The sequence below is a fragment of the Mucilaginibacter phenanthrenivorans genome, assembly GCF_024721155.1.
GTDB classification, from domain to species: Bacteria; Bacteroidota; Bacteroidia; order Sphingobacteriales; family Sphingobacteriaceae; genus Mucilaginibacter; species Mucilaginibacter phenanthrenivorans.
The window spans coordinates 57,672-150,376 of record NZ_JAHVAP010000013.1 but is presented as its reverse complement, the minus strand read 5'-3'; the positions used below and the strand labels follow the sequence as shown (position 1 = coordinate 150,376).

Genomic DNA, 92,705 nt, shown 5'->3' with positions numbered 1-92,705 from the left:
TTCCTCGCAATTACTTGACCGTAAGTTAATTAACCATCACGTCATTGCGAGGCGGGTTGCCCGCAACCTGCTTCGAAGCAATCTCTACGCCATCCATGCACGGGAGTAAAAAACATTGTGGTTACCAGGATGCGGGTGCAAGGTTCAATCAGCATTAAGGTTCGTTGATTGTCCTACGCTGAGGTTGCTTCGTTCCTCGCAATGACGTGAGGGAGAGGCATAAAGGTCCGTTGATTGTCCTGCGTAGAGGTTGCTTCGTTCCTCGCAATGACGCGCGGAGATAGCAATGACGAGAGCGCATGGAATATTAGAGATAATCTTTATTTTGCAGCATGGTAGTTGCATACGGAGGTTGTGTTTACATAATGACCAATAAACGGCATAGCGTGTTATACGTTGGCGTCACTTCCGATCTTGTCAGCAGGGTTTGGGATCACAAAACCCATTTATATCCTAATAGCTTTACAGCCAAATACAACTGCGAAAAATTGGTTTATTATTACTTTTATTCGCGTATCGAAGAAGCAATCGCTGTTGAAAAAGCCATTAAAGGCGGAAGCAGGAACGCAAAAATTGCATTGATCAATTCCCTAAATCCGGAATGGCTCGATTTATATGACAAATTAATTGAGGAATAAATATAAGGCAACGTTCCTTCGCTATTCTCCATCCACTACATAACTCAATTCAGTTACCCCACTCGCAAATTGCCGGGTAGTCAAAAGCTTTAGTTTTATTTTGTCCTTGATATCTGTAAACAGTGGAATGCCCTGGCCAAGAATAACCGGGTTAACAAACAGCCAATAGCCGTCAATTAAGTTTTGTTGAATAAGGGCATGTGTTGCTGCCGGGCTGCCAAAAAGCAGGATCTCGCTGCCTGCCTGTTGTTTTATTTCGTTTATGCTGTCCACGAGGTTGTCGCTGATGATTGTTGTGTTGGGCAAATCCGCGCCCTGCATTGTTTTCGACAAAACAATTTTGTGAGCAGTTTTATACCATTGTGAATGTTCAATGTCGTGCTTGCTCGCGTCCGGCCCGTCTGCTGCGGTGGGCCAGTAACCCTCCATCATCTCATAGGTTACCCGTCCGTATAGTGCGCTGTCGGTTTCGCCAATCCGCTTACCCACGTGATCAAAAATTTCCTCATCAACCGTTATCCAGTTCATTTCTCCGTTCGGGCCTGCTACAAAACCGTCGAGCGATATGTGCATAAATGAAATTATTTTTCTCATATAGTTCTATTTTTATGGTTGTTTGTCAAAGTTAATTTTTTTCGTTGATTTGATTAATGCCCCCTGCTTCCGCAAAGAAACAGTAGCCAAAATTCGTTTGCGGCAGCAGGTGGAATATCAGGATTTCAGCGGCCCAACATGTCGATAGGTGTTGACAAGCAAACCCGTGGGCGTAGACTTCGAATCGACGAAGGCAAGTTCCCGGGCGTAAATACTGTCCGACAATAGGCGTTTACCGCTGCCAAGCAAAACCGGGTAGGTGATGAGCACAACCTCGTCAGCCAGTCCCTGGTCAAGCAACACGGAGGTTAGCGTCGAACTTCCCACCACAATCAGGTCAGGGCCATCCGTCGACTTCAGATCGCGAATTGCCGCAACAATGTCCCCGCCCAGGCCCTGTACCGGTCCCCATTCCAGGCTGTCGGGCCCGTGGGTTACGATGTATTTGGTTGCAGCGTTTATAGCATTTGCCATTGGGAAATCTCCGGCAGTGGGCCAAAAGCTGCTAAATATATCGTAGGTGTGGCGGGCAAGCAGCAGGTCGAAATTCGGCCCGTATGCCTCCAGCAGCATTGCCGCCCCGGCAGGGCTTCTATAGGATGTAGTCCAGGCGCCATAGGTGTAGTCTCCGTCATGTTCTATCACGCCATCCAGCGAGATATGTTCAAAAATTCTTATTTTTCTCATTTCCTTGTAATTAGTATAATACAAAGATCAAAGCTATTTAAGGGTTTAACGCTGTGTGAAAATGACAATTCCAGGGGTGGATAGCGACAAATAATAAAGCTAAAAAAGGGCGGATGATTTGCCCGGATAAGTAAACAAGATTTGCTTCGTTCCGCAATGACGCGATGGTGACGCAAACTAAACATCACGTCATTGCGAGGCAGGTTGCTTGCAACCTGCTTCGAAGCAATCTCTACGCCATCCAAGCACGGGAGTAAAAAGTATTGTGGTTATCAATTGGCGGCTGTAAGGTCCCACCAACATAAAGGTTCGTTGATTGTCCTGCGTAAAGGTTGCTTCGTTCCTCGCAATGACGTGGTGGGCGTGACATAAAGTTTCGATGATTGTTCTTTCGGACTTTCGGACTTTCCCCGTTGCTGCCGCAAGGAGAAACCCCTCGCGGCAACGGAGACCATTCACCCCACTTATTTCGATTTGCTCAAATTGCACGTTACACTTACATAACCGAACACACCTTTTTTGGTCGAATCGTATTTAATATCAAGCGGGATCCAGAAATCCTTGAAGATATTGTAGCGGATGGTGAGGTCGGCATCGGGTGTTTTCTGCTTAACGCCGCCCTGCCAGTTGTGCTCAAAATCGCCGGCAAATTTTGCTTCAAAGTCCGACTCCCCTTTTGCATTCCTGTTTATCACATAATTTATACCGACAGACAGGGCCGCAATGCGCTGGTCCATGTTTGGGGTAGTTTTTGTGCTGTCCTGCCCGAAGTAAAGGTTGCCCTCAATATCCAGCTGCAGCGGGTTGTTTTTGATGTTCTTATCCAGTGATACCAGGTAAATTGAGCCTACGCCCAGCTTATCAAAACCGGGGTAGGTATAATTGTAGGAGGCAGAAGGCGTAAGCGTCCACAAGGCGCGGCGTTGTACCTGTTTGGCATAGTCGTTAAAGTTTTGCTGCTGCTTTAACCAGGCCTCCTTCAGCGTTAGCGACGAGACGAATGTTTTCGACTTTTTGATCTCGCTATTGGCAAAGTCGTCAAAATCCTTGTCGGGTTTGTTCTTATCGGGATCGGCAAGAAAGGCGGTTTCGGCCAGGTAGCCGGCCGAGCTCTTTTTATCGGCATCCGTGGCCGACATACCACCCTTTACAAGTTTATCATAATAGTCTGTTGTGGCCTGCCTTAAAATGTTCAGTATTTCCTGGTCAGATTGCCTGTCCTGGTAAACAAACAGGGTGCTGTCGCGCTTGTTGGTAAGGGCAAAGGTTACCTGCGCGGTAGCATCGCCGTATTTGGCCTTGTGTGCTATGCCCAGGCTTACCTGGGTGTTCCGCAAAAACCTGTTGTTTGCGGTAATATAGTTTTGGGCGCTGGTCCATGCTGTAGAATCCTTAAAGGCAATGAGCGAAAAGTTTAGCTGGTAGCCGCTTTGGTTGCTGGTTACGTCTTTGGCTACAAGACGAATGTAGGAGGCCAGCTTACTGTTAAACATCTCCGTAGCAAGGTTATTTATAGTGGATTCATTTTTCTCAAGATCTGTTTGCGCAAGGCACAATTGGGCGGTAATAAACATTACCGTAACCAGTATGATAGCTTTCTTCATGGCTGTTTAAACTGTGATTGATACTCCCTGTATAAATTTACCCGCAGTTTTAAATGGTGGCAGCGGCATGGCCGGTACTGAACTTACTATACCCGCAATATTTATGGTTACACTGCCGCCTGGCGGACAAGTGCCTACAATGCCTACCAGGTAATTCCCGGGAGCCAGCGCCAACACCCAGGGCCCGGGACTAACTGCCGAAAAATAGTGTGAGTAGTTTACGGTGTGACTAAATACGTTTACAGTGGCATCGCCCGCTCCGAGAAGAATACCTGCAGTAATGGTGACTGGATTCATGATAATAAGTTTGGTTAATGGTGATGAATAGGTTAATTATTTATAACGAAGGTGGAAAATAAACCTATAGCTAAAAAGGGTATTAATACCTTTTTCGGGAGGGTGTTTTTGCCTAAACGCATGGTGAATAGTGGACTTACCCGCAACGGAGCCCTATGTACCGGCATGGCTGCGTCCGCCGACCTCTTCGCGGCCCGCAAAAAGGTAAGAGAAATATTATTTTCTTTTCGCTGCCGCTAGCATCTTAAGCAGCGTTTGCTTCGTCTCCCGCAATGGCGGATGAATGAAGCCCCCTCTCCACCACGTCATTGCGAGACTGCCTGCTTGCAAACAGGCAGGTACGAAGCAAACTCTGCACTATGCTAGTATAAAAGCAATAAATAATACGGTTACCAGGCAATCAGGTGCAAGGCTCCATTGGTATAAAAGTTCGTTGATTGTCCCCCGGGGAGAGCTGCGGATCCTCAATTACAATCCGCCAAAATTTTCTGTTGCAATAATTGTTGTTCCCTATTTTCTTTAATTTCTGCTTCCAGGGCTTTGCAGGTATAAACAGCAATGCCAAAATCTGCGTCGAGCTGGTATTTCAGCGACAGATTTACCAGGCTGCAATCCCATTCAAAAACATCGGCATAAGCATCGGGCCTGCTTGTAAACTGACCATACCGGGTTAAAAAATTCTTCAAAATTTTAAATCCGTCACTTTTGTCAAAAAGCACATAAATGTTTACAATTTTATAGTTGTATACCCTTATGGCTATAAATTTAATTTTCAAATCTTTACCTATCTGCTGCACGTCTTCATCCTGGTACTCATAAAACATACAGCTATCGGCATTAAGTTTTGGAAAATTTTCCAGGTAAGCAAGCTTATGGCCTGAGATCTGCTCAATTTCCTGTCCCAAAACAAGCTGGTTAAATCCGTTATCGCGTTTTAAGCCATCAATAGTTCCCGCCTTGTAGGGCTGAGAAATGGCTAACAACGGGCCAATAACAAATATTAAAACCATTCTTCCTCTCATGGGGGGCATCATAAATTGTGGGTACGAGCCTGGTTTTTTTGCGCTTAAACCAGAATCTGATAATCAAAGTGAGTAAATTTTTAAGGGCTTTTTATGGTGCTGAATACGATTGTATCGCAATTTGTAAAGTTGTGTAAACACTTTTCAACCAATACTTTACACTTGATTAACCCAATAACTTAGAAGTATTGGGCCTGGGTATTGATATGGATGCGTGGTGTAAATGAGTTACCTAAATATCGGAGTGCGCCGCAACGGGGTTTCTAATACATAATCGCCATGGCTTTGCTTTTGAGACAGCCCCCCTCCCCACCCGGACTACCGGCCTTCGGACTTTACTGACTTTCACGACTTCCCAACGACCCCCTCCCCAACTTTTTCTCCCCTACTTCAGAAACTAATCAGAATTAATTGATATGTTTACAAATAACTAAAAATCACTGTGTAATACTTTATGGCGCTATAATTACGTTGCATTAGTTCCTTATTTAATATTTATTTATAATATATTTTGTTGGTGATTTTTTGGAGTGGAATAGCAGGACTACCTTCCTTGCTGAACGGGATAATCAGATTTCTTGAATCTTTAATTACTAAGCGGTTAAAGGCAACAAGCTGCCTTGGCTTTATGCTGATTAGTTTTTGCGCCGCTGCACAACAAACTGATACTGTTAAGAAAGCCACCGACACCGTAAAACCTGCCATTGATACCACTCATAAAACCGTGATGCCGGCTGGCGTTGTTACCGAAGTAAGCGGCCGGGTTATAGACGTTGCCACAGGTAAGGGGCTGGCGTATACAGGTGTAAGCTTTTTCGGCAGCGTTTACAGCACCCATGCAGACGAACAGGGAAAATTCATCCTTAGCGCTCCGGGAAGTTTCAATCATGTTGTTTTCTCGAATGTTGGTTACCTGTCTGTAAACCGCTCAATTAAGCCGGGCCAGGCAAATGAGCTGCAAATCCGCATGAAGGGCAGCCAGACACAGCTTAAGGGAGTTACCGTTGTTTCTGCAAAGAAAACAAAGTACCGCAACAAGGGCAATCCGGCCGTATCGCTTATCCAGCAGATCATTAACCATAAGGACGAGAACCGGATGGCGAGCTCAAACTACCTGCAATATGACGAATATGAACGCATCGGTTTGAGCTTGTTTAACCTGTCGCAGAAGTTTATAAACGGTAAGTTTTTTAGCAAATATAAGTTTATGCTGGACAGCGTACAGGTAATAAACGGCGTAAAACAAACCACGTTACCTGCACTTTTCAGCGAAAAATTATCGCAATATTATTATCGTAAAAACCCGGAGAAGTCCATCAGGATCCTGAAGGCCCAAAAGCAAACCAATATTCTTAAATTTATTGATACGGCAGGCTTTGACGTTTACCTGAACAGGTTGTACGGTGATAACCTGGATATCTATGAGAACAATATCTTCATAATCGCCGACCAGTTTTTGAGCCCCATCTCCAACCACTCGCCCGATTTTTATAAATTCTTTATAGCGGATACCATTAACACGCCGCACGGCAAAATGGTGGAGGTAAACTTTACCCCGCGCAACAAGGGCGACCTCTTGTTTGAAGGCAAGCTGCAGGTAACGCTCGACGGACATTACGCGGTTACCGGCTGCGAGATGAACGTAAATAAGCAGATCAATATTAACTTTATGCGGAGCCTTAAGATCAGGCTTGATTTTACAAAGGATAGCCTGGGCAGCCGCTACCTGCTCACCAAAAGTGATGTTAGGGCCGATTTTGGGATCAAAAAGGATAAGGGCCTGGGTGTTTTTGGTGAGCGGACGGTATCCTATTCCAACTATAAGCTGAATGCGCCGCAGCCGGCAAACTTTTACGATGGCAAGAGCCAGCAGGTAGCGCCAAATGCCTATCGTGCTGATACGGCTTATTGGACAAGCCACCGTACAGATACATTGAATCGGCAACAGGCGCAAATTTATGGCAAGGTGAGCCGGCTTGAACAAATGCCATCATTTAAAAGGACCACCTGGATTGCGGACCTGCTTACCGGCGGCTACGGCAACCTTGGGCCGGTGCAGTTCGGGCCCATCGGGCAGTTCTTCGCCTTTAATAACCAGGAGGGGTTTAGGTCCCAGATAGGCGGCAGAACTACGCCCGAGATGAGCAAATGGCTGTATCTTGAGGGCTATGCCGGTTATGGCACCAAGGACGGCAAGGCTAAGTACAATTTGATCAGTTATTTCTCGCTTAATAATGTAGCGCCATACAGGTTTCCTAACGATTACTTCAGGATCAGTTACCTGAATGATGTTGATGTGCCGGGCCAAAGTTTTACCATTAATAACAGACAGGCCGCACTTTCGTCGTTCCACACCGGCAAAACGGATTACTGGATCTACCATAAAATTTTCCGGGTGGCCTATGTTAAGGAGTTTGAAAATCATTTCTCGTTTAATGCGGTTCTAAAAAATTGGAACCAGCAGGCGGCAGGCACCCTGTTGTTCCAGGTTAACGATGCGAATAATACCCTGGTTCATAACCTGGTTACCACCGAGGCCGACGTACACCTGCGCTATGCCCCGAACGAGCAGATTTTAGAGGGCACACAGATGCGCCACACCATTTACAGCAAGTATCCTATTTTTAATATGGAGATTGATCATGGCTTTAAGGGCGTGCTCAACGGCTCATACAGCTATACCAACATCAGCGCGAATATTTATAAGCGGTTCTATTTTTCACAGCTTGGCTATTCGGACATTACACTGATGGGTGGCTATATTGCCGGCAAGGTGCCATTCCCGCTGCTGAATATCAGCACAGCCAATCAATCCATAGCCTACGACCCGGATGCCTATAACAAGATGAATTACCTGGAGTTTGTGAACGATCACTACATCGGCTTTAATATTACACAAAGCTTCAACGGGTTTTTATTGAACAAGATCCCGCTCATCCAGCATTTAAAGTTAAGGGAGTTTCTATCGCTCAAAGTATTATGCGGCGGCCTGCGAAACGAAAACAATCCGGCGTTCTCCAGCAATGTATATAAATTCCCACAAGGGGGCAACGGCGCGAACGGCACATTTGCATTAGGCAATACGCCTTACATTGAGGCCGGCGCCGGGATCGGCAACATCTTTAAAATTATGCGGATAGATGTGATCAAGAGGTATGATTACCTTAGTCATCCGGGCATTGCACCTTACGGTATCAAATTTAGCTTCCAGCCGGATTTATAATAGAATAGCGTGCAGATTGGGTTGTAAAAAGGGCAATAATTAGTGATATCCAATATCATCAATTATTGCCCTTTAGCTTTACAAGCTATTTTATTTTTATTTAAACCCGAGGTTTAATGAGATCACATCAGAACTTAATCCCGTTGTTTGGGTGTAATGGCCGTATCTTATCTCAAGTTCGTGCAGGTTTTGCCAGCCAAACACTCCTTTGGGCGGAGCCAGCCTGAACCCTGCGCCAAAAAACTGGCTGTTGAATTTTGCGTATTCATAATTGCTGGTATAATACTCGTCGTTAGCACTATGCTCGGCATAAGGCGCAAAATATTTTGCTGCCGATTGTGAGTAAAAACGATAGAACGGCGATATAGAAAAGAACGGAGTAAGTTTATAAGTAACTTCCAGGTTAGCAGTGTTTGCGTGGCTGCCCCAGTTGTCAGCATAATAACGGTAGTAGGAGCGCAAAATAATATTATCGCCTAAAAAGTAATTCGCCCGAATCCCTAAAGGTAATTTAAACCGGGATGACGGCAGTTTTTCAATGGTATCTTTCTGGTTTGTAAAGTACACCCGGTGAAATGGCAGGCTCAGGTAACCGTTTTGTGCAACAACGTCGGCTAAAAACATTACCTGGAACCTTGAATTTATAATTTGCGAATAACCAAACGATGCGGTGTACGTGTTCCTCGGTTTTGTTGGCAGGCTGGGTTTTGATTCGCTCGATCCGCCATTACTCAGCACCACGTTACCGCTTGCTGTAGTTACATAAGTTGCCCCTGTTGAAACCGGTGTTATCTGGGTTATAAATTCTGAAGGATAGATCATTGTTACATGATCCATATAAGCCTGCAGTTTTACACTGAACTCGCCATTTTTATCTGCGGTTTTCTGTGAAAAATGCAAATCGCCGCCAAGTGACTTATAGTTGTACTCGCCCGAGTAGTATGCCCCTAAACCAAAAGTATTCCCTGTTTTAGGATTTTCTACCGTCCAGTCGAACGAGGGATAAATTCTTGTACCTCCCTGCTTACCAAGGCCGGTGGTGGTAACAAAAGCCGATGAGGCTGAGGTATGATGATCGTAACCAATCCCTAATGATATGGTGTTCTTGTTCTCATTGTCGCCAACCCAAACCAACTTCATATCCAGGCCGTTGGAAATGTCTGTTACCTTTTCAGTTCCGATCCCCCCGGTTATGGCCGAGTGGTTTCCGTTTTGCCCGTAGTAACTTGAAACCAGGTTGATTTCATCGATCCGTAACGCGCGCGGATTGTAATCAGTTGCCGGCGGATCAGTGACTACCGGCTGGTATAAACTAAATGGTTTTTTGTTTTTAGTGGTGTCTTGTTTAGTTTGGGCATGGGCGCCAAAACGACATATAAGTGCAAATCCGAATACGGATAGATATACTTTTTTCATGTGTTTTAAGGAATAAAATAATGGTAATTAGTTGCAACCACAGCCGCCACCGGTTTTGCCGGCGTTAGCTCCTGACGCGCTTTCGCGGTAGGACTGAAAGTTTAACTCGTTTTTCTCAACCTTTCGGTTGCTTAACGCCATTTCAGAATCATTGATCCTGTTTTTTTGGTACTCCTTTAAGTGTACACATGATGTTATGGAAGCCACCAACAGAAGGCCGGCCATTAATTTTAGGGGTTGGTTTGTCATTTATAGGGGTTATTAAGTAATATTTATATTTCGCGATGTGTAAAGCCGGTCATCGTCATCAATAATTATGGCTTCAATGTCCTTCATCTGGTTTATCAAATCCAGGCCCGCGCGAACACCCATTATAGTTACCGGCGTAGCCATTGCATCAGCAATCTCTGCATTGGTGGTAATAATGGTGACACTTTTTATCCCGGTCACAGGTAATCCTGTTCGGGGGTTTATGGTGTGTGAATATCGTTTGCCGTCTATCATTACAAATTTTTCGTAATTGCCGGATGTTGCAACCGCCAGATCTGAGATGTTGAGATATGAAAATACCTGCCCGGATGCATCGGGATTTACGATACCGATGGTCCATTTTTTACCATCCGGCTGAAGCCCCCAGGTATTTAAATCGCCCGAGGCATTTACAACTCCGCTGGTAACGCCCTGTTGCTGCAATATTTGTTTAGCCCTTTCGGCTGCGTAGCCCTTGCCAATCCCCCCAAAACCAATCCGCATGCCCCGCTGGCGTAAAAAAACTGTGCAGTCGTTTTCATCAAGCGTGATGTTACGATAGTTAATCAGGCTCACCATTTTTTTTGCCGTGGCCTCATCGGGTAACGAGGTCATATCCTTATCAAAGTTCCAAAGTCGTTTATCAAGCGAGCCATAGGTAATATCAAAAGCGCCCTGGGTTACTTTTGATATCACAATAGAGCGCTTAATCAGTTCAAAGGTTTCCCTGCTTACCTTCACTGGAGCAATGCCGGCATTGGCGTTTACCTGGTTGGTTTCACTGTCGTCGCTAAACGTTGTTAACAGCCGCTCAATTCTTTTTATTTCATCAACGCTGGCTTCAATTTTTTCCGCAGCCCATTGCTCACTTTCAGCAACCACACTTATTTCAAAGCGGTTTCCCATCAGTTTACAGGCTTTTTTAAAAATTTGAAGATCGGACATGGCTGGTACAGGAACTGCTAATGACAACTAAAAATCAACTAACGATTTTGTATCACCAATGTTACCTTTAGAATCTGTAGATAGCATGAAATTTGCCCTTCACACCTGTTTTTGGTATTTTTTTAACATTTATTAACATAAACACCAACCAATTTTACTCAATGAGATGGCAATAAGAAGCTCCGAAACAACCGGGCTAATTGGGATAGTAAATTGGCACCATTAATGGCTTACTAAAAGGTTGATAGAATTGAGTATTCTATCTTTCGGCTTTCTGAAAGATAGAAATAAAGATTTCCTTCCTAACCGTAAATCCTATCGATTCATAAAGCTTAATTGCCCGGATATTGGTAGTAAGTGCATTCAGGAATGGGATTTGCCTGGCTGCCTTTATGCGGCGGATCTGATCCAGCAGCAATTGGGCGGCATAACCTTTGCCAAGGTGATCTGGGTGGGTACAAACGGCACTGATCTCGGCATACGGTACCGGGTTTAACCGCTGCCCTGCCATGGCGACAAGTTTGCCCTCCTTAAAGATACCGCGGTAATGGCCCATTTCAATAGTCCGTCGTAAAAACGGTCCGGGGTTGGTAAGCTTGGTGAGCGCCAGCATTTCGGGCACGTTTTGTTCAGTTAAGGGAATTATTTCGGCTTGATTAGCCATAGGACGCTCAATTGGATTCTCACAAACCATTTGAACGATATCCATTTCGCGCAGCATTTTCCAGGGCTGGGGGAAATCCACCTTAACCGGTGTCATTAAGCCAAAGGGCCCATCAACCGGGGTGATCTCATGCAGATGCTGAAAGTTTTCTACGGTAGCCGCAGGCAGCCCTGTAAACGGGGAAACATCAGGCGAAAAATATTTAGCAAATTGATTTCCGTTTGAGAGGCTATTGTTGCCGGAGCAAAGCGCATTCCAGGCGGGGTTATCGAGCAGGTGTTCCATTATGGCGGTAAAGCTAAAAATAATTACAAAAAACCTTAATTCTGCATGCCTGTTAAATAAGAACATCAACAATTAATGACATGAAAAACACAATCATAATTGCAGCGTTGGCATGCAGCATCTGCATCCTCTCCGCCTGTGGCGGCGACCGCGTTCCAAGAAGCGGTACCGGCGACACCGTTAAAAGCACCTACGGCAACACACCAGATTCTTCAAAACTTGATACCGGCAAGACTACTGGAATGGATAACAGCGGATCGGGCGGAACGAAGTCGGATAGCGTAAAAAAGGATACGGCAAAAAAATAAGATCAAGCGTAGTATCTAATTCTAAAATCTATAAATCCTAAAATCCTATAGATCCAAAAAACTGCGCAGCTTTCTTGAACACCTCTAAATATTTACACACCGCGAAAAATCTTAGTTTAATCTTAGCAAAAAAGCGCCCCGGATCTCACCCGGGACGCTTTGTTACGATAAAAAATCAATAACAATCAACTAATGCAGGCGGGGCATCTCACCTCCCCGGCCTTTCCTCATGACCTATAGAGATCAAAAGCTCTTTTATACAGCAACATTGCTGTTAACCGTATATATGACGCGTAATTTAAAGCGTCCGTTGCAACAAATTTTATCAATCTGCTGATGGACCACCGGGACCACCACCCGGAGGCGGGCCACCGGGGCCCGGACCACCAAATCCACGTCCGCCTGGGCCACCCATTCCCGGAGCCTTACCTGCCATTTTTGAAAACCGGTATGTAAACGTTAACAGGTAGTATCGGCCAAGCTTGTTGGCATTGGTTTGGGTAACAAAGCTGCCGTTCTGGGTGCTGGTATAGCCGGTGTTCTGGTTAAACACATCATACACACCAGCGCGCAGGGTAGCCATATTACCCTTTAGGAAACGGCGTTCAACATACGTATTAAATATGTTGGGGTTGGTAGCGCCCTTGTAGCCGTAATAAAATGTCTTGGTATAGTCGTAGCTATATGTCCAGTTCTTCCATAGGTAGTTTTTGCCGTTAAGGCCAAGTTGCCACGAGCGGAAGTTATCGTTTATACCCGGCTGGTCAATTGAATTTTTTGACGAGTTGATGGTATACTGCGTATTTGCTTCGGCATCAATAACATCGGCAATATCAATCCTGAATTTTATGGCAGGAGAGAATACCAACGTTTTGGCGGTGTTCTTATCTGTAGTAAAATCGAATGTGTTTTTATCTACGTTGGTGATATACGAGATGTTGTTGATGTAAGAGATATTACTCTGCAAAAACAAATTGTACTTGCGTTTTTCCCATGGCTTGTTGAATACAAAGAAGCCCTGTGCCTGGTAGTAACCGTCGGCGTTTTTGTATTGAGTTTCAATGGTACCGGCTAACTTTTCATTGGGTGTGTAATTGCTCGGGTAGGTAATGGTATTTGATACAATTTTATCATTCGTTTTAATGAACGAGAAGTTACTGAAAAACACATTACCTGTTTCGAAGCTGAAATTGTTATACCTGAAATCGATCTTGTTGTTATACTCAGGCTTCAGCTCCGGGTTACCCGTAATTGGATAGGATGCATTGCTAAAGTCGGTAACCGGCTGCAACTCAGAATACGTTGGCTGCGTACTGTAGCCGCTGTAATTAGCGCTGAATGATTGCGAACGCGAGAAGTTATAAATAAAATGTGCATTCGGCGACACATTAAACGCCGTGGATTTGGTAGGCAGCCCGGTAGTTTGCGAATACCCGTTCAAAACCGATGGCTGTGCTGTAATACCCAGCACATAATTATACTTCTTCTCAACGAAGCGATAATTCAAGCCAAACCGGTTTGTGATGAACGTAAAGTTGTAGTTATTACTTAATAGGGGATAATTATTTATGTCGCCGGTAGTAGTAGCCAGCGTGTCGGTCTCCTTATCGGCAGCAGTGTAGGAATGGCGATAGTTATAGTTAACCTCGAAGTATGATCTCCTGCTTAACGGCTCGATGTATGAAAAATATGCACCAAGCGTATCAGTATGGCTGTTGGTATTGATAAACTGGTCAAGCGGTGCATTTGCTGCACCATCGATATAATCGTATACCGGGTTTTGATACTGGCGGCTTGTGGACCTGCCAACACCAAAATTTACGCTGAAATTACGGCCATGGCTGTTAAACTTGTGATTAAATAAAGCATTAACGCCATAATTCGGCGCTGATGAATGGCTCAGCGATTTAAAGTTATAGTTTGATACCGTAGTAGAATCATTTGTCAGCAGGTTGCTCCCGTTTTGAGTTGTGCTAACACCGGCATAGCTGAATGACGGACTAACCTTTAAATAGTTAACAGTATCCGGTTTATACTCCATGTTGAACGTAAGGCGATGGTTCCTGCGCTCGTCCATTTGTGTGCTGCTTTGTTTATTTACGCTTGGGTTTGTAAGCGAGATATTATTCTGAATAGTCGAGCTGATGGTATTTACTGAGTTATCAGAAAAGCTGTAGCTGCCATAAACGGTTATCTTCTTCCCCCACGAGTCGCGGTAATTAAAACCGATAGAACGTGCCGTTGTAATACCTGTGGAACTTGTGCTGCCCGGTCCGCCGCCGCCCTGCCTTCCGCCGGGGCCGCCAAAGTTAAACAGGCTGGTATTGGTATTATTCAGGTTGCCTAATACGGCTATCTGCCGGGCGCCGTCAAAATTAAACAGGTTACCCTGCGCAATAAAGCGATTGCCATCCTTGGTGCCATCTACCTGTGGTATTGCGTCCCTGCCCTCGCCAAGACTAAACTGGCCAAAGATGCCGTGGTTACGGCTGGGTTTTATATTGATGTTCAAAATGGTTTCCGGATCGCCGGTTTTTATCCCTGTAAGATTGGCCTGGTCGCCGTAGTCATTTATCATCTGTACGCTTTGAACCGCGTCGGCAGGCAGGTTTTGTGTGGCTGTTTTTAAATCGCCGCCAAAAAACTCCTTGCCATTAACCCTCACCTTGGTTACACTCTTTCCCTGGAAGGTAATATTGCCGTCCTTGTCAACATCTGCACCCGGCACCTTTTTTATAACGTCTTCGATAGGCGCGCCGTCTCTAACTTTATAGGCGGCTGTATTAAACTCTATGGTATCTTCCTTAATTTTAACAGGCACAACGTCGCTTACCACAACGGTGCCCAGCATGATTGTTGATGGTTTAAGAATGATCGGCTTTAAAAACACCGTATTGTTGGTGTTATCAAGCGTCATGTGGCGGCGGATAGGCTCATACCCTATTGATTGTATCACCAAACTAAATTGCGTAGCCTTTATTCCGTTAAAGATAAATGCACCCTTCGAATCGGTTATGGTAGTAAGGCTGTCCTTATCGGTTATCAGCTTAACGCTCGATCCGGGGAGGGTCGCTTTCGTTGAGTCGATAATGGTTCCCCGAACATCACGCCCCGTTTGTGCAAAGCTGTTAATGCTTATTAAAAGCAATGCGGCAATAAATAAGTATACTGGTTTCATATATGTTGTTCTTTTTTAGAAGTTGCAAATAGAACCTAAAACAACAGCATCCTAAAACACAATAGACGGCAGTGAATATCAAGTAGACAAAAGCCTGTTTTTAACCTATAAAAAGCGTATTTAACTGATGATTTGATAGTACCCGATTTGGGCGATAGTTTTTGCCTGCCCGTCGGTGAACTCTGGCTGCCGATAGATTTATATTAAGCTTATGTAACTTTACTGTGTAATATTGTTGTTATAAATCAACACCATAAGCGTTTGATTTTTAAATATTTGTGGAAATGATAGAACAAAAATCGAAAAGCAGGCTCATCACCATCATCATCCATATATTAATATGGGGGATCTTTGGCCTGGTATACTTTTTTCAGCCAATGTACTTCAACGTTAACCTGCCATACCAGCTTTGGATAAAACAGGCTATTATATGGGGTTCACTTATAGTTGCATTTTACCTTAACTCGCAAGTGCTGGTACCCAGGTACCTGTTAAAGAACAAAACCGGGATCTTCTTCCTGTTTGTGGCCTTAATAGTGGCAGTAATTGTAATGCTGAATATTTATGTAGATCAATGGCTTAACCTGCACCAGCTAATGGAAGCTGCCTTTCATAGAGGGGGGCCGCCTAAGCATCACAACCGGGGAAGAGATTTTAACTGGGATGCCGCCATGATTGCTACCATAGCGCTTGTTATCGGCATCAGCACCAGCATTACCGCAATACAAAAATGGCAAAAGGACAAACAGATGCACCAAGACCTGGAACAGGACAGGGTTACCTCTGAATTATCGTTCCTCAAAGCACAGATCAATCCGCATTTCTTTTTTAATACGCTTAATAATATTTATGCGCTTACGCATGTTGATGCCGATGTATCGCGCAAGGCCATTCACCAGCTCTCGAGGATGATGCGTTATGTATTATATGATACGCAAAATAGCACTACTCAGCTGAGCCAGGAGATTGCCTTTATAAAGGATTATATCAGTTTGATGGAACTGCGCTTAACGGATGTGGTTAAGGTCGACTTTAGTTCGCCGGTTGGCTTAAAGGACATGGCCATTGCACCAATGATATTTTTGCCGTTTATTGAAAATGCCTTTAAGCATGGGGTTAGCGCAACCCAGCCCAGCCATATCGGTATTACCATAAATCAGAAGGATACGGTGATTGAATTAAATGTAATTAACACCATAATTAAGGAGCAAAGTGGTAACTTAGAGGAAGGCAACGGAATTGGTTTAAATAACACCCGTCGAAGACTGGATCTGCTTTACCCGGGCAAGCACGATTTAGTGATAAACGAGAGCACTTCCGAAAATATTTACATGGTGCATTTAACGCTTAACCTGGCATGACGATAAATTGTATAGCTGTTGACGACGAACCCCTCGCGCTTGGCCTGGTATGTGCATTTATTGAACAAACGCCTTTTTTGAATTTAGTGGGGCGATATTCAAGCGCTGTAGATGCTTTAAAGGCTATTCATGCGCAAAAGGTGGATGTGCTGTTTTTAGACATCCAAATGCCCGACCTGAACGGCATTGAGCTTGCCCGCGTACTCGACAATAGCAAAACCAATAAACCCCGTATAATTTTCACTACGGCCTACAACCAATTTGCACTTGAAGGCTATCGCGTTGATGCCCTCGACTACCTGCTGAAGCCTTTCAATTACGAAGAGTTTTTACATGCTGCCCATAAGGCACTGGCTTATGCCCAACTGGTTGAAAAATCGAAGGCAACACCTCTTGCGGCCGCCCCAGCCCCTGCTGTTGCTGAAGAACGGATAGAAGATGAATACCTCTTTTTAAAGGTAGAGTATCAACTGGTACGCCTGGCGCTGAATGATATTCTTTATATCGAGGGATTAAAGGACTACGTAAAAGTATGGCTGCAAAGTGCCGAAAAACCCATCCTTTCATTAACCAGCCTGAAATCGCTTGAAGAAAAACTGCCGTCCAAAAAGTTTATGCGCGTGCACCGCTCGTTTATTGTTTCGCTGGATAAGATCAATTCAATTACTCGCAATGCCCTGCAAATTGGTAAGATCAACATCACCGTTGGCGATCAGTATAAGGAAGCATTCAGCCAATTTTTGAGCAAATGGGTGTAGGTAGTTGTAAGGGGTCTAAAACTTAAAATTAAATCCGGTACTATTTTAGTTTTACAGGGGAAATTAAAATAAAGAGTTTTGTTATTTTAGTTTTCTTTTAAAATCTAAAATAAAGCTTATCTTTATTTTAGTTAACTAAAATAAAATGAAAACTTTTCAGGCCGGAGTATATATTAACCAGGGATATTATAAAAGCTTTCAGCCAAATTACATCGACAAAGCATGGAAGCTGGATGACATGGAGGTTATTAAGCTTTTAAGTGATGCCGACCGACAATTAGGCAGATTGGATATGTTTTCAAAATACATCCCAAACCTGGAGATGTTTATCCAAATGCATGTTGCTAAGGAGGCTACCCTATCGAGCAAAATAGAAGGCACTAAAACCAGTATAGAAGACGCAATGATGGAGAAGGCAGACATTGCGTTAAGCCAAGTGGATGATTGGATAGAGGTACAAAATTATATTGCAGCAATGAATTATGGAGTCGGGCGTCTACATGATCTTCCTTTCTCATCCCGGCTGATAAAAGAAACACATGCTATACTATTAAAAGGCTCAAGAGGCGACAAAAAACATCCTGGGAGTTTCAGAACAAGTCAGAATTGGATTGGCGGAGCAACTATCAATGACGCAAAATTTATCCCACCGGTACATACCAGTATTGCAGACTTGATGAGTGACTTAGAAAAATTCGCTCATAACGAAATCGTATATTTTCCTGAACTACTAAAAATTGCCCTTATTCATTATCAGTTTGAAACCATACATCCTTTTTTAGATGGAAACGGGCGAGTAGGCCGGTTGTTTATCACCCTGTATTTGGTAGGAAAAGGCATTTTAAAACAACCTATTTTGTATTTGTCAGATTTTCTTGAAAAAAACAGGACCCACTATTATGATAACTTAATGAGTGTGCGGGAACATAATAATATAAACCAATGGCTTAAGTTTTTTTTAGTTGGCGTGATTGAAACAGCAAATAAAAGTATTGATACGTTCGACAAAATTCTTCAATTACAAAAACAAACGGAATTAAAAATCAATACTTTAGGAAGCAGGGCTGCAAATGCGCAAAAATTAATGACTCACCTATATCAAAAGCCAATTGTAAATACAGCTGTTATAGGTAAAACAACAGGAATTTCAGGGGCATCGGCTTACAAACTTGCTAAAGATATGGTACGCCTTGGTATAATTAAGGAAACAACCGGTTTACAACGAGGTAAAACTTATGTATTTGAGGATTATTTGAACCTGTTTAGGTAGTAAATAAACAATCCAAATAAAATAGTTTTTTGTAACAGATTCGCCATTCACGCGTCATAGCAATTCAGGTTTATTTAAATAACAGGGCAAACTGTTTAAAATAAAACCTATTGGATTGAAATAAGTTTCCCCCTCCCCTAATTAGAAATATGTTTACAACTTGAAGATAAGTTGGATAAGCAGTAATCAGGAAAATGATGATAATACCATTTAAAACTAAGCTTTAAAGATAAAATCAACCATGTACGTGATTCAATAATATTTCAAACCCTATTACCGGCCCTTCGCCCCTACTCTTAATTAATGCTCATATATTTGCCGGCCTTATAAGGCTATCCATTATCAAAAAATGAATACTAAAAATTATATATACAACTCATTAACCCTCCAATTTTCAAGCCGTGTGATAAAAGTTGCGCTAGTGGCAATCCCGGCATCGCTGTTATTGTTCTCATGCGGCGGCAAAGGGAAGGGCGATGCCCAGGGTGCTCCGCCAATGGCAACCTATAAAGTGCTTACCCTTGAACCACGTTCGGCCACTTTGAATGCGGACTACCCGGCAAGTATCCAGGGTCTCCAAGACATTGAAATAAGGCCTAAGGTTGATGGTTTTGTGGAAGCAATTTATGTAGATGAAGGAACTATTGTAAAAAAGGGCCAGCTGCTGTTTAAAATAAAGGCCCCGCAATACGAACAGGATGTACGCACTGCCGAAGCCGGCATCCAAACTGCACAGGCTGATGTAAATACGGCAAGCTTGCAGGTAAATAAGGTAAAGCCACTGGTTGAGAAGGATATCATCAGCCATTATGAACTGGAATCGGCACAAAATACGTTGCAAACCAAACAAGCTGCATTGGCGCAGGCTAAGGCATCATTGGCTAATGCGAAAATCAATCTGGGTTATACCACCATTACCAGCCCCGTTGATGGCGTTATCGGTTCCCTACCCTATAAATTGGGAAGCCTGGTAAACAGCACCACAACCGACCCTTTAACCACTGTTTACAACACAGCAACCGTGTATGCCTACTTTGCCTTGAACGAAAAAGACCTGCTGGGCTTTAGTCGCGACAGTACAACACATACCTCGCTTAAATCAAAACTCAATAACATGCCAAAGGTGTCGCTCATCTTGTCTGATGGTACCACTTATGATCATGCCGGCAAAGTGGAAACTGTGAATGGGTTGATCAACGCCAATACAGGTTCGGCAAATTTCAGGGCTGCCTTTGCTAATCCAAAGGGGCTGCTGCGTAGCGGAAACAGCGCTACTATTCGCGTTCCTAACGTAGTAAAAACAGCTATCCTGGTACCCCAAAACATTACCTACGCATTGCAGGACAAACGTTTTGTTTACGTTGTTGATGACAAAAATAAAATCAAAAATGTGGCAATAACTACCATGGATAATACCCCGGGCCAGTTTTACGTAGTAACAGCCGGCATAAAAACCGGCGATAAAATTATTGCCGAAAGCGTGAATAATTTAAAGGATGGCACACAAATAAAACCCGCCGAAGTTAATGCAGACGAGGTTTACAAGGGTTTAAAATAAGTCATTAGTCCGGAGTCCTAAGCCTGTAGTCTCGGATCCGGTTTAAAAACAAGCACATTTTCTGACTTAGGACTACAGACTTAAGACTCACGACTGAAAAACATATGTTAAAAAAATTCATAGAGCGGCCCGTACTTTCAACCGTTATTTCGGTACTACTGGTTATACTGGGGGTAATTGGGCTAATCAATCTCCCTATCTCCCAATATCCTGATATTGCACCGCCAACCGTTTTCGTATCTGCAAACTATAGCGGTGCAAATGCCGATGTGGTGCTAAAAAGTGTTATTGTACCGCTTGAGGAGCAAATAAACGGCGTGGAGAACATGACCTATATGACCTCAAGCGCTGGCAACGATGGATCGGCACAGATCACTATATTCTTTAAAGTAGGCACCAATCCCGACCTTGCTGCAGTAAACGTGCAAAACCGCGTATCAAGAGCGGTGAGCCTTCTACCACAGGTTGTTACCCAGGCAGGTGTTACGGTAGCAAAAAGCCAAAACAGTAACCTGTTAATATTTTCGCTGTACAGCGAAAACCCTGATTACGACGATACCTTTTTGCAGAACTATTGCCAGATAAACCTGGTACCAGCCATACAGCGTGTTAATGGCGTTGGTAATACGCAGATCTTTACGTCAAAGGATTATTCGATGCGCATCTGGCTAAAGCCGGATGTTATGGCGAGCTATAAGCTGATCCCTGATGATATTACCAACGCGTTAAATGAGCAAAATATTGAAGCAGCTCCCGGAAAATTTGGTGAAAACAGTCATGAGGCCTTTCAATATGTAATTAAATATACCGGCAGGCTTAAAACCGCGCAAGAATTTGGCAATATCATTATAAAATCTGTTGGCAAAGGCCAACTGCTGCATTTGAGCGATGTTGCGCGGATAGAGCTTGGCGCGCTGGATTATTCGGCAGTTCTGAAAACAAATGGGTTGCCATCCATCGGTGTGGGTATTACCCAGGCATCAGGATCGAATGCAAGAGATGTGATCAACAACACTAAAAAAATATTGGAGACCGCAGCTGAGTCGTTTCCAAAAGGCATAAAGCTCACCTATTTGGTTGATGCCAATGAGTACCTGAATGCCTCTATCGAAAAGGTGATCAGCACATTGATCGAAGCATTTATATTGGTGTTTATCGTGGTATTCGTTTTCCTGCAGGATTTTCGGTCCACACTTATCCCGGCAATTGCGGTTCCGGTTGCAATTGTGGGCACGTTCTTCTTCCTTGACCTGTTCGGGTTTACCATTAACCTGCTTACGCTTTTTGCGATGGTGCTGGCCATTGGTATTGTGGTGGATGATGCCATCGTGGTGGTTGAGGCCGTACACGCCAAGTTGGATAAGGGCTACAAATCTGCCCGTAAGGCTTCTGTTGACGCGATGAAGGAGATCTCGGGCGCCATTGTTTCTATTACACTTGTAATGGCGGCGGTGTTCTTACCTGTAACGTTTATCTCCGGGTCAACAGGCGTATTTTACAAACAATTCGGTATTACACTGGCGGTGGCCATCCTGCTATCAGCAGTAAACGCCTTAACCCTCAGCCCGGCGTTGTGCGCCATGTTTTTAAAGCCGCATTCTGAAGAGCATAAAAAGAAACGATTTTTCAATTGGTTTTATACCCGGTTTGATAAGGGTTTTTTAACCGTAACTAAAAAGTATGAAAAGTCGGTAACCTGGCTTGCAGGTAAAAAAGCGATCGTTATTGCAGGGATTGTCATATTCGCGGTATCACTTGTTATCCTGATAAAAACCACGCCATCCAGCTTTGTGCCAAGCGAGGACCAGGGTACTATATTTGCCAGTATCAGCTTACCGCCTGCATCGGGTATGGAACGTACCAGCGCCATAACCAACCAGGTTGACAGCATTGCACATACATTTTCATCGGTACAAAATACACTGCAAATTATAGGCTTTAGTTTTACCGCAGGCAGCGGAAGCGCTTACAGTATGGACATCATCAAGCTAAAAAAATGGGGCGACCGAAAAAACGATAACATTCAAAGCGTTATCGGACAGCTTTATGCAAAGATTGGTGCAATTCACGGGGCCAGCATCTTCCTGTTCTCGCCACCTACCATCCAGGGTTTCGGATCAGGAAACGGGTTCTCGTTCGAATTACAGGACAAGGGTGGCCATACCTCTGCTGAAATGTACAAGGTAAGCACCGACTTTTTAGAAGCCTTAAATAAACGCAAGGAAATTCAAAACGCAAATACAGCCTTTAACCCTAACTTCCCGCAATACCAGGTAGATGTAAATGTGGCAAAATGCAAGGAAGCCGGTATCGAGGTCACCTCCATTATCAATACGTTACAAGGCTACTACGGCGGTCTGTATGCCTCCAACTTTAACCAGTTTGGTAAGCAATACCGTGTAATGGTTCAGGCTGACTATGCCTACCGTAACAACCCGGAGGGCCTGAATAAGATTTTTGTACGTAATAGCGCAGGTACCATGGCGCCTATTACTGCCTTTATTACCCTGACCAAGGTCTTCGGCCCGGAATCAATCTCCCGCTTTAATTTATTTACATCCATATCAGTCCAGGGGCAACCCGGGCCCGGATTTAGCTCGGGGGACGCTATTGCAGCCATAAAGGCTGTTGCAACCGAGAAACTGCCTGCCGGCTATGGCTATGAGTTTTCGGGATTGACCCGTGAGGAGATCTCCAGTGGTACGCAATCGGTTTATATCTTCCTGCTTTGCCTGGTGTTTGTTTACTTCCTGCTGAGCGCGCAATATGAAAGCTATATTCTGCCATTTGCGGTTTTACTTTCCCTGCCGATAGGATTGACAGGCACATACCTGTTTGCAAGAATAGCGGGGATCGACAGTAATATTTATGTGCAGATCTCGCTCATCATGCTCATCGGTCTGCTCTCAAAAAATGCTATCCTGATCGTTGAGTTTGCGCTCGACCGCAGGCGTGCAGGCATGCCAATTTTACAAGCAGCCATTGACGGTGCCGAGGCCCGTTTAAGGCCGATCTTGATGACCTCATTTGCCTTTATATTCGGTATCATGCCATTGATGTTCTCAACCGGGGCAGGCGCAATCGGTAACCGTTCGATAGGAACTGGTGCCGTAGGCGGGATGTTTATAGGGACATTATTGGGTGTATTTGCTATCCCGGTGTTGTTTATCATTTTCCAAACCATCCAGGAAAAATTGAGCGGGGCGCGCCGTTTACGGAATTTGGCAGAGGATGCGGAAGATGACGATGCAACTGTGCCTGCTAAATAATTTGAATTACAAATGAACAGATCATATATAAAATATACTTTACTAATCGCATTGTTAAGCGCAACGCTGTCGTGTAAAATTACCAAAACTTACAAGCAGCCTGATCTTAACACCAACGATCTTTACCGCGGCAAAAGCACAACAGATACTACAACCATCGCAACCCTGCCATGGGAAAAGCTACTTACGGATACCGTTTTACAGGCACTGATCCACGAAGGCTTATTTAACAACCTTAACTTAAAAATTGCGGTACAAAAGATCTACGAGGCGCAGGCTGCCCTGGGACAAAGTAAAGCCGCGTTATTGCCGAGCCTCAGCGCCAATGCAAGTGCAACCCGCTCAAAACAGTCGGCAGCTAGTTTAAATTATCCACCGGGAACAACTATCAGCACCTTGACCACCTCTTACCAACTTGGGCTCAGTACCTCATGGGAGGCGGACATTTGGGGTAAGCTAAGCAGTGCAAAGCGGGTCGCATTCAATAATTTATTGCAAACTGATGCTGCAAAAAGAGCGGTACAAACTCAATTGATCGCCGATATCGCCAATAACTATTACACCCTGATTGCACTTGACAAAGAGCTGGATATTACTGTTCGCACCTTGCAAAACCGTATTAAGGATGTAGAAACTATGAAAGCGCTTAAGGAGGGTGCAGTGGTGAATGGCGCAGCCGTGGTACAAAGTGAAGCCAACCGTTATGCTGCAGAAGTTGCCATCCCTGATCTAAAACGCAGCATCCGCGAAACTGAAAATGCGCTTGATATATTGGTTGGCCGCCAGCCGGGTGCCTTAAACCGGGCCAAGCTCGATGAGCAAAAGCCTGTCGACAGCCTGCAAACCGGTATCCCATCCCAGCTACTAAAAAACCGACCGGATGTTCAACAGGCAGAATACACCTTCAGAAGCGCCTTTGAAAACACCAACCTGGCGCGCACCTATTTTTACCCGTCGCTAACCATTACCGCAAGTGGCGGTTGGTCTAATTTGCAATTGAAGGACTTTTTTGTGGGATCGGTATTTTACAATGTGGCAGCGGGTTTAACACAGCCGATATTTAACCAGGGAATCAACAAGGCCCGGTTAAAAACCGCGCAGGCACAGCAGTTGGAGGCATTATACAGCTTTCAGCAAACACTATTAGTTGCAGGCCAGGAAGTGTCTAATGCGCTTTACGCCTATCAATCCTCAACGGAAAAAACCGGCGCCCGCAGCAAACAAATAGCCGCTCTTACAAAGGCAGTTGATTATACGCAGGAACTGTTACGCTACAGTTCGGCCACAAATTATACCGATGTATTAACTTCAGAACAAAACCTATTGGCCGCGCAATTGGATGGTGTTAACGACCGGCTGCAGCAATTGCAGGCCATTGTTAATTTATACAGGGCACTTGGCGGCGGATGGAGATAAGATCATAGGTGTTCGGAACAAATCAGGCAAGCCGTGGCCCTGTGCGATTCCTGCCTTGGGGTGGGGAATGGTGGGTTTCTCGAACCAGGATACCCCTAATCAAGATTGAAAGTATTGTGCAACACCCCGTTGCCCTCCCTAGGGCTTATGTGTGTACAGATCTTTTAATATACGTTAAATCACTGATCCATAGGGTCTACCTCTTTGTAGAAATAAAAGAAAGGTTTGTCTTTGCCTCGGAGAGGCTACCCTTAGTCGCCATTCTATAAATGGGACAAGTTTTACATTGGAATTTATTGAGAACAAGGCAAAATCCATAGTTCAGTCGGAACGGATGGTGTAGAAGGGTAGCCTCTCCGAGGCAAAAAAATGATCTATTGTATATTCTACAAAGAGGTAGACCCGCTGGGTCAATCAGAGACTATGCCTGGTTATAAAAAAATAGATTAAAATAAGGAATAGCTGGGTAATAAAAAGTTCATGAATATGTGTATACACTGTAGTTCCCAAGAGAGGGGATCACACTTCGCGCTTTTTTCAATCTTCCGAACACGTATGAATATAGGGTCAACTGGAATAATAGCCTATTTTCAAACTAATAATCCCCGGAATACGTTATTGGATTATATAAAACTAATTGCTTAGCTTTATACAAGGATACGGCAGGCCGCTTTTCTCCAAAGCCCCCGGTTGTATCATAACCAATTTATAATCTTAAAACCGGAGGTTATTATGAACGTGGTTCACCGTATTGAAACCTGGGGCGATACTCACCATCCCAAATTTATCGACGTTATCCGCTTTGCGCTTGGCGCATTCTTACTGTTAAAGGGCATTTCCTTTATGAACAACACGGAATACCTTAAACAATTAATAACGGACCAAAACATTGTAGACTTTTCAGGCGGATTACTAATGGCGCTGGTTTACTATGTGGCATTTGCCCACATGGTTGGCGGCGTGCTGATAGCGGTCGGAATCCTGACAAGGTTTGGCTGTATTATCCAGATCCCGATTGTAGCAGGTGCTATTTTCCTGAGTGGATTTTTCCAGGACGCTATCAACTACATGGTATGGCCATCGCTATTAGCATTGGCGGCACTGGTACTATTCCTGGTTATAGGATCCGGACCGTGGTCGTTAGATAGGTATTTATCGGAACAATAATATAGTAGCAGTTAAAAGTAGCAGTAGCACTCATTAATGAATACAAGTGCTACTGCTACTAAATCCTGCCACTTAAAACTTATTTAATACTCCGCCATTTCCTCATCCACATAGCACCAGAGCCAGCGCTCGCCCGGCTCTGCCGAGATCACTACCGGGTGATCAGCAGCAGCGGCATGTTTACTTGCATGTTGATTAGGTGAACTGTCGCAGCAAAGCGTAACGCCGCAGGTTTGGCAGGTACGCAGGTGCATCCAGCTGCTGTGTGTTTTTATACACTCCTCGCAAACATAGTCCTTAGGATGCTTCAGGCTTTTAATGGCACCCAGGTGCTTGCATACTTCGTCTTCCATAGTAGATATTTATATTTTTTGATGTCTGTTAAAAATAAAGCTCAATAACTCATTCAACTTAATCCAACCCAATCAACTCAATCAACCACCCTACACTTCCGCCAAATACTTGTGCACAAAGCTTATCGCCATTGAGCCTTCGCCTACTGCCGATGCAACCCTGTTCATCGCGCCTGCCCGAACATCGCCCGCGGCGAAAATTCCATTGCAGCTGGTCTCCAACAGGAATGGATCGCGGTTTTGCTTCCAGATCTTAGTAAAGTCGTCATAGCGCCGTAATTCCCTGCCGGTTTCAATAAAGCCCTTCTCATCCTTAAGGATATCCAACTTAAGCCAGTCGGTATAAGGTTTTGCGCCGATGAAAATATAAAGCGCTGCTGCCTCTTTCGTAACCGACTCCTTGGTTTTTACATTAAACAGTGTTAGCTTTTCAAGGCAATTATGGCCCGCTGCTTCGGTAATCTCGGTATCTATCAACAAATGAATATTAGGCAGATTCTCTATCTGCTGGATCAGGTAAGCCGACATGGTATAGCTCAGGCTGTCCCTGCGGATAATGATATATACGTTCTTAGCAAACTTTGAAAGATATACGGCCGCCTGTCCTGCTGAATTACCCCCACCTATTACATACACTTCCTTATCCTTACACGCAGAAGCCTCGGTAGTTGCCGCACCATAATAAATGCCTGCACCGGTATAGTTCTCTACACCTTTAACATCCAGCTTACGGTAGTCCACCCCGGTAGTTATAACTACGGTACGGCTTACAATTTCGGGGCCATCGTCTAATATAATAGTTTTATAACCGTCTTTTTGTTTGATGTCGTTTACAGCCTGCGGCGATAAAAATTGAGCGCCTAAACGCATCGCCTGGCTAATGGCGCGGCGGGTAAGATCGGCACCACTTAATCCTGCAGGGAAACCGAGATAATTTTCAATCCGTGAACTTGTACCTGCCTGTCCGCCCGGTGCCTTGCGCTCAATCAACAAGGTTTTTAACCCTTCTGATGCACCATAAACAGCCGCGGCCAAGCCGGCGGGACCGGCGCCTATAATTACCACATCATAAATCTCGTTAGTAATCTGCGGGTTTACACCAATTTTTTCGGAGATGGACCTGATGGTTGGTTTGCAGGAATAAGTACCGTCATCAAAAACCACAACCGGCAACTGATCCATTGGCACCTTGTTCAGTTCCAGCAGTTCCTTTGCATCCGGATTTTTCTCAATATCCAGCCATTTATATGGGATCAGGTTGCTGGCCAAATAATCCTTCACCGTGTGCGACTGCGGCGAAAACTGGTAGCCAACTACTTTTATCCCTTTAAAATCGGGCACGTAGTGGCTCTGCCAGTCATCAAGTAAATCGTCAATTACCGGGTATAACTTTTCTGAAGGCGGATCCCAGGGCTTCATCAGGTAATAATCGAGTTGCACGTCGTTTATGGCCTTTATAGCGGCTTCGGTATCTGAATATGCAGTAAGCAAAACGCGCTTGGCTTTCGGGAATATCTTGATGGCTTTTTCTAAAAATGCAACGCCCTCCATTTCGGGCATGCGCTGGTCACACACAAACATGGCAACCACATCCGAGCTGTTTTTATGGTCAACAAGGCTTTCCAGCGCTTCGTTAGCCGATGTTGTATTGATGATCCTGTATTCCTTACCGTACATCGATTTCAGATCCCGGCTTATGGCACGTAGCACCTGCGGATCATCGTCTATCGAAAATATTATTGGTTTCTCCATGGTATAGGTGTATCGTATTATTATTTATTAAACAAAGGTAAGTATCATTAATTGTTCAACGCGCTAAAAATTTGAAACGGCGCAGCCCTCTTGAGCTCCATTAAAAAAACAAAACAACAGCGAAAAATCGAACATCCGAATTCCGAAATCTATTAACCATCAATTGGGAAACAAACCACAAATTCGGTTCGTCCCGGCACCGATTTTACTTTTATCGATCCCTTATGCTGGTTAACAATCCGCTGCACTACTTCAAGCCCCATTCCAGTTCCCTTACCCATCTCCTTAGTAGTAAAAAACGGATCAAATACCCTGGATCTGATGTCTTCCGGAATGCCCGGCCCATCATCAATAATGGATACCTGCACAAACTCCCGATCCCTTTCCGTTTTTATGGTTAAGGTGCCTTTATTATTTGGCTCCATAGCATCAAAGGCATTATCAATAAGATTAGTCCACACCTGGTTTAGCTCGCCTATCAATGCTTTAACTGGCGGCAAATTATGATCATAATCTTCTACCAGTGTTATATTACCCTTCTTTTTCCGGTAACCGAGCATGGTAAGCGTATTGCGGATGCCAATGTGGATATCGGCATATTGCTTGTCGGCTCCGCGGTCCATGTGGGTAAACGTCTTTACTGATTTTACCAACTCGGCTATTCTGCGCGACGATTCCTGGATGTCTTCCACCATTCGTTCAGTAACCAATAACGTATTTATCCACCCAAAAATAGGCGATAAATATGCTAACGGGATGTGACTTTTGAAATTTTCCAGGTCGGTAACCTTAAAGTTAAAGTCGACAAAGTTTTCGGCCATATCATAAGCGTCTTCAATTCCAAGTTCGTCCAACCAATCGCCCAGTTCTTCTTCGCGTTTGGTTTTTTCCTTCAGCGTTAGCTTTGGCCTGTCCGTTTCTCCAAGTATCCGGAACATTTCATCAGTTACCGCGTCTACCTGCTTAGCATCCATTTGTATGGCGATAACCTCCTTAAAGGTTTGGGGTTCCAGGCGAAGGTGTTCGCGGAGTGAAATAGAGTCGCGTACTATTGCAGAGGCAGGATTATTAAGCTCATGCGTAAGGCCGGCCGAAAGCTTACCCAGGGCCATCATTTTTTCATTCTGCTGCTGAAAGGCGGTGAACTCCCGCACCCGGTTACTCATTACATGTACCAGGGCTTGTGTCAGCTCAAACTGGTCGCGGATCATTTCCCTGATCCGTTCGGTTGGGTATGAAAGTAATCGTACTTCATTCCTTGCCTTCATGTAAACGCTGGCCGATTTCCCCCTCGAGAACGGCAGGTAGCCGGTAACCAGCCCCGCGTTAAAAATACCCAGTTCCCTTTTTGCTCCATTTTGCATAATAAAAACTGCAAATTCCCCGTCAATTATAAAATGAGGGCCGGTGATCGGCAGATCAGGTTTTACAAAAACAGTTCCTTCAGGCAGGATATTCTCCGTGCTGTTGTCTATCAGCCATTGTAGCTGTTCGTCAGGAACGCTTTGTAACGCTTCAAATTTTCTTAGGGTGTCAACGGTAATGGGTTCCATAGTAGTAATCAGAGACTGGAGATTAGAGATTAGTTCGAAAATAGGCTATTCTTTATAAAAAAACTAATCTACAGCAGCTAGCCTTTGATTCCATATTCTATTTATATTAATTTTACAATTAAAAGAAACTAATCTCTAATCTCAAGTCTCTTGATCAACTAACAAATGCAAGTACAAAATAAAAATGATGGTAAACGCGGCGCTTTCTTTATTGAGGACGACGGCAAAGAAGTTGCCTTAATGCATTACATTTTTTCCGGTCCCGATAAATTTATCATCGATCATACCGAGGTTAATGAGGCTTATGAAGGAAAAGGTTTGGGTAAACAACTGGTAAGGGCCGGGGTTGAATATGCCCGTGAGCATAAAATGAAGATCCTGCCCCTTTGCCCATTTGCTAAAAAGATCTTTGAACTTACGCCGGAATTTGCGGACGTTCTATTTTAGTTCATGGTTCATTGTTGATGGTTCATGGCCGAAAATTGTTTGGCTAATGGCATGTAATAAATAATTAAGATAAATGGAATACATATTAGATAGCCCGGTTGCAGCAAGCATTGGTTTGGAGAAATACAAATGCACCGTTGTTTGGCGTAATGGCGAGTTTATTTCGGATGAGCCGGAATTTACCGGCGGGAAGGATCTGGGGCCTGATCCATACACCTTGCTGCTTTCATCTTTGAGTTGCTGTACGCTGGCCACACTGCGCATGTATATCGACCGTAAAGGTTGGGATATTCCGCAGATAGCAGTCGCCACGAATATGTTTTTTCAATTGGAAGATGGTAAAAAGGTCACTGTAATCGACCGCGACCTTAATTTTATATCGCCAGTAACCGACGAACAACGCGAGCGACTTACCCAGATAGCTAAAGTTTGCCCGGTATCAAAAATATTAGAAGGCGAGATCCGGGTACGCACATTTGCCTATACGGGCACCGAAGTTGAAAAGACCCATAGCTACACCAACGGCGAAGTTACAGTTGAATGGCGTCCCGAACTTTGTAAACATGCAGCCCGCTGTGCAACGCAACTACCACTGGTTTTTAACCCGGCCGCAAAACCGTGGGTTAATATGGATGGCGCTACAAGTAAGGAGATTGCAGAACAGGTTAATAAGTGCCCGACGGGAGCGTTGAAGATGGGAAAAAGAGATTAGAGGTCAGAGATTAGTTAATAAGATGCGTTGAACGAAGAATTTAATTGATCTCCCATATTTCAACTAATCTCTAATCACAAGTCTCTGGTCTCTAACAAAGCCTTATTCATCACCCTATAAAAAAACACCGCCCCAACGCTATAAAGCAGCGCGTCAATCCAATCTCCTGTATACGTTTTGGAAATAAGGGGTAGTAAAACTTCAAAAACTAAAGTAACGTAAGCGGTAATGAACACCACATGCCATACAGATAGCACATAGTAATTGCTTTTAAAAATAACGACTCTTTGAAAGCACAAAGCAAGACTGGCAATAACAGGGATAGCTATTGCATCATCAATATAGCCGTTAATAAAGAGAATCGGGTGGCCAAGTTTACGGGTGGAAATCACGATCAGCCAAATTAAACAGCTTGCAATAAACCACCTATTAAGCAAGGTTTTCATTTAGCCGGGAATCAGGCTGATCAACACGATGATGATGGTTACGACAATAAAAAATGCAACCTGCAGGTAAATTCCCAGCCAGCGGAAAGCGCTTATAGATCGCTTCAATGCCCGTTTAACCGGGCCATCACCGGGACGGATATACAGAAACCCATTTTCCCTCATCGCTTCTTCCCTCGCCTTTTTTTCTATCCCGCGCGAAAAGCTGTGCGACTCAAGGAAGCTGTCGCAGTACAGGCACCTGTCATTAATATCACCTTCCCATAGCGTCCATTTTCCGCATTGCGGACATTTTATTTCTCTTACCTGGCTCATATTGTTTATAGCAGTCTGCAAATATATGCAAACAGTTTAGCTGCCGGATACATGTTATGGATATGGGAATGTCTTTTATTGCGCTACAACAACAGCCGCGCTTCCTGCCGGCACGTTAACTATAAAATTTCTTTTGGTTATGGTTACGTTTTCAGAAGCCGAAGGATTAAAGGTACCATCCGCATTTACCTTGCTGCCTGCGAAAGTAATCCCGTCTTTAGCTGTAATCGATGGTGCAGAAAGGCGGTAAACCTTTGCAGACATCACACTCTTGTTAGGGATTATATTAAAATCGTAGCTTTTGTTGACGTCCTTATTTATCAACGTGATAGAATAAGTATTATTTATCACAGTAGTATGCGCACTGCAAGCAAATGTATTATCAGTTGTAGTTGCCACAAGCCTGCCATTTGCGCTACCATATCTAAAGGTCAGCATGGCATAATATTCCGGCTTGGTTACAAACACACCGTTTTCATTCATTATCGGTGAGTAAAACAGCCCTTTGCCGGTATGAAAATTAATGCCCTGGCAACTTTGATCTGCAAATGCCCACATGATATCAAGCGCCCATAATGCCGAGGCGAATACGTCACTAACGCCCGGCTTACCGCCCCCGTAAACATTATTGATTTCAGTTACGCGATAAGGCTGAACCTTAGAAGCCGCCTGAACCCCGTCAAGCAATTGCCCGAATTTATAGCTGCGGCCAAGGATAGAATTGTAATCTATACCAATATCTGAAGCAGGCCCGGTTTCGTAATAATGACCGTCCTGCAGTTTTGTTTCGCCCCTTTCATTTTCGTGAAAAGACGTGATCCAACTGCTGTTAAAAGCCACGTCCGGTCCTGCAAATTCTGCACCCGGAACTGCTTTTTGCACAGCGGCATGGTAACCTCTCCATTCTGCAAGAAAATCATTGAAGCCGTAAGACGGGTTTCTGTGATGTGTATATGGTGCGTAAGCATCTGGCTCGTTACCAAATTGAAAGGCATACAAATTAGTACCAATGCTTTGATTTACATAGGCAGCTTCATCGGCAGCCAGCGCAGGGTCATTGTTACCGAGGTTTAAGCCAAATAGTACCGGCCAGTCTATCGCCCGGGAGAATGCGGCAAGCCGATCGATGTCAGTAGTTGTAATTACATCCAATGGCGTTCCGGAATTGCGTACGGACCGGGACCATGTAGTAAGGTCACTACTGGCGCCGCCCATCCTTAAAATACCTGGGCCAAGGTTTTTCATTAACTGGACAACTACTTTATTATTAGCATTCAAAAAACTTTCATCTTCAGCTAAGATACTATTCTCAAAACTTAGCCCCTCATAGGTCGCGGGAACTAAATCCCCGGCAGCCGCAGCAAAAGTTACGTTAACGGTGTGATCGTTATTAATCAATAAATTCGTATTGTCTATAGTTCCGGGGTGTTCTTTATGACAGGAAACCAGCACTAATGCCAGTAAAATTAAAATATAGCTCTTTCTCATTGTGACAGGTTGTAAGCCCGCATAAATATAACAAAATACTGTTAAGGTAAGGTACAGTATCCGCCTAAAAATCAATGTAATTGGTATCCAGTTTATTAAAATCCAAATATCTCAGCAGCTTGATTTTAAATCGCGTTTTTGCCCGGTTTCATCCATTACCTAAACCTCTTTATCTGCGTTCAGGAGTTCTTCGTCTATTATTATCGGTTCCCATTATTTTTATATTTAGTTTTAGATAAACAAACGCAAGGATATGAGCGTTCCGTTTTTATTTAGGTCCAGTTAAATTACCGCGATGAAAAAAATACTTCCTGCATTCATTTTCGGATTATTGTCAGCAACGCTCGCATTTGCTCAAATTGATACCGGCCGCTGGCAGCTTGTCAAAACAATCAACAAAGTCGCCGCCCGCAGCGAATGCAGCCTGGTTGCCGTTGATGGTAAATTATATTTAATTGGAGGGGATGGCCCTGCTACGCCGGTTGAGGCTTACGATCCCAATACGTCGACCTGGACAAAGAAAGCAATGGCTCCCTTTACCATGCATCATTTGCAAGCCGTGGGCCTTGGCGATAAAGTATACGTGCTGGACGCCTTTTACGAGGGCGGTTATCCCGATCAGATCCCGTTACCCAATGTATATAGCTATGATACCCAAAAGGATACCTGGCAAAAACTCACAGAGATCCCAGCCGACCGCAGACGAGCCGGAGCGGGTGAGGCGGTTTACAACGGCAAATTGTACATAGTTTGCGGGATAACCCACGGACATCGCAGCGGCACTAACAGCATGTTTGATTGCTATGACCCGGCTACAGATAAATGGACTTTACTGCCTGATGCGCCGCACATCCGCGACCACAGCATGGCTGTTGTAGTTGGCGATAAATTATATGCAATAGGCGGGCGCAATACCAGCCTGCATGATGCAAATAACTTCATGTCGTTTTTTGATAAGGTAATGCTTGATGTGGATTGTTACGATTTTAAAACCGGCAAATGGAGCTCACTGGATGCGAAGTTACCCTTAGGCACAGGCGGCGGCACAGCGGTTAATCTTGATAACAAGATCTATTATATCGGTGGTGAACGGGCGACAGCAACCAAACCCAACGGCCCGCAAAAGGATGTTTTCGTATTAGACCCATCAACCCAAAATCAATGGACAAAAGCTGCGAGTTTAAATATGGCTCGCAACGGCGTTGGCGGCACGGTGCTTGATCATAAGATCTACATAGCAGGCGGTGCAGGTGGTGGTCCGGGTGGCCCGCCACCTATTGGCAAACCAGGAATGCAGGGACCACCGCCAATCAATGGCCAGCCGGGTAATAATCCACCACCGAATGGGCCACCGGGACAAAGGGCAGGGGGTGATCATGGCGACATCGCTTTGGAAGTTTTTAGCCTGAAATAATTATTCCAATATCCGTCTTAAATAATTTATCTGCCCCAAATGGTAGTTGAGGTGCGCATGAAAAAAAGCAAGGTAGTAAGCGGTGCTTTTTCGTCCAAACTTGTCTAAAGGATAAATTTCGTCAAGCTTTTCGCGGGTTATTCCGGTTAAGGCAGATTTAACTACTTCAATCAAATTATTGATGCCGGCTATCAGTTCTTCACGCGGAACGTCAGTTGCAGAAAATTCGTATTCACGATCACGCACATAGCCGTTTTTGGCAATTTGGGTACCGATGCCAAAATTCAGGTTGCCCAGCAAATGCAGCACCAGCGTACCGGCGGAATTGCTAATACCTTCCTTTGTGCGCCAAAGGTTATAATCATCCCTAAAGTTTTTTACTTCGTCCCTTAGTTTCAAAAGGTCGCGTTCGTAAAATTCAGCAAAATAGTTTTCCATAATTTCGACGTTTAATTGATGCTGCAAGATACAAACCAATAAGTTAAGCCCCCAACCCCTAAAGGGGAGTATTTTATATTAACTCCCCCTTTAGGGGGCCGGGGGGCTGGCGTGTTAAAAAATGTTAATCTTATCACAGTTAGCAGGTTATATCCTACTTTTAATTGTCGATACTTAAAACCACATCATATGCTGCAAAATTACTTTATCATAGCCTGGCGAAGCCTCTGGAAAAATAAGGGCTTTTCAATCATCAATATTTTCGGCCTTTCGGTAGGCATTGCATTTACACTGCTGATAGGCGCCTATGTTTGGGGCGAATTACAGGTAAATCATGATTTAAAAGATGCAGATAACCAATATATCATACAAAGCAAGTGGAAAGACCCAAACATGGGATACGAGCTTACCACAATAGCCCAATTACCTAAAACATTAAAAGAGGTGTACCCTGCACTGGTTGAAAATTACTACCACTGGGATGGCGTTGGCTCCATAGTTTCAAGCGGTGAAAAACATTTCCGCGAAAGCATACAAATTTGCGACAGCACCATGTTAAGTATGTATGGTTTCGGCTTGGCTCACGGCGACCCGGGTAAGGCATTCAATGATCCGTTTTCGGCGATAATAACTGAAAGGCTGGCGATTAAATATTTTGGCAAAACCGATGTTGTTGGCCAAACGCTCAGCATTGAAAGCTTTAAAGGTGACAAACACGATTTCAGCATTTCAGGGGTATTAAACATACTACCCAAAAACTCCGTAACAAACGTAAACGACAACATTCAAAACGATATTTTTTTACCAGCCAAAGCGGCAGATTTTCTGGGCCGTAACATGGGTGGCTGGGACAATGTGGTACTTGCTGGATACGTCGAACTGAAAAAGGGCGTTACCCCAAACCAGGTGGAGCAGGCTATGCGGCATTTAATTAAGGAACGTGCGCCGCAGCGAATTAGTGATAACCTTACCCCCTACCTGGTACCTTTGAAAGAATATTATCTGGACGCCAATAACGGTGTGGTAAAAAAAATGCTATACACACTATCGGCAATAGCGTTATTTATCCTGCTGATGGCGGTTATTAATTTTGTAAATATTTGCGTAGGCCGCTCATCATCTCGAATGAAAGAAATGGGCATCCGGAAAGTGCTTGGAGGACTGCGAAAACAGTTGATATGGCAATTTTTGACTGAGGCAACCATTTTAGTAATGCTGGCAACAACAATTGCGCTGGCAGGCTATCTACTGGCAAGGCCTTATTTCAGTAATGTTTTGGGCAGGGATATCATCGGGCTTTTCTCGTTTCCGTGGTATGCGTATTTAATACTGGTTTTGTTTACTGTTTTTTTAGGATCGCTTGCCGGGCTTTATCCTGCATTGGTGCTATCCTCCCTAAAATCAGTCGATTCGTTAAAAGGGAAATTAAGTTCCGTAAAGGAAAATGTGCTGTTCCGCAAAATATTAGTGGGCTTCCAATTTGGCACCGCAGCTATGGTGTTTATTATCGCCATAATTATTTCGCAGCAGGTAACGCTTTGTCTAAAAGGCGACCTTGGTTTTAACAAAGATTATGTGGTATACTCACAGGTACCAAGGGATTGGTCGGCAAAAGGTGTTAAAAAAATGGAAACTGTTCGTTACCAAATTAGCCAGATGCCCCAGGTAAGCAGTGTATCACTTTCATGGCACATACCTGATGGCGCCGGAGATGGCATGCAACTGTATCGTTATGGAACTGACCCTAAAAAAGCAATATCCTTAAATGGTTTAACAACCGATAACCAATTTGGCGCTACCTATGGCATTCCATTAAAAGCGGGCGAATTTTTCACACCGCAATATGCACCCGGAGATTCTGCAAAAATTGTGATCAACGAATCTGCCTCAAAAGCACTGGGATGGAAAAACCCTAAAGACGCTGTTGGGCAATTGGTTAACATGCCGGGTACTGCAGCACCCCTAACTATCTGTGGCGTTACCGCCGATTTTCACCTTGGCTCTATGCAACGGCTTATTCAACCAATTAGTTTTACCAATGTAAACTACACCCTATATTACCGGTATCTCTCCTTTAAGCTTAAGCCCGGCGATATGCAAAAAAGCATAGCCGCATTGCAAAAACAATGGAACATACTATTGCCTGGCGCGCCATTCGAATACCACTTTATGGATGAGGCAATAGCAAGCCTTTATAAAACCGAAATACAATTAAAAAAAGCCTCGGCTATGGCCACCATATTGGCTATAACAATTGTGTTCCTTGGTGTTTTGGGGCTGATATCATTAAGCATTCAAAAGCGCACCCGCGAGATTGGCATCCGCAAGGTATTAGGCTCATCGGTACCGGGTATCATCAACCTGTTTTTAAAGGAGTTTTTAGGGATAGTTTTTATTGCGGGGTTAATTTCCTGTCCGCTGGCCTACTTGGTGATGCACAACTGGCTTAATGGATATGCTTACCGGATTTCCATCACAGGTTATCCGTTTATCCTTTCAATTTTATTGCTTACCACCTTAACCGTTGTATTAATTACGCTGCAAACAATCAAAGCGGCAGTTAGTAACCCTGTTAAGAGTTTAAGAACGGAGTAAAGGCTTGAATTTATTAAACAACTTTAAGGTAAACACAAAATCCGATGTAACTTTTTGCTGTTTAAAGGAAGAGAGTACCAGGGTCTTTCCCTTTAAAGCGAGACTTATTTGCTCTTTCCCGGGAAGCAAAGGCAATGATCAAAAAGCTTAATATAGCAGCGGAGTTTTGTGTTTTACCATGATAACAATTAGGAGGAGAACTTATTTTCACCTGGTTTATAAGCTATTACGGCACCGCAGTTTTAAACGATACAGAGACGGTGAAAAATTAATTAATACTGGCAACAACCATTTTGGTTAACTCTTTATCCCTTGTATTCACATTTAAAAAAGGGAGCTGGAGCCTTGTTACGCGGTAGCGATAGAAAGATGCCAGCATTTGTACACGGGTTCCGCTTGCCACCAACTTGCTTATTTCATCAGCCGAGGCATACAGCAGAAAAGGCTTTGACGGAAGCGCGTGCTCCCCATCGATTTTGATTTCGCTAACCGGCAAATTGCTATAAAATTCAAATGGAGCGGAGTTGTAATCATCAACGTCTGTTAAGGCAACGGGCAGGTTGCGGTTGTTATGCTCGTTTATCCATATCGCAGCATCGTTGCTTGCCTGGTAATGCATTAAGGACGGGTAGAACGACAGGTTAAGAAAAAGATTAACAATAAAAGAGGCCAGCAAGGTTCTTAATGCGATTTTCTGATAGCCGGAAATATTGAAAAAGCGTGTGAAAAACATAAGCATGATCAAAAGCATCAGGACCGTTAAAACTGTGAACCAGCTAAGCACTTCGGGCCTGAAAAAGTACCAGAGTACGGCCACTAGCAGCAATAGTAAACTTATTAAAAAGGTTTGTACAAATGCTATTTTGCGCAGTGCCTTTGCCCTTCTGAGGTAATACAAATACTGCGAAGTAATAATGGCAAAAAATGGGAATACAATATTCAGGTAATGTGGCAGCTGGAAGCTGGAAGCCGAAAATAGCAGGAAGGTAAGCAAAGCCCCGCTGATGCAATACCACTCTTTTCCCTTGGGATATACTACCCCTTTTTTTATAAACTGGTAAACCGCCGCAAACATAATAAGCGACCATGGCAGAAACGCCCAAAGCGAGGTATGAATAAAAAAGGTTGGATCGCCACTGCCCTTGATGGGGCCGGTGTTAAAGAAGCGGCCAAACTGGCTATCCCAAAAAAAGAACCGGATGCCCGATACTCCCTTTTGCCCAAATACGATCTTTTCCGGGTGCAGATCAAACTGTTGATGAAGGCACCAAAGTTCGGGGAGGATGAATATGAAGATCAAAACAATCGCTATCAGCCATGGTAAATTAAACAATGATCGCCATTGCCTGGTAATAATTAATTGCCCTGCAATAGCGCCACCAATAGGCACAATGGCGAACATCCCCTTGGTCATGATAGCGCAGGCGGTAAATATACAGCCCCAAAGCAGCCGCCAAAAACTATTACTATTGAGCGCCTTATAAAAATGATAAACAGCGGCAATGATGAGCCCTGTTAAATACGGTTCGGCGCGAACATCGTTATTTGATAGTACGATATGCTCTGCGGTAAGCAGGATCAGTACGCTCCATAAGGCTATTTGCTTGTTGTATAATTCCTTTGCAAAAAGGTAGGTATACCAGGCACCCATCATCAAAAACAGGATACCGGGTAGTTTATAAGCCCAGGTAGTAAAGCCGAACAGCTTAAATGAAATTGCGGTTATCCAAAAGGGAAAATGAGGCTTGTCCAGCCAGTCGGCACCATGATAAAACAGTTGTACATAATCATTACGCTGCACCATTGTTTTAGAAATGACCGCGTAAAGGGCGGCATCGGGTCCCTGCAGGGGGATGAACAAACCACTAAAGTTCACCAAAACCGCCAAACCTGTAAAAAGGTAAAGCAATTTGCTTTGGGTGGATGTGGGGGTAGCGTCCATCTTTTAAAGTGTTATAAAGATAAGGAGAATTTAGGGGAATGTGGGTTATAATTACTTCACTATGTCATTGCGAGCGCAGCGTGGCAACCTCGTAGCAGTACAGAGCGAATATCAAAGTTGTAGACTGTTCAATTCGATTTGCATTGGCGACGAGTTTGCTTCGTCGTTCCTCCTCGCCATGAGAAGAGTTTGTTTTTACACCTATCGATATTTTTACACCAAAAAGCCACCGGTTTAACAATATATCCCGATATTGAAAACACAAACCAATCAGCCTTAATATGAAACGATCCCTACTCCTGCTAAACCTGCTGTTGCTGTTTTTACCGTTCCTGGTATCAGCACAAACAGGTAAGGTTTATGATAACCTTTCACTTCCCAGTAAAATATTAAAAAGCGACCGCAAATTCGCTGTTTACCTGCCGCCGGGATATGAAACTTCAGATCGCAGCTATCCGATCCTCTACCTGCTGCACGGCAGCGGCGACGATCAAACCGGCTGGGTGCAATTTGGCGAGGTGCTGAATATCACCGATAAAGCCATTGCAGATGGCATAGCAACGCCCATGATCATTGTAATGCCTGATGCCAATACCGGCCGCAAAGGCTACTTTAATGATATTAAGGGCGACTGGAATTACGAGGATTTCTTTTTTAAAGAGCTGGTGCCCTTTGTAGAGAAGAAATATCGTGTAAAAAGTGATAAGCGCTTCCGTGCCATCTCGGGTTTATCGATGGGTGGCGGCGGAACATTCATGTACGCTTTGCATCACCCTGAAATGTTTTCATCCGCCTGCCCGCTAAGTGCGGCTGTTGGCCCCATATCGCTGGATGATGCCCGCACTTCCATCACCAAAAATAATCCCGGCATTGCCGATTCGCTAATAGTTAAATACTATAACGAGCACAGCACAATAGCATTAGTAAACAACATGCCCGACAGCCAGAAAAAAGCCGTCCGCTGGTATATTGACGATGGCGATGATGACTTTTTATACGAGGGAAATTGTCTTGTACACATAGCCATGCGCAAAAAGGACATCCCGCACGAGTTCCGTATCCGCGACGGCGCCCACACCTGGACCTACTGGCGCGCATCGTTACCCAGCGTATTGGAGTTTGTATCGCAGGGTTTTCATCAATATTAAAGACAAAGTATAGGCAACCCTACAATTAAAAACATCGTCATTCTAACTAAGAAAAGAACTAGTCTCTAATTAACTGATCTCTAATATCAACTAATCTCTAATTAACTAACAGCTAATCTCTACCACCATGGAACGCCGTCAATTTTTAAGAAACACCGCATTAACCGCAGGCTCGCTTGCATTATTAGGAAATAAAGGCTTTGCAGCCATGCTGGCCGACCCAACTTACCAGTTTAAACCCTTGCGTAATAACGTAGGCATGTTTGCCGAGCAGGGAGGTACTATTGCATGGATGATAAACAAAGAAGGCATTGTAGTAGTTGATGCCGAGTTTCCCGATCCTGCAAAGCACCTGATAGCAGAACTGAAAAAGCAATCGGACCTGCCTTTTGAATGGCTGATAAATACCCATCACCACGGCGACCATACCGGCGGCAATATCTCATTTAAGGGGGTCGTAAAAAATGTGGCTGCACATACAAATTCACTGGCTAACCAAAAGGCGGTAGCTGTAAAAAATAACAAGGAAGACCAGCAACTGTACCCCGACACCACATTTACTGACACGTGGAAAATAAAAGTGGGCGATGAGCACATAAGCGCCTATTACTTCGGCACCGGCCATACCAATGGCGATGCCATGATCCATTTTGAAAATGCCAACATTGTGCACACTGGTGATTTGGTATTTAACCGCCGCTATCCCTTTGTTGATAACAGCGCCGGTGCATCGGTAAAACACTGGCCAATGGCTTTGGAACAGGCAACTAAAAAATTTGATAAGAATACCATGTTCGTGTTCGGCCACGCGTTTGATCCACAAAAGGTTGTAGGCACCATGGACGATGTTAAATTGATGCAGGACTTTATGGAGAAGCTGGAAGCCTATGTTGCAGGCGGCATTAAAGCCGGTAAAACCCAGGAAGAGCTCTTAAAAGCAACATCAATCCCCGGCGTATCAGAATGGCAGGGCGACGGCATTCAACGCGGCATCCAGGCAGCTTATGAGGAGTTGACCAAAGCATAAAATTTAATTGACACTAATTTTTCGAATTGGATCGAATTTCACGAATTAACTTAAAAGTCGCTAACTTAGAACGGCGCCGATACCAATTCGTGAAATTCGATTAAATTCGTGTCAATTTTCGCCCTAATCATTTAAACTATTATGAAACTATTACCAGCCATCCTGTTTCTTGCGCTGTTAGCGCCTGCTAATAAAAACGCTACCTCTAAAGAGGTTTTAGCAAGCATGTACAAAAAGTACCACGGCGTATGGCATAAATCGCTAAAGTTTAATCAAACTACCGAGCGTTTCAGGAATGATAGTCTAATAAAAACAGATACGTGGTACGAAACCATTGTGTATCCCGATCTGCTGCGAATAGATATCGGCTCAGCAAAAAGCCCTGATGGACTTCTTTTCAGACACGATTCAACCTATGTGTTCCGCGCCAACAAAATAGTGGGCGCCGAAAAAAACGAAAATGAGCTTATCTTTTTCCTTGGCGGCATGTACTCAAAAACATTTGATGACGTGCTGGCCCATTTTGCTGAACTGCATTATGATCTTTCAAAATTCCATACCTCAACATGGAAGGGTAAACCGGTTTATGTTTTAGGTGCCGATAAGGATGATGACAAGGTAAACCAGCTTTGGATAGACCAGGAAAAAATGGTGGCCGTTAGGTTTTTGAAGTACGATGGTGGCACCAAGGAAGAAGGAACCTTTGAAGACCAGGTGGCTCTAAAAAGCGCCTGGAGCGAGACCAAATGCAAATTTTACTTTAACGACAAGCTACTGCAAACGGAAACCTACCACAACCTGGTTGCCGGTGAGCCTGTTGATATGAGCATTTTTGAACCATCCTTAATTAAGTAGACCGCTTTAAAAACGCGTCATTGCGAGGAACGAAGCAAACTCTGCTAAGGACAATCAACGAACCTTGGTTTTACCGTGACCTTGTAGCCGCTGATCGGTTGCCACAATATTTCCCTTCCTTGATCTGTATAGTTTAGAGGTTGCTTCGTTCCTCGCAATGACGATAATAGTTGTAGCTATCTTTTACTTTTTATCCTTTCCCTCAACAATCACCCACCTGTTAACCATATTTCCCGGCGCTTCAATACAAACTTTATAAAATGCTGATGGAACGTCTTTAACCGATACCAAAGCATGCTGCGTACCAACAGGTACTTCGACTAATAGCTTGTATTCATCCGGCTTACCATCTTTATAATTGTTAGTGGCGGCAACCCAAATCTTCGCATTGCCCTTTGGGTCAAGCGCCTTCCACGATACATCAAGCATTCCCTGCACATAAATAACTTGCGGAACGGCTACCGATACCGTACCGATAAGTGAAGTGCCATCTGCCTCGCGTAATTGCTCAACGGGCACTTTTAGATTCATGAATTTGATGATAGATGGTGTTATATCAATAATGCCCGGCGTATAATATTGTGCATAGTTATTAAGCGGGCGATAGCTGGTAACCATCCAGGTATTGCGCTGCCTTGCCGATTGACCGCCATGGCCCTTGCCATTTTCCTCGCTGCGGCCATGATCGGTAGTTACAAATATTACCCAGTCTTCATTAAAGTGTTTCTGGCGATATTGAATAGCCTCCCAAATACGACCAACCTGGTTATCCATTTTTTCAATGGCATCATAATACTCCGGGCTATCGCCATATTTATGGCCCATATCATCGGTATATTCCAAATAAACCCAGCTCAGGTCCGGGCCTTTTTCTTTAACACAGGCGGCAGCAGCATTAGCCACTTGCTCGTCTATCAGGTGCATGTAATTACCTGCCTTATCATGCGGAAACTTAACCGTATCCAACTCGTAGCCGTCAAAAGCATAATCAATTTTATAGTTCCCGGTTGCCGGGCCCTCGCCAACCAGTTTGGTTCGGTTGTCTGTCCAGCTTGAAAATATGGCCGTCTTTTTAGCAGGATCGGCATTTTTAACCATACGGAATATAGTCCAGTAGTTATAGTTAGGCGCTTTTATGTCGTTGTCCCAAACATTATGTTTATTCACCCAGCTACTGGTGAGCAAACTGTTATAGCCATTGGCCGATATGGTAGGCGTTTGCGAATATCCGCCTTTCTCTCCGCCAACATAAGCGCGCAGGTATTGGCCCTGTGCAGCTATCGCTTTTAAATTCGGGGTGTTTAATTTTTCAATTACATCGGCAGGGATGCCGTCGGCAATAATAAACAAGGCTTTTTTTGTCCTGCTTTGCGAAAAGCCGGCTATCGAGATCATCAATAAGGGTAACAATACCCATTTTACTTTATTCATATTCACAATGTTTAGTAGGGCTAAATTACGTGCTTAAGCAAGTATAAATATCAACCGTATATTATTTTAATTAAGCAGATTTTTATTATCTCAATCCCTTTCCCTCCAGGTACTTGATCAAAGCCGGCGGATTATCGGTTTGCACGCCCTTTAAGCCAATTGCAATAACCTTATCCCAAACCGCAGGTCCCTCCAGCGGACCTTGCGCATCCGGCCAAACAGGCAGATTAAGGGTCGCCGCAAATTCAAGCATTTCTTTGGTGTATGTATTATAATTTCCATCGAGCACATCCGGGTGCCAGGAATCGATAAACTTCTTCATCGAGTCAGCATCCTTTACACTATCAGGCATGCTCAGCATTAGCGGCATGGATGGATCAGTTTTACGCCAATCGGTGATCTGTGAAGCCTTATTGATATAAACCAATACCTGCTTTTCCATGTGATATTGTTTAAGCAAATTAAGCGTAGCAGTTGCATCGGCTTCCTTAAAATCAATATAGATATAAATTTTATCCCGGCACAGCTTAAGGATCTGCTCAAACGTCGGGACACGATAGGTTGTGGTATCAGGCTTGCCCTTAACTCTTACCTTTAGTTCTCCTATTTGCTGCATGGTGAGGTCTTTTATCAATCCCTTGTTTTCAGTCATCCGGTTTATACTGGCATCATGCATGCTTACAAGCTTTCCATCGCTGGTGGTACGCAGATCTATTTCGATATAGTCTGCTCCATCCTTAATGGTCGAAGCATATCCTTCCAAAGTATTTTCAGGATACACAGTATGGTCGCCACGGTGAGCCACCACGATGTATTTGTGGCGTGCAGCGGGAGTTGGGTTTGGCTGGCAGTTGGCTTTTACCGCTAATAAAAAGAGGATGGGTAGCAGGGTTATTAATTTCATATTCAAGATTCGTTTATTTACCAAGTACAGTGTTTACAGGTTCGCCAACTTCGTGTCCGGCGGCTGCTTTAAAATCAAGGCCAAGCAATTTGGAAATGGTTTGGGCCAGCTGTTTATGATAGGTGGTAGTGTCGCCCGTTATGATTCCCTTTGCCGGTGTATCCGGGCCGATCACTGCAAACCAGGTTTGTCCGGAGTGCGGGGTATCAGTACCATGATCACGCCAATTTTGAAGCGGAACATCGCCTCTGCCGTGGTCGCAGGTTATTATCAGGGTGGTTTTGTCTTTGTATTGCGGGTCGGTTTGCAGGTATTGCCAAAGCTCGCCCAAAAAGCCATCCTCTTTTTGCGCCGATTGTAAATACAGCTGGTAATTACCATCATGCGCCAAATCATCTGTTTCATCAAAACCCATGTACAAAACGCGTGGCTTATATTGTTTAATGTACTCCTTGCTAAACTCAAATGTTAAAAAATCGAGTCTTTCATCCGGGCCGATTATTTCAGGCACTTTATGCTGAATATCGTTCAGGTATTTTAACCGGTCGCCCGCTTTAGGATCTTTAAAATCAGCATAACCTGAGTTAACCGGTAAGCCTGAACGTTCGGCGCTTAATATCGCCGGAAAGATCTGCCATGAGGTAAATACCGCGATCTTGTCTTTAAAGCCGGGCTGCTTGTTCAGGTATTCCAGTACGTTCATATTTGGATTCGGGATCGGGTCATTGGTGTTCATCCTTACATCCGGAAAGCCGGTAAAGATTTCGTTGTAGCCCGGGTACGAGAAGTGATATGGATTGGCCACTTCGTCCTTTCCGCCTGCATCCCTATCGCCATAAAGCTGTCCTTTTTGTGCTATCGTATTCCAAAAAAACGGCAGCAGGATCTTACGTCGTTCCGCTGCTGTTGCAGCCCAAAACCTTTTAGTTGTTTCCTTTTTGTCTTTGGTGAAATTGGAATTGATAAGGGCCGAATCTGCCCCGCGGTAAAGTTCCTGCCAGCGAAAGCCGTCCAGCGTAACAATTATCACGTTTTGTGTTTTATGGGTTTGTGCGTCCAGTTGCAAAAACAAACCGAGGGCAACTATAACAAGGATTAATTTTTTCATAGGATTATGTTAAAAAGCTTATAAAACAAGGAAGCCACCCGGTTTTATCGGATGGCTTCCAGTAAGAAGTATAATTATTTAAGGATCCACATCACACCGTTGATGTCGTCGTTACCGCCGTATTGGCTGGCAAGTGCTGCTGTATAATTAGCACCATTTGCTGAACGCTCGCTCGATGGGTATTGGAAACGTAAAGCTATACGCTGACCGTTATCAGTACCCGGGCCGGTAGTAAATGTAGGCACATGGGTTCTGCGATAAGTGTAATACGACTCTAAACCTGAATGACGGAACAGTGCCAAATATTTCTGCTGCAATATTTCGGTAATACCTGCATCGCCTGCAACATATTTTACAGATGGCTGGGCGTAATAAGTAGCCCAATTAGTAGCGATCAGGAATTTATCATAATTGGCATCATCTTTAACACCGGTAGTTGAACCCGGGCGGTAAAAATAAGCTGTAAAGGTACCGTTAGCAGGAACGCCGTAATAGGTCATTGAAGCCTGGATGCCGTTGATATAATGCGTTTCGGCATTGCCGGTTGCCCAGCCGCGGTTAATACCTTCGGCAATATTAAATTCCTGCTCAGGATAACCAACCTGGATGCTTGGCTCACCGGTATAAGTTGAATAATAATGTTTCCTGTTGATGAAAGAATATTTCTGTAAACCGGCGTTGTTGTACATCACACCCAAATCCAGTCCCGGATCGGCACCTATGAAAGATGAAAAAGCAGTAGGGCTTTGTTTTAGCGTATCAACATTATAACGTGCAGGTTCGGCTGTTACAAAAACCCTTGGATCTTTTAACGATGTAAGCAAACCAACATACGTAGCAGACATATTCTGCCTTGAACCATTCTGACCAAAATTATCGGGGGTTTGGGTATAATAGTTGGTTGGGGAAATATAAACATACTGAAGGTTATCAGCAGAGCTAGTCATTAGCGGGTACTTTGCAGGATCGCCAACAATTGCAGCAAACTGCTCAGCTATGTGCATGTCAGGATCACTGGTAACCTTTTTGCTCAGTTGAATAAGCAACCTCAGGCGAAACGCGTTTACAGTTTTTTGCCATTCGGCAAGGCTGTTGTTAAAAAATATGTCGTTGCTTAAAGTTGCACCCAAACCGGTACCGCCAGATGATGGATTAGTAATCAATTGAGCCAGGTCGGCATTTGCACTTTCAAGCCATGCCAGTGATTGGATCATTACTGCCTTTTGCGTATCATATTTGGGGGTAAGGTTATTTAACCCCTGCAAAGCCTGGGTCATTGGAATATCACCGCGTTCCATGCTCATTTTACTGAACAGGTAAGCTCTGAAAAATTTTCCAAGCGCTTCGTACGGATTAACAGCGGCACCGCCCGATGCACTAGCCTGGCTTTCCATAACAAGCACGTTTTTTAAAGTAGTGTAATAATCCTGTCCTGAACCAAAATCATAAGTATTATTACCATAATAGTTATAGTTATAAATGTAATACTGGCTGTAGATTTCGCTTGAACTGCCTGCAAGGTCAACCATATTGTTGAGTACCCCGTTAAAAAACAGGGAAGCAGGAACGTTATTTGGAACGTTGTTGTTTTTGGTGAGATCTTCAAAACTCTTTTTACAACTGCTTGCTGCCAGTAACACCAGCAATGGCAGAAAATAAATTATAGATATCTTTTTCATGATCGTTTCTCTGATTTTAATTAGAATGATAATTTTATGTTAAGGCCATAGCTACGTACTGACGGCGATTGAAGCCCGGTTAAAGAGGTAGCGGTATTAGCATATTGATCTAAATCCACGTCTTTAAATTCAGGGTTTTTGTAGAAGTACAACAAGTTACGACCGTATATCGAGGCTGATGCATTAGTGATAAACGATTTTTGCAACCATTTTTTAGGGAAGTTATAGCTAAATGTAAGCTCGCGCAGCTTAGCGTAAGTTTTGCTCATTAAGTTTGCTTCATTCACATTGTAATACTCACTTGCATATTCCTGCACAAATGCTGTATGTGTGTTAGGACCGTATTGCAATGAATTGTAGTTTAACACAGCGCCTGTTTTTGAATCGTAGTTGATAGGTGTGCCGTTTGATACTACAACACCCTGGCCAACGTATGAACCTGCGTAGCCTTTTTTACCAAAGTTTAACCAGTCCTGGTAACGGGCAGCACCCAGTGCACCTTCGGCAGTTAATTCGTTGCTACCGCCACGAACGGTTTTGTTGTGTACATAATCTGTAGTTACACCACCTACTGAACCATCAAACTGGAAGCTCATGCTTAAATTTTTGTAATGGAAAGTATTTGATATAGACCAGGTGTAATCAGCATTCAGGTGACCAAGGTACTGTGGTACCGGGTTTACCAAAGCTTCGCCGTTTGAGCCATTGATGATCTGGCCCTGTGGGTTCCTTACAAAAGCGGTTCCGTAGAATTTATCGGTACGGTCGCCTTCTTTAAAGAAAGTATTGTAAGTTGATTGTCCCGGAGGCAATTCTTTGTAAACCTCTTTAAATGTAGACCAGTTAACCATTACATCCCAGCCAAAGCCATCGATGTTTTTAATTGGTGTGCCTGTTAATGAAATTTCATACCCTGTCTTTTTGGTTTTTAAAGCGTTCAAAAACTCATCGGTATAACCTGTAGCAGTTGATATCACATTGTCCAAAATTCTTGGTCCGTCAATATACTGGTAAGCAGTAGCGCTCAGTCCCAAACGGTTTTGCAGGAATTTAATATCGAAACCTTCTTCGTAGTTTACACGGGTTGAAGTTTTGATACCGTTTTGATACAGGTAGTTTGAAGCATAAGCAGCAGCCTGGTTATTATAAGGCTTGCCTTCTGAATTTGTTGGATTCAATGAATACGCAGGACCATTATACGGTGAATTATAAGTTACGCCATAACCCAGCGGATTTAAGAACAATGGGTTGGTAGAAGGGCTGTTACTAATAGTTTGTCCTCCGTAGGTAGCTATTGTATTAAAAGGTGCAGGGCCTATGGTTGGGCTTGTATCATCCGAACGAACGTTTGAATATGATGCACGTGCCTTTAAGAAAGTAATAAAATCTGGCAGGTGAATGTAATCAGAAATTACAGTAGCTGCCGATAAGCTTGGATAGTAATAAGTGGTTACGTTTTGGAACGCAGATGATTTATCAACACGACCTGTACTTGATAAAGTAGCATAGTGGCCGAATGATAAATCGACAGAGTAATAACCGCTTAACGTTCTTAATTGAGAATTAAAGCTTGTTGCCTGGATAGGGTTTTTTGAGTTACTGAAAGAATAATCGGCAGGTACGTTCAAATAATCTGTTGATACCCAGCTTGAATTATACTTAAAGTTACGCAAGTTACCACCCACTAAACCGTTGATGTTTAAGAATTCATGAACAGTGTAATCAAAGTTCAATTTTAACTCTGTGTTGTTCTCAAACAAATCGCGGCGATCTTCGCGGTAATCGCCCTGGTTACCTTCACGACCGTAAGGGTGAGCAGAGAATGGCAGGTCTTCTGTATGTAATAAATTATAAGTATCAATCTGTGATTTTAAGCCTACGTTCAGGTGGTTATCAATTTTGTAGTTACCTGATACGTAACCGTAAGTATCATTTTTGTAGTGTCCGCGTGTCCAGATCTTGGTAAGGAAGTACGGGTTATGATAACGGGTATACTCTTCAAACTGCGATTGTACGTCAGTTTTGCCTGGCTGCCAGATTGCTTTGATGTCCGGCGAGTTAACGCTCCAGTCAGCACCTGTCCAGATAGCTAAGTTATAGATGATACTGTTCGGGCCATATTGAACATCCGGGTAATCATCAGTGCTCTGGCGGTTAAAATCAACGTTGGCTTCAAATTTTAAACGTGGAGTTGGGTTAAATGAAGCGTAAAAGTTTACGTTGGCGATATCAAGGTATTGAGAAGGGATATAGCTTGACTGGTGTTGCTGCGAAACTGATAACCTTGTGGTATAAGTGTCGCCAACGGCAGTTAGCGCAATATCATTGTTTGTTTGATAACCTGTGCGTAAAAAGTTAGCCAGGTTGTTGGCACCTCTTGCGGTCCATGGTGTACCCTGGCGAACGCCGTTTACAACAGGGCTATCATATTGCGGGATCAGCTGACCTGCAAAATAAGGGCCCCAAACGTCATAATCACTATCAACACCACCTGGTGCACCACCTTTACCATCAACGAAGGTATAGAAGGTGTTTTCACCCGGTCCGTATGAATGCTGAACCCGTGGGAATGCCAAAAAGCCTTTGTTTATTACCGTACTGCTATTGATGTCAACAGTTAAGCCTTTTTTGTTGCCAGCGCCTTTTTTAGTGGTAATTAAAATAGCGCCATTGGCCGCACGGTTACCGTATAAAGCTGCCGCAGCAGGACCTTTTAACACGGTATAAGTTTCAATATCATCAGGGCTTAAATCAAAAGTGTCAGAGTTGATCGGCAAACCATCAATTACGTACAGCGTAACGGTATTACCACGAATGGTCACGTTAGGTACGCCTAATACTTCGGATGTTGCACCCACCGATAAACCAGCTACCTTACCTATTAAACCGTTAATAGGGTTAGGGTCACGGGCGGTAGTAAGACTGCTTCCATCAACCGTTTGAATGGAATAACCAATGCGGCGGGTTTCCTTTTTCACACCCAAAGCCGTTACCACAACCTCGTTAAGTGTTTTGGAATCGTCTGCAAGTACAATGTTGTAGTTGGTTTGGTCGCCTACAGTGATCTCCTGTGGCACAAAGCCCAGGAACTTAAAGGAAAGCACCTGGCCTTTTTCAACAGTGAATAAAAAGCGGCCGTTCAAATCGGTTACTGTTCCTTGTGTTGTGCCTTTAAGCGTAACGCTTACGCCTGGCAAGGGCTGTTTTTTCTCGTCGGTTACTGTACCACCGATCTTTGATTGCGCAAACAAAAGCGCCGGGGCAAGACAGAATAACAACACCGTTATTACGGTCTTTAACTGCATGTAAATTTGTTTCATCTGATAGTTTTTAATAGTGAGGAGGAGGAATTTTTCATGCAGCAATACTAAACTTTGTTTATTATTGGTAAACTAAATTAGTATTAAGCTATGCTTAACAATAGATGTAGAAAATGTTAAGCCGTTAGAATTTACGTAACAGAAGCGTTACTTATTGCTTACAAATATTTAATATTGGTTGTTAGAGATTAGAGACTGGAGGTTAGTTAACTAGAGATCAGAGGCTGGAGATTAGTTCTTTTATAGCAGAATTGAGGCGTACAATTCCTTACCTAGAGAAAACTCCACAAGCGCGAAGCTACCTGGCCTCTGATCTCTAGTCTCTGGAAAGCAGATGCTCCAATGCTAACTCCTTTAAATGCTGCACATTATCAACAGGTACATTCATTTCCTTGGCGGTATCGTCCCAATAGCGCATGCGGATTATTAAATCAGCATCGGGATTAAGTTCAAATTCTTCGGCTTCGTCGCTATTCATTCGCCCGCCCTGGAACTCGAGGGTAACCTTGCTGGCTTCTGACAGCTTATTATAATATTCGGGGTATTTATAAGTCAAATATCTTTTTGCCAAAACGTGCCCTTGCACCAAAGCGGCAACGCGTTCAGAAAAGCCCTTTTCCAGCAAATATTCGGCACCCAGCTTTTCATGATCTACATTACCCATGCCATCCATGCTTTCAGCCTCGCCCTCTTCGGCGCATAGGTGGCCTATGTCGTGAAAAAACGCAGCGAGGATCACCTCATTGTCATAGCCCTCTCCCTCGGCTAATGCAGCTGCCTGGCTCATGTGCTCCAATTGTGAAACCGGCTCGCCTATGTAGTCTTCATCACCATATTTTTCATACAGCGAAAAAACTTCATTTACAATTGCACGGTAATTATTGGCAGTTTTCATAAGGGTAATTTTGCGGCAAATTAACTAAATGGATGTTATTGTAGTGTTAAGGATGCATTAATGTCGCACCTCCCTCCATCGTCATGGCGAGGAACGAAGCCAACTCTACAAAGGACAATCAAAGAACCTTTATACTGATGTGACCTTACCGCCGCTGATTGGTAATGACCTGGCGTCTCGGTCCATTGCCTGCATAGTTCAGAGTTTGCTTCGAAGCTGGTTGCAAGCAACCTGCCTGGCAATGACGATGAAATTAAAAATCAGCGTCATCAATCAAATCAGTCTAAATCAGCGGTTCGCTTTAACTAATCTTAACAAAAAAATTATTTTCATCCGTTTGCATTATTAGTACTTTGCACCGCAAACCTTTTAGTACTATTAATGGAAGAAGACATCCTGATCCAGATCAGTAACCGGATTAAAGAACGCCGGCGGGAAAAAAACATCACCGTACAGGAACTTGCCGTACGGGCAAATGTGAGTAAGGGATTGATCTCGCAGATCGAGAACAGCCGTACTATTCCATCATTAATGGTATTGATAGAGATCATCAAGGCGCTCGAGATCGACCTTAATGAATTTTTTAAGGACATCAAATCCAAAACCGCCGATCTGCCCATCCTCGTAAAAAGAAAAAGCGAATACGATCATTTTGAAAAGGAACATGCCACCGGCTTTCATTACCAGCGCATATTTACAAAATCGATAAACCCAAGCACTATAGATATAGTAATATTGGAATTAGAGCCGAACGCCAGCCGCCCGTTGGTTGAAACAGATGCATTTGAATATAAGTATATCCTTTCCGGCGAAATAGAGTACCAGTTTAACGAGGAATTTATAAAACTAAGCCCGGGAGATTCCATGCTGTTCGATGGCCGGATCCCTCATACCCCAAAAAATCTCGGCACCACAACCGCCAGTATGCTGGTGATCTATTTTTTTGAAGAGAAAAAGTGAGGGGATAGTTGATTAGGTTGATTAAGTGAGTGGTTGATTGAGTTAATTTTCCCAAAACAAAAACTTAATCCAACCTAATCAACCCAATCTAACTTAATCAACCAAAAACCAACTTCACACAACCTTAACACAAATTTAGTTTGATATTAATAAAATAAGTTTAGTATTGCTAAACAATAATTCAATTTTATGTCAATTAAGTTAGTAGTGTTTGATATAGCCGGAACAACGGTTAAAGATGATCATGATGTAAGCAAGGCATTCCAGGCTGCGCTGTTAAAATCAAATTATGAAGTTCCGCTCGAACTGATCAACCCGTTGATGGGTTATGAAAAAAATTTAGCCATCAGGCAGATCCTGCGCCTCCATGAGCATAACGACGCTAAAATAACGACAGACTTAGTAAGCAAAATTCATAAGGAATTTGTTGAGCAAATGATATCGCATTACAAAACCGCACCAGGTATTGAGCCGCTGCCAAATGTTGAAGAAACATTTGCTGCATTACGCGCCAAAGGCGTACAGGTAGGGATCAACACGGGTTTTTCGCGCGATATTGCTGATACAATAGTTAACCGCCTGCAATGGTTAAAAAAGGATTTGATTGATCATGTTGTCGGTTCGGACGAAGTAGAGCTTGGTCGCCCCCACCCTTACATGATCCAGAAAATGATGATCGATGGTAAAATAGAACGTTCACGGGAAGTTGCCAAAGTTGGCGATACCGAGGTTGACGTTCGCGAGGGGCAAAACGCAGGTTGTAAATATGTTATCGGTGTTACTACCGGTATTTTTACCCGCGAGGAGCTGGAGGCCTACAATCCAACCCATATTATTGATGATATTGCAGATGTATTAACCATCATAAGCAAATAGACCCATGACGATAATGGATAGCTTGCGTGTTAAGGTTGCCAAATGGCCTTACTCCGTAATATCAGTATTAGCTGCGGTATGTGCCTTCGGTACTTATACTTCCATGTACGCTTTCCGCAAAGGCTTTGCGGCAGGCACGTTTACCGGCGAGCAATATTTCCATGTTGATTATAAGGTATGGCTGGTAATAGCCCAGGTTATTGGTTACACACTAAGCAAGTTTTACGGTATTAAATTTATTGCCGAGTTAAAGCCTGGTCAGCGGGCCAAAAGCATTTTCGTACTGATTGGAGCCGCATGGGCAGCGTTGCTGCTATTCGCAGTTATCCCCGCTCCTTATAATATTATTTGCCTTTTCCTCAATGGCTTCCCGCTGGGGATGATCTGGGGATTGGTTTTTAGTTATCTCGAGGGCAGAAAATCCACCGAGTTTATGGCAGCGGTTTTATCCATCAGCCTCATTTTTGCCTCGGGTTTTGTAAAAACAATAGCACGCAGCATGCGCGATATCTTTCATGTGAGCGAATACACCATGCCGTTTATAACAGGTGCGCTGTTCGTGATCCCGCTCATATTTTTTGTTTTCTGTTTGGAATTGATGCCGCCTCCCACGGAGGAAGATGTTAAGCTCCGCACAAAACGTACCCCAATGGATGCCGCCGAACGCCAGCTATTTTTAAGGCGCTTTTTACCGGGTATCATCCTTACGCTGGTTATTTATGTACTGCTCACCATAATGCGCGATATCCGCGATAATTTTGAGGTGGAGATCTGGGCCAGCCTGGGTAACAAGGACAATACCATTTACGCTAAAATTGATACCATAATTTCTGTTATTGTATTAGTGGCCATGAGCTTGCTGATATTGGTAAGGAAAAACCTGAAAGCGTTTCGCATTATCCATTTTATGATTATTGGCGGCTGCGTGTTAATTGCGGCGGGTACTATACTTTTCGAGCTTAAACTTATCGGCCCTATGGAGTGGATGACAACAGCCGGGTTAGGTCTTTACTTAGGCTACGTTCCGTATAACGCTATTTTCTTTGAACGAATGATCGCCTCGTTCCATTACCGCAGTAACGTAGGTTTCCTGATCTATGTATCAGACTCGATGGGCTACCTTGGCAGTGTGACCATTTTACTGGTTAAGGAACTTGGCCGGCCATCCATCAGCTGGGCAACTTTCTTTAAGGAGGGTGTATTGGTGGTAGGCATAGTTGGCGGGGCATGCGCCATATTCTCCCTTATCTACTTTATGCAAACTGCCCGCAAACACAATATAAGCGAAGAGCCGCAAGGCGAATTAAACATACAATCCGTATGACACAAACACATTCATCAAATTCCCCCTTTAGGGGGTCAGGGGGCTCTGCGATAATTATAGGCGCCGGAATAGTTGGTTTAGCCACCGCACGAGCACTCGCAATCCGTGGCTATAAAGTAACCATCTTTGAACGCAATGAACGTGCGGTTGGCGCTTCCATCCGTAATTTTGGGATGATCTGGCCCATCGGGCAGGCAACCGGGCCGCTGTTTGAACGGGCCATGCTTTCCCGTAGCATCTGGAAGGAGATCTGTACCGAAGCAAACATCTGGCACGATGAAGTTGGCTCCTTGCATTTGGCTTATCATGATGATGAGCTGCAGGTGATCAGCGAATACGTTGAAGTAAACCAGCATCTGCGCGACTGCAGCATTTTATCACCTAAACAGGCTTTAGAGAAATCACCGGCTGTTAATCCGAACGGATTGAAGGGCGCTTTATGGAGCGGCGAAGAAATGATAGTTGAATCGCGCGTAGCTGTCGGACAAGTTGCCAAATATTTGGCCGATAAATATGATGTTGAATTTCATTGGAATACTGCGATCAGCCAAATTGAACACCCAAGGGTAATGTCTGGTAACCGCGTATGGGAGGCGGATGAGATTTTTGTTTGCAGCGGTGCAGATTTTGAATCCCTGTATCCCGAACTGTTTTTAGAAACACAAATAACCAAATGCAAGCTACAGATGATGCGCCTGGTTACTCAGCCGGACGAATGGCGCATCGGCCCATCGTTATGCGGCGGCTTGTCTATGATCCACTACCCGGGCTTCCAGGCAGCAGCTTCGCTACCTGCCTTACGCAAACGTTACGAAGAACAATACGCCGATTACCTAAAATGGGGCATCCACGTAATGGTATCGCAAAACGGCAGCGGCGAATTAACCATAGGCGATTCGCACGAATATGGTTTGGTTCACGACCCATTCGACAAGGAATTTATTAATAGTATGATAACTTCATACTTACAAACTTTTGCCACTTTTAAGGACTGGAAATTACTGCAGTCATGGCACGGCATCTACCCAAAAATGACCAACGGCGCAACCGAATTGATAGTTGACATTGCCCCGGGTGTAACCGTTATAAACGGCGTTGGCGGCAACGGAATGACGTTATCGTTTGGCTTGTGCGAAGAGTATATTGGGAAGAGGAGTTCATAGTTGATGGTTCATAGTTCATAGCCGGAAAGATTAGCTGTACACCAAAAAAATTGCAGCTACCATTAACCATCAACTATGAACTAATAGAAAACGCTAAATTTGAAATACATTAATAAATAGTTCATAGTTATATCCGGTGGCTTTTGCAGCTGCCATGAACCATCAACTATGAACCATGAACTAAAAATATGGATACCAGGAGAGATTTCTTAAAAAAAGCGGCGCTATTAACAGGTGCGGCTGGTATAACGGGCTTGATCCCCGCCTCTATTCAAAAGGCAATGGCTATTAACCCGGCACCGGGCAGCACCTACATGGATGCTGAGCACATTGTGATCCTGATGCAGGAAAACCGCTCGTTCGATCACGTTTACGGGATGTTGAAAGGTGTTCGTGGCTATAACGATCCGCGTGCAATTGATCTACCCAACAAAAACAAAGTGTGGCTGCAATCGAACATAAAAGGCGAGACTTATGCACCTTTCCGCCTCGACATAAAAAACACAAAATCAACATGGATGAGTTCGCTGCCGCATTCATGGCGCAACCAGGTAAATGCCCGTAACGACGGCAAGTTTGATAAATGGCTGGATAACAAACGCAATGGCAACAAGGAATATGCTAATATGCCTTTAACTTTGGGCTACCATACCCGTGAAGATATTCCTTTTTACTACGCCCTTGCCGATGCGTTTACCGTTTGCGACCAGAATTTTTGCTCAGCCTTAACCGGCACAAATCCTAACAGGTTGTACTTCTGGACGGGCACCGTACGCGAAGAACAGCACGAAGATTCACGCGCGCATGTTTGGAACGAGGATATGGATTATGGGACCCTTAAGTGGGCCACTTTCCCCGAGCGCCTGGAAGATGCCGGCATCTCCTGGAAATGCTACCAAAACGAGGTTGCCATTGATACAGGTTTTGAGGGCGAAGAAGATCCATGGCTATCAAACTTCCAGGATAACGCGCTGGAGTTTTTTGCGCAATATAACATCCATTTGCACCCGCCGCATATCGAGGCGATGGAAAAACGTGCAAAGGAACTGCCTGAAAAGATAGATGAGCTACAAAAGCAGATTGCTGCTTTACCGCCGGAGGATGTGCACATCAATCCCCTGAAAAAGCAACTGCGCTCACTGCAGGGATACCTTAAAGACGTAATCAAGGAGCGCGAAACCTATAAGGTGGAGATGTTTGATAAACTGTCAGACAAGGAAAAAAGCCTGCATTACAAAGCGTTTGATAACAACAAGAACGACCCGCACTACCGTACGCTGGTCGATCTAAAATATGATGATAACGGCACCGAGCGCGAACTCAAAGTACCTAAAGGCGATGTGCTCCACCAGTTCAGAGAGGATGTGAATACCGGCAAATTGCCTACCGTATCATGGGTAACCGCTCCTGAAAACTTTTCAGATCACCCAAGTGCGGCCTGGTTTGGCGCATGGTATGTATCAGAAGTGATGGACATACTGACCAAGAACCCCGAAGTCTGGAAAAAAACCATCTTCATTTTAGCATACGATGAGAATGACGGCTACTTCGACCACGTGCCGCCGTTTACCGCACCACACTCGCACAAACCGGGAACCGGCAAGGTATCTGACGGTATTGATACCCGCGTTGAATTTGTAACCCGCGAACAGGAGCTTGCCCGTAACAACTTCCCCGAGAAATATGAAAAGGAAAACTCCATTGGCTTAGGCTTCCGTGTGCCGCTGGTTATCGCTTCGCCATGGAGCAAGGGCGGTTATGTGAATTCAGAAGTATTTGACCATACCTCAACCCTCCAATTTTTAGAGAAATTCCTGACCGCTAAAATCGGCAAAAAAATAACCGAGCCCAACATCAGCGACTGGCGCCGTACCGTTTGCGGCGACTTAACAACCACGTTCCGTCCGTATAACGGCGAAGAGATTCCGATGCCAAAGTTTGTTGCAAAAGACGAACACGCGGAAAGCATCCACAAGGCACAATTCAAAAAACTGCCTGACGATTATAAGCTGCTTAGCGCTGATGAAATTGCGCTGATAAACAAAGCGCCGCACACATCGCCCTACATGCCGAAGCAGGAACAAGGCATTAAACCATCGTGTGCACTGCCATACCAGCTGTATGTTGATGGTAAGTTAAGTGCCGATAAAAAGTCATTCGGAGTAAAATTTACTGCGAGTGATAAAGTATTTGGCGATAAGGCATTGAGTTCACCCTTTAATGTTTATGCACCGGGCAAGTATTTGAACGAAGATGTGCGCACCTGGGCCTACACTGCAAAGGCCGGCGATACCGTTGCCGACGAATGGCCCTTAACCGATTTTGAAAACACCCATTACCACTTGCGTACCTACGGGCCAAACGGCTTTTTCCGCGAGTTTAAAGGCAATGCCAATGATCCGGAATTGGATGTTACCTGCGAATACCAACACAGCCTTACGGACAGTAAAAAACTTACCGGCAATATCCAGCTTGCCCTGCATAACTTAAGCAACAAACAACATTCGGTGCAGATTATTGATCATGCTTATAAAACCAATAACCACGCCGTTGCCGTTAAACCATCGGGGACATCAAACCTGGTGCTTAACCTTGCCAACAGCCATGGATGGTATGATTTCAGCGTTAAGGTAAGTGGCAGCACTTCGTTTGAGAAGCGTTACGCTGGTCGTGTTGAAACAGGTAACCCGTCTTATAGTGATCCTAAAATGGGGATGGTATAGGTGTTATGTCTTGGAAACCTGCGGCGTATTCAGTAGGGGCGTATAGCATACGCCCTCAGCAAGCGACAAAATGCGAATAGGGCGTATGCTATACGCCCCTACCATTTTATTATTCGATTATGGTCGGACTTTAAATTATATTATCTTTAATTTAAATATCCGTCGCCATTATGAAATACCTCAAAAGCCTAATCGTCTTATTGGTTATCCCTGCCGCATTGTTCGCGCAAACCGAACCATTGGTTATCCCGCTTTGGGCCAAAGGTGCGCCGGGTTTTGAGAATCGCCGTAACGAGCCTGAACAGGCAAAGGATTATTGGGTAAAGAATATCCACAACCCATCGCTTACCGTTTTCCTGCCACCAAAGGATAAGGCCACAGGCACTGCCGTGGTGATCTGCCCGGGCGGAGGGCACCGTTTGCTGGTTTATACCGCGGAGGGGATCGACCCTGCTAAATTTCTGAACAACCTTGGTGTTGCTGTATTTGTGCTGAAATACCGCTTAGGCCGCGATACCTTATCTCCCTATAAAATTGATGTACATGCCAAACAGGATGGTTTCAGGGCAATGCGCCTGGTTCGCAGTCGAGCGGCGGAGTTTGGGATCGATACCAACCGCATCGGGATGATGGGTTTCTCGGCAGGCGGCGAGGTGGTTGATATGGTAGCTTTTGATAAAGGTAAAGGCGATCCGAATGCGCCGGACCCCATCGACCGCCAAAGTTCAAAACCCGCGTTCGTGATCCAGATCTATCCCGGTCCGCTTTATATTCCGGATGTTGTTCCGGCTGATGCACCGCCCGCATTTTTACTGGCAGCCAATGACGATCCCTGCTGCTCCATATCCGTTATGCAACTGCTGCAACGCTACCGCGATGCTAAAGTACCTGTCGAGGCTCACCTTTTTACGCAGGGTGCGCACGGCTTCAACATGGGGCAACGGTCGAAATTGAGATCGATCAACACATGGCCGCAGCGTTTGGCTGATTGGCTTTCAGATAATAATATTTTGCAGCCGATCAGCGGGGTAAGGCCAAAGGTGATGCATTAGCCCACCGTCCTACTCGCGTCATTGCGAGGAACGAAGCAACCTCTAAACTATACAGATCAGGGAAGGAAGATATTGTGGCAACCGGTCAGCGGCCACAAGGTCCAACTAAAACCAGCGTTCATTGATTGTCCTGTGCAGAGCTTGCTTCGTACCTCGCAATGACGCTGTATTAATTATCTCTTTGTTTATTCCACGTAATTTTCATCAAACAATAAACCTTATCCCTGATAAAAGCGTTATCTTGGTATAAATCCAAAACATCATGGCAAATTTCCAGGAGATCATAGCATCAGAAAAACCCGTATTGGTTGACTTTTCGGCAGAGTGGTGCGGACCGTGTAAAATGATGCCGCCCATACTAAAACAGGTAAAGGATGCCTTAGGCGACAAAGTTACCATCATCAAAATCGATATCGACAAAAACCCATCGGCGGCAAACGCCTATAAAGTTCAAAGCGTACCCACACTCATGATCTTTAAAAACAGCCAAACCAAATGGCGCCAAAGCGGCGTAATGCAGGCCGGGCAATTGCAGCAGGTTATTGAGCAGTTTGTATGAGGAAGTAGGTTAAGGGCGAAAGGTTAGATACAAAGATTTACGAAGTTTTGAAAACTTCGTAAAGTGGTTCAACTTGGTTCAAAAAGCGCCTTTCTGGCGTTTAAAGGCACTTTTTGTTAAAAAAAGATTCGGAAAAGTGCGGAATAATTCGTAAATTGTGTGACACATAAGTGACCCACACATGGCAACAGTTAGATTTTACCTCCGCAAAAAAGTGCTTTCCGACGGCACTTCACCCCTTGTTTTAAAGATTTACAAAGATGGCAAACCGTCGATCAACCATACTGATATAAGGTTATTCCATCGTGATTGGGACGCAAAAAAACGCCGCGTTAAAACTACGCATCTTAATCATACAAAGCTAAATAATTACCTTTTAAAGAAACTTGCAGAGGCAAACAATACTGCCATAGAAATGCAGACGGCAAATGACAATGTTTCGTCAAAAGCAGTGATTCGAAAAATCAAACCAAACAGTGCTACAAGCTTTTTTAAATTTGGGGAAGAATACGGGAAATCACTAAAGAAAGCAGGAAAATATACCGAACGCAATTCAGCAATTGCAAGTATGGAACACTTCAAGAATTTTTTGAACGGTTCTGATATAATTTTCCCCGAAATCACGGTTTCATTACTCGATCGTTACAAAGCCTACCTGGCTAACGATGTCAAAATCGGCAAGAAGCAAAAGAACATGTCCCCAGTGACTGTGAATAATAAACTATCATTTATACGTGAACTATTCAATAGCGCCATTACAGCCTCTGTAGTCGAACAAAAATATTATCCGTTCGGCGAGGGTGGTATGGAAATAAAGGCGCCTGAAACCGCAAAACATGGCCTTTCAATGGCCGATGTTCTGCTGATAGAGAGTGTTGAACTGACCAATCGGAAGTATAATCACGCTCGTAATCTTTGGTTGATTTCATTTTATTTTGGCGGTATGCGTGCCTCCGATGTATTGCGCTTGAAATGGAGTGATTTTAAAGATAACCGACTGCATTATACAATGGGCAAGAACCATAAACCGGGTTCGTTGGTAATTTCAAAAAATGTTGTCCAAAAGGTTGAGAATATTCTTTTCCAATATGAAGATGAAAAACGCGGCCCCAATGATTTTATTTTTCCTGATCTTAAGGAACTGCCCAATTTCGCGAGCAAGTTTGAAATCAAAAAATTCATAAGCACGCGAGTGAGCGCAATTTCGACAGTACTTCGGAATTATGTAGGTCCCGCAGCTGGTTTAATGCATCCATTGACCATGCACATTTCACGACATGCATTTGGCAATGTAGCTGGCGAAATGAATATTTCCTTGTTGATGCTGCAAAAGATATTCCGTCATTCGATCATTTTAACAACCATGAATTACATGAAAAACTTTATTCACAAAGAAGCTGACGAGGCAATGGATGCTGTATTAAATTTCGAACCGGTTAATATCAACAAGCCAAGTTCTACTGCCGCCATGCAAATGGTCGGATAAATAAAAGCCCCCTTACACTCGCTGCTTGGGGGCTTTAACCTAAACCTTATCACAATAGGCGGAAGAATTCCGCCATATGAACTGCAAATATACTCAACCGTTACGGGTTCATCAAACTGATTGAAACATGACGCCCCTACCGACATATCCTATCCCTGTTTTAACGGCATCGGTTCCAGTAATTCGCACACATTGACGTCAAGAAACTCGGCGATAGCATAGAGTTCAGGCAATGAGGGATGACTGTAATTGGTGCACCATTTCGATACCGTTTGCGCACTGACGTTTAGATGCTCAGCAAGCGATTTATTCGACTTGTGTTTCAGGGCTAAATAGGCTTTTATCCGGTTATATCTTCGTTTCTCACGTTCCATTTCATAAAGATATAAAAGGCAAAAAAATGCATTTAGAGATGTATTATCCCAGTAATTTAATAAATAATCCACTTAAGATTTTATTATCCTTTAAATAGTATTTGTATCCGCAAAATTTAATTTTAAATTTGTTTGATAAATTTCCTGAAAACGGAACAAAACATCGCATTGGCGATAAAGTATCCTGAAAATTTAAATTTTTAATATATGAGACAATTTTTATTTGTTGCGTTGCTGCTTATTGCGTTGACAAGCGGCCTTTGCTTTGGCCAGCAAAAACGAAAAACCACAACGGCCAATAACACCGTTAAAACAACGCTCACCAACACAGACCCTGGCCTAACTGTCGGCGATACCGGGAAAGTGACTTTTATTTACCAAAAGAAAAAAGTTACCTATACGACAGTAAGAGCCAAAGACGGTAATATTTGGCTGCAACAAAGCCTCGGCAGCAAGCGCGTGGCCATCGACTTGCACGACGAAGACAGCTTTGGCGATTTGTTCCAGTGGGGCAGATGGGATGACGGCCACCAACTTTATTATCCTGCCAATACCCGGCGCGACGAGGATAAAGATTGGCATCCGATAGATTTAGACAAAACGGGCGTTAATCCGTTTTATTGGGGTGTTGTCTCCCGGTGGTGGCGGGATGAAAAATCGACCGACCAATGGACGGCGGCAACGCCTGCCGAAGTCACTGCCGATAATGGCTGCGATCCCTGCAAGGCGATGGGCGAAGGCTGGCACTTGCCGAGTGCCGCAGAATTACAAAACATTATTAATCTCGAATATATAACGGACGCAAACGGGGGCTGGAATTCCAGTTTAAGATTGTCCCTGTCCGGCAGCAGGGATGGCACTAACGGGACTACCATAAGGTTCAGAGGGCGTTCCGCCAATTTTTGGACAAGCACCCCCGATGCGGCGTTAGAACTCGTTTCCGGCAAAGTGAGGGAGTTTGAACGAGGCTATGGATTTGCCATTCGTTGTTTAAAATCTAAAAAGTAATCGAGACGACATTATCATGAAAAAACATTCTATTTTGGCATTGATACCAATTGCCGTTTTGTTTTTCTCCTGCGGAAAATCAAGTACAAATAATAATAACCAAACCGGGCCGACCGGCCCGGTCACCGTCGCTAATACAACGACCTATCCCAACGGCTATGTGGTAAAATCCATCGGGTTCAGCCGCATCGTGCTGAGTGTCGATAAAAACGACAAGCTTATTGCCGCAGAACTTTATGGCGGCGGTAACAAGGTCATTCTGAAACCTGGCTCCGGCAACACCGTCGAAATGTTAGGCAGCGGGTCTTATAGCGTACTGCCAAGTGGCTTTCAGCCGGACGGTGAGGCGCAAAATATCGATGCTGCTATTGATAACAGCACCATGCCGAAAGATACAACCGGGGGGCAAGGGCTTTGTATTAAAATCAAGGGATTTGATAAACAACAGACAGGCTATAACCAGATAAATCTGGTGATGGATAAACTGGTCAGGGCAACGCCGCCGGGAACGGCTGGCTATTTCGATAATATCGCTTACATGGCTTATAATTCAACAAGGAAGAATAAGGATTATCCCGGCGCATTTTTTAAAAGCCTGTTTACAGGCAATATGACCGTTGCCGATGTTGAGATCGCCCAGCCATTATCCGCTAAACCTTATATTACAGAAGATGTGGTTATGCCGGAAGGACAAGCGATTTATTCTTATCTACAGGTAAAGTCGTTTCGGACACGGTTTGTCAGCAGTACCTTTTTTGTAACCTTTGAAACGGCACCGCCAGCCAGTTTTTCTTTCGGCGGCCCGCTGAATTATGAATGGGTCAATGCCAATAATGGCACTGTGACCAGATACGATGATTACAGTTACACGCTTTATTTTCCGAATATCAAGTCATACGATCAGGTGGTCGAGCCAGGCGACACCACGAGCAAGGTGTTTCTGCGTATCAGGGGGTTTGACCCGGCGGTCACCGGGTTTAATCAATTGCGGGTATTTATTGCTAAAGGTATAGGAAGCGACGATGGCGGGTTGCCATTCCTTATCAGTGAAAAGCAAACTTCTACACCGACATTTTCAATGGCAAAACAGGCGTTTCTTCCGCAAGGGGTATTTTGCTATTATGCTGCGCCGCTGGTGCCGCATTATTGATGAAAGGCGATATTGGCACATGAAATTTTACGATAACCTGTTAACTTTGCGACTTGGGTAAATTCTCTTTACCCTTGTGATAAGGTTTAGGTTTAAGGCCCCAAGCAGTGAGTGTGAGGGGCTTTATGATTTTGCGGCTTTATTGCTCTCTGAATCAAATATAATGTCCTTATCACCTTCTAAACCTCATTTGAACGCATGCGGTCCAATTCATCATCTTCTTCATCTGATGTTCTCGTTGTAATGATTTCCGCCTTTGCTGGTTTTACCACTATAACGTTGAGCAATAGTAATTCAAAATTTGAAGCAGTTCCATCAGATGCATCAAACGCAATGATAGCAACTGGTACTCTACGAATAAGCCTGATAATCTATAAAAATTGGCAGGTATCACAAGCTAAAAGCCCGATTGGGAAACGGCTTTACCAATCGTAAATCAAGTCTACATTTTTCAAATTTTGTTTGCAAGCGAACCGTTAAGAACTAAATACAAATTAACCGTTCATGCCGGCCAATTTAATATTAGATATATTTTACCAAATTTCAATTTGTAAAAAAATAGAGCACTTTTTTGTCGATTAATATTTTAGTTTTAGAACGATTAATCTGAACGTTACCACTAAGTGCTAAGCTTAAAATTAATTCGAATATTCATGGAGAATGCTGAAAATCCAATAAAGAGTAGGCAATATTAAAAAACAAATACATGAAAACTAAATCTAAACTTTTCACTTTGGCAAGTGTCGCCTTATTAGGAGGATGTTTATTTTTGTCCCTACCAAAAGCTTATGCTAACATGCCACTAAAACTGGCACCATCAGGACTCAATTGCTACGATGCTGATGGGAAGATAGTATCTTTTGGCAATCAATGTGTGTCATCATTGGTGGATGGGTGTATTGCGAATGGTTGCCCTGAAGGAACGAGTCCAACAAAACCGCCAGCACAGTAACACTAATGCGGCACGATTGCATGTGATTGTGCCGCTCTTATGTGACTCAAGACGTTTTGAGTCTCGTCAATTACCCCACGGAGTAGAATAGCTCAAAAAGCATTTCAAATGTCAGCTATTTTAACTTTAAGTTTTTTAAACCCTATTCTCTTTTATGTCACAAAAACAATTTATATATATACTTTTTGTACCGTTCCTCTTATTAGGATGTAAAAAACATGTTAGTGTCAATTATAGGCCTCAGTATATCCTTGATTTTTCAAACACGCTTAACGACACTAGTACCCGGCTTATAAATAAACTCAAGGTAATATCTTTAAAAAACAACCATGACTCTGTTATAATAAGTGAAGTATCAAAGATCATTGTGGAGGGAAACAGACTATATATATTAGATAGGAAACTTTCTCAATTGGCATTATTTGACACACTAGGAAACTTTAAACAAATTATCGGTCAAGTCGGAACCGGTCCGGGTGAATATCAAAATATCAAGGATTTTGTATTAAAAGAAAATGCTATAGTGGTTTATACTGATATTGGTAAAAAGCTGATATTCTTTGATAAAGCAAGTACAAAATATATTAGTCAGCAGCGTGTTCCATTATTCGCGACCCTACTCTTTAATAAACCTGGAGGATTTTTATTTTATATAAATAACAATCCTGCTACTTACGAAAGTGAGGCTTTTAACAACGCTATCTGGACCAACGATAAATTAGAGCCAATCGCCTACCAATTTCCTTTTGAAAAAGTGAAAGAAATTACGGGAATGACTGGTGGGATCTCTGATGCCGATAACGCGAGTTACCTTTATAATCCTGCTTTTTCTGATTCTATCTACAGCTTCGACGAAAAACGTATAAAACTTAAATATCAGGTAAAGTTTGGAAACGCAGTTCCTTCAAAATTCCAAAACATAGATGCTTTCTATGCCCTTCCGTTTGAAAAGGGACTTTCATATTCCTTTTTGACCCCGGATTTTAAAGAAACAGACCATATACTATTATTTAACTATCAGAAAAATAAACACGTGGATAATTTTGGTATATACTTCCTGAAGACACAACATTTTATTACACAAAGGGTAGTAGGCTCGTACAGTAATTATCTATTTAAAATCTTCGATAGGGTAGTTGGTACAAACGGGGACAATTTTATCTTCTTTATCAACCCCGAAAAAGTTAATTACCTGAGAACCCATAATAAACGCCTATTTGATGAGATTAAAAAAGAGTCGTCCGGGGAAATTGATCATGTCTTGTCATCACTTGATGTGAATTCGAACCCGGTAATTGTCCTTTGTAAATTTAATCAACTGTAAAACTATGAGCAAAATTAGCTACCTAGCTATTGTCGTTTTGACGCTTAGCTCTTGCGGATGGGGTAATAAAGATACGAATCAACCACTAATTTTAACTACTATTTCGATTCCAAAAAAACTTATAAATTTAGGATCTTATGTTAAAAGTGATCAAAAAGCTGCGCGATTTCCAATTGTTAACACAGGTAATCAGCCTTTAGTAATTGAAACCGTCTCCGTCGACTGCCATTGCACAATTGTTGGCTGGACAAAAAAACCGGTTATGCCGAAAGATACGGCGTTTATAACGGCAAAATATAATAATTCCGTTACGGGGTATTTTCAAAAAAATATATATGTGCACGCTAATGTGCAACATAGCCCAATCTTTTTAATCTTTCGCGGGAATGTTTCTTTAGGTTATTAACAAGGGGGAAGCCGAAAACCCTTTTAAGAGTAGGCATAACTTCAATTTTTTAAAAAAATGAAAAATGTAAAACGAACTTGGTGCCTGGGAATTCTTGGCGCTGCTTTGTTGGTAGCTTTTATTTGCGAACCATCTCATGCAAATGTAATTGCTCAGGGCACACCAAGAAAAATTGCTTGTAAAAGTATCACGACAGGATTAGTCGTTTCCTACGGTGGCGATTGTGACCCTGGACTAGATCATTGCATACCAAATGATTGTCCGTGAGGATGTGAGGCTTTGACAATGCATCAAGTTTCTGGCGGATTTATTGCCAGAAACTTGATTTTTAATTTCCTGATTATTACATGTAACAGGGAGCATTGAAAGGAATTGCTTCTAAATGGACCATTTTAAAAAATGAATTTCTACATCCCAATACCAGATTCGACTAAGCTATGATTGTTACCAATCTGTTGGAAATATTTAAGAAAAGTTCGTTATATATTATTGTATTGATCTGTTATTCCTGCTCAGAAAATCCGGACAGTGAAATAAAAAATTCAAACGGTAAATTCACTACACAACCAACCTTTGTTCAAACTATAAAAGCTAAAAAAAAAATATTTAACTATACGGTTAGAAGCAGTGGAAAGATCAAAGCTTATAAGCAACAAGATGTCCTTGCTGAACAATCGGGAGTCATTACCACTTGCTTACTTGCAAATGGCAATAGCATTAGAAAGGGAATCCTACTAATTCAACTTGACACAAAATTAATAAACCTCAAAATTCAAAAGATCAAAGAATTGATTTTTAATAATCAGTTAAATTTTCAAAGTGATTTGCTAAGTCAGGAATCTTTATTAAAAAATGAGAGAGCATCAATCCGAGATACTGTAAACAGAAAATTGCGGGCCAATTCCGGATTAACTACAGCTGAGTTCGATTTAAAAGATTTGGAAATAGAGTTAGAGCGATCTACTGTTAGAGCTCCGTTTGACGGCAAAATTGCTAACGTGAAAGTTCAGAAGGACATGGTTATTAAAGCTGGCGATATGCTTTTTACATTATTTACAAATAATGATCTATTTCTGGAAGCAAAGATTTTAGAAAGCGACATAAATAATATACACGTCGGTCAAGAAGCAGATATCATTCCTGTTTCGGGGCAAAAAAATTGCAAGGCGCGGGTTGACGAAATTAATCCATTAGTTGATGAATTCGGTATGGTAACAGTGAAGTTGAAACTTCTAACAAACCAGGGATTAATTCCTGGAATGAATGCCACTGCATCGATCGAAATTCCAAATCAACAAGCTATCGTTTTACCCAAAAATGCGGTCGTTGTAAGGAATAATAAATCCGTTGTTTTTTCTGATGTCAAAAATTTGGCTAAATGGAACTACGTCATTCTAGGGCGCGATAATGGAAATGAAGTGGAAATATTATCTGGTATAAATCCGGGAGACAAAGTTATTATTTCGAACAATTTACAGTTGGCACATGATGCGCCAGTGAAAGAATTTTAGCAATATGATAAAGTTCTTATTAAACCGTCCATTGGTTGTTTTTTTGTGCACTGTAATTCTCATTCTACTAGGTTTGTATTCCTTTACAAGAATACCTATATCCTTGCTGCCCAATATTGAAATACCCGGAATAATTGTAAAGTTCAACTACCCAAATAGTTCAGCAAAAGTTATTGAGCAAAATATCACAGCAAAATTGAGAGAGGATCTGGTTTCACTTGACAAGTTAGAAACGATTGATTGTCAAAGCACCGATAACGCAGCCATCTTGAAATTAAATTTTGATTATAGCGCGAAAATGGATCTTCTATATATAGAGGTGAACGAAAGGATTGATCGAATTAGCAATAATCTACCCAAAGATCTAACAAGGCCACAGGTTATTAAACTAAATACTTCGGACGTCCCAATCATCAAAATACAAGTGGTTCCAAAACATAAAGAGGACTATATACAAGTTTCCGATCTGACGCAAAAAGTAATAAAAAAAAGATTGGAACAAATTGAAGGGATTTCATTCGTAGATATTAATGGCATTCGGACAGGAATGGTTGCAATACAACCGATGCAATCCGCATTAAATGCAGCCGGACTGACCGAAGAAGACCTGATTTCTTCCATTAAAAACGCCAATAGTGAATTAGGATCCCTTTCCATCAGAGATGGTCAATATAGGTATTACATTAAGGTTTCCAATACCCTGGAGAATATAGATCAGATCGCAGGAGTTCCCATACGATTTAAAAATGGAATTGTCTCGACCATTGGCAACTTTGCCAAAGTTACTACGGACATTCAAGAACCCGAAGGTTATCATTTATATAAAGGAAGGGAAGGTTTAGTGGTTACTGTACAAAAACAATCCCAGTCTAAAATGGACGTGTTGGTGCCGAAAATTATTGCTGTAGTTAACGAGTTAAAAGACATTTACCCGGCAATTGATTTTTCGACAACGCAGGACCAAACGTATCTATTAAACCAAGGTATCAGTAATTTGGTTCAGGATCTTTGGTATGGAGGCTTTTTCTGCTTCTTTCTTTTACTTTTATTCCTCGGAAATATTGCTTCGCCTATTTTAATGAGCGTCAGCATTCCTCTTTCTTTGTTACTGACTTTTATTCTCTTTGATCTCTTCAACATTTCTTTTAATATAATTTCACTTTCTGGACTTGCTCTCGGAATAGGAATGCTGATAGACAATTCAATAGTGGTTTTGGATAGTATTACTAGAAAGCGAAGAGAAGGCTTTGACATGGATCAAAGTTGTATCATAGGGGTCGCAGACGTTATTTCTCCAGTGGTAAGCAATGTTCTGACAACAATAGCAATTTATATACCACTGATATATCTAAGTGGTATGGCTGGCGCACTGATTTTCGATCAAGCTATAGCGCTTACAATTTCGCTGGGCGTATCATTGCTGGTATCATTTTGCCTCAATCCCGTTATGTATAAATATCTCCTTAAAACGGATCCTGCTAAGCTTAAACAGGATACTTTTTTCTTCAAAAAAATACTTTCATCATACCATCAAATGGTAAGTTACATTTTCAAAAGGAAGAAGATATTTTTTTTTTCTACTATTATTCTGATGCCTTTAGGATTTCTACTATTTAGACTAGTTCCGGTCGCTGCTTTACCGAAAATATCGGAAAACGAAAGTGTTATAAGCATTGATTGGAACGAACCTCTTGATACAAAAGAAAATTTACGCAGAATAGAGGATTTGTCTTCTTTTTTAGACCGTAACGTAATAGAATGGGATGCAGACGTGGGAATTCAACAGTTCGTTCTGCGGCAGGAATACAATACTTCGCAAACCTCCCTAATTTATTACAAAACAGTAAATGAAAATGTAAAGGCCACATTTGATAAACTTATTGCGCGTCATATAAAGCAAATTTACCCTTCGGCTCAATTAAAAGTTAGTTCAGCGCCCAATGCATTTACTCAATTGTTTCAAGATGATCAATCCTTTTTGGAAGCTAGATTCAGGCCTATGAATAACGTAGATGATAATGACTATCAAACGAACTTGAAGAATATGCTCAATATCCTACCAAATAAAACTTACGAACTTGGGCTTGGGTTTGTTCAGGAAGGGGATGTGGAACTAACAATTGACTATAATAAACTTTCATTATATGACATCGACCAAAATCAATTTGAAAGCAAACTCAATCAAGTTTTTGGAAACTTTACGATCTCCTCGATTAGACGATTTGGTGAATATAAGCCCATCCGTTTCAACAAAGAAAATACGTCCCTTGCCGTAAAGCTTCAGGCACTAATTAATAGCAGAAATGGACAGTTTTATCCAATCAATCAATTCATTTCCACTAACGCAGGTCAGGATAATAAATTCATCACTTCAGACAAATCAGGAATATACGAATCTATTCATTACAGTAAAACCGTTAAAAACGATATAAAACAATTGCAGAAGGAAATTACAAGCGGGGCAATTGAGACTAATTTATCAGTTTCTTTTTTTGGGGATTACTTTTCAAATAAGTCTTTACTAAAGGAAATGACATTCATTTTTATTATTTCTTTACTACTCCTCTATTTTATACTCGCGATTCAGTTCGAAAATCTAATCCATCCGTTCATTGTTATGCTTACTATACCTATCGGAATCAGCGGAGGTATTTTCGTATTATGGGCGGCTGGAGGAACTTTGGATGTGATGTCGGCTATCGGATTCGTTTTTGTATTAGGAATTATTGTAGACGATCCCTCACTAAAGGTTGAAACAATTAATCGGCTAAGAAAAGAATATGCAAATAATGGTATGACGAATAAAGAGGAAGTCTTGTTGAAAGCATTACATGATGCGGGCGAAATTTGCCTCAAACCGCTACTAATGGTATCCCTCACAACCAGCCTTGCCTTAATTCCGGTGCTTTTTTCCGGAGGAATTGGTAATGATCTCCAACGACCATTTGTTTATGTAATCATAGGGGGAATTAGCTTGGGAACATTTTTTACACTTTGGTTTATTCCATTGGCATATTGGTTTTTCACAAAAAAAGTATAGCATGAAAAAAATACTGATTTTTGGTACCTTTCTCATTCTTAAAATACTAGTCGTTAATGCACAGACGAAACCCATAATTGAATACCAATTGGGCACAGCAATTGATGAAGCGGTCCAAAACTCGCTAAGTAGTAAGTTGGCTCAAAGCGTAAAAGAAAGTAAACATATTCAATATAACCTATTTAAATCAGGTTTGGGGCCGGAATTGGATTTGACAGGCAATCCAATAAACTTTAGCAGAGATTATTTTGGCGTAATTCAGCCTGACGGCACATTGGTTTTTCAACCTAGGACGCAAAATTACTCTAATTTTAATTTGAATCTTTCACAACAGATTGGATTAACAGGGGGGGCGGTATCAATTAGCAGTGCCATCAACCGATTTGATGATTTTAATCTAAATCAAAAACAATATAGCGGCATTCCGGTAGCTTTACAAGTTAATCAACCGTTATTTGCCTTTAACGGATACACATGGAATAAAAAAATTGAATTGCTGAAAAGAAATGAAAGTGATCAGCAATATATCAGGGATATAGAAAATATATCGCTAGAAACTGCGAATTTGTACTTCAACGTTTTAGAGGCACAGGCGGATTTTGACCTCGCCATGAAAAATCAAGAAAATCAAAACATCATTTTTGATATTGAAAAAAAAAGGATTGCGTTAGGCACCACGAATAAAGAAAAAATATTACAAATTGAACTGCAACTACTAAATCTTAAACAGGAAATTTTACGCGCATCAATGAGTATAAAGTCGTCTATTTTCGACTTAAAAAGTTATGTTGGTATAAAAGACACCTTGGCTTTGCGGTTAACTCTACCGGAGACACTACCACAATATCACATCACTACGGAAGAGGCAATTGTTAAAGTTAAAAATAATCGAGCAGAATTTATTGGTTATATTCGCAGGAAGCTCGAAGCTGAACGTGACTTGGACGAGGCCAAACGTCAACGGTATGCCGTTAATGTAAACGCTGGCTTTGGGTTAAATACAATCGGAACAAATTTAGTATCGGTTTATCACAGCCCGACGTCTTCTCAAAATCTGGTAGTCGGAATAACAATTCCTATTTTAGACTGGGGTAGGAATAAATATAAAGTAAGCAGCGCAAAAGCAAACCTCAAGATTTTAGCTTACACAATTGATCAAGAAGAAATATTGATTACTAAAGAAGTAACAAATCTATTAGAAAGCATAAACGTAACTAGGGACGGTATAGCAATTGCCAAACAGGCGGATGAAATTGCTCAAGAACGGTATGATCTTGCTATACTACAGTTTCGTTTTGGAAAAGTCACCGTTACTGATCTAAATATAGCATTTTCAGAAAGAGACAATGCAAAACGCGCATATATAGTGGCATTAAAAAATTATTGGATAAGCTATTTTACTTTAAGATCATTAACTCTTTATGACGGAAAATGAACTACTTGATTTATTCCACAAAAAAATCGGCATTGCCATAAAGATAGCGAAAAGTGAAATTATTAGTCCGCCAATCGTCCCTACAGCCAAAGAGAACCAGAAAATTTCGTTTTGTCCCTCCAATAGAAAGGGTAACATCCCACAAATTGCAGCCAATGTTGTTAATATAATGGTTTTGCCTCGATAAATAACCGCCTTTATTAAATTCCTGTTATGGTTGTTATTGTCTATCCGTTTTCTTTTTAAATTATTAAAATCATTAATGACAAAAATCCCAGCGTTTACTACCAGGCTTGCAATCATAATAAAGGCGCAGTAGCCTCCCTGATCAAAGGGACAATCGGAGATATAGAATATTAAAAATAAGCCAATGAATGATATTGGGATAGTAGAAACAATAATTACTCCCTGGAATAAATTTTCAAATAAAATACTGCATATGAGATATATTACCACTAGGTAAGAAGAAATTACCAATGACCAGATGGCCAATGAATTGTTTGACCAATGGCTGTCATCAAGTTTGATAGAGTAGCCGATTGGTAATTCGTTTTGCATCTCCTTTAATTTGTCATTTAAAAAGTCAAATCCGAATTGAGGGGTTCCCAAATACTCGACAGCGATATTTCGAACGTATTGTCTGTTTTCTTTGTGAATAGCACCAGAAGTTTCAACGAAATCAATCTTGCTGAAATTATTTAGTCGAGTCTGATTTTTTGATCCAATACTTATAGAACTGTTCAAAATATCCCATTTGGAATAACTTTCAGCACTGTCACTTTGAATTATTACAGGATAAAATTTACTATTGATAAGCAGACTTGAATTGCTTCCCTGTCGTTTGGCCATTATTTGGAGCGACCTGAATAATTCGCCGGTGCTGGTACCGGTAGCTAACAACTTTTCTTGTGATATATTTAATACAAACTCGTGTCCCTTTTTATCTAGCAAGTCAAAATGATCATCTGTGAGCACTTTTTTTATCCTTTTGTGCTGAAGTAATTTGAGTTTAAATAAATCAGCCTGATGCTGCAGCTCATCGAAATTATAGCCCATCATTGTAAATCGGAAAGAAGGGTTCTCTTCCCGTTCTACATTACTAAAACCTAACCCAACTCCGTAAATTTGCCAATTTATGCCATCCCAGTCTAATGCCTTATCTGTTAGCGACGATTTTAAATTGTAGGGAAATGGCCCTGAATCCATTTTATCCTTAAAGGTAATTTCAATTATCCCAAATTGTCCGGAATATATATGTGTAATAAACTGATCAATTCCCACTGCTTGTTTCAAATAGCCTTCAAGACTACGTATTATCACGTCCATTTGTTGAACAGAGTTGCCAATTGGTAATTCGGCATGTACAATTAATTTCGTTTTGCCTAAATCCGTATAAGTACTGTGTTCATAAACATTAATTTTAAAAAGCCTAAAAGTTCCGCCAATATACTTTGCAATTCCCACCCCAAAATCATTGTCATTGAAGAAAGAGCCTACAGATCGGTTATAAAAGTTTGCGCCCTCAATTTTCTCCGGCAATAAAAATAATGGAAGGCCAAAAATCAAGATCAGAATTATTAGAATTACTCTTCTGAAATCGGCCATGTTGGCGATGGATTTGTAATAAATATTTTGAAATTTGATAATTTTTCGCAACCGAGGGAATTTTGGAGGTTGTTGCGACACCCCGTGTCTATCAAACAAAAGATTATGAATCCCAATCGTGAACCATAAATTGGTAACTATCGATATTCCTAACGCGATGATAATAATAATTGCAAAATCTTTTAAATCGCGTCTTTCTTCTACAGGTAATAGATTTACTGAAATCATCGCAGAAATACTACATAATGTAGCTGCAAATAAAGACAAAATGACTTTTCGGTTTTTAAATTGCCGAAAGTAATCTAGCATAATAATAGCGTGGTCGATCATAATCCCAAAAGCAACCGCAATTCCAGCAAGTGAATAAATGTGAATGCTTATCTTAAAAACCCAAGCAAGCAGCACAGTCAATGATAAATTGACGAAAAGACTTAAAAATAAAACTAAAAGGTGCTTCCAATTCCGATAACTGACCAACAAAAACAATAATAAAATGATTAGGGTAAATAAAGCCCTCCTATAATTTTTGTTGACTTCTTTTTTCAGAAATACGGTATCATCGTGTTCAACGGTTATCTTATAGCTATTGCCCAATTGACTGTTAATTTCAGTTATTTCCTGTTTAACGTTATCAGCTAAGTATATTGTATTAATCCCTTTTTGCGGATAAACGCTTATATTTATAGCATTTTGTCCATTGATTCTGAAATACCCTTGCGGATCTTGTTCCTTAAGAGTGATCGTTGCCAAATCTTCCAATTCAGAATTTGATCCACTTGCTGGATTGTTGATTTCGATGTGTTTAAGCCGCTCAATGTCTACCGGAGGGCCATTAGATTTTAGAAAAATCTCTTGGTGATTATAATTTATTTTCCCTGGAAAAAGTGTTTCTGTTCCGAATTGCAATGCTCTTAAAATATCAGGCACGTCAATTTTATATGCTGTTAATTTTCTAAGGTCATAACTTATTAGTATTTCTGGATCCTGTGCTCCGGAGATATCTACTTCTTTGACACCAGGGATATTAATTACCCGGCGTTTAATTGTGTTTTCTGCTAAAGTTTTCAAATCAGCGGCTGTCCCAGTTCCATTTAAATTAAACGTTAAAACCGGAGTTTCGTACTGCTCTGCATCACCTACCTCGCCAAGACTAACTGTTGGAAATGAGACGTATTCAGGAAGTGAAGGCTTTATTTGCCGCAGTAGCTGAAGAATTTCAAATCTCTTTAACGAAATATCATCACCTTTACTAAAATATAACTGAATGCTTCCGTTATTATATCTTGATACTGAAGTAATTTTTTTTATATCCTTGAGCGTTGAAAAAATATTTTCAAGCAGGCTGGTTACTTGCTGCTCTGTCTCTTCGGGAGAAGAATCCTGAACGTTGAACGAAATGGTCAGTTCTTTTTCTTCTTGGTGTTCTGGCGTGAGACTTACGTTTAATTTAGGGATTGTAAATAACGATAAAACACTTAGCAACGCAAATAATCCTACTATTCTAAAATCGCTATTCATTAGACCGATTTCTCCATAGTAAGCGTGTAATTTTTAAGCATTTGATCCAGATGATGGAAATTACGAATATCGTCCCGTTTCTCTATTATAAATATCAACTCTTTGATATCCAGATTGTAGAAAGAACCAATTAAAAATATTTGCGAAACAGTTAGCTCAACTATGTTAAGTTCATATCGAACGTAAGTTTGTCGGCTTACAACAAGATATTCAGCTATAATATTTTGACTTAAGTTATTTTTTTTTCGCAGAAATTTAAGTATGTGCCCGATTGGGATTTTCATGAAAATAAGGTTAGATTGCGTTTTTTGTTCGTCCCAATTTAGAAAAAGAAATTGCAATAACAAAATGTTAACTTTAAAAAAAATATCAGTCAAATGTCAAAATGATTTAAGAAATATTGTAGTTATTCTGCTACGTAAACGGACGGTTTCCTAAAACCGGATAGCAACTATATTGCTTTATTGTTTCGTCATTTAAATTAAATGAGTATTTTGGATTTTTTGAAACGGACCTAATCTTGTCAGATATGAAAACATTTAAATGTTTAAAACTTCTTCCAATATATTTTTTACCACTGATCTCTTTCGCGCAGGCTAAATACGGGGGCGAATTTGCAGTCGACATTTTTTTAAAACCGAAAGACAGCGTTGAGATAACAGGCAAGGTTTTAGGATATAAACCAGGACAATCCGATAATTTTATAAAGATCTCAACATATGGAATTAACGGAGAAAAAAAAATAAAATCATATCAGCTTAACAGAGATGGCACCTATCGCTTTTCTATATTCCAGTCGTTTGGAGGTGATATAGAATTTGGGTTTGCTGATGCCTTGGTAAATCTATTTTTAAATGGTAAGGAGAAAGTTATTATAAATGTAGATAACGAAAAGGCCACAGAGGGGAATGATTATAAAAATGCCATTGCAGTTGAGGGTCAACTTTCCGCAGTTAATTATCAAATATTGGCTTTTCAATCCGCATTTTACTCACACAAATTTGAGCGGAAAGCTGATTTATCCGACAAAACCCAATCTGATAGTTTATATGCCGCCAAAAGATTGGAAAGGTTAAAAGAAGAATTGGGCTTTTTAGAAAACTATATAAAGCAGGAAAAAATACAGGACACAACATTTATAAATTGGGAAAGAAACAGCCTTACTTACAATGCGGGAAAGGATATTTTGTTATATCCTTTTTTTGGAAAACTTAATAAAAGTATCTCAACAGACAATCTTTTAAAGTTGATAGCACCGATTCCGATTGTCAAATATTCGGCTTTACACAATTCAGCCTATTATGATTTCCTGCAAATGCTTGCCTCCGACCACGGGATTATATATTCACTTAATCCCCAATATAATTCCGTTTTAAAAGAAAACGGATATAATTTGTATCCATTAATTCTAAATGCAATTGATGATATTTCTTCCGGAATATGCAGGGAGTTATTATACTACGATATTTATCCCGACAATGCTCTTGCCGCCAGGTCTGGGAATGTTGTTTGGGAGAGATTTAATTCCACCGTCGAGCAAAAAGTTTTAAAAGACCTGTTAACAGAGAAGAAATTACAAAATGATGCAGGATTTAAAAAATACTCTATTATTGATCGTATAAATCATTCCGCAATCCATGATACTTTAAAGCATCGCCTGGCCGACTCATTCGTCAAATTTAAAGGCAGCAATATCTATGTCGATTTTTGGGGGGAATGGTGTGGGCCATGCATGCAGGAATTTCCAAACTATAAACAATTTATTTCTTCGTTTAGTGGTAAGCCGATAAAATTTGTGTTTTTTTCAACGTACACATCCATTGAGAGAATGTTAGCAATAAAAAACAAATTCGGGATAGACGCGACATTCGTTAATCTTTCAAAGGATGAAGTAGCTGTTATGAATAATGTTTTTGAATTCCACAGCTATCCATCCCATTTTTTGGTTAACAAAGAGGGCATAGTGGTTAATAATGACTCCGAAGGCGTTAGAAATGAATCAGGGGTGAAGAATACGTCGAAGTTAGTAACGAATCTGTTGAAATTATAGGGTTGTTTTGTCTCAAAATTGAAACTACCTTGAAAAACTACTCGACTGGTGGGTTGTTTCATATGTTGAATTAATAATTATCTATTGTCCAGTATTGTCGTAGAAAACAAGATAGAACCGTACTGACCGTTATAGGGTGACAAAACCTTTTCCGGTTCCTGATCCGTCCACTTTAATGTGTATCGTATTGCCGCTATATTCCTACGGATTACGAATATGAATTTGGGCTAAACAATAAATTTCACGTTCGCTTTATCTTACCTATATTATCTGCCAAGCTTGAATCATTTCAAGTTCGTTGTGCGCTAAAAATTCAGCGCGATTATAAACACGGTCAGTATTTGTCTTCTTAACGTATGCCCGCTATCTTTTTGATTTTTTTTTAAACATGTTAAAATAATGGCACCTTTGACTTCTCGGATATTTTGAGGCACTCAAGAATGGAATTGATTCGGTGAAAAAAACTCCAAAGACTCAATGCGCATTATGATGTCAAGTTAATACTCTCTTTTTTTAAGCCTTTCTGCTTTGCTAACCTTGGAATAGTGAACTGTTGAATCGGACATGATCCAATAATACTTTTTATAATAGTTGCTATAAAGCCAACACGTCCATAACCCAGGCAAGAGGGCTATTAGGCAAACCAAAATTCGACACCAAATTGCCCATGCTGTCCAGCAGACAGAATGATAAGTGAAGATGAAAAATGATATCAACAGCAAAGTTTGTAACGTTGCGATGCCAAAAATGAACATTCGGTTGAATTCCGGGAGAAAATCCCAAAAGTTTTGCCCGGACGGGTTAAAAGACATTGTGCCAAACATGTCTTTATATTCTTCGCCTAATGTTGCTTTTCGCAACTTATAGATAACCAACTGATCTCGTCGGAAACTATAACCGATATTGAGAACAACCGTTGCCAAAAGTGTCAAAATTAATTCACTAATGAGCAACGCGCCGAAAAGATGCGTAACTGCATAGCTTACAATATCCTTTGTCGATTTGGGATCGCGCATAGTGACCCAAATCTTAGCCTCGGGCGATGTGTTTGCGTAGATGTAGCCATAGCCGATCAAAACCACAAGTATGGCGGATAGAAACTGAATGAATAGTAATTGTCCGTGGTTTTGATTAGTGGCGAATTGATCGTTAAATGACTTTAGCAGATCATCTCTCATTTTTTTGTTCATAGGTCAGAGTTTAAAAATATTAGGAATAATGTTCTTTGGTCTATAGTTTTTAATCTCACGGATGCGAGTAAAAACCGATTCGTCGATTGTTTGACAATCTTTTTGCAAGGGATTTATCGGTCGCAGAAGCCAGCCGCTAAACCAGTAAGGGAAGGTGAAGGATTTATGTGCCTTGTCCATTATGTGCGATTTATGTTCTTTCAGTTTCGACGTTTCAAAATGCAAACCACAAGCTTCAGCTTTTTCGGCCATCCAGTGTAAAGCATGGTTGCTTAAACCGGTTTCAGGATAACCGCCGCCTATGTCGCTATGGACTCCAGAAAACCAGCGTTGCTCTAGGTCAATTGTCGCCCCGTGCTTTTTATTATCACTAACCGCCCAAAGCTCGGGAGCGAAATTCGACCGATGTTCGTCAATGGCCAGCGCATGATAAGCGTAATCAATTGTCGAACTCAGCGTTGTATCATGAAATTTATATTTTGCCTTGTTATACATTTGCCATAGGTGAAGCGGTATTCCAAGCGCACCTACGGTATCCCAAACGCCGACAAATTTTATTCTCGTGACATTTTCAAAACAATAGTTTTGACGAAATGAACGCATTAAGTCACTTTCAGGCTCAGTGTAATCATTCCTGTTTCGGTAAAGGTCATAGGCTTTATCGACCAGGTGAATATAGTCAGGCCGTAAAATGCCGCAACAACGGATAAACCCGGCTAAACTGCGTGCTGTGTACGCTCCGCGACTGAAACCAAATAAGTAAATATGATCGCCAGGCGCATAATTGAGCATTAAAAATGTATAGCAATCTTTGATTTTCTCATCCAGGCCGGCACCTGTCAAACCGCCGGTTACCTTGTCCCATATACGATAACTTGACCCTACGCCTGTGTCGTACACCTTCAGTTGTTCAATGCCATTTTTATCTTTTGGTGCAATCGCATCATAGAGGTAGCATACATTCGAATACAAAATGTGGCCTTCAGCATCACGCTCTGCCGGTTTGTTCCAAGTGCCATCAGTACAGGTGATAAGTCGTTTAAACATTGTAGAAAAGGTTTGGTAATTAATGCTAATTTACTATATTAGATTTAACTAAACAACATCACATGCCCAAGAAATTTTCTTTACAAGTTCGTCATTACTTTGATGATCCTTTAGCCATTTTTAAACTGTTTGAACGATTTCTGGCCTTATTCTGCGTATTCATTCCCATCATACTCTATCTGACAGACGATAGGGATCGCGATGGTCATTTACCTGGGCCACGGGGGAGTATCAGCGATTACGTTTACATGTGCCATAATTATGTTTTTGGGATGTTGCTTGGAATTGCGGCAATGCTCTTTATAGTAAATGGCTTTATTTATTTCAAAAAAGAAGATAACTCAAAAGATTCAACAGGAAAATGGTATAATATTGGAATTGGTTTGTCCCTTTTAGGCGTCGTATGTTTTCCGTGGCGCGAACATACTATTGTTCATTTTAGTTTTGCCGGCATCTTCTTCGTGGGCAACGCGTTAGCCACCGGTTTTTTCCACACAAAACGATGGCCTAAATCGAACATCACAATGTCCGTATTGACCGTCGTTGTCCTTGCGTTGCATTTTGCCAAATTTGCACCTTGGCTGACGCTATTTTGGGCGGAATGGGTGTCTTTGGCTGTAGTCGGCGTCCATTTTTGGCTGGAATCCTGGTAACATATTTTATCTCCTTATATCGGCCACAGATTGTTTGCGGGGCAATCATGCGACCCAAATCGTATAAAATATACTTCAACGGAGTTTATAAAGTAGAGATTCAAAATGATTTTGAATATAGATGGGATGTAAATAACTGACCGATTCTACCGCAAGAAATTGTCGACGATATCGGTTTTCTTATTGAAAGTCGTTACAGTTGATTGACATTTTTGCAGTTAATTCTTGATTTTTCTAATTTTATGATTATAATTGTTTGTGCTCATTGGCAAGCCCGCTCGTTCGTGCAAAGATTTCATCAGCCAATAGATTAATAATGCAAACCTGCCAAGCTTATTATCTAACCAAGATTACGAACGCTAATACTATTAGATAATGAATTTGGCCACAAAAGGTATGTATTATGAAAGCTATCGACTACTTCAAACTCCAAGCAAAAAATCTTTTTAAAGATTACAAAACCCAAACGCCTTACTCCGATTCAGTATTGGACGGTCAATTGTATACATACAATCCGAAATATTTCGATGTGGATGGCATTGTACTGGACTTCAATATAGATGAAGATGATTTTAGCTTGATGAACGCCCAACACGTCATTGCTCAATTGGCTGGATTTAGCAAATGGACAGAGATGTTAAAAGCTTCTGAAATTGAGCTGGAACTTGCAAAGCTTTTATTTGATAACCAGCATAAAGTTAGTGTCGAGGAATGGGAAGACTACATTACGAGCGCTCAATTAGACACCAACATATTTCTTAGTCCCAAACTTAGGCTAGAGATTTTCAAACAGGTGTTTGCTAATGTTGATGGCCATGAAAGCTTTGTTCAGGATTATCGACTAAACCCGAATAGCGAAATTAAAGCACAATCAAATCAAACGCCACCTGTAAACCGATTAATTTCCGCGCTTCCCTTAAAACCGAAAGATCGCGCTGCGTTTGTCGAAGCCGCCGAGAAAGTCTTTGAAACTGTTTTTGCACGACTGAACCCACTTCATCCCGAGTTAACCCGAAAACTTTGGAATTCAGAATATTATATTGATGAAGTTCTGTTGAAACAGGATATGCTGCCAATCGACTATGACTACGTGCTATCTTTGATTGATGCTTCCTTGGTTCACCACGTCATTGACCTGGCAACGGACGCAGATCTAATGGCTGTAAATTTAAATTAATAGTCAAAATACAGTTGCTGCCTGTGTTACGTCCTTGGCCATGACTTTGTTTTCTGGTCATTAATCAAATCCGTGGCCGTATTGATTGCAGCCAAAACGGGATCATTTGAAAGTCTCGCATAAATCCCTGTCGAAACCTGGCTCTTGTGATTTAAAGCTTTTCCAATGATTGGCATACTTGCATTGGTAATAGCCATATAGCTTCCAAATGTCCGTCTTAAATCATGTATCCGAATGTCGAAAACATTCATTCTTGTTTTTATGCGGGTAAAAGCTTTTTTTGGGTCTCTAAAATAACCATCTTTTCCTTCTCCCGGAAAAACGTATCTCGATGGCGACTTGTAGAATTCGTTGAATGCTGCCCTTGTAATGAGAATTTTATAAGCTGGGTCTGACAAGGAAACAACATTAACCTCTCTGTTTTTCGTCTGTGTTTCAGGTAGCCGCCAGCGTCGAAAGTCAAAATTCAAAGCGGTGTATTCCATTTTTAAAACATTTGACTTTCGTGCGCCAGTATAAAGGAAGGTTTTAAATAAATCGGCCACCGTTTTATTTTCTGCGTTTAGGGCAGAAAAGAATAATTTAAGTTCACCAAGGTCAAAGAAACGATCCCGACTAACGGCGGGATTCTTTTTTAAGCCTACACACGGGTTACTGCCATTTACATGACCTTCCTTAATGCCGAAATTGAATACAGCGCTGACAATAGTAAATATCCTATTGGCTGACCCATGACTCTTTTTTTTGAGATCAGGCTTAGAATACCTGCTTTCTTTCTGACCAATCGCCGCGTGTAAATTACGAGCGTCCTGTTGCGTTATTTCGTGAGCCTTACGGCTTCCCCAAATCGGTAAAATATGTTTTTCAAACGTTTTTCTATTCTCTTCAGGTCGTTTTGTAAGCTTTATCGCATGACCTTTATAGTAGTGTTCGTAAAGTTCCCGAACAGTCATAGCGTTTCTCGCCTCAATTTTTTCTTTATGAGGGTCGTTACCTAATTCGATCTGGGCATTTAAATCTTTAGCGCGCTTTCTAGCGTTTTCAATTGACAAGCGGCTATAACTGCCAATTTTAATTTTTTGGTGCTTGCCTTTTACTTTCCTGTCCAAGAAAAATGTCTTGGCTCCGCCAGGGTAAATGGCCAGTTTAAGACCAGCGGTTTTAGGATCGGCAATATGGTATCTTTTTTCTTTGGGTTCTAACTTATCTAACGCTTCTTTTACAAAAGGTGTAAATTCCATATTCACGCATACCTCGAATTCAGTTCCACCTATGTTCCACCACTGCTGTTAATGCACGTTGTTTTCTGGTTAAGGGACTTTACCACAAAATCTATTTAAAACAAGAAAATAATGGTTTGGGTAATGCTTGGTTAAGGCTATTAAAAGCACTGCCACCAAATTGGTAAGGGAGAGGTCGGCAGTTCAATCCTGCTCAACAGCACCATTATTTCAAGTATTTAATTATTTGCTTGTTTCAATATTCAAGAATGGTTCCACCTATGTTCCACCATAAAAGTTAATATGAGTCAAATTCCATTAATGCAAAAATGAATAATTACGGGGTTAGAGTTTGCCCGAATTCAGTTAGTAAGAACGGGATTCCTGAAATCTCAGCTATTTTTGCTCAATTTTCGCTATGATTTTTTTATGCCCTTCTATCGCCTTGGCCTTTGTTTTCCAGCGGAATATTTCTATCTCGACCGGGCCATCAAACATCGCGGTTTCATATAAGATTGGTAGTTGTTCTTTTGTGGAGTTGCGATCAGACTGACTGAAATCTAATGCAAGGAAAACAGTAGAGATTCGGATATTCCCGATTGTTGTTGTTAAGACACGTCTATTTTCTATTTTTTTATACCATTTTTTCCATTCAACGGTGTCATCGACCTTTTTAGGATTTCCGTCGGTGTCTAGAATGTAAAATCCAAAATCGATTTTTTTCATCGCCTACCATACTACACATTATCTTTTAATTCAAGACAGCAGCTTATAACCGAAGTAACCGCCAGGATAGTTTGTAGGTATGGCGTCCCCTTAGAGCCGAGGTATTACTTACGACGCATAGCTTATGCTACGAACAGATGTTGTTATCCTTAACGCGAGTCGCTGTTAAGATTGAATAGTTCCCGTATCGCTCAAACCTTTATATTTGAATATGGAGTGGGATGTTCCAATACTCGGTTTTCAACTTGTTTATGCCAGCAAACTGCTATTCTGCGAAGCGGTCATGGCACCCACATCCTACAAAATTTAATTTAATGGAAATTTTAAGGCTGAAATAGAAAATGACTTCGAATTTGGCTGGTATACGATGCAAGGAACTATCTTGCCCGATGAAATCGTAGGCAATATCGGTTCTTGTATTGAAGGAAAATTGTATTAGGAAAACTACTTGCCTTTTACACAATAAATCTTAAACCAATCTTTGAGCAGGATTCCATTTTACGCCTCTAATTAGTTGTTTTTCGGTGATTTATTGGGTTAAATCTGAAGGGTCATGCCCCCAAATGTGCCCCCAATCATCAGTTAAGTAACATCGTCTTCTATTAAATTATAATAACAGCCACCGAAAAAATCAACTTCTCATTTGACAATTTAATTGAATTTCTGGTATGATTTACACAAAGAAAAATGGGGGGAGCAAATGAAATTAATTTTAGATATACCGCTAAACAAGGCTTTTGATTTTTTGACCGTGTTAAAAAATTATCCCGATATTAAAACGATGCCTTTATCGTTGTCCGATGCAGAGGAATATAATACTTTTGAAACGGCTTTAATTACGGCGGCTAAAATGAGAGCCAATAGATTTAACCGTCGAAGCAAAATTGCAGTAAAATAATTCGTCGCTATTCCCTAAAGCATTCATATCTACTTATGATGGTTGACGCTACAGTTCGGTAAGGGAGAGGTCGACAGTTCATTCCTGTTCGGCAGCACCATCTTTTCAATCATTTAATTAGTCAAGAAGTGGAAATTTCAAAATTGGTTCCACCTATATTCAGCCACAAAGGATAATACGAAATAAGACTTATTTATTTGTGATCATTAGGCACCAAAACATTCTGGTTCATAAGAGCAATACATGCTACGCTACGTTTATTAAAAAATAAATTTATAAAGCATTGATTATTAAAAAAATAAATTAATATATTTATAAATCCTGAATCTTTATGGCAGAACTAGACCAAAATCAATCAACGCATGATTTTTATCGGCTGAGCAAAAAAATTGCACATGTCTATTTTTCGAATTTGAGATTTAAGCTCAAGAACGATTGTGTTTGTCGCCTAATATCGGATACGTTTCCAGGTGTATCAGCCATGTCAATCTTGCTTTATGAAAGTAAGGAAGATGCTTTGATTAATTTTGGACATTATTTGAATCCAGAACTTGCTGCTGCGGTTTTCAATGAAAAATCAATAGTATCTGAGGTAATTTTAAAAAACATTTCATTGTTTGAATATTTTGCCTTCAACTATGAATTAAATGATTTAGTGAATTGCAGTTATACCGACTTTAATGCCTATCCGTATTTCAAAACAGAAGTGTTTCATGGCGAAGTAAATCAAATCATGACTGCTGAGGTTTTCGAAAAAATTCAACAAGGATTTACGAATGAAGTCTATACTCAATACTTAAATTACAAGGCGACTATTGCAAGGAAAGATGTATATTCCTTAGAAAACCCCGATACCATGTCAGGGCGCTATTTCCATGACCTAGTAATTAATGCCATTGACGAAAAGAATAAACATGACAAATTTGCTTATTCGTATGAAATTGAGCACCAGAATAAGATATTAAACCGCGTTTACGAGGATGAATTATTTGTAAAAATTGGGGGTGAATATTCTTATTACGCGATACCACTATATGTAAGTAAACGATTTATAGGAATTATTAGATTCATAGCTCACGTTAATATACCCCCATCATCTGAAACCAAAGAGTTTCCTAAATACCTTTTTAATCATTTTCCCAATCACTTTGAGAAAAATGGATTCCATGAAATCGCCGATATGATTGCGTTACATATTGAAAATGACTATGGAAGTTATGAGTTAAGGAAGAACAATAAAAGTAAGCCTCCGAAATTTAGTGAATATGCTGACATGCTTAGTGATGCGATTAACTGTAAAGCATGTATTATTAGGGGCAGTGAATTAAAAGATGGCCGTTCTCACTTTTTAGGTTGGACAAATTATGTCGATAAGTATGTCGCTCGAATTAGCGAGCATGATCATTTTATTGAAGGTAAAATGCAACTGAAGAAGCTTTTTAATCTTAGGGATTTTGAAAAAAAGAGTAGCGATAACGAAATAATTGCGTTTCAATTTGAAGTTTCCTCGTCAAGGATTGAGAACGTCGCGAAATTGTATTTTTCTAAAGCACTTGTTAGTACGGCTGAAATAAACGCAATAAGTGAAAATAGTTTGGCGATACTTAAAAATTTTTTTAAAAAAGACCTTTTATATAGCTTGGAGGAGTTAAAATTAAATTTTTTTCTAATTGTTAAAATACCAGGAATTGATGAGAGCTATATTACTTTTGCTAATACTAAATTCAGGCCAATAATCACAAAGGATTTAGATATAGTATACCCACAAATAAATAGGCTAGGCTCAGAATTGTTTATAAAACAAGGCGAACTCCTGAATAAAAAAGCTGATTTGCTTTCTACGATTTATCATGAATTGGAAACACCAGTCCAACTTGCTTTTGAAAAAGCTAATACTTTGATAGTCGAAATAGACGAATTGCTCGATCTTCCGCCATACGAACAAACTATTCGCGTAGGCCAAATTCTTACGGAGCTACGTAATTCACGTACCAGTCGCCCAAAGGAATTTATGCGACTTATGGAGTTTATAGATTCAAGATTTAAATTATTGACGATTACAAACGACGTCGATAGAAACCTAAAATTTCCCAAATTGTCTATTCCATACAAATTTGTAAATGAAATTGAGGGTTATATTTCAATATTTAAGGAATATGCGAATAAAAGATTCAAAATACAAATTGTAAAAAATTGGAACGATAGCATCGGCGATTATGAAATCCATCAAAATGATGAGATTTTTTTAGGACTCTTTATGTATTTGATGAGAAATGCACTAAAGTATAGCTATCATCCAGCGCAGCGACAACAACTTGTCCCTGATTATAGTCAATATTACGAAAAAGAATCTGATGGCCACATTAAAGTTACGTGTTTCATTGAGGCAAATGAAATAGGGTACATCATTACGAATTGGGGAAAAAAGATACTGAAAGAAAACATCAAAGACATATTTAAATTGGGATACAGATGTCCCATTGATCCTGAGTTTGAAGCAAGCGATAATCCGATCAAAGGTCAAGGAATAGGACTTTATTACGCAAAAAAATTTGCCGATATCATTAGCGCCAACATTACAGTTAGTGCCGACGGGCCTAAAACAGAATTTAGAGTTTCATGGAAGAAATAAATAGGACCTTTTTAATTATTGTCGTTGATGATTCCTTAAGTTATCGTAATTACATATCAAGTAAGCTGGAAACGATGCCAGGAATTAGTATAATAGTTCTATCCGCCGCAACAAAAAATTATGCATTTAAACTGTTTAAGGAGAATCCAGCAGTTGATTTGCTCGTCATTGACCTGGATTTAGATGAAAATGCCAAGCGGCAGAGCTTGGAATCAAGACTTGGCATCGTACTAATGAAAGAAATTCGGAAGTTAAATAAAAAAGTAGGCCTTATTGCTTTTACAGGTGACGGGACAAACGAGGCCAAGCGCCTTTGTGCTAAACTTAAGGCGACTCACATAAAAAAATATTCTTTGATTACTCCATCAAGGCTTTTATTTTCTACTATCTATGAATTTTTAATCAAAAGCAACTCATGAAAACTTTATCAGAGTTTTTCTTCCTAGTAGTGGAGTATTGTTTTTTCCCAATAGCACTTTTCGTGTTTACGTCAGCTTCTGATTCTAAAGAACATAATCATCACGCCGAGGATGACGAATTTCAAGACGAAGGGTTAGTAGGGCCGCAATATATGACGAAATTAAAAACATCTGGCCACGAATTTGTATTGATAGAAGGCTTCGCACTGATTTCAATTCTAGTCAGAATTGGTACAGATAAAACCATTAGCGTTTTTAGCGAAATAACGCCGAAAGGAATGTACCCGTTAAAAATTTGTTACCTTTTAGCATGTTTACTATGGTTTTATATGTTCATTATTTTTTTTAAAGGAATTCTCTTGAGGGGGCGTAAAAGTCTTCCAAATACGAAAATATTTAAAGAAAATTATTTTAGTTTCTTTTTTGCCTGGTGGTATACGATAATAATTCTCGGTATCTATTCGGGTTTTATCTTGGATCATCTCTTGACGAGCATACTTGTTATTGTAGCAAGTATTATTCTTTCCTATGTGGAGATGGAGAAAATTTTATACACACATTTTATCTCGTTTAATGTTATGTACAGAGAGGTAAATGACTTGATTAACACTTCAGAATATCGAAAGGCGCAAAGAAAAGGGGTCAAATTGTTAGAGCGATTAAACAACGAAAATAGTAGTGAATATTATGACAGAATGGTTAATACAGTCATTGATGTGGGAACAAGTTATTTTTTGGATGGCAAAGATGAAAACAGCAAAAAGTTTAAGCGCACCAAAGCAGGGATAAATTTTATGTTAAATTTTGTTAAAAATCCAGCATTCTCAAAAATGGAGAGCAACTATATAGAAAAGAACATGTTTTATTATACATTAGCTGGATTGTATTACAAAGCAAAAGACCTGGCAACGGCCATTAAAATTATTTCAGAAAATATAACTGACGAACTGGATAGAAATTTATATATTGATTGCATAAATAGTCACTCGTATAATAAAATTATTCGCAAAAGGTGATTTTGTAATTTGACTTGTATTTATTATTTGCAGTATAAACAATTGTTGAACAGAGGGACATGTTTATGAAAAATATACAACGAAACTACTCTATACTATTAAACTACATAATCTCAAAATCGTTGGAACAAGGAAAAGCATTTCCCGAGATTCAGAATTATGCCAAAACGTTTGATGAAATGTTTCATAAAGTTCAGGAATTCGATAAAAATAAATTAGATGTAGGTATAGATAAGAAAGTAATCCATCTAAAATTCGGATCCATTGAAAACTTTTATCAAAGTACGGTTTACTCTTGCCTAATGGTTGACACATTCAGTCAATTGTTAGCTAATTGTTCTACACTAAGTGACAAGGAAAAAGAAGTTGAAAATCTTTTAACACTTCAACCGTTTGAGCGCCTATCTTATAGAATTTTCGCTCATTGACATGGAAGACGTCACAGGTTCAATCCCTGTTACGCTCATCAATCTTTCAAAGGCGTAATTTTTGTGAATTTTACGCTACCGTTTTTGCTCTCCTTTGTCGTACACATCGTCAACTTCCCAAAATATAATATATCCATTAACATCGTAAACAGCAAATGCAATATATTGATAACCATGTAAGCCGATGTCTGGCCCCCAAGAGTTTTTGACAAGAAAATACCCTTTTCCATTTTCTACTTTATATCCTGATACACATAGCGCATGTCCTTTTCTAAGATAAAGAGCCGATGTTGCTTCAACTTGCGGATAATATTTAGCTAAATCTTTGGGGGTGTTAAGAGCGACGACGCAAGGATTTCCATTGTCAATTGCATTTAATACCTTGGAATAGTCCCGATCAAGCTTAACGCAGGTTTTAAGTTGAAATCTCCCTTTATTTTCCGTACCAGCTGTAGGGTGATTCTGATGTTCTGGCCAATATCTATTTTCTAAAATAAGATTAGCTTCGGCTGCTCCAATTGCTTTTTCTAAACTGTAGGCTTGATAAAAACTCCACAATGAATTTTCAGAAAGATCGATTGTGCCGCCAAGTTTGTTTTCTAATGCTGCAATAGTGGAATAACCAGTGCAAGTATTTCCTATCTGAGATTTTACACTTGTATCCTTATTTACGATAGAAACAATACGGTCTACCCCCCAATTATATTGATGAGATTTTAAAAAGCTTGTTTCGGATAATTCTTTTAATGTTTTGCGGGTGAACAGTTGGATTAAACTGGTCAAAACTGGTTTTTTTCGTTTTGGGGTCATGTTTGTTGGATAAGGGATGATTAGATGATACTAATATCCATAAAAAAATATTAATAACAAATAATATTTAGAATAATACCCATGCTTAACTATCTATAAATCACAAACCTATAACGCTGCATTAACTGCCAGAACCGTTTTTGCAATACTTCTTGGTCGGCCCAGATTATTATACGTTCATTGTTGCTTTTTATATAACCGAAAGGCTTACACTCTATAAATTCAAGTCCACTATTAAAATAGCCTCTAATTTCTATTTTGTTAAATATAGATTTAGTCAGTTTCTTGTTTTTTGATTAATCGTTTTAATCTCTATGTCTATCGATGATTTAATAATCATGAATAAGCAGTGTAATATGGTCTTGCGGATTGACAATTCGGCTTAACTAAAAATGTAACATAATGGATATACATCTCTCCCGCACTGCCTAAATATACAGCGCATTTTCAGCCAAAGACTGTAAATCAAAAGTCTAAAATTTTTAAATATATGACTACTTTTTAGCTGATGTTCTTAGACAGTCTGCCCTTATTACGCCTGGACCGTGTTTCCAAATATGTATGAAATACATAAACATATATTGGTATTAACAGGCATTAATCATGTCGATTGTATTTGACTTTCGAGTTCCTTTTCAAGTATTCAACCCATCGTTACGAAACAACGAAGTAGAATCAAAACAGAAGGAACATGAATGTCAAACATTACAAATGATGATCCGCTGCTGAACCGACTGGAGGCTGCTGCATATATCGGTTTAAGCAACTCCAATACGCTCGCGGTATGGGACTGCACAAAACGCTACGACTTGCAGCCAATCAAGATCGGTGCAGCAGTCCGGTACAGACAATCCGTTCTCGATGAATTTATAGCAAGCCGAATGCGACGCTAGCCCGCTTTTCTTTCTAAAATAATCCATCTCAATTTTAATTTACCAGGAGCGCTCGATGAACGTCGAACAAGCGAAGACGATACCTATTTCCGAAATTCTAGAAAAAATTGGTTTGCAACCGGTACGCGAAGATAGTTCAAACGCCTACTATCGGTCGCCCTGGCGCGACGAAAGAACCGCAAGCTTTCACCTGAACAAACAAAAAAATCAATGGTACGACCATGGGGAGGGCAGCGGGGGCGACATTATCGATTTTACGCGCCGCTATTTAGGTGGCCAGGGATTTGATAACACTGTTAGCGATTCCTTACGGTATTTAAAAAACGTGACGGGTAGCGGATTTCCGCCAATTCCTGATTTTGGTTTGGCAGATTTTTCAAAAGAAGACAGCAAACTTGTTAAAAAGTCAGTTTCGAAAATCAAAAACATCGGGCTGATCAAATACCTTGAAAGCCGTGGTATCTATCGCGAAATTGCGGAAAAGCATTTAAAAGAAGTTTGGTTTCTTAATAAAAATACCGGCAAAACTTTTTGTGCGCTTGGCTTTAGAAATGAAAAATACGGTTACGAATTACGGAATCCGTTTTTTAAGGGCTGTCTCGGCAAAAAGAGTATTACGTTCATCCGTGGCAAAATCCCGAAGCCCCCAAATATTCACCTGTTTGAAGGTGTGATGGATTATCTGACTTTTTTGCAAACCCCTGCAGGCAAAGAGCACAACGATGATGTCATTGTCTTAAACTCATTATCCTGCTTGCGGGAGGGTATGGCTTACATCAAAGACTACGGCTATCGCGTTGTCCATACCTGGTTTGATAACGACGACGCAGGCGATAAGGCTACCCGGCTTATGGCGGAATTTTGCAAAATGGAGGAAAATCTTCGGCATACCCCTGTAAACAAACTCTATAAAGGCCACAAAGATGTTAATGCGTGGCACATGGATAATTTAGGCTATCCAATTGCAAAGGTTCCACATGCACCAGTTTGATGCCGTTTCCCTATACAAAGTTGCTGAAGTTGAATTAGTCTACCGCAACAGCATACCTCCCGAATCCCGACCATATATCAACAAATCCCAACTCGCCCACAAGGTACTGCGCGCCTCATGGGATGAGAACAGGATTGGATTAGTCGAGCAATTCAAAATTGTGTTGCTCGACATCCGAAATAATTGCCTCGGCATCTGCGATATTTCAAGCGGTGGGTTATCGGCGTGCTTTGCCGACCCCAAACTTGTCTTCATGGCGGCATTAAAAGGCAAAGCCTCAAAAATCATTGCGGCTCACAATCACCCGTCCGGCAATAACAGTCCAAGCGGCGCGGACATTGAATTGACTAACAGGCTG

Annotated in this window: 77 protein-coding genes (1 of these 77 only partly in view); 45 read left to right on the top strand and 32 right to left on the bottom strand. The window is 41.7% G+C overall.

Translation table 11 applies throughout. The features are described from left to right. Nucleotides 1-332: 332 nt before the first annotated feature. On the top strand, nucleotides 333-638 hold the full coding sequence (locus KXD93_RS25965) for a GIY-YIG nuclease family protein (protein ID WP_258140447.1): 306 nt from the start codon (nucleotides 333-335) through the stop codon (nucleotides 636-638). Between the two features lie 21 nt (nucleotides 639-659). Here KXD93_RS25965 and KXD93_RS25960 read toward each other — a convergent pair whose 3' ends face one another. The 4 genes from KXD93_RS25960 to KXD93_RS25945 all read right to left on the bottom strand — a co-directional run bounded on the left by KXD93_RS25960 (nucleotide 660) and on the right by KXD93_RS25945 (nucleotide 3,820). After that, nucleotides 660-1,232 carry a dihydrofolate reductase family protein gene (locus KXD93_RS25960; RefSeq protein WP_258140446.1) on the bottom strand — a complete coding sequence of 191 codons (573 nt, stop codon included), beginning with the start codon at nucleotides 1,230-1,232 and terminating at the stop codon, nucleotides 660-662. Between the two features lie 117 nt (nucleotides 1,233-1,349). Further along, nucleotides 1,350-1,919, bottom strand: a complete 570-nt coding sequence (locus KXD93_RS25955) for a dihydrofolate reductase family protein (RefSeq protein WP_258140445.1) — start codon at nucleotides 1,917-1,919, stop codon at nucleotides 1,350-1,352. Between the two features lie 464 nt (nucleotides 1,920-2,383). Next, the gene (locus KXD93_RS25950) at nucleotides 2,384-3,523 is read right to left on the bottom strand and encodes a hypothetical protein (protein WP_258140444.1); all 1,140 of its coding nucleotides are present in this window, start codon (nucleotides 3,521-3,523) and stop codon (nucleotides 2,384-2,386) included. Nucleotides 3,524-3,529: 6 nt separating this feature from the next. Next, a complete protein-coding gene (locus tag KXD93_RS25945) occupies nucleotides 3,530-3,820 on the bottom strand; it encodes a hypothetical protein (protein WP_258140443.1) in 291 nt (96 codons plus the stop codon). Nucleotides 3,821-3,871: 51 nt separating this feature from the next. Here KXD93_RS25945 and KXD93_RS25940 point away from each other — a divergent pair, with 51 nt between their 5' ends. Further along, entirely contained in the window at nucleotides 3,872-4,060 is a 189-nt protein-coding gene (locus KXD93_RS25940) for a hypothetical protein (protein ID WP_258140442.1), read from the top strand. A 224-nt stretch (nucleotides 4,061-4,284) separates the two neighbouring features. Here KXD93_RS25940 and KXD93_RS25935 read toward each other — a convergent pair whose 3' ends face one another. Then, nucleotides 4,285-4,842 (bottom strand): hypothetical protein, encoded by a 558-nt coding sequence (locus KXD93_RS25935; protein ID WP_258140441.1) that lies wholly within the window; start codon nucleotides 4,840-4,842, stop codon nucleotides 4,285-4,287. Between the two features lie 628 nt (nucleotides 4,843-5,470). On the opposite strand from KXD93_RS25935, the gene KXD93_RS25930 reads away from it, so the two are divergent. Then, the gene (locus KXD93_RS25930) at nucleotides 5,471-8,065 is read left to right on the top strand and encodes a DUF5686 family protein (protein WP_258140440.1); all 2,595 of its coding nucleotides are present in this window, start codon (nucleotides 5,471-5,473) and stop codon (nucleotides 8,063-8,065) included. A gap of 96 nt (nucleotides 8,066-8,161) precedes the next feature. Here the strand turns inward: KXD93_RS25930 and KXD93_RS25925 are convergent, their stop codons facing one another. The 4 genes from KXD93_RS25925 to KXD93_RS25910 all read right to left on the bottom strand — a co-directional run bounded on the left by KXD93_RS25925 (nucleotide 8,162) and on the right by KXD93_RS25910 (nucleotide 11,624). Then, nucleotides 8,162-9,481, bottom strand: coding sequence for a DUF3570 domain-containing protein (locus KXD93_RS25925; protein WP_258140439.1), 1,320 nt, complete (start codon nucleotides 9,479-9,481; stop codon nucleotides 8,162-8,164). Nucleotides 9,482-9,508: 27 nt separating this feature from the next. Then, the gene (locus KXD93_RS25920; RefSeq protein WP_258140438.1) at nucleotides 9,509-9,730 is read right to left on the bottom strand and encodes a DUF4266 domain-containing protein; all 222 of its coding nucleotides are present in this window, start codon (nucleotides 9,728-9,730) and stop codon (nucleotides 9,509-9,511) included. Nucleotides 9,731-9,742: 12 nt separating this feature from the next. Continuing rightward, nucleotides 9,743-10,636, bottom strand: coding sequence for an FAD:protein FMN transferase (locus KXD93_RS25915; RefSeq protein ID WP_258140437.1), 894 nt, complete (start codon nucleotides 10,634-10,636; stop codon nucleotides 9,743-9,745). Between the two features lie 298 nt (nucleotides 10,637-10,934). Next, entirely contained in the window at nucleotides 10,935-11,624 is a 690-nt protein-coding gene (locus KXD93_RS25910; RefSeq protein ID WP_258140436.1) for a GNAT family N-acetyltransferase, read from the bottom strand. Between the two features lie 80 nt (nucleotides 11,625-11,704). Between KXD93_RS25910 and KXD93_RS25905 the strand changes: the two genes are divergently transcribed. Continuing rightward, complete coding sequence (locus KXD93_RS25905) at nucleotides 11,705-11,932, top strand: hypothetical protein (RefSeq protein WP_258140435.1); 228 nt, start codon at nucleotides 11,705-11,707, stop codon at nucleotides 11,930-11,932. A gap of 325 nt (nucleotides 11,933-12,257) precedes the next feature. Here KXD93_RS25905 and KXD93_RS25900 read toward each other — a convergent pair whose 3' ends face one another. Further along, nucleotides 12,258-15,110 carry an outer membrane beta-barrel protein gene (locus KXD93_RS25900; protein WP_258140434.1) on the bottom strand — a complete coding sequence of 951 codons (2,853 nt, stop codon included), beginning with the start codon at nucleotides 15,108-15,110 and terminating at the stop codon, nucleotides 12,258-12,260. 284 nt (nucleotides 15,111-15,394) lie between these two features. Here KXD93_RS25900 and KXD93_RS25895 point away from each other — a divergent pair, with 284 nt between their 5' ends. From KXD93_RS25895 to KXD93_RS25865, 7 genes are all read left to right on the top strand, one after another. After that, the gene (locus KXD93_RS25895) at nucleotides 15,395-16,471 is read left to right on the top strand and encodes a sensor histidine kinase (RefSeq protein ID WP_258140433.1); all 1,077 of its coding nucleotides are present in this window, start codon (nucleotides 15,395-15,397) and stop codon (nucleotides 16,469-16,471) included. After that, nucleotides 16,468-17,229: a LytR/AlgR family response regulator transcription factor gene (locus tag KXD93_RS25890; RefSeq protein WP_258140432.1), complete on the top strand. Its 762-nt coding sequence runs from the start codon at nucleotides 16,468-16,470 to the stop codon at nucleotides 17,227-17,229. The genes KXD93_RS25895 and KXD93_RS25890 overlap by 4 nt, the downstream gene beginning before the upstream one ends. A gap of 238 nt (nucleotides 17,230-17,467) precedes the next feature. Beyond that, a complete protein-coding gene (locus tag KXD93_RS25885) occupies nucleotides 17,468-18,499 on the top strand; it encodes a Fic family protein (RefSeq protein ID WP_258140431.1) in 1,032 nt (343 codons plus the stop codon). 349 nt (nucleotides 18,500-18,848) lie between these two features. Continuing rightward, a complete protein-coding gene (locus KXD93_RS25880) occupies nucleotides 18,849-20,057 on the top strand; it encodes an efflux RND transporter periplasmic adaptor subunit (RefSeq protein ID WP_258140430.1) in 1,209 nt (402 codons plus the stop codon). Nucleotides 20,058-20,161: 104 nt separating this feature from the next. Beyond that, nucleotides 20,162-23,326, top strand: a complete 3,165-nt coding sequence (locus KXD93_RS25875) for an efflux RND transporter permease subunit (RefSeq protein WP_258140429.1) — start codon at nucleotides 20,162-20,164, stop codon at nucleotides 23,324-23,326. 12 nt (nucleotides 23,327-23,338) lie between these two features. Then, a complete protein-coding gene (locus tag KXD93_RS25870) occupies nucleotides 23,339-24,742 on the top strand; it encodes an efflux transporter outer membrane subunit (protein WP_258140428.1) in 1,404 nt (467 codons plus the stop codon). A gap of 732 nt (nucleotides 24,743-25,474) precedes the next feature. Then, nucleotides 25,475-25,909, top strand: a complete 435-nt coding sequence (locus KXD93_RS25865; RefSeq protein WP_258140427.1) for a DoxX family protein — start codon at nucleotides 25,475-25,477, stop codon at nucleotides 25,907-25,909. An 83-nt stretch (nucleotides 25,910-25,992) separates the two neighbouring features. Here the strand turns inward: KXD93_RS25865 and KXD93_RS25860 are convergent, their stop codons facing one another. From KXD93_RS25860 to KXD93_RS25845, 3 genes are all read right to left on the bottom strand, one after another. Next, nucleotides 25,993-26,262 (bottom strand): UBP-type zinc finger domain-containing protein, encoded by a 270-nt coding sequence (locus tag KXD93_RS25860; RefSeq protein WP_258140426.1) that lies wholly within the window; start codon nucleotides 26,260-26,262, stop codon nucleotides 25,993-25,995. A 90-nt stretch (nucleotides 26,263-26,352) separates the two neighbouring features. Beyond that, nucleotides 26,353-28,014 (bottom strand): FAD-dependent oxidoreductase, encoded by a 1,662-nt coding sequence (locus tag KXD93_RS30570; RefSeq protein ID WP_308726307.1) that lies wholly within the window; start codon nucleotides 28,012-28,014, stop codon nucleotides 26,353-26,355. 152 nt (nucleotides 28,015-28,166) lie between these two features. Next, complete coding sequence (locus KXD93_RS25845; protein ID WP_258140425.1) at nucleotides 28,167-29,567, bottom strand: ATP-binding protein; 1,401 nt, start codon at nucleotides 29,565-29,567, stop codon at nucleotides 28,167-28,169. A 165-nt stretch (nucleotides 29,568-29,732) separates the two neighbouring features. Between KXD93_RS25845 and KXD93_RS25840 the strand changes: the two genes are divergently transcribed. Both KXD93_RS25840 and KXD93_RS25835 read left to right on the top strand, forming a co-directional pair. Then, the gene (locus KXD93_RS25840; protein ID WP_258140424.1) at nucleotides 29,733-30,014 is read left to right on the top strand and encodes a GNAT family N-acetyltransferase; all 282 of its coding nucleotides are present in this window, start codon (nucleotides 29,733-29,735) and stop codon (nucleotides 30,012-30,014) included. Between the two features lie 73 nt (nucleotides 30,015-30,087). Next, nucleotides 30,088-30,726, top strand: a complete 639-nt coding sequence (locus tag KXD93_RS25835) for a (4Fe-4S)-binding protein (protein ID WP_258140423.1) — start codon at nucleotides 30,088-30,090, stop codon at nucleotides 30,724-30,726. Between the two features lie 74 nt (nucleotides 30,727-30,800). Here KXD93_RS25835 and KXD93_RS25830 read toward each other — a convergent pair whose 3' ends face one another. The 3 genes from KXD93_RS25830 to KXD93_RS25820 all read right to left on the bottom strand — a co-directional run bounded on the left by KXD93_RS25830 (nucleotide 30,801) and on the right by KXD93_RS25820 (nucleotide 32,975). Further along, nucleotides 30,801-31,172: a hypothetical protein gene (locus KXD93_RS25830; protein ID WP_258140422.1), complete on the bottom strand. Its 372-nt coding sequence runs from the start codon at nucleotides 31,170-31,172 to the stop codon at nucleotides 30,801-30,803. Then, nucleotides 31,173-31,487, bottom strand: coding sequence for a hypothetical protein (locus KXD93_RS25825; protein WP_258140421.1), 315 nt, complete (start codon nucleotides 31,485-31,487; stop codon nucleotides 31,173-31,175). It abuts the gene before it with no gap. Nucleotides 31,488-31,562: 75 nt separating this feature from the next. Beyond that, a complete protein-coding gene (locus KXD93_RS25820; protein ID WP_258140420.1) occupies nucleotides 31,563-32,975 on the bottom strand; it encodes a glycosyl hydrolase family 79 C-terminal domain-containing protein in 1,413 nt (470 codons plus the stop codon). A gap of 295 nt (nucleotides 32,976-33,270) precedes the next feature. On the opposite strand from KXD93_RS25820, the gene KXD93_RS25815 reads away from it, so the two are divergent. Further along, nucleotides 33,271-34,389: a Kelch repeat-containing protein gene (locus KXD93_RS25815; RefSeq protein WP_258140419.1), complete on the top strand. Its 1,119-nt coding sequence runs from the start codon at nucleotides 33,271-33,273 to the stop codon at nucleotides 34,387-34,389. Here KXD93_RS25815 and KXD93_RS25810 read toward each other — a convergent pair whose 3' ends face one another. Continuing rightward, entirely contained in the window at nucleotides 34,390-34,827 is a 438-nt protein-coding gene (locus KXD93_RS25810) for a DUF1572 family protein (protein WP_258140418.1), read from the bottom strand. Nucleotides 34,828-35,016: 189 nt separating this feature from the next. Between KXD93_RS25810 and KXD93_RS25805 the strand changes: the two genes are divergently transcribed. Next, nucleotides 35,017-37,422 (top strand): ABC transporter permease, encoded by a 2,406-nt coding sequence (locus KXD93_RS25805; protein ID WP_258140417.1) that lies wholly within the window; start codon nucleotides 35,017-35,019, stop codon nucleotides 37,420-37,422. A 268-nt stretch (nucleotides 37,423-37,690) separates the two neighbouring features. Here the strand turns inward: KXD93_RS25805 and KXD93_RS25800 are convergent, their stop codons facing one another. Further along, a complete protein-coding gene (locus tag KXD93_RS25800; RefSeq protein WP_258140416.1) occupies nucleotides 37,691-39,364 on the bottom strand; it encodes an ArnT family glycosyltransferase in 1,674 nt (557 codons plus the stop codon). Nucleotides 39,365-39,645: 281 nt separating this feature from the next. Here KXD93_RS25800 and KXD93_RS25795 point away from each other — a divergent pair, with 281 nt between their 5' ends. From KXD93_RS25795 to KXD93_RS25785, 3 genes are all read left to right on the top strand, one after another. Beyond that, nucleotides 39,646-40,512 (top strand): alpha/beta hydrolase, encoded by an 867-nt coding sequence (locus KXD93_RS25795; RefSeq protein WP_258140415.1) that lies wholly within the window; start codon nucleotides 39,646-39,648, stop codon nucleotides 40,510-40,512. A 127-nt stretch (nucleotides 40,513-40,639) separates the two neighbouring features. Continuing rightward, nucleotides 40,640-41,539 (top strand): MBL fold metallo-hydrolase, encoded by a 900-nt coding sequence (locus tag KXD93_RS25790; RefSeq protein ID WP_258140414.1) that lies wholly within the window; start codon nucleotides 40,640-40,642, stop codon nucleotides 41,537-41,539. Between the two features lie 141 nt (nucleotides 41,540-41,680). Then, nucleotides 41,681-42,394 (top strand): hypothetical protein, encoded by a 714-nt coding sequence (locus tag KXD93_RS25785; protein ID WP_258140413.1) that lies wholly within the window; start codon nucleotides 41,681-41,683, stop codon nucleotides 42,392-42,394. Nucleotides 42,395-42,577: 183 nt separating this feature from the next. On the opposite strand, the gene KXD93_RS25780 is transcribed toward KXD93_RS25785, so the two are convergent. From KXD93_RS25780 to KXD93_RS25755, 6 genes are all read right to left on the bottom strand, one after another. Continuing rightward, nucleotides 42,578-43,825, bottom strand: coding sequence for an alkaline phosphatase family protein (locus KXD93_RS25780; RefSeq protein WP_258140412.1), 1,248 nt, complete (start codon nucleotides 43,823-43,825; stop codon nucleotides 42,578-42,580). An 85-nt stretch (nucleotides 43,826-43,910) separates the two neighbouring features. Then, nucleotides 43,911-44,729: a glycerophosphodiester phosphodiesterase family protein gene (locus KXD93_RS25775; protein ID WP_258140411.1), complete on the bottom strand. Its 819-nt coding sequence runs from the start codon at nucleotides 44,727-44,729 to the stop codon at nucleotides 43,911-43,913. Between the two features lie 13 nt (nucleotides 44,730-44,742). Continuing rightward, nucleotides 44,743-45,837: an alkaline phosphatase family protein gene (locus KXD93_RS25770; RefSeq protein ID WP_258140410.1), complete on the bottom strand. Its 1,095-nt coding sequence runs from the start codon at nucleotides 45,835-45,837 to the stop codon at nucleotides 44,743-44,745. Nucleotides 45,838-45,911: 74 nt separating this feature from the next. Then, the gene (locus KXD93_RS25765) at nucleotides 45,912-47,516 is read right to left on the bottom strand and encodes a SusD/RagB family nutrient-binding outer membrane lipoprotein (protein WP_258140409.1); all 1,605 of its coding nucleotides are present in this window, start codon (nucleotides 47,514-47,516) and stop codon (nucleotides 45,912-45,914) included. Nucleotides 47,517-47,536: 20 nt separating this feature from the next. Then, entirely contained in the window at nucleotides 47,537-50,836 is a 3,300-nt protein-coding gene (locus KXD93_RS25760) for a SusC/RagA family TonB-linked outer membrane protein (RefSeq protein WP_258140408.1), read from the bottom strand. 316 nt (nucleotides 50,837-51,152) lie between these two features. Beyond that, nucleotides 51,153-51,731: a phosphonate degradation HD-domain oxygenase gene (locus KXD93_RS25755; RefSeq protein WP_258140407.1), complete on the bottom strand. Its 579-nt coding sequence runs from the start codon at nucleotides 51,729-51,731 to the stop codon at nucleotides 51,153-51,155. 381 nt (nucleotides 51,732-52,112) lie between these two features. Between KXD93_RS25755 and KXD93_RS25750 the strand changes: the two genes are divergently transcribed. From KXD93_RS25750 to KXD93_RS25715, 8 genes are all read left to right on the top strand, one after another. Further along, entirely contained in the window at nucleotides 52,113-52,691 is a 579-nt protein-coding gene (locus tag KXD93_RS25750; protein WP_258140406.1) for a helix-turn-helix domain-containing protein, read from the top strand. A 189-nt stretch (nucleotides 52,692-52,880) separates the two neighbouring features. Further along, a complete protein-coding gene (locus KXD93_RS25745) occupies nucleotides 52,881-53,567 on the top strand; it encodes an HAD hydrolase-like protein (protein ID WP_258140405.1) in 687 nt (228 codons plus the stop codon). A gap of 4 nt (nucleotides 53,568-53,571) precedes the next feature. After that, nucleotides 53,572-54,891 (top strand): DUF5690 family protein, encoded by a 1,320-nt coding sequence (locus KXD93_RS25740; protein ID WP_258140404.1) that lies wholly within the window; start codon nucleotides 53,572-53,574, stop codon nucleotides 54,889-54,891. Next, nucleotides 54,888-56,054 (top strand): TIGR03364 family FAD-dependent oxidoreductase, encoded by a 1,167-nt coding sequence (locus KXD93_RS25735; protein ID WP_258140403.1) that lies wholly within the window; start codon nucleotides 54,888-54,890, stop codon nucleotides 56,052-56,054. The genes KXD93_RS25740 and KXD93_RS25735 overlap by 4 nt, the downstream gene beginning before the upstream one ends. A gap of 188 nt (nucleotides 56,055-56,242) precedes the next feature. Further along, entirely contained in the window at nucleotides 56,243-58,777 is a 2,535-nt protein-coding gene (locus KXD93_RS25730; protein WP_258140402.1) for a phosphocholine-specific phospholipase C, read from the top strand. 170 nt (nucleotides 58,778-58,947) lie between these two features. Next, a complete protein-coding gene (locus KXD93_RS25725; RefSeq protein WP_258140401.1) occupies nucleotides 58,948-59,829 on the top strand; it encodes an alpha/beta hydrolase in 882 nt (293 codons plus the stop codon). A 262-nt stretch (nucleotides 59,830-60,091) separates the two neighbouring features. Next, nucleotides 60,092-60,388: a thioredoxin gene (gene trxA / locus KXD93_RS25720; protein WP_258140400.1), complete on the top strand. Its 297-nt coding sequence runs from the start codon at nucleotides 60,092-60,094 to the stop codon at nucleotides 60,386-60,388. 181 nt (nucleotides 60,389-60,569) lie between these two features. Further along, nucleotides 60,570-61,874, top strand: a complete 1,305-nt coding sequence (locus KXD93_RS25715) for a site-specific integrase (RefSeq protein WP_258140399.1) — start codon at nucleotides 60,570-60,572, stop codon at nucleotides 61,872-61,874. A gap of 149 nt (nucleotides 61,875-62,023) precedes the next feature. Here the strand turns inward: KXD93_RS25715 and KXD93_RS25710 are convergent, their stop codons facing one another. After that, nucleotides 62,024-62,248 (bottom strand): helix-turn-helix transcriptional regulator, encoded by a 225-nt coding sequence (locus KXD93_RS25710; RefSeq protein ID WP_258140398.1) that lies wholly within the window; start codon nucleotides 62,246-62,248, stop codon nucleotides 62,024-62,026. A 207-nt stretch (nucleotides 62,249-62,455) separates the two neighbouring features. Here KXD93_RS25710 and KXD93_RS25705 point away from each other — a divergent pair, with 207 nt between their 5' ends. The 9 genes from KXD93_RS25705 to KXD93_RS25665 all read left to right on the top strand — a co-directional run bounded on the left by KXD93_RS25705 (nucleotide 62,456) and on the right by KXD93_RS25665 (nucleotide 73,074). Continuing rightward, complete coding sequence (locus tag KXD93_RS25705; RefSeq protein ID WP_258140397.1) at nucleotides 62,456-63,256, top strand: fibrobacter succinogenes major paralogous domain-containing protein; 801 nt, start codon at nucleotides 62,456-62,458, stop codon at nucleotides 63,254-63,256. A 16-nt stretch (nucleotides 63,257-63,272) separates the two neighbouring features. Next, complete coding sequence (locus KXD93_RS25700; RefSeq protein WP_258140396.1) at nucleotides 63,273-64,406, top strand: hypothetical protein; 1,134 nt, start codon at nucleotides 63,273-63,275, stop codon at nucleotides 64,404-64,406. A 706-nt stretch (nucleotides 64,407-65,112) separates the two neighbouring features. Then, nucleotides 65,113-65,358 carry a hypothetical protein gene (locus KXD93_RS25695; protein WP_258140395.1) on the top strand — a complete coding sequence of 82 codons (246 nt, stop codon included), beginning with the start codon at nucleotides 65,113-65,115 and terminating at the stop codon, nucleotides 65,356-65,358. 154 nt (nucleotides 65,359-65,512) lie between these two features. Beyond that, nucleotides 65,513-66,682 (top strand): DUF4934 domain-containing protein, encoded by a 1,170-nt coding sequence (locus KXD93_RS25690; RefSeq protein ID WP_258140394.1) that lies wholly within the window; start codon nucleotides 65,513-65,515, stop codon nucleotides 66,680-66,682. Nucleotides 66,683-66,686: 4 nt separating this feature from the next. Next, nucleotides 66,687-67,088, top strand: coding sequence for a DUF1573 domain-containing protein (locus KXD93_RS25685; RefSeq protein WP_258140393.1), 402 nt, complete (start codon nucleotides 66,687-66,689; stop codon nucleotides 67,086-67,088). Nucleotides 67,089-67,145: 57 nt separating this feature from the next. Continuing rightward, nucleotides 67,146-67,355: a hypothetical protein gene (locus KXD93_RS25680; RefSeq protein WP_258140392.1), complete on the top strand. Its 210-nt coding sequence runs from the start codon at nucleotides 67,146-67,148 to the stop codon at nucleotides 67,353-67,355. A gap of 170 nt (nucleotides 67,356-67,525) precedes the next feature. After that, nucleotides 67,526-68,599, top strand: coding sequence for an efflux RND transporter periplasmic adaptor subunit (locus KXD93_RS25675; RefSeq protein ID WP_258140391.1), 1,074 nt, complete (start codon nucleotides 67,526-67,528; stop codon nucleotides 68,597-68,599). Between the two features lie 4 nt (nucleotides 68,600-68,603). Beyond that, nucleotides 68,604-71,639: an efflux RND transporter permease subunit gene (locus KXD93_RS25670; protein WP_258140390.1), complete on the top strand. Its 3,036-nt coding sequence runs from the start codon at nucleotides 68,604-68,606 to the stop codon at nucleotides 71,637-71,639. Nucleotide 71,640: 1 nt separating this feature from the next. Further along, the gene (locus tag KXD93_RS25665; protein ID WP_258140389.1) at nucleotides 71,641-73,074 is read left to right on the top strand and encodes a TolC family protein; all 1,434 of its coding nucleotides are present in this window, start codon (nucleotides 71,641-71,643) and stop codon (nucleotides 73,072-73,074) included. Here KXD93_RS25665 and KXD93_RS25660 read toward each other — a convergent pair. Continuing rightward, nucleotides 73,051-76,197, bottom strand: coding sequence for an efflux RND transporter permease subunit (locus KXD93_RS25660; protein WP_258140388.1), 3,147 nt, complete (start codon nucleotides 76,195-76,197; stop codon nucleotides 73,051-73,053). The genes KXD93_RS25665 and KXD93_RS25660 overlap by 24 nt on opposite strands. Then, complete coding sequence (locus KXD93_RS30665; RefSeq protein ID WP_373417375.1) at nucleotides 76,197-76,481, bottom strand: helix-turn-helix transcriptional regulator; 285 nt, start codon at nucleotides 76,479-76,481, stop codon at nucleotides 76,197-76,199. The genes KXD93_RS25660 and KXD93_RS30665 overlap by 1 nt, the downstream gene beginning before the upstream one ends. 245 nt (nucleotides 76,482-76,726) lie before the next feature. Between KXD93_RS30665 and KXD93_RS25655 the strand changes: the two genes are divergently transcribed. After that, nucleotides 76,727-78,247, top strand: a complete 1,521-nt coding sequence (locus KXD93_RS25655) for a TlpA family protein disulfide reductase (RefSeq protein ID WP_258140387.1) — start codon at nucleotides 76,727-76,729, stop codon at nucleotides 78,245-78,247. Nucleotides 78,248-78,744: 497 nt separating this feature from the next. Here the strand turns inward: KXD93_RS25655 and KXD93_RS25650 are convergent, their stop codons facing one another. Further along, on the bottom strand, nucleotides 78,745-79,425 hold the full coding sequence (locus KXD93_RS25650; protein ID WP_258140386.1) for a hypothetical protein: 681 nt from the start codon (nucleotides 79,423-79,425) through the stop codon (nucleotides 78,745-78,747). Between the two features lie 15 nt (nucleotides 79,426-79,440). After that, nucleotides 79,441-80,484, bottom strand: coding sequence for a T6SS phospholipase effector Tle1-like catalytic domain-containing protein (locus KXD93_RS25645; protein WP_258140385.1), 1,044 nt, complete (start codon nucleotides 80,482-80,484; stop codon nucleotides 79,441-79,443). Nucleotides 80,485-80,546: 62 nt separating this feature from the next. Here KXD93_RS25645 and KXD93_RS25640 point away from each other — a divergent pair, with 62 nt between their 5' ends. Continuing rightward, on the top strand, nucleotides 80,547-81,137 hold the full coding sequence (locus KXD93_RS25640) for a DUF7103 family protein (RefSeq protein WP_258140384.1): 591 nt from the start codon (nucleotides 80,547-80,549) through the stop codon (nucleotides 81,135-81,137). Nucleotides 81,138-81,540: 403 nt separating this feature from the next. Next, nucleotides 81,541-82,314: a hypothetical protein gene (locus tag KXD93_RS25635; protein ID WP_258140383.1), complete on the top strand. Its 774-nt coding sequence runs from the start codon at nucleotides 81,541-81,543 to the stop codon at nucleotides 82,312-82,314. Between the two features lie 26 nt (nucleotides 82,315-82,340). Here the strand turns inward: KXD93_RS25635 and KXD93_RS25630 are convergent, their stop codons facing one another. Both KXD93_RS25630 and KXD93_RS25625 read right to left on the bottom strand, forming a co-directional pair. Next, nucleotides 82,341-83,555, bottom strand: coding sequence for a tyrosine-type recombinase/integrase (locus KXD93_RS25630; protein ID WP_258140382.1), 1,215 nt, complete (start codon nucleotides 83,553-83,555; stop codon nucleotides 82,341-82,343). Between the two features lie 375 nt (nucleotides 83,556-83,930). Further along, complete coding sequence (locus KXD93_RS25625) at nucleotides 83,931-84,260, bottom strand: hypothetical protein (RefSeq protein ID WP_258140381.1); 330 nt, start codon at nucleotides 84,258-84,260, stop codon at nucleotides 83,931-83,933. A gap of 700 nt (nucleotides 84,261-84,960) precedes the next feature. Between KXD93_RS25625 and KXD93_RS25620 the strand changes: the two genes are divergently transcribed. The 5 genes from KXD93_RS25620 to KXD93_RS25600 all read left to right on the top strand — a co-directional run bounded on the left by KXD93_RS25620 (nucleotide 84,961) and on the right by KXD93_RS25600 (nucleotide 89,653). Then, on the top strand, nucleotides 84,961-85,158 hold the full coding sequence (locus KXD93_RS25620; protein ID WP_258140380.1) for a hypothetical protein: 198 nt from the start codon (nucleotides 84,961-84,963) through the stop codon (nucleotides 85,156-85,158). Nucleotides 85,159-85,489: 331 nt separating this feature from the next. Further along, nucleotides 85,490-87,790: a histidine kinase gene (locus tag KXD93_RS25615; protein WP_258140379.1), complete on the top strand. Its 2,301-nt coding sequence runs from the start codon at nucleotides 85,490-85,492 to the stop codon at nucleotides 87,788-87,790. Continuing rightward, entirely contained in the window at nucleotides 87,778-88,209 is a 432-nt protein-coding gene (locus KXD93_RS25610; protein WP_258140378.1) for a hypothetical protein, read from the top strand. Before KXD93_RS25615 ends, KXD93_RS25610 begins: the two co-directional genes overlap by 13 nt. Further along, nucleotides 88,206-89,225, top strand: coding sequence for a hypothetical protein (locus tag KXD93_RS25605; protein ID WP_258140377.1), 1,020 nt, complete (start codon nucleotides 88,206-88,208; stop codon nucleotides 89,223-89,225). Before KXD93_RS25610 ends, KXD93_RS25605 begins: the two co-directional genes overlap by 4 nt. Before the next feature lie 122 nt (nucleotides 89,226-89,347). After that, a complete protein-coding gene (locus KXD93_RS25600) occupies nucleotides 89,348-89,653 on the top strand; it encodes a hypothetical protein (RefSeq protein WP_258140376.1) in 306 nt (101 codons plus the stop codon). A gap of 75 nt (nucleotides 89,654-89,728) precedes the next feature. On the opposite strand, the gene KXD93_RS25595 is transcribed toward KXD93_RS25600, so the two are convergent. Further along, a complete protein-coding gene (locus KXD93_RS25595; protein ID WP_258140375.1) occupies nucleotides 89,729-90,463 on the bottom strand; it encodes a C1 family peptidase in 735 nt (244 codons plus the stop codon). Between the two features lie 948 nt (nucleotides 90,464-91,411). Here KXD93_RS25595 and KXD93_RS25590 point away from each other — a divergent pair. Next, complete coding sequence (locus KXD93_RS25590) at nucleotides 91,412-92,347, top strand: DUF8464 domain-containing protein (protein WP_258140374.1); 936 nt, start codon at nucleotides 91,412-91,414, stop codon at nucleotides 92,345-92,347. After that, nucleotides 92,334-92,705 carry the 5' portion of a JAB domain-containing protein gene (locus KXD93_RS25585; RefSeq protein ID WP_258140373.1) on the top strand. Its footprint extends 99 nt past the window's final position, so the window shows 372 of its 471 coding nt (coding positions 1-372); it begins with the start codon at nucleotides 92,334-92,336; its stop codon lies beyond the right edge, outside the window. Before KXD93_RS25590 ends, KXD93_RS25585 begins: the two co-directional genes overlap by 14 nt.

What these genes read in the sequence shown, in the direction of transcription:
- KXD93_RS25885 (WP_258140431.1), top strand. Translation starts at nt 17,468, where the DNA reads ATGGAGGTTATTAAGCTTTTAAGTGATGCCGACCGACAATTAGGCAGA.
- KXD93_RS25815 (WP_258140419.1), top strand. Translation starts at nt 33,271, where the DNA reads ATGAAAAAAATACTTCCTGCATTCATTTTCGGATTATTGTCAGCAACG.
- KXD93_RS25595 (WP_258140375.1), bottom strand. Translation starts at nt 90,463, where the DNA reads ATGACCCCAAAACGAAAAAAACCAGTTTTGACCAGTTTAATCCAACTG.
- KXD93_RS25860 (WP_258140426.1), bottom strand. Translation starts at nt 26,262, where the DNA reads ATGGAAGACGAAGTATGCAAGCACCTGGGTGCCATTAAAAGCCTGAAG.
- KXD93_RS25665 (WP_258140389.1), top strand. Translation starts at nt 71,641, where the DNA reads ATGAAAAAAATACTGATTTTTGGTACCTTTCTCATTCTTAAAATACTA.
- KXD93_RS25690 (WP_258140394.1), top strand. Translation starts at nt 65,513, where the DNA reads ATGTCACAAAAACAATTTATATATATACTTTTTGTACCGTTCCTCTTA.
- KXD93_RS25810 (WP_258140418.1), bottom strand. Translation starts at nt 34,827, where the DNA reads ATGGAAAACTATTTTGCTGAATTTTACGAACGCGACCTTTTGAAACTA.
- KXD93_RS25605 (WP_258140377.1), top strand. Translation starts at nt 88,206, where the DNA reads ATGAAAACTTTATCAGAGTTTTTCTTCCTAGTAGTGGAGTATTGTTTT.
- KXD93_RS25610 (WP_258140378.1), top strand. Translation starts at nt 87,778, where the DNA reads ATGGAAGAAATAAATAGGACCTTTTTAATTATTGTCGTTGATGATTCC.
- KXD93_RS25900 (WP_258140434.1), bottom strand. Translation starts at nt 15,110, where the DNA reads ATGAAACCAGTATACTTATTTATTGCCGCATTGCTTTTAATAAGCATT.
- KXD93_RS25755 (WP_258140407.1), bottom strand. Translation starts at nt 51,731, where the DNA reads ATGAAAACTGCCAATAATTACCGTGCAATTGTAAATGAAGTTTTTTCG.
- KXD93_RS25780 (WP_258140412.1), bottom strand. Translation starts at nt 43,825, where the DNA reads ATGAATAAAGTAAAATGGGTATTGTTACCCTTATTGATGATCTCGATA.
- KXD93_RS25890 (WP_258140432.1), top strand. Translation starts at nt 16,468, where the DNA reads ATGACGATAAATTGTATAGCTGTTGACGACGAACCCCTCGCGCTTGGC.
- KXD93_RS25905 (WP_258140435.1), top strand. Translation starts at nt 11,705, where the DNA reads ATGAAAAACACAATCATAATTGCAGCGTTGGCATGCAGCATCTGCATC.
- KXD93_RS25760 (WP_258140408.1), bottom strand. Translation starts at nt 50,836, where the DNA reads ATGAAACAAATTTACATGCAGTTAAAGACCGTAATAACGGTGTTGTTA.
- KXD93_RS25730 (WP_258140402.1), top strand. Translation starts at nt 56,243, where the DNA reads ATGGATACCAGGAGAGATTTCTTAAAAAAAGCGGCGCTATTAACAGGT.
- KXD93_RS25820 (WP_258140420.1), bottom strand. Translation starts at nt 32,975, where the DNA reads ATGAGAAAGAGCTATATTTTAATTTTACTGGCATTAGTGCTGGTTTCC.
- KXD93_RS25650 (WP_258140386.1), bottom strand. Translation starts at nt 79,425, where the DNA reads ATGAGAGATGATCTGCTAAAGTCATTTAACGATCAATTCGCCACTAAT.
- KXD93_RS25805 (WP_258140417.1), top strand. Translation starts at nt 35,017, where the DNA reads ATGCTGCAAAATTACTTTATCATAGCCTGGCGAAGCCTCTGGAAAAAT.
- KXD93_RS25935 (WP_258140441.1), bottom strand. Translation starts at nt 4,842, where the DNA reads ATGAGAGGAAGAATGGTTTTAATATTTGTTATTGGCCCGTTGTTAGCC.
- KXD93_RS25875 (WP_258140429.1), top strand. Translation starts at nt 20,162, where the DNA reads ATGTTAAAAAAATTCATAGAGCGGCCCGTACTTTCAACCGTTATTTCG.
- KXD93_RS25920 (WP_258140438.1), bottom strand. Translation starts at nt 9,730, where the DNA reads ATGACAAACCAACCCCTAAAATTAATGGCCGGCCTTCTGTTGGTGGCT.
- KXD93_RS25765 (WP_258140409.1), bottom strand. Translation starts at nt 47,516, where the DNA reads ATGAAAAAGATATCTATAATTTATTTTCTGCCATTGCTGGTGTTACTG.
- KXD93_RS25910 (WP_258140436.1), bottom strand. Translation starts at nt 11,624, where the DNA reads ATGGAACACCTGCTCGATAACCCCGCCTGGAATGCGCTTTGCTCCGGC.
- KXD93_RS25740 (WP_258140404.1), top strand. Translation starts at nt 53,572, where the DNA reads ATGACGATAATGGATAGCTTGCGTGTTAAGGTTGCCAAATGGCCTTAC.
- KXD93_RS25840 (WP_258140424.1), top strand. Translation starts at nt 29,733, where the DNA reads ATGCAAGTACAAAATAAAAATGATGGTAAACGCGGCGCTTTCTTTATT.
- KXD93_RS25965 (WP_258140447.1), top strand. Translation starts at nt 333, where the DNA reads ATGGTAGTTGCATACGGAGGTTGTGTTTACATAATGACCAATAAACGG.
- KXD93_RS25835 (WP_258140423.1), top strand. Translation starts at nt 30,088, where the DNA reads ATGGAATACATATTAGATAGCCCGGTTGCAGCAAGCATTGGTTTGGAG.
- KXD93_RS25695 (WP_258140395.1), top strand. Translation starts at nt 65,113, where the DNA reads ATGAAAACTAAATCTAAACTTTTCACTTTGGCAAGTGTCGCCTTATTA.
- KXD93_RS25625 (WP_258140381.1), bottom strand. Translation starts at nt 84,260, where the DNA reads ATGAAAAAAATCGATTTTGGATTTTACATTCTAGACACCGACGGAAAT.
- KXD93_RS25750 (WP_258140406.1), top strand. Translation starts at nt 52,113, where the DNA reads ATGGAAGAAGACATCCTGATCCAGATCAGTAACCGGATTAAAGAACGC.
- KXD93_RS25865 (WP_258140427.1), top strand. Translation starts at nt 25,475, where the DNA reads ATGAACGTGGTTCACCGTATTGAAACCTGGGGCGATACTCACCATCCC.
- KXD93_RS25635 (WP_258140383.1), top strand. Translation starts at nt 81,541, where the DNA reads ATGAAAGCTATCGACTACTTCAAACTCCAAGCAAAAAATCTTTTTAAA.
- KXD93_RS25685 (WP_258140393.1), top strand. Translation starts at nt 66,687, where the DNA reads ATGAGCAAAATTAGCTACCTAGCTATTGTCGTTTTGACGCTTAGCTCT.
- KXD93_RS25735 (WP_258140403.1), top strand. Translation starts at nt 54,888, where the DNA reads ATGACACAAACACATTCATCAAATTCCCCCTTTAGGGGGTCAGGGGGC.
- KXD93_RS25705 (WP_258140397.1), top strand. Translation starts at nt 62,456, where the DNA reads ATGAGACAATTTTTATTTGTTGCGTTGCTGCTTATTGCGTTGACAAGC.
- KXD93_RS25915 (WP_258140437.1), bottom strand. Translation starts at nt 10,636, where the DNA reads ATGGGAAACCGCTTTGAAATAAGTGTGGTTGCTGAAAGTGAGCAATGG.
- KXD93_RS25785 (WP_258140413.1), top strand. Translation starts at nt 41,681, where the DNA reads ATGAAACTATTACCAGCCATCCTGTTTCTTGCGCTGTTAGCGCCTGCT.
- KXD93_RS25830 (WP_258140422.1), bottom strand. Translation starts at nt 31,172, where the DNA reads ATGAAAACCTTGCTTAATAGGTGGTTTATTGCAAGCTGTTTAATTTGG.
- KXD93_RS30665 (WP_373417375.1), bottom strand. Translation starts at nt 76,481, where the DNA reads ATGAAAATCCCAATCGGGCACATACTTAAATTTCTGCGAAAAAAAAAT.
- KXD93_RS25960 (WP_258140446.1), bottom strand. Translation starts at nt 1,232, where the DNA reads ATGAGAAAAATAATTTCATTTATGCACATATCGCTCGACGGTTTTGTA.
- KXD93_RS25795 (WP_258140415.1), top strand. Translation starts at nt 39,646, where the DNA reads ATGAAACGATCCCTACTCCTGCTAAACCTGCTGTTGCTGTTTTTACCG.
- KXD93_RS25615 (WP_258140379.1), top strand. Translation starts at nt 85,490, where the DNA reads ATGGCAGAACTAGACCAAAATCAATCAACGCATGATTTTTATCGGCTG.
- KXD93_RS25590 (WP_258140374.1), top strand. Translation starts at nt 91,412, where the DNA reads ATGAACGTCGAACAAGCGAAGACGATACCTATTTCCGAAATTCTAGAA.
- KXD93_RS25895 (WP_258140433.1), top strand. Translation starts at nt 15,395, where the DNA reads ATGATAGAACAAAAATCGAAAAGCAGGCTCATCACCATCATCATCCAT.
- trxA (WP_258140400.1), top strand. Translation starts at nt 60,092, where the DNA reads ATGGCAAATTTCCAGGAGATCATAGCATCAGAAAAACCCGTATTGGTT.
- KXD93_RS25745 (WP_258140405.1), top strand. Translation starts at nt 52,881, where the DNA reads ATGTCAATTAAGTTAGTAGTGTTTGATATAGCCGGAACAACGGTTAAA.
- KXD93_RS30570 (WP_308726307.1), bottom strand. Translation starts at nt 28,014, where the DNA reads ATGGAGAAACCAATAATATTTTCGATAGACGATGATCCGCAGGTGCTA.
- KXD93_RS25790 (WP_258140414.1), top strand. Translation starts at nt 40,640, where the DNA reads ATGGAACGCCGTCAATTTTTAAGAAACACCGCATTAACCGCAGGCTCG.
- KXD93_RS25620 (WP_258140380.1), top strand. Translation starts at nt 84,961, where the DNA reads ATGAAATTAATTTTAGATATACCGCTAAACAAGGCTTTTGATTTTTTG.
- KXD93_RS25680 (WP_258140392.1), top strand. Translation starts at nt 67,146, where the DNA reads ATGAAAAATGTAAAACGAACTTGGTGCCTGGGAATTCTTGGCGCTGCT.
- KXD93_RS25925 (WP_258140439.1), bottom strand. Translation starts at nt 9,481, where the DNA reads ATGAAAAAAGTATATCTATCCGTATTCGGATTTGCACTTATATGTCGT.
- KXD93_RS25640 (WP_258140384.1), top strand. Translation starts at nt 80,547, where the DNA reads ATGCCCAAGAAATTTTCTTTACAAGTTCGTCATTACTTTGATGATCCT.
- KXD93_RS25715 (WP_258140399.1), top strand. Translation starts at nt 60,570, where the DNA reads ATGGCAACAGTTAGATTTTACCTCCGCAAAAAAGTGCTTTCCGACGGC.
- KXD93_RS25950 (WP_258140444.1), bottom strand. Translation starts at nt 3,523, where the DNA reads ATGAAGAAAGCTATCATACTGGTTACGGTAATGTTTATTACCGCCCAA.
- KXD93_RS25775 (WP_258140411.1), bottom strand. Translation starts at nt 44,729, where the DNA reads ATGAAATTAATAACCCTGCTACCCATCCTCTTTTTATTAGCGGTAAAA.
- KXD93_RS25930 (WP_258140440.1), top strand. Translation starts at nt 5,471, where the DNA reads ATGCTGATTAGTTTTTGCGCCGCTGCACAACAAACTGATACTGTTAAG.
- KXD93_RS25945 (WP_258140443.1), bottom strand. Translation starts at nt 3,820, where the DNA reads ATGAATCCAGTCACCATTACTGCAGGTATTCTTCTCGGAGCGGGCGAT.
- KXD93_RS25880 (WP_258140430.1), top strand. Translation starts at nt 18,849, where the DNA reads ATGAATACTAAAAATTATATATACAACTCATTAACCCTCCAATTTTCA.
- KXD93_RS25675 (WP_258140391.1), top strand. Translation starts at nt 67,526, where the DNA reads ATGATTGTTACCAATCTGTTGGAAATATTTAAGAAAAGTTCGTTATAT.
- KXD93_RS25845 (WP_258140425.1), bottom strand. Translation starts at nt 29,567, where the DNA reads ATGGAACCCATTACCGTTGACACCCTAAGAAAATTTGAAGCGTTACAA.
- KXD93_RS25710 (WP_258140398.1), bottom strand. Translation starts at nt 62,248, where the DNA reads ATGGAACGTGAGAAACGAAGATATAACCGGATAAAAGCCTATTTAGCC.
- KXD93_RS25700 (WP_258140396.1), top strand. Translation starts at nt 63,273, where the DNA reads ATGAAAAAACATTCTATTTTGGCATTGATACCAATTGCCGTTTTGTTT.
- KXD93_RS25630 (WP_258140382.1), bottom strand. Translation starts at nt 83,555, where the DNA reads ATGGAATTTACACCTTTTGTAAAAGAAGCGTTAGATAAGTTAGAACCC.
- KXD93_RS25955 (WP_258140445.1), bottom strand. Translation starts at nt 1,919, where the DNA reads ATGAGAAAAATAAGAATTTTTGAACATATCTCGCTGGATGGCGTGATA.
- KXD93_RS25770 (WP_258140410.1), bottom strand. Translation starts at nt 45,837, where the DNA reads ATGAAAAAATTAATCCTTGTTATAGTTGCCCTCGGTTTGTTTTTGCAA.
- KXD93_RS25660 (WP_258140388.1), bottom strand. Translation starts at nt 76,197, where the DNA reads ATGAATAGCGATTTTAGAATAGTAGGATTATTTGCGTTGCTAAGTGTT.
- KXD93_RS25800 (WP_258140416.1), bottom strand. Translation starts at nt 39,364, where the DNA reads ATGGACGCTACCCCCACATCCACCCAAAGCAAATTGCTTTACCTTTTT.
- KXD93_RS25655 (WP_258140387.1), top strand. Translation starts at nt 76,727, where the DNA reads ATGAAAACATTTAAATGTTTAAAACTTCTTCCAATATATTTTTTACCA.
- KXD93_RS25725 (WP_258140401.1), top strand. Translation starts at nt 58,948, where the DNA reads ATGAAATACCTCAAAAGCCTAATCGTCTTATTGGTTATCCCTGCCGCA.
- KXD93_RS25825 (WP_258140421.1), bottom strand. Translation starts at nt 31,487, where the DNA reads ATGAGCCAGGTAAGAGAAATAAAATGTCCGCAATGCGGAAAATGGACG.
- KXD93_RS25870 (WP_258140428.1), top strand. Translation starts at nt 23,339, where the DNA reads ATGAACAGATCATATATAAAATATACTTTACTAATCGCATTGTTAAGC.
- KXD93_RS25670 (WP_258140390.1), top strand. Translation starts at nt 68,604, where the DNA reads ATGATAAAGTTCTTATTAAACCGTCCATTGGTTGTTTTTTTGTGCACT.
- KXD93_RS25645 (WP_258140385.1), bottom strand. Translation starts at nt 80,484, where the DNA reads ATGTTTAAACGACTTATCACCTGTACTGATGGCACTTGGAACAAACCG.